This window comes from Acinetobacter piscicola (assembly GCF_002233755.1).
Classification (GTDB): domain Bacteria; phylum Pseudomonadota; class Gammaproteobacteria; order Pseudomonadales; family Moraxellaceae; genus Acinetobacter; species Acinetobacter piscicola.
This window is the reverse complement of record NZ_NIFO01000006.1, coordinates 57672-173014: the sequence shown is the minus strand read 5'-3', so window position 1 is coordinate 173014 and position 115343 is coordinate 57672. Positions and strand designations below refer to the sequence as shown.

Here is a 115343-nt window from a genome sequence, read left to right as displayed (position 1 = left end):
GAAAAATACTCTCTACGGAGAGTATTTTTACCACCACAACCCAATCAATACACTCACCACAATAAAACTAAAAACTGTACTGATCATTAATGGTGTTAATGCTTTCTCGTTTAAACCATAAATTTGCCCAAAGATACCAAATATAGACGGCATCGGTAATGCAGCAATTAAAGTTCCCGCATAAATCATTTTTTGATCTAAATCAGTTAAATAATTCAATCCAAAATACACCAATATCGGCATGCATATATTTTTAGAAAAGACTAAATACAATGTCTGCTTATTTACAGATTGAATTGTCAGTCCAACCATTCCACCACCAATAATAAACAGCGCCAATGGTGCGGCTGTTTGTCCCAACATTTCAAAGACCTGATCTAAGCTATGTGGAATCTGAACCTGAAAAATGGCACAGCTCATCCCGATCACAACCGATAAAAATAATGGATTTTTAAATAAGGTCAATAAAGTGCTTTTTAAGATTTCAGTGAAATTTGGCTGATTCTGCCGTCCTATTTCCGCTAAAACCAATACAGCAGGAACGAGAAAAACACTCTCAATAATCACCACCAAAGAAATATAGATCATTGCTTCATTGCCCATAAGCAAGGTCAATATTGCTGCACCCAACAAACCGGTATTCGACATGGATGCACCATGTGAAAAGATAGAAGCATGAGTAAAAGTGTTCGAAAATACTTTTACTCCAATGATAAAAGACAGTGTAAATAAAAGTGCTGTAACGCCTGCATAAACGAAAAAATATGAGGGATACCAAATTTCTTGTAAGTTTTTAGATGCGAGCGCATGTAATAGCAGTGCAGGCAAAGCAACCTTAATCACAAATGCACTGAGTGCAGTCATTTGTTCTTTGCTTAAGAGCTGAATACGAACTGAGAAAAAACCTAAAAATAACAGGAAAAATACAGGAAAAATTACCGAAAAAATCATCCAATTGCGCCCTTTCCTGAAGATGTAAAGAAAGATACACCCTAAAATATATCTTTCAAATACTTAAATGTTTTTAATAAATCATTATTGTTGAATAGCAAAATATTAAAACGCTGAAAATAAATCTTTAACACCATGTGGCTGACAACGCAAGTATTGTGGTGCTATTTGAACTTTTTCACCCAGTTTTGCAGCAGCATGCCACGGCCAACGTGGATCATAAAGTATTGCTCGAGCCAAACCAATTGCATCAGCTTCTTCATTTTGCAAAATCTGTTCGGCTTGTTCAGCCTCTGTAATCATACCTACTGTTATTACTGGAATATTCACTTGTTTTTTAATTACATTTGCAAATGGAACTTGGTAGTTTGCAGCAATTTTAATGTTTTGTTTTTCATGTAATCCGCCTGAAGATACATGAATATAGGCAACGCCAAGTTGCTCTAAAGCTTTAGATAATTCAACGCTCGATGCTATATCCCAAGCATTTTCTGCTTCCATCCAATCCGTTGCTGAAACACGAATCCCTACTGGAAAATCGTGTGGTACGACCTGTTGTATTGCTTGTACCACGTCTAAAGTAAAGCGAATACGATTTTCAAAACTGCCACCATACTCATCCTGACGGTGATTCGACAGTGGAGACATAAACTGATGTAGCAAATAACCATGCGCTGCATGCACTTCAATTAAAGAAAAACCCGCCTCTACAGCACGAACCGCTGCCGCAGCAAAGTCTTGCTGTATTTGCTTAATTTCAGCAATACTTAACGCATGCGGTAAAACATCAGCCTGATTAAATGCAATATGACTGGCTGAAACCGTTTGCCATCCATGTTCAAGCTCAGGTGCAATCTGACCTTTACCATGTTTAACCAACCACGGTTTTTCCGTAGATGCTTTGCGTCCTGCATGTGCAAGTTGTATTGCAAAAGGCATTGGAGAAATACTTTTCACTTTATGCAAAAGTGCTTTGATTTGATCACGTTGCGTATCATTCCAAAGCCCAAGATCAGCATAACTAATCCGACCATTGGCCTGTACGGCTGTTGCTTCCACAATACATAAACCTGCACCTGATAAAGCATAATTCGCCCACTGCTGTTCATGCCAGTAGGTAACTTCACCTTGATCTGTTGCAGAGTATTGGCACATTGGTGCAATGACGATTTTATTCACAAGGGAAAGTGAACCGAACTGAATTTGCTCAAATAACTTTGACTTTACCGACGATTGAACCGACATAGACATGAACACCTTCCCTCTAATGCTTAAATAGGATGATTTGATTAAAGATGATTTAATTCAAAGTGACGATTAAAATTGCTTGGTGACACTCAGTCCCGCACTCCAATTTAGACCATCTGCGGGTTCAAAGAAACGGCTATTTCCGTCATTTACAATCACTGAACCCACATAATTTTTATCAAATAAATTATCGATACGAGCAAAGCTACGGACTTTCCAGTCATTATTTTTCCAAATATAACCGACATTGGCACTGCTTAAGGTATAACTTGGTGCGGCATCGCTATTCAAATCATCGACATAGATTTTGCCCATATAACGAACATCGATACCTGCATTAAAGCCCGTTTCAGGCTGCCATCCTAAAGCAATATAAGCTTGATTTTTTGCAATTCCAGGAATGTAATTTCCACTTTTAATCACTTTCTGAGGGTCTGAATTAGCAATATCTGCGTCAAAAGTTGCATCTAAGAAACTATAACTGGCTTGCGCAGTTAAATCCTGCCATAGATTTTTATTCCAAGAAAGCTCCACACCCTGACGTAAAGTTTTATCTGCATTTTTAAAAGTAGCACGACCATCAACAGATCCCGCAGAAACAATGTCATCTCGTGTATTGCTTTGGAAAACAGCAGCTGTGAAATCACCTAAACGGTTCTGCGTTTTTAATCCTAACTCATAGTTATCACTGGTCGATGCTTTTAAAGCAAAGTTGATTCCAGCAGTGCCTTCCGCTGGATAGGCCATTTCTGTAAAAGTCGGTGTTTCAAAACCTTTGGCATAACTAATATAAGTACTTAGCTCAGGCGTGATTTCCCAAGTAAAAGCAGCAGATGGCAAAACTTTTTGATAATCGGTACTGCCACTATCATCACCCTTTGTACCTTTTATATAGTGGTCTTCAGATTGATAATGCACATTGCTATAACGCAGACCTGTATCCAATCGCACAGTCGGTAAAAATTGCCAAGAAGCTTGCAAATAAGGATCTAAATTCCATAAGGTATTATTTTCATCACGGCGTAACTCACCTTTAACGCCATAATTAGGTTTATTATTTTCTAAAATAAAGTTTTCATAACCCTGACGATTTTCATTCATCGCATCATAAGCCAAGCCAACACTCAAACGCGTATTGGGTAATAAGTCTTTACCCGTCCAACGTAGATCCGCACCATAATAATCACGTTCAAAATCAATCACGCCTCCCGCCTGACGTGGATTATTTTGCGTTGACATTGGAATAGACTGATATTGTGTGACTTCACGATGACCTAAATACATCATGCTATAAATTTCATTTTGATCGTTTAACGGTTTTGTCCAATTCCACCCAGTTTGTGTCTGATTGATATCTTTACGGACATTAAACTGCTTTAAAAATGGCACTTGTTGTTGAGGATCAGCTTTCCATTGGGCACGTGTCAAACCTTGCGGGTCATTGGCAGAAATATCAACATAATTCATTAACCAATTGATTTTAGAACCATCAGCTAAATTCCAAGTGAGTTTTGCATTACTTAAAACTTTTTGGGCATCGCTATGCTCACGATAGCCATCGGTATCAAAATACGATGAACTCACCACATAACTCGGTTCATTGACTTTGTCTGCACCACCTTGCAAAATAATATTTGCCCGATTTTTATGATGACTACCGCCTGAATAACCAAGTTCGATAGAATCACGACCTTGCCCTTCTTTGGTTGTGGTTAAAATCGTTCCACCAGAAGAGTTTCCATAAAGTGAGGAAAATGGCCCACCAAGCACTTCTATATGATCTAAACTGCTTAAATCAATATTAGAAGTCTGACCTTGCCCATCAGGCATGGTTGCAGGAATACCATCGACATATAAACGAATCCCACGCACCCCAAATGTTGAACGTGCGCCAAAACCACGCATAGACAGTTGTAAGTCTTGCGCATAATTTTCACGATTATTGAGTTGTAAACCAGGAATCCCTTTCAGCGTTTCTGTGAGATTGATCCCTATATTATTTTGATTTTGAGCTTGATCTATACGATACACTGACGCAGGTGTGTCAATAATATGAGTATCTGAGCGAGTCGCTTCAACCTTGATCGTTGGAAGCAGTTGAATAGGATTCTCAGATTCTGATTCAGCATATAAGTTTTGCGCAACGCATGCCGTTAAACAAAGTAGAGTCGTCCTAATTTTTAAATGAGTCACTCTTTGCATTTACGGCTTCCTTTGGAATATTTAGAAAAATAACGTCCCTCCTAAATGACCAAAGCAATATCGACTTAACTTGTCTATCAAGTTAAAAGATACGCTAAACTAAAGATCAAAGCATGAATCATTTAGTAGGGTAATATGAATTGTTTAGCTGAACATTATACCCTGCATCGCTTCTTTCAACTGTCTCAAATTTGTGCCATCAAATTAAGCTTTCTTTTGCATTAGTTCTTTAGAAATAACCACCTTTACCCACCACTGTGCTTTTTATCTTATTCAAAAGACACACAACTTCTGTTCTTAACCGAAATAACGAACCATCAACCTTCTCGGCTTTATACACCTCTCATTCTCCAATACAATAGCCTCCAATGTTTTGTATTCTGATAATGACATGCCTGAACTTCCAGAAGTTGAAACCACAAAAACCAGTTTATTCCCTTTACTGAATCAAAAAGTTATACACGTTCAAGTTCGAGAATCGCGCTTAAGATGGCCTATTCCTGAAGATATTCAAAATTTACAGGGACAAAAACTCTTAAAGCTTAGCCGTCGCTCAAAATATATTTTGGCTGAGTTTGAAACACATAGCATGTTGTGGCACCTTGGTATGTCTGGTAGTTTCAGAATTTGTGAGACTCAAGACGAATTGCGAAAACATGATCATTTGATTATTCAATTTGAAGATCAGCAATTGCGCTATCATGATCCACGTCGTTTTGGCTGTATCATTTGGCTCAATGAAGAAAGCCAAACCAAATTGATAGATACATTGGGCCCTGAACCTTTAAGCAACTCATTTAATAAAGAATATTTAACCAATAAATTAAAAAATAAAAATGTCGGCATAAAAGTTGCAATCATGGATAACCATATCGTGGTTGGTGTGGGCAATATTTACGCTACAGAAAGTTTATTTAATTTAGGGATTCATCCAGCGCAGCCTGCCTCAACTTTGTCCGCAGAGCAAATTGAAAAACTGGTTGTGGAAATTAAACGTATTTTAAAGCAAGCCATTGATTTAGGTGGCTCAACCTTAAAAGACTATAGCAATGCAATGGGTGAAAATGGTTATTTTCAACAAACCTTATTGGCCTATGGTCGTGCGGGTGAAATGTGCGTGAATTGCGAAACCACATTGGAAAACTTGAAATTAGGACAGCGTGCAAGTGTATTTTGCCCACAATGCCAACCTTTGAAAAAAGTGAACACCCCAAAAACTCAGCGAGGTAAATCTAAATGAAAACTGCAATTGTTCGTCATATTTTAGTCAAAGATAAAGATTTGGCAGAACAACTAAAAAAGAAAATTTTAGATGGCGCTGATTTTACAAAAATTGCGAAACAGTATTCCACATGCAATTCCGCCAAACGTGGTGGAGAACTCGGCGAAGTTAAAAAGGGGCAATTGGTACCTGTGATTGATAAACTGGTTTTTACTGCCGCAGAACGTGTACTTCATGGTCCAGTAAAAAGTCAGTTTGGTTTTCACTTACTTGAAATTAAGTTTCGTATGGATTTTTAAGCCAGCAAAGCAAATATTTATATGTTCAAATATGTTGAAGATACTGTTTATTTTAAGGTTGCTTTTCGGCTTTATAGTCTTCAACGTATTGAGAATACTGATCAAGATAAGATCTAAACATTTCTGCACGAGAGGTGAAATAAAACACCTCATTACCATTACGTACGATAACTTCTGGTGATTTTCCATTACAAAAACCGTTATCTGATTCAACTGCTGTTTTTAAACTGATAAAGTTTTTCTCTGCAAGTTGCGCATCTTCAAAAGCAAAAACCAATAAACTGAAATCAGGACGGATGTTATTTTTTTGACCCACTTTGACCTGACTCTCGGCCCGATATGAACGTATCCCATCTCCTTTGACTTGGATCACTTTATTATTGGTACAATCATTTTCAGACCAAGATGTTCCACTTTCTTTTTCAACAAATTCAAATTGATCTTTAAGCAACTGAGTTTGTAGCGCTACCAATAAAGCATCATTTTCATCAATCGACTTTGCTTCGATCACTTCAAAAACAGTCTTTTCATTGGGCATCTCATCAAAGCTTAAATTCTTGGTTTTATTTTGAATATCATCTGGATTCTTTTGTGGTTCGGAACAACCTATGAGTCCTATAAACATCATTGCAATGATTAAACTTTTTGTCATGATGATGTTCCTATGCTCTTTTAAGAATAATCATAAACGATTCATAAAAAAAACGGCACTTAAAAGTACCGTTTATTGATTAGGAATTACCAATCGTTAAGCTTTACGTTTCAATTCATCGCGAATTTCACGTAATAATTCAATATCTTCTGGCGTTGCTGCTGGTGCTTCTTCCGCAGGTTTACGGATTTTATTTAAGAATTTAACCAACAAGAATACAACCCACATTAAAATGAGGAAGTTCAATACGATCGTTATGAAATTACCATAGGTTAAAACGTTAACCCCTGCTTTTGTAAGTTCATCCAGTGAAGTTAGGTTATTTGGATTGTTCCCAAGCACAACAAACTTTTGAGTAAAATCTACACCACCACCAGTAATCACAGAGATTAACGGCATGATGATGTCTTTTACTAAAGAATCAATAATTTTATTAAAAGCCCCACCGATGATTACACCAATAGCCAAGTCCATCATATTGCCTTTGACAGCAAACTCTTTAAATTCTGAAATAATGCTCATTTGTATCTCCACGCTCTATTTTTGCGTAATTTTTATGTGACGAAGTATACATTAAAATTTAATATATATTTCCACCTAATTTACTCGGTTTTTGTAGATTTCTTATATTTCTTTACAATTTATATAAAAAAACCGCAATCTTGATCAAGATTGCGGTTTTTAACATACCTTGGTAATTTAAAAATTACTTACCACGGTTACGTTTACGTTCATTTTCAGTTAAGAATTTTTTACGAATACGAACTGATTTAGGTGTAACTTCAACCAATTCATCATCTTCAATAAATTCTAAAGCTTGTTCAAGTGTGAAACGAATAGCAGGAGTTAAGGTTAATGCTTCATCTGTACCCGATGCACGCATGTTCGTTAACTGTTTTGCTTTAGTCGGGTTAACCGTCATGTCGTCTGAACGTGAGTTCATACCAACAATCATACCTTCATACACTTCTAACTGTGGTTCAGCAAATAGACGACCACGATCTTGTAGAGTGAATAAAGCAAACGCTAAACATGTACCATTAACCATTGATACAAGTACACCGTTTTGACGCTTCGCAACAGTACCTGCTTTCGCAGTACCATAATGTGAGAAGCTTGAAGTCATAATACCAGTACCAGAAGTAATGGTTAAGAATTCAGAACGGAAGCCAATTAAGCCACGTGAAGGAACAGTTGCTTCAATACGGATACGGCCTTTGCCATCAAGCTCCATATTGGTCATTTCGCCTTTACGGAAGCCCATTTGCTCCATAATTGAACCTTGATGTTGTTCTTCAACGTCAAAAGTTACATTTTCAAACGGCTCTTGAATTTCACCATCTACTTCTTTCATGATCACTTCAGGACGAGATACACCCATCTCGAAACCTTCACGACGCATATTCTCAATAAGAACAGATAAATGAAGCTCACCACGGCCAGAAACTTTGAAACGATCTGGACTGTCAGTATCCTCAACACGTAAAGCAACGTTATGGATCAACTCACGATCTAAACGCTCACGAATGTTACGTGATGTTACAAATTTACCTTCACGACCAGCAAATGGAGAATTGTTTACTTGGAAAGTCATCGAAACTGTAGGTTCATCTACAGACAATGGCGGTAAAGCTTCAACATTTTTCGGATCACAAATCGTGTCAGAAATGTTAAGAGAATCCAAACCTGTGATACATACGATATCGCCAGCGCCTGCATTATCAACATCTACACGGTCAAGACCATGATAACCCATGATTTTTAAAATACGGCCATTACGTGTTTTGCCATCTTTATCAATCACAGTAACTTGTGTATTTGTTTTCACAGAACCACGTTGAATACGACCAATACCAATTACACCTACGAAACTATTATAGTCAAGAGATGAAATTTGCATTTGGAACGGACCATCAACATCAACTGCTGGTGGTTCAACGATGTCAACAATCGTTTCAAACAACGGTGTCATATCTGCTGCAAGATTATCAACTTCACGACCAGCAATACCGTTTAAGCCAGAAGCATAAACAACTGGGAAGTCTAACTGTTCATCAGAAGCGCCAAGATTATCAAATAAATCAAAAACTTGATCCATTACCCAATCAGGACGTGCACCTGGACGGTCAACTTTGTTTAATACAACGATTGGCTTCAAACCACGAGCAAATGCTTTCGATGTTACAAAGCGAGTTTGCGGCATTGGACCATCTTGTGAGTCTACAAGAAGAAGTACGCAGTCAACCATAGACATAACACGTTCAACTTCACCACCAAAGTCAGCATGTCCTGGGGTGTCAACAATGTTGATGCGGTATTCAGTGTCAGTACGTTTGTCTAACCATTTAATTGCAGTGTTTTTTGCAAGAATGGTAATACCACGTTCTGATTCTAACGCATTCGAATCCATGACACGCTCGACCTCACCCGCGCGATCGCCGAGAGCACCAGATTGTTGCAGAAGTTTGTCTACCAGAGTGGTTTTACCATGATCGACGTGCGCAATGATGGCAATGTTACGGAGAGTTTTAATATCAGACATGTAAATTCGATACGCTTTAAATTTGAGGGCAAATTATACAGAAAAATCTTAACTTTTAGTAGTGACAGTTTATTGACAGTTACAAGTTTTTTTCACAAGGGTCTGTTTTTTGTTTTGTAATGGCATGTAAACCGATTAGAATAGCGCCATCTTGCTGCTTCTCCCACTGTAGTCATGTCTGATTTTAATACACCTCCCAAACAAACTCAGGGTCAAATTGACCTTGTTTATGGTCTAAATGATCGTCCAAAACCACTTATCGCTTTTTTCGCAGCTTTACAACATTTGTTAGCGATTATTGTGCCAATTGTAACACCAGGTTTACTGATCTGTTTAGCTTTAGGCGTTTCTCCTCAAGACACCAACATGATTCTTTCCATGTCATTGGTAATTTCTGGCGTTGCAACTTATTTACAATGTAAAAAAATTGGGCCGTTTGGCGCTGGTTTACTGATTGTTCAAGGGACAAGTTTTAACTTTATTGGACCAATGATCGGTATCGGTTCAGCTATGGTTGCAGCAGGCACACCAGTTGAAGCTGTTATGGCTTCTATTTTTGGTGTGGTAATTGCTGGCTCATTTATTGAAATGGGTGTATCACGTATTTTACCTTGGGTTAAAAAGCTGATCACACCATTAGTTACAGGTATTGTTGTTCTGTTGATTGGTTTGACTTTAATTAAAGAAGGTCTCATCAGCATGGGCGGTGGTTATCAGGCCATGTCTGATAAAACCTTTGCTAGTGCAGACAATCTCATCATGTCATGCACTGTACTTGCCATTATTATTTTACTGAATCGTGTAAAAATTGTTTGGGTAAAAAGCTCAGCGATATTAATTGCCTTAGTCGTCGGTTATATTCTTGCAGGCTTTATGGGCTATTTAAACTTTTCAGGTTTAAAAGATGCACCATTCATTCAAATTCCTACACCGATGCATTTTGGAATTAGCTTCTCTTGGAGCTTATTTATCCCAATGGCATTTATTTACCTAGTAACCTCTTTAGAGGCGATTGGTGATGTAACTGCAACATCAAAGATTTCCAATCAACCTGTTGATGGTCCAGTTTGGATGGAACGTATCAAAGGTGGTGTTTTGGTCAACGGTGCTAATTCTTTCTTAGCAGGTATTTTTAATACTTTCCCTAGTTCAGTATTTGCACAAAATAATGGTGTTATTCAACTCACGGGTATTGCTAGCCGTTATGTGGGAATTTGGATTGCCGTATTATTGGTCATTCTCGGTTTATTCCCTGCTGTTGCAGGTGTCATTCAAGCTGTTCCTCAAGCCGTGCTTGGCGGCGCGGTGATGGTCATGTTTGGTGCTGTTGCTGCTTCGGGAATTAACATTTTATCGGGAATTCAGTTAGATCGCCGTGCCCTTTTGATTATTGCAATTTCTTTAGGTCTAGGTCTGGGTGTTGCACAAGTCCCTCAAATTTTGGAACATTTACCAGAATTAACACGTAATATTTTTAGCTCTGGTGTCGCAACAGGCGGTATTGCCGCTTTAATTTTAAATTTAGTTTTACCTGAAACTAAAAAATAGTAAATCTATTCTTTATAATGCCCAGCTTAGACTGGGCATTATTGTTCTAACTTTTTATGATGGATGGTGAATATGGAGCCAAGAAGTGAAGTTGTCATTCGACAGCATGACTATCTTTCTGGACGAGTTTTATTGGTCAATGCGCCAACGGATGATTTACTTTCAAATTTAGCTCATGACATCGAAGCAAGCGTTTGGACATGGAACTACAACGAATTACAGTATTTCCAAAATCTAAAAGCAGATGTACATTTTGGTACGGACCTTCCTGAATCTAGCTTTGATCAAGCGGTGATTTTTGTTCCAAAATCAAAAGAATTGCTCAACTATATTTTGCATAATTTGGTCAGTCGCTTGCCTGTTGGTGCTTCTATTTTCCTCGTTGGAGAAAAGAAAGGCGGTGTTGAGCGTGCTGCAAAACAGTTACAGCCTTATGGGCAAACCACGAAATTAGACAGCGCTCGTCATTGCCAAATGTGGCAACTCACGACCAATACCACGGTTGTAGCAAAACCATTAGCACAATGGGCTCAACATTATAATGTGACAACTCCTGCTGGTGAGCTCACGATTTGTTCTCTCCCAGGTGTGTTTAGCCAAAATCATTTGGATATAGGTACAGCTGTTTTATTGCCGTATTTAAAACAAGTAACTTCTGGAAAAATTGCAGATTTTGGTTGTGGTGCTGGTGTGATTAGTGCTTATTTATCAAAATTAAATCCTAAAAATCGTATTTTTGCGTTAGATGTCGATGCTTTTGCATTAGCGTCGACTCAAATGACTTTTGAAAAAAATAATTTACCATTAGAACAACTTGAAGTTAAAGCAGTTACAGGCATCGAAGATGCGCCTTTATTTTTACATGCGATTGTCAGCAATCCTCCATTTCACCAAGGCATTCAGACCGATTATAATGCCAGTGAAACTTTGTGTAAGACTGCACGACGCCATTTAAAATCTGGTGGTGAATTATGGATTGTGGCAAACCGCTTCCTCAATTATCCATTACTTATTGAACAAAGCTTTAGTCAGTGTACGACTAAGGCCGATCAACAAGGCTTTAAAGTGCTGTTCGCCAACACTCAAAAAAATCTTAAGGAAGAACGATGAGCGAAACAGGTCATCCAGAACTCAAGCGAAAACTTGGGGCTCGACATTTAAATATGATCGCCATCGGCGGTTCTATTGGTACAGGATTATTCCTTGCCTCAGGTCAAACTATTGCAACTGCTGGCCCAGGTGGTGCACTGCTTGCTTATGCATTGATTGGACTCATGATTTATTTCTTGATGACCAGTTTAGGTGAGTTAGCAACACACAATCCGACATCAGGTGCATTCTTCACATATGGTAATAAGTATGTTGAAGAAGGCTTTGGTTTCGCACTCGGTTGGAACTATTGGTATAACTGGGCAATTACAGTTGCATTTGAACTGGTTGCCGTCCAATTCATCATGAAATTTTGGTTTCCCGATATTCCAGGTTTTTGGTGGAGTGCTCTTTTTCTTGCCATTATTTTCTTTATCAATGCTTTAACAGTCAAAGGCTTTGGCGAAAGTGAGTTTTTATTCTCATTGGTCAAAGTTGTAGCAATCATCTTCTTTATTGTGATTGGTTTATTCATGATTGGAAAAATCATGCTTGATCCAACTCAATCTGTAACGACAAACTGGACGCTTGGTGAAGCACCTTTTGTGGGTGGTTTCCAAGCATTGGTTGGTGTAGCCATGATTGCAGGGTTCTCATTCCAAGGTACTGAAATGGTTGGGGTTGCTGCGGGCGAATCTAAAGATCCCAAAAAGACCATTCCAATTGCAATTAAACAAATCTTTTGGCGTATTCTTTTATTCTATATCTTGTGTATTTTCATCATTGGAACATTGATTGCTTATACAGATCCAAATCTTGCTTTAGCAGCTGAAGGTGATGGTAATATTACCCTTTCACCATTTACATTGTTGTATGAAAAAGCAGGTTTAGCATTCGCTGCGGGTTTGATGAATGCTGTGATTTTAACTGCAATTCTTTCAGCCGGTAACTCAGGCATGTACTCATCTACACGTATGCTATTTGGTATGGCGCGTGAAGGCCGTGCACCAAAATGCTTTGGTAAATTAGACCTACGTGGCGTTCCAATGAATGCTTTGTACGCAACCACTGCTGTTGCTGCGCTTTGCTTTTTAACCACATTTATTGGTGAGAACCAAGTCTTTACATGGTTACTCAACATGTCTGGTATGTGTGGCTTTATTGTTTGGCTAGGTATTGCGATTTCACATTACCGCTTCCGTAAAGGTTATTTAGCTCAAGGTTACAAGCTTGAAGATTTAGCTTACCGTGCCAAATTCTTCCCATTTGCACCTTGGTTTGCGTTTATCTTATGTACGATCGTTGTGCTTGGTCAAAATTATCAAGCCGTTCTCGATGGTAATTGGATGAGTGTCATCTCTACTTATATCAGTATTCCTTTATTCTTGGTCATTTGGTTAGGCTACAAATGGAAACATCGTAGCAAACTCATTTCGTATAAAGAAATGGATGTACAACCTTTTGATATTGATAAAGAATAACCCAAAAATTCAATCAAACAAGAGCAGCTTCCGAGCTGCTTTTTTATTGCATATAGATCTTTTAAAATTTAAGAATAAATAGCTTGGTTTTAAAATATTTTTTTAAATCAATTGACAAACTTATTTTTATTTATAGAATAGCCGCCATTGGTTCATTTCCAACCAAAAGATTTTCGTTAACTGTGGTTTAAACAAACCCCAAAATATAAGGAGTATGACATGCTGAAACAAGAGAGAAATTTTAAATAAGATTAAGCAGTCGTCTACTCACGGGCACTGAATTAATCCCAAGTGTCCGAATGTCAGTTTCAACCTAGCATTCGCTAGGTTTTTTATGGTCTAAAATTTGAATTTGGTATTCAAATGAAGTCCTTTTAAAACAATATCGGACAATAAAAATAATTTGCTTAGAGAAATAAAATGAGCATACAAATGATTTTAAACGCCAAAGCAGAATATGGCGTTCCAGTAAAAATTTACACCCAAGATGTGGATGAAGAAAGCTTAACTCAATTGCGTAAAATGGCACAATTGCAATTTATTCACTCGCATATTGCCGTCATGCCTGATGTACATTTGGGCAAAGGTGCAACTGTCGGTAGCGTCATTCCAACTAAAAACGCCATTATTCCTGCTGCTGTAGGAGTGGATATAGGCTGTGGAATGAATGCTTTACGACTGAGTTTAAAAGCGGGGCAATTACCTGATAATTTAAGCGCTTTACGTAATGCGATTGAAAGAAAAGTACCTGTTGGTTTTGAAATGCACAAACAAGTCAAAGCCAAAGCATCTACGCTTTCACCCTTAGATAAAAAGCTAAAATTAATTACAGATAAGCATCCCGCTTTAAAACGTATGCTTCGTAGCTTTGATTCAACATGGCAAAAGCAACTGGGTACATTAGGTGGTGGTAACCATTTTATCGAACTCTGTATCGATGAAAATGATGATATTTGGGTAATGTTACATTCTGGTAGTCGTGGTTTAGGTAATGTCATTGGTACATATTTTATAGAACGTGCTAAAAAAGAAGCACAGCATCGTTTTGGACATGTACCAGATAAAGACTTAAGTTATTTTGCTGAAGGCTCAACCAATTTCGATGATTATGTTGAAGCCGTAGAATGGGCACAAGAATATGCTTTTGAAAATAGACGTGAAATGATGCGTTTGATTTTAGAAGCAATTCGCCCTCTACTACCAAACTTTCAAATGACCAAAGAAGCAATCAATTGTCATCACAACTATGTACGAAAGGAGCTTCATTTTGGTGAAGAAGTTTTTGTAACACGTAAAGGTGCAATTCGTGCAGGTCTTGATGAATATGGCATTATCCCTGGCTCAATGGGTGCACAATCCTTTATCGTCAAAGGCAAAGGAAATCCTGAATCTTTTTGCTCATGTTCACATGGTGCAGGCAGAAAAATGAGTCGTACCAAAGCCAAGAACCTATTTAATCAACAAGACTTAATTGCACAAACTCAGGGTATTGAATGTCGTAAAGACAAAGGGGTTGTTGATGAAATACCGAGTGCGTATAAAGATATTCGTCAAGTTATGGCGAATCAAAGCGATCTGATTGAAGTCGTACATACCCTGAAACAAGTACTTTGTATCAAAGGTTAATTTTTAAGCTCTTTTCAAAGTCTTAAACGTATAACTTTGATAATATCCATTCAACACTACCTCAGTAAATTTCGATTTACTGAGGTAGTTCATCAAAATCAGCTATATCGAATAGGTGCTTGATAATCACCAATGATAATGACCTGCTGACAAATTCCCTCGGCGCGACGCTGTTGCTCAAAAATTGCTGCTGGCATTGCATCAAAACTATCAAAAAAACAAATTTCCTTTTCATCCATTGAATAGACCAATGAATGATTGCCAACCCCATCTAAAGTATCGTAATAAACAATTGCAAAATGTCCTTGTGATACTACTGCCTTTTGGATATCCTGATAAGCCAAGGCTTGATGTATTGGAATGTTTAAAGCCTTTGCTTCAGCATAACAACTGGTCTCTTTTTCATGGATATCTGGATCATCATCCGTATAAAACATGATATCAAAGCCCAACTTTTTTAATCCAAGTGCTAAACCTATGCTGAAAGTTCCATCCTCTTGATCATAGTTGCAAAGCTTAGTAAGCTGATCGATCTCAATATGGATTGAATAATGTTGTAACACGACCCACACTGCAAATATTCCACAGTTCGCTTCAAGATCAATCAGTTGTTTAGGAAGTTGCAAACTCATGAATTTTCAGACTAAAACTAAGTAAGAGAATCATCAATTATAATACCTTTAATTTGATATCGAAGTGATTCAAATCATTTTATCGATCTAATTACTGAATCTTTAATGTTACAGTCACTCTTCTATTTTTTGCTCGGCCATCTGCTGTACTATTATTTGCGATTGGTTTTACTGGTCCTAATCCTGTTGCAATCAATTGATTTGGGTTCACGTTATATTCATTGAGAATAAAATCTTTCACAATATTCGCACGAATTGTAGATACTTTATTATTTGCTGCTAAAGATCCTGAACTATCAGTATGACCATCAATTTGTAAAATAAAGTTTTTATTATTTTTCAGTAATTGAGAAGCGATTGATAACGTTGATTTATATTGTTCATCAATAACCGTAGATTTATTTTTAAAGTAAATTTCCAAACCTTTTTTTAAGTTCATTACCTCTTTTGGCTGTTCTATTTGAATCGAGTTTGTCTTTGGATTTGAATCAACATAGCTACAGGCAGTTAGGCCAATGAAAATCAAGCCTATCAATAGCCTATTCGCAATGATGATGATTAACTTCTTATTCATTAATTTTAATTCATTTAATATTTAGATATTTTAACCATTATAATTATTTTATAAAAAAAAGCGACTCTGACGAGTCGCTTTTTTATTCTCAATAAATTATTGAGTTACAGTACGGCTACCAGTGATCGTCGCGAATACACGACGGTTCATAGCACGACCTTCTTTAGTTTTGTTGTCAGCAATCGGTTGATCCCAAGCGAAACCTTGAGTAGACAAACGAGATGCATCAATGTTGTACTCGCTTACTAGCGCTGATTTAACAGAGTTAGCACGAGCTAAAGATAAACGTTCGTTTAACTTACGTGGACCAGTGTTATCTGTGTGACCTTCAATACGAGCAGTCGCATTCGGGAATTCAGATAATTTTTCAGCTACTTTCGCAACTTCTGGCTTGTATTGATCTTTGATGTTTGATTTGTTTGTATCAAAGAACACACGAAGTTCCATGTTCAAGTCTTCAGTCAACTGTTGTGGCTCAGGAGCTACTGGAACTGGAGCTGGAACAACTGGAGCAACTTCTACTACAGGAGCAGCAGGCTTCAAGTGACCACCTAGAACTACGTTAAGACCAGCAAGAGCCGTATAGTTCCAGAATTTTTCGTCGAAGTTATAAGTGCTACGAGCTTCTGTACGAAGAGATAAAGCATCGTTTAAGCGCCAGAAAGCACCAAAACCAGCATTACCTAAAGTACCTTCTTCATCGTTATGATAAGACATATCGTCTAATTCATATTTGTAATGACCAGCACCTAAAAGAACGTAAGGTTTGATTTTGCTGTCATAGTCTTTAGTGATCAAATCTGAAGTAACATAGAAGTTACCATTGATTTGTTTTTGTTTGTATTCAGAACCAGAAACACCTGTACCGTCCAAATCACCCTTAACTTGGTTATATTCAGCTTCGAAACCTAACCATGGAGTAAGTTCTACACCAACAGCAGCACCAACGAATAAATCGTTTTGTAGCTCAGGACCGTTAGTTAACTCGCCCTTGTCACCACCGTTATTGTGTTGAGAGTCTTGGAAAGTGTAACCAAGCATTAAAGGTGTAATAGTTACACCAGCATTAGCAGCAGCGAAAGGTGCAGCAACAAGCATTGCAAGTGCGATACGACTCAATTTCATGGATATCCTCCAGAGATAACAATTGTTGTTCAAGCTTAGCCTAAAATTTATTGGCTATCCTGAGATAGAATTTAATACCCCAGTATTATTTTTAAGCTACTCACGTTGAATCATACAAACACCTGATTATTTTTCCAAGTGCTTGATAACTTTAATCAAGTAAATTATTGACAAAATTACTTACAATTTCCGTTGTAATTCGGTAAATTTTTACTCAATTTTTCTTCATGAATCGCTTATCTTTTTGCTACTTTTATTTTAACAGCAAAAGAATACGATAGTAATAAATATTTTACTACAATTACCTTTGAATCAAATTTAAAAGAAAAAACATTATTTATCAAATAAAAACACACAACAACAGAAGATTTTATTATGTACTTTTATTGTAAAGACTGCGGTTTCACGCTGTTTGAACTTATTGTAACTATTTCAATAATCTCAATTTTAAGTCTAATTTGCATTCCCTACTATCACAATCTAATGCAAAAGCAAGAACTTAACTCAATTAAACCACTCACTCAACAATACTTATCATTTGCAAAAAGTCAAGCGTTGCTACTGCACACTCCTGTCGTAATCTGTTCATCGGAAAACTTAATCCAGTGCGAAAATAACCAATGGAATAAGGGCGTTGTTATCTTTACAGATAGAAATCGGAACAAAGTAGTCGATGCGGATGAGCATATACTCTTCAAAACTGAACATAATATTAAATATGGTCAGTTAACCTGGAAAGGTAGTTCGAGCAGTACCTATGTACTCACATTACAAGGAGATACGGGACTACCTAGAGGTGCACCTGGAAGTTTTTATTATTGTAGTACAGCTCAAATTAAAAATGATCTAAGGCTATATATCGGAAAAATGGGAAATATTCGACCTGATACAAACTATGTCTGCTAAAAGTATGAATGCTAAAAACTGGTCACTACAGTCTAGATATATTCAATATTGCTACTTTCTTCTGAATCAGTTTTTTATATACTGCTTAGGTTTTTGAAAAAATCATAGAATACTGATTGGAGAATAGAACAATGACTGACATCGTAATTGTGAATGGTGCGCGCACCGCAATGGGCGGATTTCAAGGAAGCCTTGCGGACGTTACAGCTCCTGATTTAGGTGCTGTGACGATTAAAGAAGCCATTGCTCGTGCTGGTTTACAGCCGAGTGATGTACAAGAAGTCATTATGGGCTGTGTACTTCCAGCAGGTTTAAAACAAGGTCCAGCTCGCCAAGCAATGCGTAAGGCAGGACTTCCAGATTCTACTGGTGCTGTGACCATCAATAAATTGTGTGGTTCTGGCATGAAAGCTGTTATGCAAGCTGCAGATGCAATCAAAGCAGGTTCTACGGAAGTCGTTGTTGCAGGTGGTATGGAATCGATGACCAATGCACCTTATTTACTGCCTAAAGCGCGTGGTGGTTATCGCATGGGTCATGGCGAAATCAAAGACCATATGTTCTTTGATGGTTTAGAAGATGCTGAAACTGGTCGTTTGATGGGTTCATTTGCTCAAGATATGGCAAATACTCGCGGTTATACGCGTGAACAAATGGATGATTTTGCAATTCGTTCACTACAACGTGCTCAAAAAGCTATTACTGAAGGTTATTTCGCAGACGAAATTACTCCAGTCACAGTATCTACACGTAAAGGCGATGTTGTTGTTGACAAAGATGAACAACCTTTCAATGCCAATATTGCAAAAATTCCAACTTTGCGTCCAGCTTTTGCTAAAGACGGTACGATTACTGCTGCAAATGCAAGTTCGATTTCAGATGGTGCATCAGCACTTGTTCTAACATCTGCTGATCATGCAGCTGCAAAAGGCTTAAACCCTCTTGCTAAAATCGTTGCTTATGCATCAAATTCACAGCACCCTTCTGAGTTTACCATTGCTCCTGTTGGCGCAATCCAAAAAGTTTTAAACAAAACTGGTTGGGATGCACAAGATGTAGACCTTTGGGAAATCAATGAAGCTTTTGCTATGGTGGCGATGTGCCCAATTGATGACTTCAAATTAGATGTAGAGAAAGTCAATATCAATGGTGGTGCATGCGCACTAGGCCATCCTGTTGGTTCAACGGGTTCACGTATCATTTTAACGTTGATACATGCCCTAAAACGTACTGGTGGTAAAAAAGGGATTGCAGCACTTTGTATCGGTGGTGGTGAAGCAACTGCAATCGCGATTGAAATTTTATAATCCTTTTTGAAATTACTTTTAGGAAAATAAAGTAATTTTCAAGTTCAAAATTTAATCCTCCATTCACTGGGGGATTTTTATTTTCGATTACAAAATATCCATCAACTTGAAGCAGCTAACTGCTAGATTATTCTCTTCAAAACAACAAAATGGATTTATAGCATGCATCTAAATCACTATTTAAATTTTCAGGGTGAAACTGAAGCGGCTTTTAATTTTTATCAGTCGGTGTTTGGTGGAGAATTTCTTATTTTCAAACGTTATTCAGAGCTTCCTGATGCTCAGGTTTCTGAAAAAGAAAAAGATTATATTCTTCATGTCTCTTTACCCATAAATGATTTTACAGTCTTAATGGGTTCAGATATTTCAGAACAATTTTGCGCTTCAAATAACACTCCTTTCAGTAAGGGAAACAACCATTATATTTCCATCAATTTAGATCCACATGAGGAAAATGAAGCTCGCCGCCTTTTCAATGCATTGTCCGTCAATGGTGAAATTGAAATGGCCCTGGACAATACCTTTTGGGGCGCTTTATATGGTGCTTTTACCGATCAGTTTGGTGTGAAATGGATGGTTAATTGCCAGTTATTGGCTGAGTAATTTCGTTTAATTATTTTCCCAAAATGCAATATAGCCTATTGATAGGTAATCATTTAGGTTATATTACATTGCATATTTCAACATAATTTATAACAAGATGATGACTGGCCTTACACATACTATTCTGATTATTCTCATCACGATTTTGACTTCTATTGCTGCTTGGCAGCATCGTAATATTATGAATCGTTTGATTTTTAATATTTCAGCCATTAAACATGGTCAATATGATCGATTCCTGACCCATGGTTTTATTCATAATGATGGTGTGCATTTGTTCTTTAATATGTTCACACTTTATTTCTTTGGGCGAAGTATTGAATGGTTCTTTCGTGATTACTTAAGTGGTATGGGCTTTGTACTATTTTATTGTAGTGCAATTATTGTGGCTGCTATTCCAAGTTACCTACACAATCGGAATTTAAATTCTTATCGTAGTTTAGGTGCATCAGGTGCAGTCAATGCTGTACTTTTTAGTGCTATTTTATTTGATCCATGGGGAATGATTTATATTTATTTTATCCCTGTTCCTGCCATTATTTTTGGAACAATTTATCTGTGTTATAGCATGTATGCGATTCGTTCGGGGCATTCTCCGTTGATTGATCACCGAGCTCATGTTGCAGGTGCCGTTTATGGTTTCTTATTTCCAATCCTGCTTGCACCATCACTCGGCGCAGCTTTCTTTTATAAGTTTATTGACACACCTTTCTTTTAAATATCGCTTTTGTATGATGTCTAAGTATTCAATATTTAGACATCAATATTCACACACCCTAAATTAACAATAATCATTTGGAATCAATATCAGTTTAAGAAATTAGTTTTTCATCTTTTTTAATACTTCCAATTGAAATTTAGCCCCTTCATTTCCATTTTCAATGGCTTTTTCTAACCATTTTTCTGCTTCAGCTTTATCTCTTTTAAAACCATAAGCACCAAAGCTTAAACGATTACCTAACATCGTTTGAGCTGAAGCATGATTCATATTTGCTGCTTTATATAGTAATTCTTTCGATTTTTCATTATTTTGAGGAACTCCTGAAAGTGACGGCGTTATATATAGCTCACTCAATTGGTAAATCGCTTCAACTTCACCTGTTCCCGCAGCTTTTTCTAACCACATCATTCCAACTTTAGGATTTTTCTCAGCCACACCTCTCAAACCCATTAATGTACGTAAAGCAAGTTCAGTTTGTGCTAATGCATCATTTTGATTTGCAAGAGATTCTAATTTTTCTAAGTCGACCTGACTATAATCTTCAAGTTTACTTCCATAACTACTAATCTGTTCTTCTTTTGGATTCTCGGTTGTTCCACATGAAGCAATACCACCTAAAGTGAGCAATACCCCAAGTAAAAATGCTTTATTCATAACGCTTCACTTAAATATTTATTAATATTGAATTTTCTAATTATAAATACAAAAAAGCTGGACCAAAGTCCAGCTTTTTATGCTTTAAAGAATTAAGCACCTGTTTGATAACGTGCCTGAGTAACACCAGTCGAAGCTTGATATGGATTTTTAAAATCGTTTAAACCCGCAGCCGCTTCAATAATATCTTTACCTTCTTTCACCACAAAAGTGTCAAAACCTGAACGTTTTAAATAATTTAAAACATCTTTAAAGATATCACCTGTCGCACGAAGTTCACCTTGATAACCCTGACGGCGTAACAATGCTGCAAATGAATAACCACGACCATCATTAAAGCCTGCAAACTCAATAAAGATTGCATCAAGTTGGTCAAGTGGAAATTGATTGACTTCAGGTGAAGCATCAACAGTGATATACAGTGCTTTTTTACCTGAAATATTGGCAATTTGATCTAATTGATCAACCAATAAAACCACATCACCTTGCGGCAAAACACCCTCTTCACTCATCATTTGGTAGGTATTATCTGCAATTTCGCCATCTTTAGAGAGGACTTGAAGTGCTGTATTAAGCATATGCACGCTCCTTAAATGGTTGAATACCCACACGGCGATAAGTTTCGATAAATTCTTCGCCTTCAGTACGTAAATCAAGGTAAGTATTTAAAATTTCATCAATCACATCAGGAACAACTTCTGCTGCAAATGAAGGCCCCAAGATGTCACCAATTGAAGCATCATGGTCTGCATTTCCACCTAAAGTAATTTGGTAGAATTCAGCGCCTTTTTTATCTACACCCAAAATACCGATATTACCAACATGGTGATGACCACAAGCATTCATACAACCTGAAATATTCAAATCGATATGACCTAGATTATAAACCGTGTCTAAATCATCAAAACGACGTGTGATCGCTTCTGAAATTGGAATTGATTTTGCATTTGCTAAAGAACAGAAATCACCGCCTGGGCAGCAAATAATATCGGTAATAAAACCAATATGTGCACGTGCCATGTTGTTATTTTCAAGCACTTGCCACAACGCAAATAAATCTTTTTGCGGAACATCAACTAATGAAATATTTTGTTCATGCGTGGTACGCAATTCACCAAATGTATATTGATCAGCAAGATCTGCAATCAAATTCATTTCTTCAACAGACATATCACCTGGTGCAATACCTGCACGTTTGAGTGAAATCGTCACAATACGATAGCCTTTCACTTTATGCGCATTGGTGTTGATGTTAAACCACTGTTTAAACTTTGGATGCGTTGCAAATAAAGCATCAAAGTTTTCATCTGGTAAATCTTGATAATCAAATGGTGTGAATTCTTCATCCAATTTTTTCAAAATTTCAGGCTGAATTTTTAAAGTCTGAATGGTATGTGCAAACTCAGCTTCAACTTTTTCAGCGAAAACCGCAGGGGTTAATGCTTTTACTAAAATTTTAATACGTGCTTTGTATTTATTATCACGGCGACCATGCAAGTTATATACACGAAGAACTGCTTCAAGATAAGCAATCAGATCTTCACGTGGTAAGAAATCACGAATGAAACTACCAATTACAGGTGTACGACCTAAACCGCCACCCACTTTAATTTTATAACCCATTTCACCCGCTTCATTTTTAACGATATAAACGCCAATATCGTGGAATGAAGTCGCAGCGCGATCCGTTTCTTCAAGTGCAGAAACTGCAATTTTGAATTTACGTGGTAAAAATGCAAATTCAGGATGGAAGGTTGACCATTGACGAATCAATTCACATGTAGGACGTGGGTCTGCTATCTCACCTGCAACAACACCTGCATATTGGTCAGTTGTGGTATTACGAATACAGTTACCTGACGTTTGAATGGCGTGCATTTGCACTGTCGCCAACTCGGCAAGCATCTCTGGTACATTTTCCAATGCTGGCCAGTTAAACTGAATATTTTGACGTGTTGATACATGTGCATAACCACGGTCAAATTCTTTTGCCAATTCTGCAATTTTGCGTAATTGGTTTGAATTCATTAAACCGTAAGGCACTGCAATACGTAACATCGGTGCATAACGTTGTACGTATAAACCGTTTTGTAGACGTAAAGGACGATACTCATCTTCGGTAAGTTTACCTGCTAAATAACGTTCCGTTTGATCACGGAATTGTGCAACACGTTCATTGATCAGTTGCTGATCGAAATCAGTATATAAATACATGGCGTACAGCTAGTAGTTTAATTATAACGATGCACAATATAACGAGATTTGATCTATCAACGAAATGCGTTTTTTACATATTTAATAGCGGTTTTATTGATAAGCGTCATATAACGATTGAATTTACAATACTTTGAGCAGAATTGCTGCTTTTATTCGTGTATTGATGTATTTATTCATTGCTTATATCTTTATGTGATAAGCATTTAATACCAATACCCCATGAAATCCAGCTTTCCATTTTCAATCCATGGTTTTGAGCCAACTTGCTTATACATCAAGCAATCATCAAAAAAACCTTCTTTCATGCCATAGTTAATATGTTCTTCTGTGACTAACCATCGTGCATGTTGCGCGGTTAATTCAAAACCAAATTTTCGATAAAAATCATGTTGATCAGCGACGAGGAATAGAAAATCGATATTTGTTTGAAATTTCTGTGCTAAATAATCAAGTTCATTGAATAACAGCCTTGCCATACCTTGTTTTTGATACTGTGGAAAGATTGCAAAATCGATAACGCCGAGTACATTGATCGGCTCATCATTTAAAGTCATCACACGATAATCCAAACCTAGCTGCCCAATCAGTTGGTTTTTATTTTTAAGTAATAATCGATAATGCGGCAATTGCTTAAAATAATGCCGATCATGAAAATCTTCTTCTGGAAAACACGCTTTCATTAAGTCTGCAATTTGTAATTTTGTTGCTGTATCTAATGCAATTTCATCAACAAACTCAACATTCATTCGTCATCGTCCATAATTTAGTTTTTTTTGATCTACTTTCAGCACATTGACGAACCAATGTGTTGTTATTGCTTTTTAAATTTGCAAATAGGTATTTTCCCAAATGCCTTCAGCAAAAGTTCCTTCAACCAATTGCACATAACGCCCATAAACATGGTCAATGGCAATACAGTCATCCACGTCTAAAACTTGATCGGTATGTTGTTTTTGCCAGTGTGCTGCAAAATACTGTTTACCCTTTTCCTTTGCAACAATTGAATTCTGTGCAACAACAAGAACATAACGATGTAATTCGCCAAATTCACGTGCATCATAACCGCCTAAATTGATTAGCCAAAGCTTTTGATCTGCTTGATTGGGTTGTGCATTTGTAAAATGAATTTGATAGTTTTTATTTTCAAAAGTTAAACCTTGCAACTTTGCCCATGCATCGATATGCAGACCTTTTTGCTCACCAAACCATGCACTTTTGAGTTGAGGAGAAATGTCTTCAAGCGAATCCCCTACCGCAAGGACAACATCGTGAACTTCAGTATTGGCACGTGCATGACGACCACCTAACATAACGATAAACAAACTAGACATTTTTAAGCTCAATAAATTGAATCTTGTTAATTAGAAATCTTTTTAAATAAAGATTTAGATGGAATAGATATCTTAGAAAAATCAAAAATGATCGAAAATTAATATTGAGCGTCCCTTCTCCCTCTAAACCCTAGGTCTCCTCCCTTTTTTAAAGGGAGGCTGGGAGGGATTTTTATTTAAGTGTATTGATATTCAAAAATATCAACCTAAAACCCCTCCAAAGAAAATTACATCTCAACCATTTCCACGCCATCAATACGAGCCACAGTCATTAAATCCTTATCACCACGACCTGAAACCGTCGCAATAATAATTTGATCCTTAGACATGGTTGGCGCAAGTTTAGTGACATAAGCCATCGCATGTGAACTTTCTAATGCAGGAATAATGCCTTCAATATGGGTTAAATCACGGAAACCTTGTAAAGCTTCATTGTCATTAATCGGCACATATTCAACACGATGCATATCTTTCAAGAAGCTATGTTCAGGGCCCACTCCTGGATAATCCAAACCTGCTGAAATTGAATGCGTTTCAATGATCTGACCTTGCTCATCAGACATCAAATAAGTACGGTTACCGTGTAAAACCCCAACATGACCTGCATTTAATGGAGCAGAATGTTTACCTGTTTCAATACCATAGCCTGCCGCTTCAACACCATACATTTTGACATCTTGGTCATTTAAGAATGGGTAGAACAAGCCCATTGCATTTGAACCACCGCCTACACATGCCACCAAAGCATCAGGTAAGCGACCCGCTTGCTCCTGAATTTGTTTACGTGCTTCACGACCAATAATCGATTGGAAATCACGAACCAATTGTGGATACGGATGTGGTCCTGCAACCGTACCAATCACATAATAGGTTGAATCCACATTGGTGACCCAGTCACGCATCGCTTCGTTCATGGCATCTTTCAATGTTTTAGAACCGCTTTCCACTGGAACAACGGTCGCACCCAATAAACGCATACGATACACGTTCATGGCTTGACGTTTCACATCTTCTGCGCCCATGAACACAACACATTCAAGACCTAAACGCGCTGCGATTGTTGCAGTCGCAACACCATGTTGCCCCGCACCTGTTTCAGCAATAATACGTTTTTTTCCAGAAAGCTTTGCAAGCAGTGCTTGACCAATAGTGTTATTCACTTTGTGCGAACCTGTATGATTCAAGTCCTCACGTTTTAAGTAAATTTGCGCACCACCCAACTCTCTTGACCATCGCTCAGCATAATATAAAGGACTCGGACGACCTACATAGTAGGCAAGATCACGGTCGAATTCTGCCAAAAACTGAGCATCATCTTTCATACGGAAATAGAGTTTCTCTAAATCTTCTAAAGCAGCCATCAGAGTTTCTGACACAAAACGTCCGCCATGGATACCGAAATGCCCGTTTTGATCTGGGTATTGGGTATAGTCAATCACTTGATCTTGTAAATTATCTTGTTGATTACTTTGCTGATCCACGTTGGACTCCTTGCATAAATTTTTCAATGAGTTGTTGGTCTTTAATACCTTTTGCGGATTCTACGCCTCCGCTGACATCAACCGCATACGCTTGAGTCGTTTGTATCGCTTCTTCAATATTTTCAGGTTTTAAACCACCTGCCAAAATCAAAGGAATATCCAGTTTGGGAAATTGTGACCAGTCAAAACTGTGTCCAGTTCCACCTTTGAGTTCAGGATGCCATGCGTCTAAGAGCATAGCACTTGCTCCTGCTTGTTGATATTGCCGAATTGTCTGAATGATTTCTAAATTGTCTAAATCGGGTTTGACTTGAATCGCTTTATACCAACGGCGTTTATTATATTGTGCAATCTGTTGGCACTGTTCGGCCGTTTCATCACCATGAAACTGAAGAATATCTAAAGGAACTTGCTCTAAAACCTGCGCGATCTCTTCACGACTAGCATTTACAAACAATCCGACAATATTGACATACGGTGGAATGTGTTGCGCCAATTGTTTTGCCAATTCAATCGATACATTGCGTGGACTTGGTTCATAAAATACTAGACCAATTGCATCTGCACCCGCTTCAACAGCGGCTTGAATATCTTGTGGACGAGTAATTCCACAGATTTTGGCACGAGTACGCATATTCATCACTCTAATTCAGTGTAATTCACGAATCTAAATCGGTTTGAGCGAATCATTGTAATGCAATTTTGCTCACTTGCGTTAAAGTTCAATAGGATTCTCTATTCAACATTGTTTAATTCCTAATCTGTCTTTATACTGCGCGCAAATGCAACGAGTCTAGCTTAGGCTTAGGGAAGTTGGTGCAAATCCAACACTGCCCCCGCAACGGTAAAATGAACAATTATTCTTTATAAATCTTAGGATTTACACCACTGCAACTTTTTGTGGGAAGGTGGAATAATTTGAATCGATATCGATTCTATATTTGAGTCCGGATACCTGCTTGTTGTGCCCTTTAACTCAATCATTCACGGGGAGTGAATGTATGGAGCATATCATGTCTGGTTTTTATAAACTTTCAGCTTTTAAGCCTACGACACTTGTAGGTGCTGTCGCTATTGCGATGGGGCTATCTTCTACTAGTTTTGCCGAAACTACATCTTCCAATTCAGAAGTAAGATCTCAACTTGACACAATCGTTGTCACAGCCACGCGTTCTGAAGAAAAAATTGAAAATGTTCCTGCACGTATTTCAATTATTGAACCACATATTTTAGAACAATCACCGATTGCTGAATTACCGCATTTACTCATGAGCGATGCTTCTATTGATATGATGCAATACGGCGGTTATGGGCAGGCTGCATCTATATTTACTCGTGGGACAAACTCAACGCATACTCTAGTATTACGTGATGGTGTTCGTTTGAATACGGGTTCTGCGGGTTCTGCATCACTTGCATTTATTGATACAACAGATATTAAACAAATTGAAGTACTAAAAGGCCCTGCTTCCGTCCTATACGGAACAGATGCAATTGGTGGCGTCGTTCAACTCATTTCAAAAACACCTGAAAAAACGGGTGCATTTGTTACTGGAGAGATAGGTGAACACAATACTTACAAATCTGTAGTCGGTGCTGATTTGGCTGAAAACGGTGTATATGCACAAGTTCGTGGCCAAAGACTCGAATCAGATGGTACACAAGTAACAGATTTTAAAGATGCCAATGTGAAAACAGGTTCATATGACCAAAAAGGCTTTAGTGCAAAACTCGGTGTTGAAAAAGAACAATATGCTGCATCTGTAGATTACTCACAGAACCAAGGCACTTCAACCTATGTCGATGGTGTCAATGATGCCAATTGGAACTTGATTGGTTTAAAAAATGTCTCTCAAGATTTTAAGAATGAGATCATTAATGTCAAAGGCCGTGTAAATGTAAACGATAGCCTTTCAATCAATGCGCGCTTGTCACAATTTAAAGATGACTTAGAGCAAAATGATTCACATGATGCAATCTATAACACCACCAAAGAAGCAGAGCTTTATAGCAAGTGGCAATTTACACCAACGCAAAATATTTTAGCGGGTGTAGCAACCAAGAATGTTAAATCTGATGTGCTTTCAGGCAGTGGTTTTTACGGCGTAGACTATAACAAAGATGTTGATAGCACAGGTTATTTTGTACAGCACCAATACCAATCTGACAAATTACATACGCAATTAGGCTTACGTGTAGAAGATCACGAGACTTTTGGTACACATACCGTAGGACAAGCTGCTGCACGTTACCAAATTCTACCGATGACTAGCATTTATACCAATATTGGTACAGCATTCCGTGCACCAACCAATAATGACCTCTATGCACTGAGCTGGGGTGGAAATCCTGACTTAAATCCAGAAGAAAGTGTTTCCTATGAAGTTGGTCTTGACCAAAAGATTACAGATACACTCAGCATGGGGCTTTCTGCATACCGCAATGAAGTAGATGATCTAATCACTTATGTGACTGATCCAATCACTTATGAAGGTCGTTTGTACAATGTGAAAAAAGCCACATTTACAGGCGGAGAGTTTAATCTTGATTGGGCTAGTGATGAGCTATTCACTAACCTTTCATATGCTTATGTACAACCTAAAGACAAAGAAACGGATAAAGACTTACCACGTCGTTCACGTCAAAGCTTAACCTTGACCACTGGTATCCAAAACGAAGTTTATGGCATCAGCACCTCACTTTCAGCTAAATCAAGACCGAAAAACAGTAAAGTTTCAGGTTATGCCACTGTCGATGTAAATGCTTTCTGGAATATCAATCCAAACGTAAAACTATTCACCAATATTCAAAATATTGGAGATGTTGAATATAAAACAACGTCATATAGCAATGGTTACTATTACATCAATGGCGGTCGTCTTGCTTCGGCTGGGGTAACGTTCCGTTACTAAAACAAAGGGGCTGTTGGCAGTCCCTTAACTCAAAAAAATTTTAAAACAGCGCAGTTTATGGATAATGTTTTGACCGGCATTATCCTTTTTTTCATTTTTCATACAAGGAAACAATTATGGGCCATCGTTTAAGTAAAATTTATACCCGTACAGGTGATTCGGGAACGACTGGACTTGGTGATGGTTCACGTGTCGCTAAAGATGACCTTCGTATTGCTGCATTGGGTGATGTCGATGAGTTGAATGCAATTATTGGTGTACTCCGAGCTCAAATTACAGCAAGTTCTATTGTAGAAAAAGCGGAATGGGATAAATCACTGAGCTTAATTCAACATTGGCTTTTCGATTTGGGTGGTGAGGTTTGTATTCCAAACTACAACTTATTACAGCCTGTCTGTGTCGAGTTTCTGGAAAAAGACATTGACCGTATGAATGAAGATTTGCCAATGCTTAAAGAATTTATTTTACCTTCAGGAACATTGGTTTGTAGCTATGCGCATCAAGCACGTGCTGTTTGTCGTCGTGCAGAACGCAGCCTAATGACGGTGAACACTCGAGATCAGAATATCCAAGCAACGGCTTTACAACTTCTTAATCGTTTATCCGACTGGTTCTTCGTTGCTTCACGTGCTTTACAACGTGCTGAAGGTGGCAATGAGGTTCTGTGGCAAAAAAACATCAACGAAACGATTTAAACGTGTTTTTATGAATGAATCTTGATCACAGTATGCTCATGATTTAAAAACAATCTGAATTTGATCATCTATAAAATAACGGCTTGATCAAGATAAAAAAGCGACTGCGCTACACTATTGCGGTAGAGGATAATAAGCCACCGTTGGTCTAGTTTTGTTCTGGCTTCAATACATTTCAATACAATGCTTTGAAGTGATTCAGGATATTCCAGCCAACTGTGGTTTTTTGCTTTTCTAAAACAATAAGTTTTTCAACACAATTTACAGCCAATTCTAAATATCTTAATTTTATAATTTATTTCTAAATTCATCACAACTCGTTTAAATTAGATGAATACGACCCAAAAAGCTGAGTGAAATATGAGAATCATTGGACATCGTGGCGCACGTGGCGAAGCACCTGAAAATACACTGCGTGGATTTCAATATATCCACGATTTAGGCATTCGTGCAGTTGAGTTTGATGTCCGACAGTTAAAAGATGATGAACTCATTATCATGCATGATGACAACTTCCTTAGAACCACAGCAATAGACCAAGCCTTATATGCTTTAAGCAGCACCGAACTTGAACCTTATAATCAAGCCAATATTTGGATGGATTGGGAAAAACAAATCACCCCGACCCTACGCCAAAGTTTGAAAATAATGCATGATTTTGAACATATTGAAGTCGAAGTTAAAGCAGTTGAAACAGCGCAATATGCTGAAAAACTGGTGATTGAATTACAAAAACAATTAACAGGTTTTGAAAATACAGCGATCATCACCAGTTTTGACTTGAAAATTCATCAAGCACTTCTTCAACACAACAGTCGTTTCAAACAAGGCTTATTGATTGAAAATGATATTGGAGAAAAAGCCATTGAACAGGCTTTAGCATTGAAATGCTGCCAAATCGGTTGGATGAATCAACTGGCAACAGATGAAATCATTCAAGCCACTCAAAAAGCCAATTTAAATGTCAGTGTGTGGACGGTTAATGCACTTGAACGCGCTCAACATTTACGTGATTTGGGTATCAATGGCTTGATTACAGATTTTCCTAAAATGATGCAATTGGGGCTCGCTCAAACTAAATAACAGAAGCTTCAATTATTCTTATTTTATTTTTATTAAAAATCAATAACTTGAAATCAATTAATATACCAAGTATGAGGCCTATGTTTTTTACACTTTTTTGACAATTAAATACGACTTTTGAACCATTCTTTTTTTCCGATCAAATCGATAAAATTCATGTTTTATTCTGTTACTGTTTTATACAATACAGATGTACACTAATACTAGTGAACATCTGTTCGCTCATGCTAATATCCACGACTGTATAGCCTAGAAAAATACTGAAGCTATGCTTTCGATTTTTACCTAATTAAGGTTCTTAGGAGTGCTGTTGGAGATGAATGCTCCCCTACCCAAAGCCCCAATAAATTGGATCGGTGTCTTTGCATTGGTGTTGCTACCAATTATTGCAGTGATTGCGATCCCTTTATATGCCTACCATCATGATTTTAGTATGGCGGCTTGGATTAGTTTATTCGTTTTACTTGGTTTAAGTAGCTTAGGTATTACTGCTGGCTATCATCGCTTATGGGCGCATCGTGCTTATGAAGCGACCTTACCACTCAAAATCATTTTGATGATTATGGGTACATTTGCTGTGCAAAATAGTATTTTGTTCTGGGCTTCAGGTCACCGTACTCATCACCGTCATGTTGATGATGTAGAACAAGATCCATACTCTATTAATAATGGTTTTTGGTTTGCACATATCGGTTGGATGTTACGTAACTACCCATCTTCTGAAAAAAACTATAAAAATGCACCCGATTTGTTGAATGATAAAGTCGTGATGTTTCAGGACAAATATTACATTCCACTGGTGATCGCAGTTCATGCAGCCATCTTAGTTCCACTTGGTTGGGCTGTTGGTGATATGTGGGGCGTTTTATTATTAGGTGGATTATTACGTTTGATTTTCAGCCACCACGTCACATTCTTCATTAACTCACTTTGTCATATGTGGGGCAAACGTCCTTATACTGACGAAAATACTGCACGTGATAACTTTGTCCTTGCTATTGCGACTTGGGGCGAGGGTTATCATAACTATCATCACATTTTCCAATACGACTATCGTAATGGCGTGAAATGGTGGCAGTATGATCCGACAAAATGGCTGATTTGGTCATGCTCTAAAGTCGGTTTAGCAAAAAACCTACGCCGTATTCCAAACTTCAATATTAAAAAAGCTGAATTGGCAATGAAGTTTAAATATGCACAACAAGATCTTGCGATTTACGGGCATGATGTAAATGCAGATATCATGGCAATGAAACAAAAAGTTGCTCAAGAATATGAAGCATTTACCCATACTTTAAACGATTGGGCTGCTTTAAAAGAGCAAGAACTTCAAGCCAAAAAAGCGGCTGTTGCTGAAAAAATTCACCAAATGGATGTGAAGTTAAAAGTTGATTTCCAATTGGTTGAACAAAAGCTAGCCTTCCATCGTGAACGTTTAGAAACATTAATGCGTGGTATTAAAAAGAACGTGGTTTCTTAATCAAATTCAAATGAATAGAAAAGCTCCTTAATGGGGCTTTTTTTGCACTTTTGATTCAAAATAATACGTAACTGATGTTACACAGCGATAGTCAAAAAGTTTTTTTCAATTTTATTCACAACTGTTAATTGAGACGCGGAAACGTCATTCGCTATTGTTCGAGACAGGACTGCATTTGAATCAGAATGTTTTTGCAATGAATCTGAAGAATTGACGGTATTGAACGAGTTCAGCGGATGACAATGGTTTTGCCTACTTTTCCCGAAAGAAAAGTAGGTCGAGCCGAAGGCCTAACCCTAAATATAAATTTTAAATTTAAGACTCTGCTGAGTATTTTTCATTTTAAATATGTAAGTCCTTGGTCTCAAATACGTAACATCAGTGAGTAAAATAAAATGCAAATTAATAACATTCCCTTCGGTATCACCAATTGGACAAACATTCCTACCACTCGCCATGAAGGTGAGCTAGGTTATATTCTTTGGTATACACAACAATTTGACAATATCCGAATTCGAATTATTGAATATTAAGCAGGTTATTTAGCCTTGCACTGCAAATAAAACAGTGCTTTATTTTTTGTTCATGGTGTTCTGAAGATCATATTCTATTTTGCTTAAAAGGTGAATTGCATACAGAGCTTGAGGATGGACGTACATTTACATTAAGTACAGGAATGAGTTACCAAGTTGCAGACCATACCGAAGTACATCGTTCATCAACTTCGATGAGGCAAAATTATTTATTGTTGACTGAAACAGTTGGAATTATCCATACCGATAAAACTTTGCTATATTGGTGAAGTCATGCCTAATCCACTGTGATCAATTGCTATGTATTTCAATTCACGTTACCCATCACTCAATCCAAAACTCTACCATGAGCAAATGCCAGTTCCGCTTAAAGGCGCCAAAGCTGGACATTTTAATGCTGCTTTAGCCGATGAGTTGCAATGGTCAAATGAGGATAAAACTCAATGGGTCGAAATCTGTAGCGGACAAAAAACCTTTCCCGAATTTCATCCATTGGCGATGGTCTATGCAGGACATCAGTTTGGACAGTGGGCTGGTCAGCTCGGTGATGGTCGAGGCTTACTGATTGCTCAGATTTTAAATCGACAGGGTCAAACCATTGACTTACATCTGAAAGGTGCAGGTTTAACGCCCTACTCTCGCATGGGAGATGGTCGTGCAGTATTACGTTCTGTAATTCGAGAATATCTCGCGGGTCATGCACTCAATGCGCTTGGCGTACCTTCTAGCAATTCAGTCGGTTTCACCTCCTCTACACAAGGCATACAGCGAGAAACGCTTGAATCAGGCGCTATGATGTTGCGTACATCTGACTGCCATATTCGTTTAGGACATTTTGAATGGATTAATCAATACCAACCTGATTTATTGGCAGAATTCACACAGAAATGTATCGAATGGCACTATCCAGAATGTTTAGAGGCTGAAAAGCCACTACTCGCTTTTGCAGCCAAAGTCATTCAAAACACAGCGATTATGATCGCCAAGTGGCAATTGGTCGGCTTTGCACATGGTGTGATGAATACAGATAATTTAAATATCACAGGCTCAACTTTGGATTTTGGTCCTTACGGATTTATGGAACGTTTCCGTCCGAATTGGATTAACAACCACAGTGATTACAATGGGCGTTATACCTATCAAAATCAACCCAGTATTGCGCATTGGAATCTTTGGAATTGGTTAAATAATTTAATTCCGTTAGCAAAGGCTGACGAAAAAGAACAATTTAAACAAGATTTAGTTGAATGTTTAGAACATTTTGAGCCGACATTTTTAGAACATTATACGCTAGGTCTGTGTCAAAAAATGGGGCTTCCAAGCTTCCATAAAGACAGTCTTGATTGCGGTATGGCCTTTTTAAAAGTACTGCAATCTGAGCAATTAGACTACACCGACAGCTTTATTCGTTTGCAGAATAAACAATATGAAGCAATTAAAGATGATTGTGTGGATCGTCATCAATTCGAAGTATTTTTAACGCAATATCAAAGTATTCGTGAAAACCAAGATATTGATGCGCTTGATGCTGAAATGGTGAAAGCCAATCCTGTTTATATCCTTCGTAATCACATGGCACAGAAAGCCATTGAACTGGCGGAGCGTGATGATTTCTCAGAAGTAGAGCGTTTATTTAAATTGCTGAGTCAACCTTTTACTAAACAAGTCAATTTAGAAAAAGCTGAGGATTTAGCACCACTGCCGAGTGATGTACCTGAAATATCTGTGAGTTGTTCTTCTTAGTAAATTGCGGGTAAATAACCTAATGCCAATCAGTTAAGTATTTTTAAATCCTCCCCAACCCTCCTTTTCCAAAGGAGGGATGAGCAGCGCAGCTGCGTAAGGGAATCTAAAATTATTTTAAATTCTCAATAGTTCCCCCCTCTTTTTTAAAGAGGGGTTAGGGGAGATTTTTAGATGAGTAAGTACTAAATTACTCTTAACTGATCAGCATTAGGGCGAAAAGCCCGCTTTTTTAATCGCTTATTCATTTTAAAATCAGTTTTTAAAAACGGTATTACCAGAAATATTGGGCATATAAATACGTACTAAAACGATGCGCATCATTGGTTGCTAAATCATCTGTCAAATATTTCAAACCGAAGTTTTTATGCTGTACAGATACACCTAAAGAATGTGTCTGTGGCTCTATATGTACGCCATATTTAAGTGGAACAGTCTGCCAAAAGCCATTCAATTGCGCCAAAGTTAAATACTGATTTGAAAAACTACTCAGACTGATACTCCAAGGATTTACATCGGATGTATAGGTAATTTCAGAACTGATTTTAAACGGCAATTTTTGTTTATATTGCTTGGTTTTACTCAACTGTCCAGACAAATCCATACGTGGGCGACTGTTCTGATCATAAGTAATACTATATTTTGTAAATGGAGCATTGTCCCAATACAAATAGCTAAAAATATCTTCAGCTTGAAAGTAAAGATCCCAATTTTTGCCTATTTTACCTTTTAAACCCAAATCCAAGGCATAACCATAACCTTTGTCTGTTTTGCCATTCCAACCCAGTTCATCTTCTTTTAATGCAGGTTGATCATAACTATAGTTCAAATGGCCATTCAACCAACTAACTCGATCCATCAGTTCAGTCATATTTGTGGTTTGACCACGTGCCTGAAATGTACCATCGACATAATGACGTCCGATTAATACGGTAGCTCCCGTCACAACTGTCCAATTGGGGTGGATATCCCAATCATAACCAAATCGTGTTCCAACCGTATCGATATGTTGTGCTTCTAATTCCAGTGCATAACTTGAATTCGCATCGATAAGCTGATCATTTTGAATTTGATAATATAATTTTGCCATATCTTCACTAAAACGTAATTGGTAGTCATAAGACCATACCCAACCCATCGTCCAGTGATCTTGTTGCGTTTCAAGTTTCATTTTGCCCGAAGCAAAGGCATTCTTACCCTTTTCCAAATGTGGGCTATCCCAATCATTCAAAAAGGCGTGGACTGAAACAGGATCGCTATACAATTCTGCATTCAATGAAAACTGTGCTGATTTTTCTGCAAAACATACGCTAGGAAGCAGCGTTAGAAATATAAGATTTTTATTCATTTAATATAAAAGAAGACAGCGCATGCTGTCCTCTTCTCACAAGTCTAAATTATGGAGTGATATAAACAACTGTATCGTCAATAAATTTCACAGCATATTGCTCTGAAGAATTTTTGGTAATTGTTCCATAACTTGTCGTTCCGACTTTTACATCAGCCGTACTAAACTTTTTAATATCCGCAATTTGAACAAATGCACCATTTTCATGCTTGATCACACTGCTCACTACAGGTTTTTCTTGAGTAATATCTTGTGAAGCAAACTCAATGTTCAATGCATTTTTATCAACCGCAACTGCAACATTTGCAGTACCTTTTAAATATTCAGCACGCTTGGCAGTCACATTGATACTAAATGGGGTTGGCGTTGCGTTAGCACCTTTTAATTTACCTGACAATTTAACGGCTAAATCTGCATTAATAAAATTAAGTGCAGTTTCATGACCCGCACTAATATCAATGACTTTTGATAAATCATTATTGAGTTTAATACTTGCATCAAGATCCAATACTTCTTGTAAATAAGAAACCTGACCTTTTAAAACCAACTCAGATGGTATTAATTGTTCAATCGTTGATTGACCATTAGAGAACTTAACCGTTTTTGCTGAAGATGAAACTTCACTCAATGTCGCTTTTACATCTGCACTTTCAAAAACTAAACCTTTTAATTGTAAAGATGCTTGATTCGGTAAAGTCTCTTGATTTTCCAAGGTATTCGCAACTGGGTACACCAACTTAGCCGTACTGTCTGCAGTGAAGCTAAATTTAGCCTTTTGCTGTGCTGCATTGATTACTTCAATCGCACCACCATTTGCAATTTTAAAATTATACGTACTTTGATTTGCGATAAAAGGAGCTTCAAACACCAGATTGGTCACGTTTACTTTAGCTTGGTTTGCATAAATAAAGTTTTCTTTATTGGTTAACCAATCTGGGTTATCCCAATCCCATGCATTTGGCTCTTTAAATTCGTCCCAGTACGCAACATCAGCAGAACCTGTTACTTTGATTGAACTACCTGTTACCTGAATTTGCAATGTATTATTTTTTAAGTCATATCCTAGAGGATATTGATTTTTAATCGCATCTTTATTTAATAATAGCTCTAATTCAGCCGCACTGTATTGCTTAGTTTTGCCTTGCGCATCTTCCATAGCAAGCTCTGCAAGCGTAGTCACTATGCCAGCGGCACGACCTAAATCAGAAGCAGTATTATTGATCACTTCGACTGGTGTTTTATAATTATCCGCAATATCTTGAAAACCATCATAATATGAAATAATCGCTTTAGTCGTTTCAATCAGTTGTTTTGCTTTGTCCAAATCAGAAACAGGTGTAGTTACACTACCTCCGCCTGTGCTACCTCCATTTGAACCACTGCCGTTTGATGAACTGTCACCGTTTGATGAGCCACCACCACCTCCGCAAGCAACCAAAGCAGAACTACACATAATCACAAGCAATGTTTTTTTAAATAACATGAGCTACCCTTTTGTTATAAATGAATAAAAAGTAATTTTTCGTAAATATAAAGCTTGCTAAAAATATCTCGTAATTCGCATATTTTCAATAAAAATATGCACAAATCTAAAAAATTATTTTAATAATAAATACTTACATAAACCAATCAATTGAAAAATTATAAAATTCATTCAATTTCTTCACAAAGTGAATGACATAAATAAATACTGAATTCATAAAATATTCATATATTATAATTTTAAATTTTATCAATACTATTCAAAGATCGATTAGACTTACCCACAAATTCTGTGGATAACCATGTGTTTATCCACAGGATAAATCCACAATCACAAATCAACTACAGCTTTTACCTTTAAAATGAATAAAATTCATACAATACATGTTTTTATATAATTATCAGTAACAATGAATAAGAAATATATCTTTTTCAGCATCATCATTCTTGCACTCATTCTTTCGAGTATATTGATCTATGAAAAATTTAATCACTTTATCCCGACAGCAGAAGCAAGCATTCAAGTACAGAATTTTACTGATCTGCAAATCAAAGATATCCGTCAAACCACACCAATTAGCGAAGTAAAAGTCTATAAAACGGAGCGACTGCTAAAACTGATGCATCGTGAGCAAACGATCCAAACTTATCCAATGCGTTTGGGTTTTAACCCCGTTGGGCATAAAGTTCAAGAAGGTGATGGAAAAACACCTGAAGGGCAATATATTTTAGATTGGCGAAATCCCAACAGTGCCTTTTATAAATCATTACATGTGTCCTATCCAAATGTGCAAGATCAGAAAAAAGCACAACAACTCGGCGTTCCTGCTGGAAGTGATATTATGATTCATGGGTCGGCAACGAATTCGCAAATAGAAAAATTACCCAGCTTAATGCGTTATTTACCACGCAATGATTGGACATGGGGCTGTATCGCTGTTAGAAATGTCGATATGGATGAAATATGGAACTTGGTCGATGATGGGACAATCATTACGATTTATCCATAATATACTGTTGATATAAATAGAATGAGAATGTCATGACTGGCGATGAAATAGAAAAATTAGCAATTACAATTGCGCTAAAAATGCCTAAAGCAGAACTAGATTATCCATTTGGTGAAGATATCAAAGTCATTAAAGTGATGGATAAAATGTTTATGCTCAGTTCATCACTACAAGGCAATAAAATCGTCAATTTAAAAGTTCAACCTGATGATGGTGAAATGTTACGAGATGCTTATCCATCTATTCGTGCTGGCTATCACATGAATAAAAGACATTGGATTACAGTTTATGCAGGAGAACTCATCACCCCTGAATTGATTGAAGATTTAGTGCAAAGCTCTTATGAATTGGTTGTTGATAAACTGACTAAAGCACAAAAACAGGTCTTAGAAATCCACCGTCAAATTAAATAAAGTGATTGAAAATAAAAACGGGCTTAAATAAAAAATGATTGTGAATAAAATGCGCTTAAATAGACTTCTTGCATAAGCCGAGTTGTGATGAACATTTATTATAATGAACGTTCCCTCTCCTTTTTAAAGGATGAGCGTTATTACGCGTAAGAGTGTGAGGATTCTCCCCCATTCTGAACAATATTACTCATCCCAGATAAGCGAAGGGACTCTCAATAATAATTTCGATTATTTTTGACTTTTATAAGATATCTAATAATGCAACGATTATATAAACGTTGTTAATCTAAAATCGCTTTTATGAGATAGACAATTAAGCGAAATGGATAGATGATCAAATCAAAGAATCCTGAAATAATCCAATCATCGAGCGGTAAAATATCCCAACCATCAGACCTTCGACTTTGTCGCCCTTGCGCATAAGGCGCAATAAAGTAAGTGAGGATAAAAAATACCACCATCAAAACCAACAAAATGTAATTCGTCATACCCGTGACAAAGAAACCAATCCCACAAGCAAAACCTGCAATAAAACATAAGATTGCTAAAAAGCGGCGGGTATAATAATAATCGGGAAGATTGGACATATTCGGTTCTATTGTTATTCTGTTCACTGCATTGTATAGCAAATTATTGTTATGGCTAAGCAAATTTTTCCAAGTTGGTACTTACTCAAAAATAAGTGTCGGTTATTTTTTCGATCTATTCATTTGAAAAAAATAGATCTACAGAAATGTATACATGCTGTTTTCAACAAACGGAAATTTATTAAAAATTAGAATATATAAATCAACTATTGTTTATATGTTCAGTTCTTCATCAATAAATTTGAGCGTTATACACTTTTACCCACAAAATCTGTGGATAAACCTGTGTTTATCCACAATCTCAAACAGATAATGTTGAAAAGTTAATCTTCTGGATATTCAAAACGATAACCTACGCCATATACCGCTTGTACCCATTCATGGCGATTTCCCGTTTCTGCTGCTTCAGAAATTTTACGGCGTAAGTTCTTGATATGACTATCAATAACACGGTCAGCAACATCAAAACTATCTGGGTTAATATGGTCTAAAAGTTGCGCACGAGAATAGACTTGCCCTAAATGTTCGAGGAAAAGCTCTAATAAGCGGAATTCAGTTGGCGTTAAATTCAACGACTTTTGTTGATACCAGATACGTTGTTGTGCTTTATCAATTCGAAACAGGTCGTTATTTTCAGGTTCAGCTTTACGCTCTAAACGACGCAATACCGCTTGCACACGAGCCACCAATTCTTTTGGACTAAATGGCTTACATACATAATCATCAGCCCCCATATTTAAACCAAGAACACGGTCAATCTCTTCCGTACGTGCTGTCACCATAATAATTGGCAAATCAGTTTGCTCACGCACTTTACGGCAAATGGTTAAACCATCCATGCGAGGCACCATCAAGTCTAAAACCATCAAACTTGGCTTACGTTGTAAAAAGCTATCATATGCTTCCTGACCATCATGGAACATACTGACTTCAAAACCTGCTGCCTCTAGATAATCTCGTACCAATTGCGCAAGTTCAACTTCATCTTCTACCAGCATGATATGTTTCATGTTGTGCTTTTCCTTTTAACTCTTTGTATGTTTTGAAAATGTCAGTTTGCAACGCAAACCACCTAAAGGTGAATGATCAAATGTGAGTTGCCCACCTAAAGCCTGTGCAATTTTACCTGATAATGCTAAACCTAAACCTGTGCCACCTGTGCTGCGGGTTCGTGAATCATCCACACGATAGAAGCGCTCACCTAAACGTGCAATTTGTTCATCAGTTAAGCCAAATGGGCTGTCATCGACGATGACACTCCATGACTGATCATCTTGTTCAGTATGTACTCGGACTTCACCACCCGCCTCTGTATAGCGAATACTATTACTCAACAAGTTGACCATAATTTGCTTAAAGCGATCTATATCTAATTGTAATTTTGCACCTTGACCTGTGGCTAAAATAGATAAATCTGCCTGTTCAAATTTAGGTTTAAAATTTTCAATTTCTTGTAAAACCACAGACCACGGATCTATTTCAGCAAAATAACATTTCAATTGCTGTGCTTCTGCTTGTGCTAAATCGGCAAGATCTTGCGTTAATTTTTTTAAACTGGTGACCTGTCTTAGCATCGCTTCAAAATGCTCAGGTGTTGGCTTACGAATCCCGTCTTGCATCGCTTCAATTTGAGCTTGTAATACTGCCAGAGGCGTTTTTAACTCATGTGAAGTATCGGCAACCCATTGACGGCGAGAGGTTTCATGTTGATCTAAGATCGTCGCAAGTTGATTAATTTCTGTCGACAAATCTCCTAATTCATCATTACGTTTAATCACGACTTGATGTTGAAAATTACCTTTGGTCAATTCACGGGTTGCATTAAGAAGTCGTTGAATCGGTTGTTTAAAATAGGTTGCCAATAACAATGCTGCAACCAAACTGCTCAACAAACTCAGAATATAAATTAGAACCAAATAACGCTTTTGATTACTAAAGAAATTGATACTCAGTGCATCATCCTGATCTAAAACAGGTTTTAGACCCAAATAACCCACGATTTTATCATTCACTGTAATTGGCCGATAAGACACTTGATCATCTGAAGGCTCACCCAGTACGAATTGATGTTTTACATCATACAAAGACAGACGTGAACTTAAACCCAAACGATCGGGCATTGAAATAAAACGTTTCTTTCCATCTTTTTGCTCGGCAGACACCATCGTTGAACTTTTATTCTTAGTATTTTTATCAGGTGGCCTAAACATACTCTGATTTGAACTTAATGGGAATTTTAATCCTTCGAATGGCTGATACGCTGAAGGAAGGTTTTCTTCTAAAATCTTCAATTCAGCTTGATCAATCTGCTTTTTAGCTGATGCTCCCATATCTTGCTCTACTGAATTGAGCATCGTATGTTCTTTAAAATAGCGTTGTTGTAACGCAATATCGTACTGACGACGTAGCCACCAGCGCGATAATTTATCATAATCGTCAGGTGCAGCTTGCCCTTCAATTTGAAGAATTTGAGCTTGAACAGCATTGCCCCAGTCGTGATAAACACCATAAACATCAGCCAAATTTTCAATCAAATGATCGAGCTTTTGCATTTCTACATCGGCAACATATTTGGCAAAGTTTTTCTGCATCGTCCAATGCAAAACACTCAAACTCACTGTGGTAATTAACAAAGTGGTTAATAACACAGTAAGAAAAAGACGCAGTGCGATGGGGACTCGGCGTATTTTCAAAACAGATCTCTCATTTTTCTTCTCATTTGATTATTGTACTCAACACTCAATCAAAATACTCTCCATTGTTTCTACATCATTATTATTTAATCTTTAACGTATCAACAGAACCTAAAAATGATTGGAGTAGTACAATGAAAGCCATGACAAAAATAGCATTGGTCACTGCAAGTCTTTTAAGCATGGGGGTATTAACTGCCTGCCAATCAACGCAAGGCCCGAAAGAAGAACATCAAGGACGTATGATGGGTGATCATCATGGTCATAATAAGATGTCACCTGAAGAACGTGAGCAAATGAAACTAATGCGTGCGCAACATAAAGAGATGCGTAAACAAATGCAAGAAGCTTGTAATGGCAAAACGATTGGACAATCTGTTCAAGTAAAAGCAGGTGACAAAACCGTAGATGGTACTTGTAATATCGTGTTCAAAGCTGACCGCAAAGCAATGAAAGAAATGAAGCAAAACTTTCGTCAGGAAGGTAAAGAAAATGGCCGTATGATGCGTCATGACGGCCCTCGTATGAATGATATGACTGAAGAGCAGCGTGCGCAAATTCAACAACAATTTGAACAAAAACGTGCTGAACGTAAAGCACGATGGGAAGCTGTACAAAAATCTTGCGTAGGTCACCCTGCGGGTCAAACCATTCAAGTGAAGTTGGGTGACAAACTTTTAGATGGTCAATGTGTAGTGAAATTCCAACCACAATTCAAAGCAGACGGCAAAATGCCACCTGTAGCACCTATGCCACCCAAAGCTTAATCTAATATTTTGTTAAAAAGGTGCTTTATAGCACCTTTTTTATTGGACATAACTTTTTACGATTTTGACTATCTGTGCACTTATTTTTTAGTGAAAAGTGTTTACACTCAAAGCACTTACACTGTTCAAGCTATTTTTCTTTGACTTTACAGTCACAGAGAATTAACCATCAAATACTTGTACCTAACTACAAGATGTTGCACGATGTAATACAACAAATCCGTGTCATCGAAGACACGCATCGTATTTATTAGGATTATAAATCTGGTCTAACCAGTATTGAGGAAACCGATATGCCACAATACAAAGCACCCTTACGTGATATGCAATTCGTTTTGCATGAATTATTAAATGCTGAAGAACATTACGCAAAACTCCCTGCATACAAAGATGTCGTAAGCCGTGAATTGGTCGATCAATACTTAGAAGCTGGTGCTGATTTCTGTGAAAACGAATTATCTCCACTGAACCAAGTGGGCGATCGTGAAGGCTGTACGTGGAATGACGGCGTTGTTACAACACCTACAGGCTTTAAAGCAGCCTATGACAAATATGTAGAATTAGGCTTCCCATCTTTATCTGTTCCTGAAGAACATGGTGGTCAAGGCTTACCTGGTTCATTGGGTACTGCTATTTCTGAAATGGTCGGTGCTGCGAACTGGGCTTGGGGTATGTACCCTGGTCTTTCTCATGGTGCAGTACGTACCATTGAGCATCACGGTTCTGCTGAACAAAAAGCGCTTTATTTACCTAAACTTGTTTCAGGTGAATGGACAGGTACGATGTGTTTGACAGAATCTCATGCAGGTTCTGACTTAGGTATTATCCGTACTAAAGCTGAACCAAATGCAGACGGTAGCTTTGCAATTTCTGGCGAGAAAATCTTTATCTCTGCTGGTGAACACGACATGGCAGATAACATCATCCATATCGTTCTTGCACGTTTACCGGGTGCTCCAAAAGGTACTAAAGGTATCTCTCTATTCATCGTGCCTAAATTCAACGTAAATGCTGACGGTTCTATTTCAGATCGTAACGGCGTACGTTGTGGTTCGATTGAACACAAAATGGGTATCCACGGTAACTCTACATGTGTAATCAACTTTGATCGTGCAAAAGGTTTCTTGATCGGACCTGAGAACAAAGGCTTAAACGCAATGTTCACGTTCATGAACACTGCACGTATTGGTACAGCGGTTCAAGGTTTGACTGCTTCTGAAGCATCTTTCCAAGGCGCGCTTGCATATGCGAAAGATCGTTTAGCAATGCGTTCACTTTCTGGCCCTAAAGCACCAGAAAAAGAAGCAGATCCAATTATTGTTCACCCTGCTGTTCGCAACATGCTCATGACTCAAAAAGCATTTGCTGAAGGCGGTCGTGCACTTGTTTACTTCTTGTCTCAATATGCAGACGTTGTTGAGCAAGGTGCAACTGAAGAAGAACGTAAATCAGCAGATAACATGCTGTCACTTCTTACACCAATCGCTAAAGCATTCTTAACTGAAACAGGTTCTGAATCTGCGAAACACGGTGTTCAAGTGTTTGGTGGTCATGGCTTTATTTCTGAGCACGGTATGGAGCAAATTGTACGTGATACACGTATCTCTTGCTTATACGAAGGTACAACTGAAATCCAAGCACTTGATTTGTTAGGTCGTAAAGTCCTTCAAACTCAAGGTGCAATGTTAAAAGACTTCACAAAAATCATTCATAAATTTGTAGAGTCAAACAAAGACAATGCTGAAATGAAAGCATTTGTTGAACCACTTGCTGCTCTAAACAAAGAGTGGGGTGATTTGACTATGCAGATTGGTATGAGAGCAATGCAAAACCCAGACGAAGTGGGCGCTGCAGCTGTAGATTACCTATACTTCTCTGGTTATGTAACACTTGCATACCTATGGGCTCGTATGGCACTTCTTGCACAGCAAAAACTAGCTGAAGGTAACAGTGAAACTGGTTTCTATAATGCGAAACTTAAAACTGCGAACTTCTACTTCAAGAAAATCTTACCACGCGTACGTTCACATGTAGATGTGATTGCTGGTGGTTTAGATCCATTGATGGCATTAGACGCTGAAGATTTTGCTTTCTAAGATTAGATTTTAGTTAGCAATCTTAAAAAACTGTACCCTTGAGTGCAGAAATAGAGAAAGGACAGTCATAGCTTTGGCTGTCCTTTTTCTTTATAAATAGAACATCCTTTGTCTTTGGTCATATAACAACTTTCACAATGGTTGCTTACACTGACCTCGTACTACAGATTCAAACAAATCAGGTGAACCAACATGCCAATTTATAATGCACCACTTGCAGATATGAAATTCATTCTTAATAATGTCTTTAATGCAGAGCAATTCTGGCAATCGAATGAAAACCTAGCGCACCTTGATGCTGCTACGGCTGAAGCGATTCTTGAAGAAATGGCTAAATTCTCTCAAAACGTTACCCTTCCATTAAACCGTAGTGGTGATGAAGAAGGTGCTCATTTTGAAAATGGTGCTGTGACTACACCTGCTGGTTTTAAAGAAGCATTTAAACAATATGCTGAAGGCGGTTGGATTGGTCTAGGTGCAGACGAAGAATGGGGCGGTCAAGGCATGCCTAAAATGCTGACTGTACTTGCAGATGAAATGTTATTTGCAACCAATCCATCATTTATGCTTTACCCGCTTCTTTCAGTTGGCGCAGGTATGGCATTAAACAGTTATGCATCACAAGAACAAAAAGAAACCTATTTACCAAAAATCTATTCAGGTGAATGGTCAGGGACAATGTGTCTAACTGAACCACATGCAGGTACAGATTTAGGCATTATCAAAACTAAAGCTGAACCGAATGCAGATGGTACTTATAATATTACAGGTACAAAAATCTTCATTACTGGTGGCGATCATGACCTTGCTGAAAACATCATTCACCTTGTTTTAGCAAAAACACCTGATGCACCTGCGGGTTCACGTGGTATCTCATTATTTATCGTACCTAAATTCATGGTCAATGCAGATGGTTCACTGGGTGAACGTAATACTGCGGGTCCTGGTTCGATTGAACATAAAATGGGGATCAAAGCATCTGCAACATGTGTCATGAACTTTGATGCTGCAAAAGGTTTCCTCGTTGGTAAAGAAAACGAAGGTTTAGCAGCAATGTTCGTCATGATGAACTATGAACGTTTATCTATGGGTATCCAAGGCTTAGGTGCTTCTGAATACGCTTACCAAAATGCTGCGCAATATGCGACTGACCGCTTACAAGGGCGTAGTGCTGCTGGTGTTCAATCGCCAAGCAAACCTGCAGATAGCATCTTAGTACATGGTGATGTACGTCGTATGTTACTCAATGCACGTGCAAACAATGAAGCATCTCGCGCATTTGCAGTTTATGTAGGTCAGCAATTAGACATTACTAAATTCTCAACTGATCCTGAAGCTGTTGCTAAAGCCAATAACCGTGTTGCATTACTTACACCGATCGCGAAAGCATATTTAACTGATACAGCATTTAATGCTGCAATTGATGCACAAATGGTGTTTGGTGGTCATGGTTATATCCGTGAGTGGGGCATGGAACAATGTGTACGTGATTTACGTATTGCACAGATCTATGAAGGTACTAACGGCGTTCAATCTCAAGATTTAATTGGTCGTAAAACCATTAAATGTAATGGTGAATTCATTGCTGAATATATTTCAGAAATCCGTGATTTTGCCAATGGTTTAGACACTGACCTTAACTTCATTAAAGATGCGACTTTAGACGTTGCAACTGAAGTAGACATGATCACTCAACATGTTTTAGAACGTGCAAAAGAAAATGTTGAATTCTCAAATGCTGCTGCTGTTGATTATTTACATGCTGTAGGCTTATTAAGCTTCGCTTATATGTTTGCACGTATTGCCAATGCTGCGAAGTCTAAAGAAGGTCAATTCTATCAAGACAAGTTAGCACTTACACATTACTTCATTCAACGTATCTTGCCTGATTTACATGCACGTGTTGCTAAAATCAAAGCAGGTTCAGAAGTGATCATGAATTTCAGCGAAGATTATTTTACAACTCAATCTTAATCGTTCGTCATTCTAAAAAACGCCTGATCATCAGGCGTTTTTTTATGGCTTAAGCAAATATTTTTGAATAGATTCAGCCATTTCAGGGTTTGTATTTTCTAAAGCTTTTGCAATATTTGTCGCATCGACCTGAGATTTATTTTGACTGACTTTAAATTTTCCAACCATCGATTCAATTTCAATTTCAATCGCAACAATTTGTTCTAACTGCGCTTCAATAAAATCTTTTGGTGCATCACCCATTTTCCATGGAATTTCTTGAGTTGCTCTTCATGCGTTCGAGTCAATCGCGCCAAAATACCTCGCAAATAACTTTCATCCTCAATTTTTCGAATAGTTCCTTTCACATGTACCACACGATAGTTCCACGTCGGTACAACACGATGATGCTCTAACTTCCCCTCATACCAATTCGGAGAAATATAAGCTTGATCTGCATGAAAAATAACATATGCAGACAGAGGCTGATTGATCATGTCTGTTAATGGATTGGATTTAGCAATATGCCCTTTCAATATACCCAACTCACCATGTAAATGATCTAATTCAAAAGGAATATGATTGGCTTCAATCACACCATCATGAATTATCATAAGACTTCCTAATGGATTCTTTAGAATTAAATCAAATAATTCAGAATGATTTTCTTGTTTAAAATGAGTCGGTAGATACATCGTTCTTCCTAAAAAATTCCATCAATCACTTTTAACATAGCATCAATAAAGATCAAAAACAGTTTTCACAATTCTTCATTTTTCAGTCATGTGCATGAAACTTGCTTAGTTTTTACTGACTTTAAAATGAGAGAAATGGAGGCTGTTATGCATAAAGACCCACGTATTGAAAAAATCGAAAACCTCCTCGACAAATTTGGCAATCTTGCCGTTGAAGCATTTCATTATATTGCGCTGTTTATCATCGGTTGTATGATTGCTTGGTCAGCAACGCATACCATTATTGAAATATTAACAGTAAAACAATATGCCAGCATTGATGATATTTTGTTACTTTTCATCTATTTAGAATTGGGTGCAATGGTTGGAATCTATTTTAAAACCAATCATATGCCCGTTCGTTTTCTGATTTATATTGCGATTACTGCACTTACACGATTATTGATTTCAGATATTCAACATGACCATAAAGCAGATATTGACCTCATCATTATCACGGGTTCAGTGTTGATCTTAGCGATTGCTATTTTAATTGTTCGTTACGCATCGTGGACATATCCATCGGTCATTCGAGATAAACATACTGAACAAACTCTGCCTCATGGTAAAACACCACGCCCTGAAGATGACGAGTTGGCTTAATACTCTTAATTCACATCCTTCTCTAACCAAGAGCAGGATGTGGATGAATGAACAAAACTCAAATTTAGAATAATTTTTGAATAAATATTGATATGAATAAATTACTTAGCGATCATTTGGGATTTGCAAATAGCGACCATTTTCATAAATCCAATGCATACCAACTTGTGGTGCAGGCAACCCATAACGACGCCAATCACTAATCAATGTATATTCTGAGCTGGAAATACTTCCGCCCTGCCCATTCACATAACCATAGCTGTCTGAATGATATTCCGTCTGTGTTGGAAACTGATGATTATAAATAATCGTCACACCATTCTGCGGTGGGTAAACAGGATAAGGACGGTTTGGATATTGCGGATAACCATGGTTTGGATATTGCGGATAACCTTGATTTGGATAGTTGGGATAATGAGGATACGGGCGATGATACTGTGGCGGACGAACTGGGATTTCCTGTGACATGGGACGACCATATTGATCTGTATATTTATACGTTGTCGTTGGATATTTTTTTTGTGGGCGCTCAACACTACGGTAATTACCCCAATCCTTGCCATCAGCATAGGTAGCGATCGAAAACCCTGAAAGTATCAATGCCAATGCACTTAAACTGAGTACTTGTTTCATTTCAACCTCCAAATTGATCGCTATGAATCATTTTAACGCCTAATTAAAGACAAATAATGGATAAATGATATGCAATTTTTAACCTGATACCTATGTTTATACAGCAAGCTGAGTCAATTCAGTGATCAATCTGATAAGATATAATTTTATTCTGATGGATGCTGTATTGTGGCTGAACTGAGTTTTGACCGTTTACATCAATTCTTTTGCAAAGTGCCAAGTGTGCAAGAAAGCTTTATTGATAGCTATGGCTCAGATGGCAAACAAGCATGGTGGTTTAAATTCCAAATTAATATCGAACACCCTTTAGCTTGGCAAACTGTACAAGAGCTTGGGCATGTTTTAAATTATATTTCTAAGAATGAACGCTTACCGACTCAGTTCCTTCCCGTTTCGCCACCACCCTACATGAATGGTGAAGCTAAACAATTCCTTGCATGGGTGATCCAATGTAATCATGCAGACTTTCCACCAGATGTCGTATGCGACTGGTTAGAAGCACGTTTACCTAAACCGGTTGAAGATGAAAGTCAGTGGAAAATTAAAACAGATTTGCATGAATTGGATAAAATTTCTGATAAAGATTTGGATCAGATGATTCCGCCCAATCCTGAACATTAAAACTTGAAAGATTAAATCAATAAAAACCCTTCTTTAAAAAAGAAGGGTTTTTTCTCAATTAAGCATAGTGAATTAGAGAGAAATTCGGTATTAGAATGTCGACAAACCACTCCACTCCATAAAACGATACAGCCCGTATTTCAACTTGGAATCATCTGCATATTTCGCATAATCCACACTCATTTGACGTCCATTCAAGTTTGACCAAGCCGAATTAAAATACTGCTCTGCATCCACAAAAACGTGTTGTTGTGAATTTCCAAGTACTCTTAAATCGGTTTCCAAATTATAATTTTTTAAATTTCTTGCTGTGAAATTTGCAGAACCTAAAATCATTTCCGCAGATTGTGCATTGCGTTTGATGATCATTTTACTATGACATTGTTCGCCTTGCGTATTACACCAACGAACATCTATCCCAGCATCATGTAATTCTGAAGCGACCTGACGATTGGGAATCCCATTCTTTTGACGACCAAAAGCATCTTTATTGGGGTCTAGCAAAATACGTAAGCTTGCACCTTGTTGTTTAGCGGCGATCAGCGCTTTAATAATTTTTCGTTCCGATAAATAAAACATCGCTAAATCGATATGATCATTGGCTTGCGCTGTTTCAAGCATTTTCAAAACCGCTTTATAGATTGCGGCTTCTGTTAATACTTGTACTTGAGGATCATTCGGATTTTCAGGTAATTTTCCAACGACCACAAAAGGTGTATCACCTTCCGACATCTGTGCAACAGGTTGTTCAGACTTTAAAATATCAACTGCTGTTGCACCTTCTACTTGCAATGCAATATTTGAATGGCGTGAACTACCATCATGTGGATTTGCAGAAGTGACAATCGCTTTCCAGCCTTCTGCTGTATCTACTACAATGGTTTTACGATGATTGGCTTTGAAATTAAATAAATTCAGATAACTTCGGATCGTGATTGGCTGATTTCCAAATGGATTTTTCAACCAAGCTTTTTCAGCATTGTTGCCAATATTCTGACAACACAGATACCAAAAACCAGACCATGTTGGATTTGATGCACGTAACGGCGTTAGATTGGTTTCAATCACATCAATACCGCCCTGCCTTAGCTCACGATATTGTTCAGGTGCGAGCCCACCATATACTGAGTTAATTGGATCGGTAATAAATTTGATCTCTAAATTAGGATTTACCACTTTTTGATTGATCAGCGCTTGTGTCAATTGTTCAGTGAGCGCCCGATGTTGGACTTTCGAGTTACCGACTTCACTGTTGAATAAAAACATATCAACCACGATGGTGGTTTTAGCTTCTTTTATCAGCTGTAAAATTTGATCAAAAATATGCTGATCGATTTGTTGTTTTCCTTGCGCATCAATATAAGTTTGATCCGCTATAAACTTCACATTGCCATGTCTAAGTTGACCTGTAAAATCCAACCCTTGCGGCATGGGTTTAAAAGTATGATATATCGCAGAAGACAAGTAGCCTAAAGCCAATATACCAACGATGATGCCGAAGTAACGTCGTCGTGACCAACTCAACTTACTATGAATTTTATTAAAGATACGCATAAGAAAAAACCTAATCCAATATATTCAGACTAGGTCTAATCTCTTTATTTTTCAATGATGGTTTGGTGAATAAAAGCAATTAATTAGAATTTATAATCTACACCAACAACAAAATTACGTCCCATCTGTGGAATATTGGATAAGAAAGAAGTGTGTTCATACGCCGTTTCATCCAATAAATTATTGGCATTAAAGAATACTTTAGCTTCTTGTTTATTTGCCAGCGGATATTTATACGCAACCCCTACATTCACCATATTGTAGCCTTGGGTTTCAGTTTCATAAGCTGCAAATTTATCTTGATCAAATACATGTGAATATTCAGCAGAACCTGACCAATGATCATCAAAATCGGCATTTACACGTGTACCTAAACGCCCTGCAGGGATGCGCGGTGCATTTTCATTGTCAATTTTGCCTCGTACATAATCACCAAATAAACTTGCTTTGTAGACATCATTGAATTGATAAGCCACTTCAGCCTCTGTACCGTAAATTTTGGCACTGTCTTGTGAATACTTGATTAAACGGAAGTTTTCATACTGATCCAAAGTTTTTGCATAAATATAATTGTCGAACCAATTATGATATAGATGCACGTGATAGCTCAGTTTATCTCCATCATAGTGCAAGCCCAACTCTACATTATTGGATTTTTCTTTGTCTAATTGGTCATTCCCCAATTCATAAGTATTGGTTGCATAATGCTTTCCATCTGCGTAGAGCTCTTGTGCCAAAGGCAAACGTTCCTGATGTGATCCAAGCAATGACAATTTATAGTTAGGTGCAAATTCCCAATTTATCGCACCTGAATAGGAAAATGCATGGCCATCAAAATCCTTCTGTGTAGAATCAACATCAATTTCCTGATGATCAAAACGGGTACCTAACTCAAAGTGGAAATCATTCCATTGGCGATGCTCTAAAGCAAATAGACTATATTTTTGAGTTTTATTCGGTGCAAGGACTGCTTCTTCGCCGGTAATATCAAGCTTTTGTTGGCTGGCTTGAACACCCAACACACCTTCCCATTGAGCAACAGGATTATGTACTAATTCCACACGACCTTCATAACCTTCACTTTTAAAAGTAGTCATTGCTTCACTACCTTCAATTTCATCGTGTTGATAATCGGTATAACTTGCTTGCGCACGTAATTTTTTAAATCCAACAAAAGGATCATTTAACTCAGAACGGAAATCATAACGTTCTGTTTTCATATCAATCCAAGGACCTGAAGCACCATGCTCATCTTCATCATAATCATGGTCATGTCCCGAATGATCATCGTGACTACCACAATGCAATGTTAAATCATGCAAATGGCAAGATTCATATTCATGACTATGTCCTGGTAAACCATACTGGTCTTGACGATGACTATAAGAAACCCCTGCAAAGCCACGTTCACCCATCCATGATAAACCTAGATTAATATTTTCCGATTCAGAAAAAGTATTCCCTACACGACGTTGTTTAGTGCTATGTGTATGATCATCATGATCTTCTGTCACCATATAGTTGGGTGTGATGTAATCATTTGCATCACGTTTTAAGCCCTCAACACGTAATGCAACATTTGAACCTAGCCCAATAGTCGCTCCTGCATGCGCCATTTTCTCATCATTACCCGTGTTATACCGTAGCCCAACATTTCCTTCATAACCACCTTTTGGCATTTTTGTCGGAATTTTTGTGTCAATCACATTGACCAGACCACCCACTGAACCCGCACCATAAAGTAATGTTGATGGCCCACGAATCACTTCAATTTTTTGCGCCAACTGAGGATCAACAGTCACAGCATGGTCTGGTGATAAACTAGAAACATCCATGGTTTCAGTCGCATTTTGCGTAACTTTTACTCGTGCACCTTCTTGACCACGAATCACAGGACGGCTTGAACCTGCACCGAAAGTATTTGAATATACACCTAATTCATTTTTTAGCACTTCACCTAGCGTTGTACCACCCTGCTGTAATTTTTCACGTGAAACAGTTTGGTCTGCCACACCGAAATCAGCACTCGAAGCAACCAGTGGATGCCCGACCACAGTAATGGTTTCTAATGTCTGCGTATAAGCTTCCGTTGCATCTGTTGTCGCAGTATCAGCCCAAGTTAAAGTTGAAAAAATTGTTGAAATAGAAAGTGTCAGGGCACTTTTTGCAAAAGTCATGGACTGGCTCTCAAAGCTCGGTATTTTGAATACTTGTTATATTATAACATTTCATTAAATTTGCAATAAAAAACATGTTCTCACGCCTTTTTAATTTAGAATCAAATTTAAATTATGTTTTAAATACCTATAATTCAAATGCCTTTTACGCTCTCCCATGCAGTACTTGCACCACCTATCGCTAAGCTCACTGGCAATCGCCTGCCTATAGCTGCATTGGCGATTGGCACAATGACACCTGACCTTTATCGCTTATTGGTCGAAACAGAAATTTATTTAAATCATCAATGGAAAGGCATCATTTATCCCGATCTGTTGGTTGGTTTATTGTTCTGCTTTTTTTGGTACGCACTTTACCGTCCAATGCTTTTTAAATTTTTAGGTGTTTCTAAGCCTTTAAATATTCACTCGTTTTCAACATTTTGTAAGTTTTTACTTTCAATGATGATTGCCATTATTGTCGGAACAGCAACACACATCATTTGGGATGGTCTAACCCATTTGGATTTTAGAACCTTTGCATTTCATGAGTTTTTGGCACAGCCTGTCTTGATTTTGAGTCATGAATATCCAATGCATAAGGTTTTACAAATCGGTTGCTCCGCTATTGCTTTGCCTTTTTTGATGTGGATGGCTATTCACTATTTTTTTAAATACCATGTCAAAGAAAGTTTAAATCATAAAGCACAACTATTTGGCTACCTTTTATTCATCTGCTCGTTTTTTAGTGGTTGTATTTATTATATTTATTTCGCTCAAAAAACGGGTTTCACCACTCAAAATATCGATTTATATCATTTGATTGGCTTTTTTATAAAAGCATTTACTCGAGGCGCAATTGTTTGTTTCTCAGTAGGATGCATGATCTTCTCCATTTTAAATTATCGAAAATACTTTGATTAATCGTGAAGTTGCCGATTTGATCACTCATTTTTGATTAAATTCAGCTTAAATTTATTTCAGAATATGCTGCTTTTGAACTCAAGTCCTTGTGACTCATCGCTCAAAGAGGCATAATCTCACATTACATTTTTAGGCGATGCGCTGTTTACGTATTCGCTTCCTTAACCCATATAGTTGGATTTTTAACGCTATGATGCGAACTCATTATTGCGGTTCTTTAACCGAAGCTCAAATTGACCAAACCGTAACCCTGTGTGGTTGGGTACACCGTCGTCGTGACCACGGTGGTGTGATTTTCCTTGATATGCGTGACCGTGATGGTCTCGTTCAAGTGGTCATCGATCCAGACACCCCAGAAGCATTTGCGACTGCCGATAAAGCACGTTCAGAATTTGTATTAAAAATCGTTGGTCGTGTACGTCGTCGCTATGAAGGTACTGAAAATGCCAATATGGTGAGCGGTCAAATCGAAGTTTTAGGTAAAGAAATTGAAGTTCTTGCTGCGTCTGAAACTCCTCCATTCCCATTGAATGATGAAAATTCGAATATCTCTGAAGAAATTCGTTTGAAATATCGCTTCCTTGATATTCGTCGTCCAGAAATGTTAGATCGTTTACGTTTCCGCTCTAAACTGACGAACTTGATCCGTAACTATTTTGAAGAAAATGGTTTCTTGGACGTTGAAACACCAATTTTGACACGTGCAACACCAGAAGGTGCACGTGACTATTTAGTTCCAAGCCGTGTTTCAAATGGTAGCTTCTATGCGCTTCCACAATCACCACAATTGTTCAAACAATTGTTAATGGTGGGTGGTATTGATCGTTATTACCAAATTGCTAAATGCTTCCGTGATGAAGATTTACGTGCGGATCGTCAACCTGAATTTACCCAAATCGACGTTGAAACATCGTTCATGAGTGACGATGACATTATGGACTTGATGGAAACTTTGACAGTTAAAATGTTCAAAGAACTTCTTAACGTAAACTTCGATAAATTCCCACGTATGACATATGCAGATGCAATGCGTGATTATGCATCGGATAAACCAGACTTACGTATTCCTTTGAAATTGGTTGACGTTGCAGACATGATGCAAGACGTTGAATTCAAAGTGTTCGCTGGTCCTGCAAAAGATCCTAAAGGTCGTATTGTTGCACTTCGTGTACCAGGCGCTGGTTCACTTCCACGTAGCCAAATTGACGAATATACAAAATTCGTGGGAATCTACGGTGCGAAAGGCTTGGCTTACATCAAAGTCAACGAACTTGAAAAAGGCATTGAAGGTCTTCAATCTCCAATCGTTAAATTCATCGAACCAATCGTACTTGATTTATTAAAACGTGTTGGCGCTGAAAATGGCGACATCGTATTCTTCGGTGCCGATAAAGCGAAAATTGTGAACGACGCAATGGGTGCCTTACGTATCAAAATCGGTCATGACATGAAAATGTCAACTTGTGAGTGGGCGCCGCTTTGGGTTGTTGACTTCCCAATGTTTGAAGAAACTGATGACGGTAAATGGACATCTGTTCACCACCCATTCACATTACCAAAATCAACTGTTGAAGAAGTGAAGAACAACCCTGGTGCTGCGCTTTCAGTTGCTTACGATATGGTATTGAACGGTACTGAAATTGGTGGCGGTTCTTTACGTATCTTTAACTTAGAAATGCAAAAAGCGATCTTTGAAGCGTTAGGCATTAACGAAGAAGAAGCAGAAGAAAAATTCAGCTTCTTGTTAAATGCTTTGAAATTCGGTGCACCTCCGCATGGTGGTTTAGCATTTGGTCTTGACCGTTTGGTGATGTTGATGACAGGTTCATCTTCTATTCGTGATGTGATTGCATTCCCGAAAACCAAAACTGCTGAATGCCCATTGACGCAAGCACCTGCACCAGTTGAACCAAATCAATTGCGTGATTTAGGCATTCGTCTACGTGAAAAAGCAAAAGCTGAAGAATCTAAATAATTCGTCATTATTTAGGTAAAAAACCCTGCTCCATGCAGGGTTTTTCTTTTTATATACATGCCATTCACGAATTGAGATAAGCTCTCATTAATGGCATAATATTCATGTTAACTTATGAGGTGAAAACCGATGGCTATGCGTCCTGCTGTTCTTCGTCATACAATTATTATCATTGTATTTTCAGTGGTTCAATGGGGATTTATGCGCTATATCTTAAGCAATCAACTCTTCAATTTAGACACTTATCAGCGTATTCTTTATTTCAGTATGAGTAGTTTTATTGCTGGTTTTTTTATCATTTCAGCACTGATTTATTTGGTTTTAAAAGGCAATGCTGATCGAGAGTAATTCTAAATAAAACTATGTACAGCTTACTTAAAAATTTTTCGCGCTTGCCTTTAAGGTTTATTCAATCCCTTGCAAGTGCTATCGGCACATTACTATTTATCACTAACTCCTCTGCAAAACAGACTACTGAACTGAACATAAAAGCAGTTTACCCAAAACTAGATAATCAACAACAACAGCGGTTGGTTAAGTCCAGTTTAAAAAGTCAAAGTATGACTTATGCAGAGTCGATCAAAATTTGGGGCTCATCACCTGAATTTGCATTAGCGCAAATCAAAGATGTACATCATGCGGAAATTTTCCTAGATGCATTAAAGAATCCGAACGGTACTTTAGCAGTAGTGCCACATTTTGGTACTTGGGAGCTGATAAATGCATGGCTTAATCAACATACTAGCCCTATCATTATGTATAAACCGAGTAAAAATAAAGATTTAGATCGCTTTATGTTGGAATCTCGACAACGATTAAATGCAACACTCGTACCTACAGATGATTCAGGTGTCCGAGCTGTGTTTAAGCATTTAAAACAAGGGGGGTTTTCTGCAATTCTGCCCGATCATATTCCTAAAGCACCTGGAGGAATTTATTCTCCTTTTTTTGGGCTGAATGTATTTTCATCTACACTGCTATCTAAACTTGCAGCCAAAACACAATGTTCTGTTGTTGGGCTCAGTTGTATTCGTCGCCAAGATTTATCAGGCTTTGATTTATATGTCACACAGCTATCTCCAGATATTAATTCCAAAAATTTACAACTTTCTGTCGATACTTTGAATAAAGAAATTGAGCGTATGATTGATGTCGCACCTGAACAATATTTATGGGCTTATAAACGCTTTCGCAAATTAGAAGGCGGCAAGAATTTGTATAAATGACACAACGGTATGTAAACTTAATTGCCTTCTCTTCACATTTATATACATTTCTATAATTTTTTTGATATTCACTAAATCAGTAGCCTTTGTAATACATTTTAAACTCATATTTTTATATAAATTCAGGAGTTCAAGTTTGGATAAAATCAAAATTGTGTTAGCTATGCCAAGCCATAGTAACTTCGCAGCCCCCATCCAACAGAATCTTAAACATCATAATTTCGATATTAAATTTATTGACAGTTCTCCTGAGCATTTAAAACGAATAAAGCTTCCCTTACTACATTCTATTTATCATTATTTCCGTCAATTTTTTTTATCCGACTCCACATATAAAGCTAAAATAAAAAAGAATTTAAAGCACCAAATTATAAGTCAAAAAATTCAAAGAGATATTCTTAACACTCAATCAGACTATACTGTAGTCATTCGCCCTGATTTATTTTCTTTAGAACATTTGAATACTCTGAAAATAAAAAGTAATCAAAACTTTATTGGTTATCAATGGAACGGATTAAGCCGTTTTCCTGATACTTTTTTATCCATCAATACATTTAATCGTTTTTTTATATTTGATAATATGGATTTATCTAATCCTGAATATAAAAAGTACAACCTTATAGGTACGACAAATTTTTATTTCGATATGTATCATCCTCAACCTGTCGCACATCAGGGAACTGTTGCCTACTTTGTAGGTTTACATTTTGATGAACGATCACAGTCCTTGGATTATTGTGCAAAAGTATTAAGCGAGCATGGAATCAAATTAGACTTCAACGTTCGAGCGCTTAAAGATGTTAAAAATGCATATGCACAATATAAAAATGCAGAGATTAAATTTATCAAAAAAAATATTGAGTTTGATGAAAATCTAGCTCGTATTAATCAAGCGGATATATTAGTCGACGTTGTTAATCCAGTACATCATGGCTTATCATTTCGTACCTTCGAAGCTTTATACTATGGAAAAAAACTAATTACGAACAACGCTGTAATCCAACATTATGACTTTTATCATCCAGATAATATTCTAATATGGGATGGTCAAGACCTTTCAAATATTACGAGCTTTTTAGCTCGTCCATATGTTCAGATAGATAAAAATATTGTAGAAAAATATAGTTTTGAGAATTGGATCAAAAATATATTGGATCTCCCCCCATACCAAAAGATTGAATTACCAAAGACTAATGTTTAATAGTCTTGACACTACAGCTATCAAATCATTGATGGAATAGAAATGTGCAGGGAAAATTCAATAAGAGCTCAAAAAGCAGTTCCATGACAATTTTTTTTAAAATGATTCTTATTGCGGATAAGAGTTGTTAAGATATAAATACTAAACATCGTTGGCAGTGCATCTATATGACAAATGATACCATTAAAATTTTTGTAGGTTGCGATCCAAACAACTGCGACCTTGAACAGATGATGGTTCTTGACTATAGCATCCGAAAAAACACTCAACATCCTGTAGAAATTACTTGGATGCAGTTAAGTCATGATCAAAATAGTCCTTGGTTCTCAGACCAAACTCAGCTTTCAGGGTGGCGCACCGAAAAATGGGCAACACCTTTTTCGGGTTTTCGTTGGGCTATTCCTGAATTATGCAACTTTCAAGGTCGTGCCATTTATATGGATGCTGATGTGATTGTTTTAACTGATATTGCGCAACTATGGAATACGCCTTTTAATCAAAATGCTATGGTCATCGCAAAAGGCGGGAAAAGCACCGCACGCTTATGTACTTGCGTATGGAATTGCGCTGTAGCTGAAAATTATTTGCCAAAACTACAACAACTAAAACAAGACCCTGATGGTCATAAAAAATTAATGAAACTGATTAAAGAGCAACCTAATTTAGTTCAAAATTATACAGATAGCTATAATTGTATTGATGGAGAAGAACTTCCTATTAATGATATTAAAATACTTCATTACTCAGACATGGGAACCCAATTTAGCCATAAATACTCTATTCCTAGACTCGAATCAGAAGGATTAAAGCACTGGTTTGATGGCGAAATCATGACACACCCTCGATCAGATTTAACTGAACTTTTTGACCAATATTATCAAGAAGCTATCACTGCTGGGTATAAGCTTGAAGACTATAGAATTTCTGCCTATGGCGATTTTTTAAAAGCAACACAAATTAATTATCATGGAAATAAAATCACTCGTCCAAATAATGATAATAATTGGTTTAACCGTACCTTGGGTAAAATCAAATCAAAATTTAAAAGTAACAAATTTACTCTAGATGATTAATGATTTTATTGAACATCATAAGTAATTAATTAAGCTTGAGTTGGTGAAATAAATCTGGTTAGTAAACCAACTCTGCTTAATAATAATCCTTGTTTAATTATAATGAGTTTGTTTCATGAGCAATTTCTTTACAGCTGTTTTTTTAAGAAACATATTCAAATATTTATACAAAATTTCCCATCCAAAATCATTTAACCACAATCGTAGATATTGGCCATATTTTAAAGTTATACGAAATAAAGAAGGTCTTTTAAACCAAGTATTTTATAAAAATAATTTGATTGCAGATAACACGATACACCCCGTCTCAAAAAATGATACTTGTATAATCATCGCAACTGGACCATCTATTAATACAACAGATCCAGCCTTATTTATGAAAGATGAATTTGACCATATTGGTATAAATGGAGCTATCAGTTTAAAAAACGCTCATTTTAAATATTATGTGATTATTGACCATAATTTTGCGAAAAATAAATCGGATCTTGTATCAAAGGTTTTGAATAATGCTGAATGTACACTTTTTACAACTGCACGTTGTTTGGAAGTTATTTTAAGAACCTACGATATTGATAAAGTTCAATGCACATTCAAGATTATAGAAATCATTACTGAAACTAAGATTGAACGTTTTATGGGGGCTAAAGCAACATTAGCCTCCCCTCTACCTGATGCTTATATGGAAAATAATATTGGTTTCTCAACAAACATTTTTGATGCTATATATGACTATTACACAGTTGCATATGTCGCCTTACAAATTGCTTATGCATTAAATTACAAAAACATTTTAATTGCAGGGCTTGATATGAGTAATTTCAATCAGCCGCGATTTTATGAATCAGATGACAATAAACAACCTACTCGGTTAGAACAAGATTTTACTGCAATTTCAAGTGCATTTGAAACTGCTGCCCATTTCTTAGAGAAACAGCAAGTTCAGGTTGTTAATCTTTCTACACAAAGTGCTATCCAAGCCTTCAAAAAATTGGATGCTCAGAATTTTGTTTAATATTTAATAGATCTGTTATTATAATCAAAAAAATTGATTTTAATATTTTTTCTAATGAAAAATTGTTAAAAAAATTTCGTAAAATCTCCCACATTACTCTTTAATATTTTCTTTTAACAAATTTATTTCTTTTACTTTTTTATTCATTATATTATTAATCTGGATTTTACTTATTTTTTTAATTATAGATACTAAAAACTTTAATGGAAATTTAGGATAAAAATAATAATTTAACCGTTCAATTTCTTGACTAATTATTTTTGATTCCGGACATAATGTTTTTTCCCAATGATCAAAAATTTCTTTATTACCATTTAAATAAAAGTCTATCTCAAGATGATTACATCGTTTAAATGCATTAGCGTTATCTTTTTTAAATGAATATGATTGAGACTGATACTCAGGATACATATATAGATATGTTGTCAGTAATCTTTCAAAAATAAAAGGATAGAAGCATGCTTCCGTACTATATTGTGTTTTTGAAAAATATTGTACCTTTTCATCGCTAGACATATTTTCAATACATTGATCTAAATGTTTAATGAAAGAGATAAATTGTCTATAAAAACTTTTTTTTGCAATCCAGTAATTACAATAACTTACTTTATGATGAGGGTTACGATGAAGGGAACTAGGAGTAAACGTATATTTTGCTTTAGCGAAGAGTTTATCAGCTAATACCATTAAACCTGAATGATTTACTTCACCTTGTAACCATACATTTAAAAATTTATACGGATAAAGTGGCCTAGGATTAAATATATAAACATCATGCTGGTAGTGGTCTTGAATAAGACAATTTTCTATATCTTGCCCCGTAAGACCTGTCTTATCAAAAAATTTAGGGGATAATAATGCGAAATAGTCAGTTTCTTTATATTCATTAGAGCAAATAACCTCATCATAAAATCGAACTAAATGAGCCATTTCTCTTTTTAAGAATTCAGGATTTTCTCTACAGTCAAAGTTTTTTGTCTTATTATTTGGATTTGCTGAAGTTTTATCATCATATTGAATTTGGTATATGTATATAGTCATAAAATAAAATGTTATAGCTAATTCTAGTGGATTAAAAATTTTCTCTCGCCATTCTTGTTCAAGAAAAAGAGTACGAAGATATTTTATTGATTTATTTTATACTAATCATTGAAACAAACAAGTTGTATTATAAAAATACTCTACAGGACCAAGGTAGCATCACCCATATAAAATCACTGTCCACCCCTGAAATCATCAGCATTCAAGTATATTTTGAGTGTTTTAATTTTACTGTAAAGTAACCAAATAAAGAGACTCTTGTTGTATATTAAGCATGGATAATCCTATAAAAATTTAAAATCACTACATTTCTTATATAAATCTAAATAAGAAATTCTAATCAATTTTTACAATCTACAAGCTGATTAAATATCTAACAAAGAGTTTGGGAAATACTTTGATTTTTCATAATACTTGTTTAAGATTTTCCTTTCTTTGCCAACCAATTTAATTAATTTCGGAGCTTCATCTGGTATAAAATTAATTGCCATATCGATAAGTACTTTCTCTTTCACCCATTGATGAGAGACTTGATAGAAAAATGCATTTTTATCACAATTGATTAAAACCATACTCACTGGATGTTCGCGCATGACTTTCTGACAAGCAACATATGCAACTAAATATTCTAAACGCCCAATTCTTTGAAAAATATCTAGACTATTCGCCTGTTTCTTAATTTCTTCGATATATTCTGCTGGTCCTTGTTCTATTGCTCTATATAGTTCATCAAACCAATACTGATAGAAATGGTTTTCAGCAACACTAGCAAGTAACCAATTTTCCAACACAGGATATTCAAGTAAAGTTGTATTTTTTGCACGGAAATATGAAAAACTTTGAGTTTTACTTTGTTGAACTAATGTATTGATCCAATCTAACTTCTCGTAGATGATAATACTCGCATCAAGCCAAATACCACCATATTGATATATTAAATTAAATCGAATTAGATCTGCCCGTTGCTGCGGTGTAGCCTTTTGGACAACAGGTTGTTGAAGATCAAATGAACAGTAGACCTGCACATTATCTACACCAAGAATATGGACTTGGTAATCTGGATGCATATTCTGAATACGCTCCATACAACGTTTTACCAGATTTGGCAAATTTCCTTCCCAATATAACCAAATAATTTTTGGGATAGTTTTAAGCTCAGAATCTTCTTTTACAGGATTCAAAACAACAAGGTTGGCAAAATTATCAATATTTTGATTTTTTTCTCGTTTTTCTTGCCAAAATTTAAAAGAAAAAAGGCATCGATAAAATACTTTTTTAAAGAACTTCATTCCACATTAAACCCTTTTCATATTATCAAAAATAATTCAATTAAATAAAATACTTATACCTTAATGCATACATCCGATCTCGCCACATACGCTTTTGTTTCTTAAAACCATAAGAGCCATCACGGTTTTCTTTCTCTTTACGAGATATTCCTTGTGTTGCAACTGTACCTAAAATATCACTGTCTAAGCCCGCTGGTTTAACAAAAGCTGGCCAAACGCCTAACCCTTTGCCATTTTTACTCAACCATGTTTGAAAGAAAATATCTACAGGCATACTCATGGTTTTACCTTGAGCAATAAATGCTTCTGCACCCTTTCTAGACCAGATCAAACCTAAACCACGGATGGGAAAATAATAAGCATGCCATAAAGTAGAATGATTGAATTTCACAATATCTTTTGCGAGTTTTTTCTTTTTTGCTGCTAAATTAATAAGATACCAATCTAAATCTTGGTGCGTATCTAAATACGCTAAAACCTCATCCACAGATTTTTTAAACTCATCTGTTATTTTCATGTCATCTTCTAATACAACAAGATAATCTGCATCACTTTGTAGAAACTTTTCTGCACAGCCATAATGGCTTAAATAGCATCCCAACTCAGAATTCAGTAAGCGTCGTCCCAAAGTTTGCTGTGTCAATTGATCATCATAATTTTCAAAAGATGAAAGTGCTTTACCACGACCATCATACGCAGCAAAACGCTCGAACGGCCAGTTTACCGCTTGTAATTGCGCAGTCGCTCTCGCAAGTCGTTCATCACTACCATCTAAATTAATAAGATAAGTTTCAACTTTCATGCGCTACTTCCAAATTACTTACTTTTCGAGAAATTACAGATTGAGGTAAATAACCTTGTAATTTTTCGATCATTGCATTTCGAACTTGTTCAGCATGATCAGAATCCAATTGATCCAGACTTTGAATACAACCATATTGAATATCATTCTGATTTAATGCTTGTACAAACGAGACTACACTTTCAGCATTTTTTAAATAAGCCAATGCTAAATCAGGCTTTAATACGGCTTCATTTTTCTGAATTTTTAAATGATTCATCAAAGAAATTGGATTCAGCTGCTCAACACTTCTGAATTTATATTCAATTTGCTTTTTCAACAAATCAGGATGATTCAAAAGATACTCAGCTAAAATTTTTCGATCTACACAATGTGGATAATGATGAATTTCAAAGAATTCTTTAAATCCTAGAATATCCGCTCCCAACATTTGCGCAATGACATGGCCAGGTTGAATCGGTTTATTAAAGTTTCGATTTAAAAACTGACGATATTTCAGTTTAGTTTTATAACTAAAACAACGCTTCCAATGTCCATAAGTCACGATTTTATTGGATTCTAAAAAATCTGTTATATTCGCTTCTGAATTAAAAAAGAAATCATCATTTAAATAGATGAAATAATCCGATAATCCTTTGATATTCCAAAGCATACTTTCAATTGATCGCGTATTAAAAGTCGGTAAATACTGCTCATAACCCGCAAAAATTTCTCGATGATCAACTACACGAATTTTGTCGGCATCGCATAAGCCTTGTTCGACAAATTCATCCAAAAATTCAGGCTTTTGATTATCTGCCACAATATAAATATGACGACAAAAAGGCACATATTTCAATATAGATGCAATGTTGTAATAAACTTCATCATTACTGGCAAAACGAGTATCACTCACAGCATCAGAAGCATCTTCACCTGTTAGATATTTATGACGTTTTCGTTTTAACTCAACATCATTGCCATCAACCCAAGCAATTACGATATCAAGATTCTGCATCTATATTGTTCTCAAACATGATCAAATAAAGTCAATGAATTATTGCCAAGCATCCTTAATCCAATCTGATGGCAAAACATAACGATACCACTTACCACCACCACCAGCCACCGCATCTGGCGGGTTAATTTCACCATGAAAAATAATGATTTTGGCATCTTGCGGTTTTACTGGTGGTTTGAAATATGCCAATGGTAATTTTTGTAAACAGTGATATTTATAGCTCTTACACCAGTCTTTTGGCCAATAGCTCAGTTTTTTCTGCTGATCGACATACCAAGACAAATATTCTTGTTCATTTCTAAATTTATGGCTAATTTCATCGAAATTTTCACGGAAGTACGGCAAAATCTCAGGGAATGTACCCAATTTAAATCGATAAACTGAACTGTTTCCTGTGACACGCCAAGGACGTTTCCAGTCATGAATAATTAAAAACTCACCTGGATAGGTAAAGAAATCATCAATATTATCGACAATAACGACATCAAGATCTAAAAATAATAAATTTCCTTTTAAACCATATAAATCAGGTTCAAAAGTAGACAGTTTATTCCAACCACGTTCAGGACTTCCTTCAGGCAACGCCAATGATGGAATTGGAAAACATTGAACAGCAGGATCAATACCTTCTGTACGATCAGTAAGACATACCATTTTAAAATCAATAGTCGTATGTCGTTTTACCATATTGTAAAGTCGATTGACGTAGTCAGCACCGTATTTGGTACCCCACTTCATACATAAAACAATATTCTGTTCTGATTCAGCTAAATTAGACTGTAAATTTGATTCATTGACCTGCATGCATCAATCTTCCACCTGAGCAATAGGCGTATCATACCATTACCGTCATCAAGTTACTGTATCCGATTGCATAAGCTGAACAATTTGTTTACTGAGAATATGTTATGATGGACTGAGTATCTAGACTGATTCTAATCATTTTATTTTCCAATATTTTGCTGAATCCGTTGTGATACTAAATACACTTTTGCAAGCACATTTTCTATACTAGGTTTTTATGAAAATAGCAGTCGCGGGAACAGGTTACGTTGGTTTATCCAATTCAATGATATTTGCACAACATCATGAAGTTGTTGCTGTTGATATCCTTCAAGATAAAGTGGATTTACTCAATAATAAGATATCACCAATTCAAGATGCAGATATTTCAGCTTTCTTAAAAGAAAAAACGTTGAATTTCAAAGCCACGACGAATCCAGTAGATGCATTTACAAATGCCGATTTTGTGATTATTGCAACACCAACAGATTATGATACGCGAACCAACTACTTCAATACGCAAAGTGTTGAAAGTGTTGTTCAAAAAGTTTTAGAAATTAATCCTACTGCGGTCATGGTCATCAAATCGACTGTTCCTGTCGGTTTTACTCAAAATTTAAAAGAAAAATTTAACACTGAAAATATTATCTTCTCACCTGAATTTTTAAGAGAAGGTAAAGCGTTGCATGATAATTTGTACCCTTCTCGCATTATTGTCGGTGAAAAATCAGAACGCGCACAGCTTTTTGCCGATTTACTGATTGAAGGTGCGATCAAAAAAGATAGCCCTGTTTTATTTACAGATTCAACTGAAGCTGAAGCAATTAAGCTGTTTGCCAATACTTATTTGGCAATGCGAGTTGCCTATTTCAATGAATTAGATACTTATGCGCAAATTTTTGGCTTAGACACTCAGCAAATTATTGAAGGTGTATGTTTAGATCAACGAATTGGCAATCATTATAACAATCCATCTTTTGGCTATGGCGGTTACTGCCTTCCTAAAGACACCAAACAACTTTTAGCCAATTACAACCAAGTTCCAAGTAATTTAATTCAGGCAATTGTTGAATCGAATAGTACACGTAAAGATTTTATTGCAGATTCAATTATTGCAAGAAATCCAAATACCGTCGGTATTTATCGTTTAGTGATGAAAAGTGGTTCAGACAACTTCAGAGCTTCTGCTATTCAAGGTGTCATGAAACGTATCAAAGCCAAAGGGATTGATGTGATTGTCTACGAACCTACTTTAGATGAAGAAGATTTCTTTAAATCTAAAGTTGTTAATGATTTAGAACAATTTAAACAACAAAGTGATGTGATCATTGCCAACCGTGTTTCCAATGATTTAAGTGATGTATTAGATAAAGTGTATACACGAGATATTTTCGGAGCAGATGAATGAAGGTTCTTGTCACAGGTGCAGCAGGTTTTATTGGATTTAACGTTGCAAAAAAGCTTTTAGAGCGTGGTGATGATGTTGTCGGTTTTGACAATGTCAATGATTACTATGATCCTGCTTTAAAAGAAGCTCGATTAAAAGTCCTCGCAGAAACGGCTGAACAAGTTCAACAGTCTTTTATTTTTATTAAAGCTAATCTTGCAGATAAAGCCATTGTTGATCAATGTTTCAAAGATCATCAATTTGACCGTGTTATTCACTTAGCTGCACAGGCAGGTGTACGTTACTCACTTGAAAACCCACTAAGCTATGTAGAAAGTAATCTGATTGGTTTTACCAATATTATTGAAGCATGCCGTTACTCGAAAACACCTCATCTAACCTATGCAAGTACCAGTAGTGTTTATGGTGCGAATACAACTATGCCTTTTAGTGAGCAGCACGGCGTAAACCACCCTGTTCAATTCTATGCTGCAACGAAACGTGCCAATGAATTAATGGCACATAGTTATAGTCATTTATTTCAACTACCTACAACTGGATTGCGTTTCTTTACGGTTTATGGCCCGTGGGGACGTCCAGACATGGCTTTATTCAAATTTACCAAGAACATTATTGAAGATAAACCAATTCCTGTTTTCAACCATGGCAATCATACCCGTGACTTCACCTTTATCTCAGATATTGTGGAAGGTGTGATCCGTTCAAGTGATCAAATTGCACAAGCAAATCCGAATTGGGATAGTAAAAATCCAGATCCATCGACCAGTAATGCACCATTCCGTATTTTTAATATTGGCAATAACAATCCTGTTAAATTAATTGAATATATTCATGCAATTGAAAAAGCATTGGGTAAAGAAGCTATTTTAGATTTATTACCTTTACAAGCAGGTGATGTTCCTGACACATTTGCTGATAGTACTGCTTTAGAACAAAGCGTAGGTTATAAACCATCAGTATCTGTAGAAGATGGCGTAAAACAATTTGTGGATTGGTACAGAGATTTTTATAAAGTCTAATTTTTTATAAAGTTGAATCAGACTCTACTGTTTAGCTAAGACTTTTAGTTAAGAATATTCAAAAGACTTATCTAAATTTAGAGATAAAAAAAGGATTCCAATTGGAATCCTTTTTAACATTCAGCCACTTATTTTATATAAGTCAACCAATGTGCATATTTAGGGTCTTTGCCCTGAACAGCATCAAAGAATGCTTTTTGAATTTTCTCAGTGATCGGTCCACGAGTACCTGTACCGATTTCACGGTCATCATATTCGCGGATTGGTGTCACTTCCGCAGCCGTACCCGTAAAGAATGCTTCATCTGCAATATAGAATTCATCGCGCGTAATGCGGCGTTCAATCACTTCATAACCGAAGTCTTTCGCAATCGTGATTACAGTTTGACGAGTAATCCCTTCTAATGCGCCACCCGCTAAATCAGGTGTATGCAATACGCCATCTTTGATCAAGAATACGTTCTCACCAGCGCCTTGACAGACGAAACCATGTGGGTCAAGCAACATCGCTTCATCATAACCTGACTGAACAACTTCCTGATGCGCCAAAATTGATACCGTATAGTTACCAGATGCTTTCGCTTTACACATTGTCACGTTTGGATGATGGTGTGTAAATGATGAAGTCTTCACACGAATACCACGTGCCATCGCTTCATCACCAAGGTAAGCACCCCAACTCCATGCAGCAACAGTCGCATGAATGGTATTACCCGTCGCAGCGATACCTAACTTTTCAGAACCAATAAAAATAATTGGACGTAAATAGCAAGATGTCAGTTTATTGTCACGTACCACATCAATTTGAGCTTGCTCAAGCGTTGCTTGATCAAATGGAACTTTCATTTGATAAATTTTTGCAGAGTTTAGCAACCGTTTTGTATGGTCTTGAAGGCGGAAAATCGCGGTACCATTAGGCGTTTCATAAGCACGGACACCTTCAAAAACCCCCATACTATAATGTAATGTATGAGTTAAGACGTGAATTTTAGCCTCACGCCAATCAACCATTTGTCCATCTTGCCAAATAAAACCATCACGATCAGCCAAGTTCATGGCGCACACTCCAAATTTTTATACAATTATTCACTTTCCACAACGAAAGTCGCTGTTGGATCAATTAATCTTTGCCACAACTTGCAAACGACCTCTCGGGTATCTTGCCAATCCTTAGCATTGACTTGCATATTATGGTTTGCAAGTGCTAAACGATGGCTTTCGGCACGTTCACTGAGATAAGCTTGAATCAAGGCTGATGCATCATCACTGGATAAGCGATTTGCTTTTGCAGCGTCTTCTAGGATTCGTACATTGTCGGAATAATGGGCGAGATCTTGATTCGTCCCACTCCAGGCTAACACCATATACTGTGCCATAAATTCAATGTCAACGATACCACCTGCATCTTGTTTTAAATGAAAAATACCATCTTTTTTCTGTTCTTTTGATGAACCCAGATGATCTTTCATTTTCTGACGCATGTTCAATACTTCTTGACGAACTGTTTCTTCTTCTCTCGGTAATGTGAGAATTCGACAACGTAATTCTTCAAACTTTACTCTTAAACTCTGCTCACCTGCAATTGAACGTGCACGAACAATCGCCTGATGTTCCCACAACCATGCGTTTTTAAGTTGGTATTGTTCAAAAGCTTTGAGACTTGTAACCAATAAACCTGCTTCACCAGAAGGACGTAGACGGGTATCAATTTCATAAACTCGTCCATCTAAGGTCTGTGTCGTCATTAGCGATAGAAATTTTTGTGCAACCCGTATCGCAAACTCAAAACCACTAATCACCTTATGACCATCTGTATCCGCTTGCTCATCCATATAGTGAATAAAAACAAGATCTAAATCAGAACCATAGCCCAGTTCTATACCACCAACTTTGCCATAGCCAATCACGGTATAAGCCATGTGATCCAATGAACAACGTTTGCCTTCAACATCAACGGGATAACCATGACGTTTCGCCACAGTTTGGTAAGCGAGATTTAAAGTCGCATTCACAGACACTTCTGCAATATCTGTTAATGCGTCAGATACTTTCATTAAAGGGCTTTCTGCAAGTACATCACTCGCAGCCACGGTCAGTACATTGGATTTTTTGAATAAACGTAAAACCCGCATTTGATCTTCAACTTGATCAATCTCGATGCGTAACAATTGCTGACGTAAGGAATCTTCCAAGTCTTTGCGTTTTGGTAATTCAAAGTCCATCGATAAAAATTCATCGAGCAACACTGGATAATGCGTCAGTTCTTCACAAATCCATGGACTCACTGTTGCCATTTTAACCAAACGTTGCAATGCACCTTTGCTTTCTATCAGCATGACCAAATACACGGTACGACGCATCACAGATTCAACCAATGGCATCAAGCGCATCAATGCAGTTTGAGGTTTATCCGATTGTAGAATAGCTTCAATCAGATGTGGCCAAAACTCTTTTAAACGTTGAACCGCTTTTGCAGGGAGTTTTTTGATTGCATGTCCAAACCAAAACTCATGGATCAAATTCTTGGCATTACCATCCAATACAGCTTCAAGCTGTTGTTCTAATTGACTAAAACTTTCTGTTGGCGATTCAAGCCCTTTTTCTTTAATGAGATGTTCAAACTGATAAATCACTTTATTGCGCTTTTGATTTAAAAACGCAGTAAAACTTTCCCAACTCTCAAAACCCAAAGTATCTGTAATGCGTTGGCGTAGCTCAGGTTCTGTCGGTAAAGACTGCGTCTGTTGATCATTTAAAGCTTGAATCGCGTGTTCAACACGACGTAAGAATAAATAGGCATCTTCAAGATCCAATACCGATTGATGATCCAATAAACCGACTTCACCTAAGTGCTGCAAACTGACCAAACACTGGCGGTCTTGTAGTTCTAATTTAGATCCACCATAAATCAGTTGGAAAACCTGCACAATAAATTCAACTTCACGAATCCCGCCTGCACCCAACTTTATATCATCTGCAATATTACGACGTGCCACTTCTCGTTCGATCATGGCTTTCATTTCACGCATTGCTTCAAAAGCGGTGTAATCCACGTATTTACGAAATACGAATGGGCGCGTCATATCTAAAAGTTCTGCACCATCTTTCCCACCAGAAACTACACGAGCTTTAATCCATGCATAACGTTCCCATTCACGTCCATGCTGACTTAAATATTTTTCTAAAGCAGCGTGACTAATCGCAAGTGCTGAACCATCACCCCAAGGACGTAAGCGCATATCGACCCGGAACACAAAACCATCTGCGGTAATATGCTCCAACAGATAAATAATTTTCTGTCCCCAATGAATACAAAATTGCTGAACATCAATACATTTACGTCCATTGGTTTCACCTTGTTCATCAAAGGCAAAGATTAAGTCAATATCACTGGATAAATTCAGCTCTTGTGCGCCTAATTTACCCATGGCAATGACAATCAAATCTTGAATATTGCCACCATAACCAACAGGGTCACCATGCTTGGCGACCAATGGAATACGTGCAAAATCTTTTGCAACATTGATACTCGCATCGGCAAAATCTGAAAGTTCACGTGTCAAAGTAACAACATCTGTAAGCTGATTAGCATCTTGCCAAATCCAACGAAACATTAACCGTGCACGTAAAATACGTAGGGTTTTCATCCAGACCCTTTCATCTTGAATATTAACTAATTCACTTTGAACCAACTGCTGTATTTGTTGTGTATTGAGTGATTGCTGAAATTGGTCTATTGCATAATCTTGTTCTAAAGTAACTTGATGTAAACCTAATACTTGTTCTGCATACTGACTTGCATGTAATGTTTTGTGCAATTGCTCAGCGTTCATTGGGGAAAGCTCGTACGTCTATTTTCTCAGTTTATTTATAGCAGTTTGGTTTAGATTTAGGGGAAGATTTTGTATTTTTATTAAAATATTAAGACCATAAAATAAGCGATTATTCTTTATTGCCAAAAAATTTAAATGAGTACTTTTAAATTCTTGTTCAAGTTTGCTCAGTTTCATTAGAAGCTAAGGTTAAATGTGGTTCTTTTGCGATAGGTAATAACACTTTAAATGTCGTACCTTGACCTTTGTTTGATGTTACCGAAATTTCACCATGATTCAGGTCAACAAAACGCTTACAGAGCACTAAACCCAAACCTGTACCCTTTTCTCCTGTTGTGCCCTTTAAACTTATTTTTATTTTCGGCTCAAAAACTTGATCAATTTGGGATTGAGTCATACCAAGCCCTGAATCTTTGATCATAATTTCAATATTTTGTCCCATACTTTTTGCTGTAACACTGACTTTTCCAGTTCCATCGGTATGAGTAAATTTCAAAGCATTGGACACTAAGTTTTGAATGATTGATGTCACCATATTCATATCGGCATAGACTGACAAATCAGGTGGAACATCTTCAATCAACTCTATATTTTTCTTCACTGCTAATGTATTTAATACGTCATAAACTATTCTAGAGGTTTGTTTCAATTTAAAATTAATCGGATGATATTCAAAACGCCCACCTTCCGACATCGCCCAATTGAGTAAATTTTCAAGCAAAGAATACGTTGATTGCAGTGTTTCATATAAATAATTGGCAATATTTTGAGCATTATCATCATCCAAAGTTTCTCGTTCATTGGCGAGGACATCTGAAAAACCAATCAATCCATGAAATGGTGCACGTAAATCATGCGCAATCACTTGAAAGAATTTTGTCTTGCTAAAATTTAATGCTCGTTCTTGTTCATACAATTCATAATAATCTTCAGATTCAAAATTTCTTTGTAATGTTGTAATCAGTCCTATGGTTAATTCTTTTAATAAATCTAACTGGTTATCTGTAAATTCTAGCTGTTGATGATCAAAGAAATAAACATGAGCAATCGACTCTTGCATTTCAAATCGTAGGTCATAACACAACAAACGACTATGTTCGATACCCAATTGGGATAAATGTGTTGAGAGTTTTTGATAGTGCGGGTGGTTTGGAGTAATAACAAAATCATTTTCAAAATAGGCAGCAAAGTTTTTTTTATTTTGTACTAAAAGCGCTTTAAAATTATTTTCTTCGGATGCAACCCATTTATAAGGTTCATTATGAAAGGTAAAAAGTGCATTTTCGACATTCAGAATTGCTCGAGCAATTCGCATATAACGTTCAATTTTATTATCAGACGTATAAACACCTAAAAGTAAAGACAACTTACAAGCACTGAGCTGGTCTGTTTGATGAGCTTCTAAAACGTCCAATCTCATATTCACCTCATCTTGCCTTTCAGTTAATGAAGCAGCTTATGTAAAACAACCTTAAGGTATAATGTCGTGTATTTAATCCTTCAAAAATTAAAGAAATTTAATCTATCTACAAAACATAATATTTACAAATATTCACATAAAATAATATAACAGTTATATTTTCAAATAAAACTAAATCTATTTAAATTTCGATAAAATTCATCCTTTTTTGTATCAATTTAAATTATTGTGTGATTGCTGATTGATTTATTCAGTAAAAACCCAAAGCTAACATCATTTTATTTTTATTGAATCTGTTCTAAAAATCTAAAATTTAAAATCTACCCCGATTAGATTAGGTAGAAATGACATCACACAAAATAACTAAACCAATAAACAACATAGCTGTAGTGGTATTTCATAGCGAAATGTCGTTATCACAGAACTCACGTTGACTGAGATGCAATGAAGGTCGATACTCTTAAGGTTTTAATTTAGCAAATCGGTTCACAGGATGAGCGATTCAAACCTCACTCCTCAAAACTCTATTCAATGTAAGGGGCTATATATGGCTGGTGGAAAGTCAACAATCATTTACACACTGACCGACGAGGCGCCATTGTTGGCGACTTATTCGCTGCTGCCGATCATTGAGACTTTTACTAAGCCGGCAGGCGTCGAGATCGTCAAAACTGACATCTCAGTGGCCGCACGTGTACTCTCAGAATTCACAGAATTTTTAACTGACGAGCAAAAAGTACCGAATAACCTAGCTGAACTCGGTCGTCTTACTCAAGATCCAGATACAAACATTATCAAACTGCCAAATATTAGTGCTTCAGTTGCGCAGTTAACAGCGTGTATCAAAGAGCTTCAATCAAACGGTTATGCTATTCCTGATTATCCGGAAAATCCAACGACTGATGAAGAGAAAGAACTCAAAGCACGTTATGGTAAATGCTTAGGCTCGGCAGTAAATCCTGTTTTGCGTGAAGGTAATTCTGACCGTCGTGCACCTGCTGCAGTAAAAAACTATGCGAAGAAACATCCGCATTCAATGAGTGAATGGAAACAGTGGTCACAAACTCACGTTTCGCACATGGAAGAAGGTGATTTCTATCACGGCGAAAAGTCCATGACACTTGATGGTGCACGCAATGTAAAAATGGAACTCATCACAAAACGTGGTGAGAGCATTGTATTAAAACCAAAAGTTGCATTGTTAGATGGCGAAGTCATCGATTCAATGTTCATGAGCAAAAAAGCACTTTGTGATTTCTATGAAAAAGAGCTTGATGATTGCCGTGATGCAGGAATCTTGTTCTCATTACACGTAAAAGCAACGATGATGAAGGTTTCACACCCAATCGTATTTGGTCACTGTGTTAAAATTTACTACAAAGATGCATTCGAGAAACACGGTAAGTTATTTGACGAATTAGGTATCAATGTCAATAACGGTATGGCTGGTTTATACGAGAAAATCGGAACACTACCTACATCATTACGTGAAGAGATCATCGAAGATCTTCATGCATGCCAAGAACACCGCCCTGCTCTCGCAATGGTAGATTCAGCGAAAGGCATCACCAACTTCCATTCACCTAACGACATTATTGTAGATGCCTCTATGCCTGCAATGATTCGTGGTGGTGGTAAAATGTGGGGTGCGGATGGTAAGCAGTACGATTGTAAAGCTGTAATGCCTGAATCAACTTTCGCACGTATTTACCAAGAAATGATCAATTTCTGTAAATGGAATGGTAACTTCGACCCACGTACAATGGGTACTGTGCCGAACGTTGGTTTGATGGCGCAGAAAGCTGAAGAATACGGTTCACACGACAAAACTTTCGAAATTACTGAAGCTGGTGTTGCCAATATCACTGATCTTGACACGGGCGAAGTGTTAATGTCACAAAATGTGGAAGAAGGCGATATCTGGCGTATGTGTCAGGTGAAAGATGCACCTATCCGTGACTGGGTAAAACTTGCAGTAACGCGCGCGCGCAACTCAGGTATGCCAGCAATCTTCTGGTTAGACCCATACCGTCCACATGAAAATGAATTGATCAAGAAAGTTGAAAAATACTTGAAAGAGCATGATACAACGGGTCTTGATATTCAAATCATGTCTCAAGTACGTGCAATGCGTTATACACTTGAACGTGTAGCGCGTGGTCTAGATACAATTTCAGTGACTGGTAATATCTTACGTGACTACTTGACCGACCTATTCCCTATTATGGAACTGGGTACTTCTGCAAAAATGTTATCTATCGTTCCGTTAATGGCGGGCGGTGGTATGTATGAAACAGGTGCAGGTGGTTCAGCACCGAAACACGTACAACAGCTTGTTGAAGAAAACCACTTGCGTTGGGATTCTCTAGGTGAATTCTTAGCATTGGCTGTTTCTTTAGAAGAGTTAGGTATTAAAGAAGACAATGTACGTGCTAAGTTATTGGCTACGACATTGGATCAAGCGACTGGTCAATTACTGGATAATGACAAATCACCATCACGTCGTACTGGTGAATTAGATAACCGTGGTAGCCATTTCTACCTTGCAAAATTCTGGGCTGAAGCACTTGCTGCTCAAAATGATGATGCTGAATTGAAAGCTAAGTTTGCACCTCTTGCAAAAGCATTGGCTGAAAATGAAGACAAAATCATTGCAGAACTTGCAGCTGCTCAAGGTAAGCCAGCGGATATTGGTGGTTACTACGCAGTTGATACAGCTAAAGTTGAAGCGGTAATGCGTCCAAGCGCAACATTAAATGCAACACTTGCAGCAGCTCAATAAGTTAAATACAACGCTGATTGAATCAGTGGTGTGTCTCGCTTTGAAATAGGTTGACAGTTTTAAGCAATGAATTGCTTCCTATTTCTAAAGTCGATTTATAGACGCCTGATGTACGACATCAGGCGTTTTATATTGTAAAGATAAATGTGGCCTCATAGTATTATACGCTTCAATTGACTCCACAATCATCAATCGGGCTTGTTCTAGATCACGTGGTTTTTTCAATAGAAATTCTTGTTTTAATATTCCTTTGAGCAAGTAATATTGGATGCTTTCTAAAACGATGATGGCTATTCGTTGTCTTATGATAAGGGCGTCTAGGTCTGATCAACATATTTGCACTACGTAATACATTGAACAAACTATTCCACCCTAACTTAATTTTTAAAGCTTGAAAGCGTGACTTAAGTAAAAAATATAATTTGCGAGTTCCTAATCGTGGTAAACATAATCTTTCATTCATCACAAGTTCCACTATACGCTTTTTGTTATTTTCTAAAAATTACTGAAAACCTTTACCTCATTCTCAGCTTGATCATAATTATTTTTGAAAAACACAGAAAAAATAACGTACCCTCACTACACTTACGCTATCCTTAAATACACTGTTAACCTATCTATGAAAAACTCACCCTTCTATTAAAAAGCCCTTCTATTAAAAAGCCCTTCTTCCATCATTTCAGGAAGAAGGAAAATATCAATCTTGTAAAATAAAATGAATTATTTAGACTTATAAGAGAGTTTCATACCTATGGCATAGCCTGTATTGTCTTGGAAATCTCCCACGATACGACCGCCTGATACTTCACCTTTAGCGTCACCAAACCACATATAGCGACCGCCCAAACTGAATGCGACATTTTTATTAATATTATACTTTGCCGCTAAACCCGCCCCCCAGTAGCCTTGAACAGGACCTAACGTTGATGCTGGCTCACCAGAGCCTGAATCCCACGAACCAGAGACTGAAATTGCAAGGTTTGGATTTAAACGCTTACCAACACCAATTTCGACAGCAGTTTGGTCGTCATGATAATCCACCAAAGGTAAGCCACGTCCAATAGCAGCCTGTGTTGCAGCTTTTAACACAGATGGATAGTAGGCGAAATCACTCCATGGCACCCAACGAACTTTTGCATACAATGAGGTCGTCTGATTTAAACCTGTTTGCATATTTAAGTTCACAGATTCAGGTGTCGTAATGTTACCTTTATTCTGATGTGAATAATTACCAGCGAATATGATATCTGCCAGAGGAACATCTTCATTTACTGTTGATTCATGTTCAACTTCAGAACGGTAAGTTAGTGAGGCTAAAATCCCCTTTTCTGGCTTGGCATAACTCATCCCTGCAACCCAACCTACTGCAAGATCTTCAAAAGTCATGTTATAACCACTATTTAAGCCATAAGTTTTACCACGTAAATGTGTTTCAGCCGAAATCTCTTGTAATGTAGGACCACCATAAATCATGAAGTTTTTATTGAGGTTATAGCTCAATAAAGTCGTAATGTTTTTCGATTTAACTTCAACACGCGTTGCAGCATCTGATGCAGATAAATTGGTTGCAACAAAATTATTCTCACCTTTAAATTTTACTTTTGCACCATAAGGCTCATCAAAGATTAACGCCAAACGTAGACTTGGACTCAAGTCAGTTTTTACTGCATAACCGACTGTTTGAAAATCTTCTGCCATATCTGAAACATGATTACCACTGATATCTTTACCAGAAACATCTGGTCCAAGATGAGTATAACTAATTTCAGCATAAGTGCCTGATTCAAATAAAGCATCAATTTGCTGTGAAGAACGCTCAAGGCCTGCGGCGTAAGTATCACCTGCAAATATCGATAACATAACAACCATGAGATGCTTTTGATTCAACTTCATGTCTAATCCTTTAGTTAAAATTTAAATCAGTAACTGCCTATCATTTCCTCTGACAAGCATTTACCTTCTTTAATTAAATAATTGTTTATTTAACCCTGATGAATGATCCTTAATTTTCATTAAGGCGTATTTAATCCAACCTCTTTAAAAAAGAAATTAGCTTTAAATATTTATTTAATACGTAAATAAATTGAATAATTTAGAATAGCAATATGGAAAATCTATACGAAACAACATTTTGTATTTATATAATTCACCACTAAAACTCCTTTTCAATTTCGAAAGCATTTCATTAAATTTATGCATAATTTAAAATTAATGATTACTTTAATTCCTACCTAGCACATCTCAATTTTATATCGATGTTTTTCGATAAAATAAATGTTGCTAAAATTTCATAACTATCCCTAATTATGAACACTTTAAACATATGACCTATATAGCTCACTCAATCATTGAGTAAACTTTTTATAAATATTATGTTCTGATGGTTTTCTTACTATTAAGCTGAACCAGCAATAAGGAATACTTTCCATTTATGCTTTAATGAATGGATCCATTTCCTTCAAATAGAAATTTATACATCCTCGATCATATTGGCTTGTATCAAACAGCTGTTTTGCATGATAAATTTCAAAAAATACAAAATTAGGAGTATAAACAAGTTGCCTCAGCTTCCTTTTCAAAATATAAATAATTGAATAATAATGTTTTTAAATATATTAAACCTTTTGCACAAGTGATTGCTTTAACGTCTTTTGACTTTATGAACTTATCAAAATCATAGCTTATAGTTGTTCAAATTTTCTCTTTTACAAGAAGTTTATTATCCAAAATATCCATTCTAGTCTTTTTAAATTTAGTATTATTCACTTACAAAAAATCTGCCCGTGAGTTAAACCAAGTATCAGCATTATTAAAGCATAAGCTTCCCTAATTAACCATTTTCATTCTTTACAAACCATAGATTTTAAATAATAATTTCATTATTAAGCCAAATTCAATGGCCTGTTTTAAGATCGACTTCTGATTTACCCATGATAGATTTGGAATATTTTGCTATTTCACCAAATTTAGAATACAACTAAAATTTTTCAAATTATATTAGCGACCAAAATTAAATAAAGTTATGATGAATAAGATAACCTTTATATTATTTATATAATATAGGTATCACTCTTCTCGAAACTCAAAATAATTTGCTTTTATAAATTTACGAATAGGAAAATCAACATAGATGTTTTGACTTGTCTTATTAACGTTAAGTCTAATTTCAATGTAGAAATATTCAACCTATTCTCTCCCAACATTGCAGGAAGCAAATATTGAACAGGGAAAATATGCAAAACTCAATTGAACGAACTCCTATACGCGCACATCTAAGTGAACATATGGTCATAATTAACGCTCAGGCTGTTGAAACAGGTCCGACGCGCAGACCTGCTACTGTTCTGATTTGGTCGACTACAGATGAAAAAATTGCATTTTCAGATTCACAAGGAAAACTGTTGTTTGAAGGAAAAGCAGCTTTAGTTGCACCAGAGGTTGTACGCCGTTTACGGACCACCAATAGTATGTTTTTTAGTCTAAATTTTGAACCAGGCAATCGTCATTTTCTGCCACTTTCGAGATTGGTTGCTCATCAAGATTTCATGCCACTCCAATTTGATCGATTCTCTGAGCTTTCAGATGAACTCCAATCTCGTTTTGAGCTAGCTGATTATAAAGGTATTGAAGAACTATCTGACGAATTGGCACTCACCCTTTTACCACGTACAAATGCCAAACACCTACGAGATGAACGAATTGATCTACTTTTACCTTTACTTGAAAGAAATCAACCTCCTGAACTGAATTCTCTTGCCAAAATGTTACATCTTTCAAAAGATCGATTGTCTCATTTATTCACTGATGACATTGGAATGCCTCTTAGATCGTATGTACTATGGCGACGTTATCGACGTGCACTTCTAGCACTTCAAAGTGGTGAAAAAATTGCGACCGTCGCACATCGTGTTGGATTTTATGATCATGCACAAATGAGTCGAACATTTTTGACATTGTTTGGTTATTCGCCATCAATTCTAAAATGCCCTAAATTCATTCGTATTTCAGGTATTCAGTCCATGCTAGACTAAATATCAGCTTTCTTTATTATTGCAATTAGGACATCTGTCTACAAAATTTTGTGACAACGCCTAGCACATAAAAATTAAAAATAAATGAGTTTCAAAACTGAATAAAAAAATCGTTAAATTAGCCCTATCGATTCTGTTTTGTAAGTTGAATATCACATTCATCCTGCAAAACAGCTGTTTAATACAAGCCAGCATTACCAAGAATGTATAAATTTCCATCACAATGAAATACAAAGGAAATGAGTGCTTATATGGATAATACTCCTCATTCTTGGCATGGTGGTCTAAATACACTTTCAGACATTGAACGCTTTGAAAGTGAAAAAATACTTGCTGAACGCATTCCAGAAACAGTTCATCAACTGTTCGTAAATGCTGCTCAACAATACGGTGAAAAAACTGCTCTAGCCATCGTCATGACTGGTGAAGAGAGCGAAAAACCTCGTACCTTATCCTATACTGAATTCTTAAGTCAGATAAATCGTACTGCAAACTTGTTTGCTGAACTTGCTGGAGCAGGGGCTGGTATCGCTTATATTTTACCAACATTAATTGAAGCACAGGTTGTATTGTGGGCCGCAGAAACTTCAGGTTATGCAGTCCCTCTGAACCCTCTTTTAAATGCAGATCATCTAGCTGATCTTTTCATTGCATCAAATGCACAAGTACTTGTAGTTCCAAGCTCTAGCCTTGCTCCACAAATATGGGAAAAAACCGAAACTATCCGTGCCCGATGTCCTAAGTTAACACTGATTGTCATCTCCTCTCCAGAAAGCCATACTGAGGAAAGCACCATTGATTTTCATAAGGCTATTGCACTTCAACCCGAAGATCATCTTAAATTTACTTTGGATGAACACTCAAATCGTGTAATTGCTTACTTCCATACAGGTGGTACAACCTCAGCACCAAAACTTGTTGCACATACCCATCTTAATCAACTCACCGCCGCACTAGGTTCAGCTGCATTATTAGACATCCGTACCAATGATATTGTGACGAATGGCATGCCAATGTTCCATGTCGGTGGAACTATTGTAAGTAGCTTGGCATTTTTTCTTTCTGGTGCAACAGTACTCATATTGTCACCAACAGGTTTTCGTAACCCACTCATGGTTCAACGCTTCTGGCGAATTATAGAAAATCATAACGTTACGGTACTTGGAGCTGTTCCAACTGCAATTTCGGCAATTCTAGAACACCCTATTAATGGCGATTTGTCTCAAGTCCGACTCGCAATTACAGGATCTGCCGCTACACCCAAAACTTTGGCAAAGAAATTTATGAGTGAAACAGGTCTTTCACTTCACGAAATCTTGGGTATGACCGAATCTGGTGGTGCAACTGCTATCGACCCCGCTGGTGTAGAGGCGACAATAGGAAGTGTTGGACTTCGTTTACCATATACCCAATTAACGATTCGTCAAAGACAGACTGATGGTCGTTTCGGTGATAAATGCCCTCCATGTGAATTAGGTTTACTTGTCGTTAGTGGCCCAACTGTTAGTCCTGGTTATCTCGACTCATCGCAAGGTGCAGAGAATTTTAATAATGGCTACTTAAATAGCGGAGATATGGGATATCTCGATGAAACAGGACGGCTCTTTTTGTCTGGTCGAGCAAAAGATTTAATTATTCGAGGCGGGCATAATATTGACCCTGTTCAAATTGAAGATGTACTTATAGCCCATCCAGCTGTTGCATCAGCTGCTGCAGTCGGTCAGCCCGATGCTTATGCAGGTGAGCGCCCAGTCTGTTACGTCACACTTAAACCGAATCAAACCGTAACTGCTGAAGAGTTATTGATTGTAGCCCAACGAGATATTCCAGAACGACCAGCATGGCCATCCGCAATTCATATTTTAGATGAACTACCTCTCACTGCTGTCGGCAAAGTTTATAAACCTGCTCTACGAGCCAATGCTGCACTGCGTGTCATTACACCACTGATTACACACGCCGCTGGAACATCATTACTCGATGTAAAATCCGTTGATGGTGGTGCAAAAGGTTTAATCATTGAGGTTCGACTGAGTGATGTTCAAGCTCTTCAATCCGTACAAGATATCCTTGGACAATTTACAGTTGCCAGTCATGTACGAATCGATGGAGCAACATCCTCGTCATTACCCCTCAATTAAACAGTTTAAGTATTAAAGCAGCAGGACAACATCCCTAAGCTGTCCTTGCTCTTTACTACTTTTTATAAATTTTTACTCTGAAATATCAATGTGCGTTGGATGAAATATGAAACTTTCAACGCTTAAGTATTGTTTTGCAGCATTGCATAGAAACTTGTTGCAACTCTCAAATTGAAAGTAAGAGCCAAAATTGTCTCTTCATTAATAAGTTCTAAAGGATTGGAACATGAATACTGAAAATAAAGAAGTAATCTTATTGATTTTAAAAACGTTAATACCGTCAGTGTATTTGTCTTGTTTGACAAATATTGCAGATAAACATACCCGATTTAAAATGCAAAGTCTAAATAGTATCTCGCTCAAACTTTGCAATAAATTCGATAATTCAATTATGGTCTATATTACAAAACATTGTTATGACTCCCCATCAATAAGCAATTTTTCTATAAGCCAAATGTCTAGATTAGTAAATTTTAAAACAAAAATTTGAAATATCTATTTTATTAAAAGGTAGTTCAGCAATAGTTCGCAAAACACCTTTCGCAAAGTGCTTTTATTACTTTAAGCCAATGTAATTTATAAATTAAAAATCATTAAACATATGTTTTTAATTTTTATATTACTCATTTTTTTATAGTTCATGGAATGAAACTCAATGAAAAACTCACGTACAACACTATCATCCGTTCTACTATTGTCAGCTTTATCTAGCTATACAAATGCACAGGACACTACAGCCAACCCTCGTCCAGAAATTACCAATAATGGTGAAGAGATCATCATTTACCCAGCGAAAAAAGTCATTACGATGGAATCCTCACAAAAAGAGGCTACCGCGGTTTCAGTCAGAGGTAAAAAAATTATTGGGGTGGGAACTGTTGCTCAACTTAAAAAACAGGCTGGCAAGTCATCAATTAAAATCAATGATCAATTTAAAGATAAAATCATTATGCCGGGGTTTATCGATCAACACTTACACCCTGTCCTTGGTGCGCTCACGCTTGCAACCGAAGTAATTGCCACTGAAGATTGGAATTTACCCGACCATACATTCAAAGCAGCTCACTCTTCCGAAGAATACCTTGCTAAACTTAAGCAAGCAGACGCCAATTTAAAAGATCCAAATGAACTATTGATCAGTTGGGGATATCATAAACTATGGCACGGACCGATTGACCGAGCGACATTGGATAAGATCAGCCCAACACGCCCGATTATAATTTGGCAGCGTTCTTGCCATGAAGTGTACTTGAACACAGCTGCACTCAAGTTAATGAATCTGAAGCAAGAAGACTTTGCAAATCTGGGGCCTGCCAGCAAGATGATGGACTATGCGGCTGGACATTTTTGGGAACAGGGTTTTATGGAAACCGCAGTCATGCCTAAGTTTTTAGGTTTAGTGGCTACACCTAAACGACTGACTTTCGGTTTAAAACAAATGATAGCCTATACCCATGCCAATGGTATTACTGCCTACAATGAGCCGGGGGCAATCGCTACACCTGAAATGTGGAAACTATATGAACAGATTTTAGGTGCTGATGACACCCCAATGTATTCCACTTTCTTGGCTGATGGCCGTGCCATCGTGAATAAAGTCGGCCTAGAGAATGCATTACCTGCGGTCGAAGCTGCCATTGCGAAAGCCCCTGAGACTTCAGGCAAAAAAATCATGTTCTTCCCAAAACAAATTAAACTTTTTGCAGATGGTGCGATTATCTCCCAATTTATGCAAATGAAAGAACCGTATACCGATGGTCATCATGGCGAATGGATGATTGAACCTGAAGACTTGGAGCGCCGTGCTAAATTATTCTGGGATGCTGGCTACCAATTACATATCCATGTGAATGGTGATCATGGTACTGATGTTGTACTTGCAACATTAAAGAAACGTATGCAAGAAAATCCGAAGATGGATCATCGTTTTGTCGTCGTACATTTTGCCAATTCAACAGAAGAACAAATTGTAGAGTTAGCTAAAAATGGGGCCATCTTTAGTGTAAACCCTTACTACCCTGTCGGTTTTGCAGATAAGTTTGTAGAGGGTTTAGGTCGTAAACGTGCAGATACAATGGTGCGTAGTGCCTCCATTTTAAAACAAACACCGCATCTTTCCTTCCATTCTGACTTACCAGTAGCACCTGCTGATCCTTTGTATTTAGCATGGACTGGTGTGAACCGTATAACGGTTAATGGCCGGGTTGCTGCGCCAGAACAGCGAATTAGTGTCGACGCTGCTTTACGTGCCATTACTATTGAAGCGGCTTATTCTTGGCGCAAAGAAGATTTACTCGGAAGCATTCAATCTGGGAAAATTGCCAACTTTACGATTCTTGAACAAGACCCGTATAAAGTTGACCCAATCAAACTTAAAGATGTTCCTGTTTGGGGTACGATATTTGAAGGAAGAGTCTTCCCGATTACCGTAAAAAATAAGCATACAGCCACACCAACAACACTTACATCGACGTATAAAGTTGCAAATTCAAACTATCATTCAGATGTATTCGCACATGCCCATCATGAAAGTGATAATTGCCAATTGGCATACATTTCACAGCAGATTGTTCTGGCGTATACAAACAATTTAAAAAAAATTAGTTAAAGATTAATAGGCTTTTAGTAATCGTCTCCAAATATGACTCAAAATAAATCATATTTGGAGATACCTAAGTGATATTTAGTTCAATCAATCTAATTTAATATTTCAACTGACTGCTGCAACCCCCTGCTGAATACCCTGTACAAAACCTTCCTCCTGATTGAATTTAGGCTTTGAGTTGTGGACTTGCCTCTAAGTGTGAGTTGTAGAGGTAGGCATGAAAGTAAGCCATTGGATGCTACATGGTAATAACTCAGTCGTGCGTCCAAAGTTCAAATGCTGTTACACCTGAGTACCCAAACAAAAATCAAATACTCATTCGGGTACTTATTTTACGAAGTAACCACCTGAAATGTGGTTAATGAAATCTCAATGATGCAAAGTAGAGGTTAGTCTAAATCATTAATTATAGGCAATAAAAAAGCCCTCAAGTCTAAATATGCTTGAGGGCTTTTCCAGATATCTGGTCCCGAGGGTCGGACTCGAACCGACACGTCATCGCTGACAGTGGATTTTGAGTCCACCGCGTCTACCAATTTCACCACCTCGGGAGAGGTTGTGTGCGTATAATAACGCGTTTAACTTTCTTGTCAACGACAAGTTATTATATTTGATTAATTTTAAATCATATCGCGTTTTTTTGGATTATAAAGCATCAATTTCAGCCATTAATTTGAAAAAAGACTATACTAGCCAAAGTTTTTAATTTTTAAATGCCAAATATTCTCTCCATGATGCAACTCTCTGATTTTAAATTTGATCTCCCTGACGAACTGATTGCTCGTTACCCGCTAGAAACGCGTAGTGCATCTCGCCTATTACATTTAAATGCTGATGGCTCTTACCAAGATCACCAGTTTACCGACATTCTCGACTTATTTAATGACGGTGACTTAATCATTTTAAATGATACCAAAGTCATGAAAGCTCGACTCAAAGGTAAACGTGCTTCAGGTGGTGCAATTGAAGTTTTAGTTGAACGTATTTTCGACCAGACGATTGCGCATTGTCATATTAAAGCCAGTAACTCTCCTAAAGCAGGTGCAGAGCTTTTTATTGGGCCTGATGAAGTTAAAGTGACCGTCACAGGTCGCCATGAAAATTTATATATTGTTGAATTTTCACAACCGATTTTAAAAGTTTTGGATTTGTACGGTCAGCTTCCTATTCCACCCTACTTTAATCGTGAAGCAGAAGATATTGATACTAAACGCTATCAAACGGTATTTAATGATCCAAATAAATTGGCGAGCGTTGCAGCGCCTACTGCCAGCTTACATTTCGATGAAGCTTTACTAGAAAAGCTAGAACAAAAGAATATTCAAAAAGCTTTTGTGACCTTACATGTCGGTGCAGGTACGTTTCTACCTGTACGCACAGACAATATTGAAAATCACATCATGCATAGTGAATGGTGTGACGTACCTGAAGAAACCGTCAAACTCATTCAAGAAACCAAAGCACGAGGCAATAAAGTCATCGCTGTTGGTACTACAGCAACACGTGCTTTAGAAAGTGCAGCACAAGCTTGTGGTGGTAAAATTGGGGCGTGGACTGGAGATACTCAAATCTTTATTTATCCAGGTTATCAATTTTGTGTTGTGGATCGTTTGATTACCAACTTCCATTTACCTGAATCAACATTGTTAATGTTAGTTTCGGCACTTTCCAAAAGTGACTATATTTTAAATGCCTATAAACATGCTGTAGACAGTCAATATCGCTTCTTCAGCTATGGTGACGCCATGTTGATTGAGAATGCCAACTAAATCCAGATTGGTATGAGATAAGGCGTTATATACATATTGCGCCTTATCTTAAAAGTTACAAAGCGATAACGCATCACAAAAGCGTCCCTTTCGACAATGCACAATTAGATTCTTTTCTGATTAAATTTATTGCATAATCATTTAACTAGAACATATTAAAATCATTTATTTTTAGTTATCTTGAATGTCCGAATCACACCTCAATGCTAATCTCCACGATTAAAATAAGCCCTTTTAGACTCTTATATGCCTATAGAAACTGTTGAACGACTGCTTCACATTCGAACTAAGAAAAATCAGCATGTGATGCGAAATATTGCTCGTCTTTGGGAAATTGGTCAAAAGGCTCAATCCGCTCAAGATATTTTGGATGGATTACATCCGTGGGGGGAAAATAAAGAATTGTATTTTCACAATCTCATTCCTCGATTTTTGTTTATTTGTGGTGTATTCACAGCCTTATTTGGGTTGCTGATCCATCAATACATTCCCTATCCACTGAGTTTATTGGCCGCTGTATTGTGTTGTTTTTTGGCTTATTTAATTTATGAAGAACGCGATCCAATTGATGATGTCATCTATTTTCTAGAACAACGTATCATGTTGCTACGTTACGACTTACATTACAACAAAGCACCTAAGCATATTCCAACAACAACCAATACCTTATTGATGATGAGTAAGCTTAAACAAAATTTTCCATTCTTCTCTCAAGGCAATCTGTCGAATGAAATAGAACAGTTTGCTTCGACGACATGGTTTGATGGCGAACAAGAGCATCATATTATGCTTTTTCATTATCACTATGTGGATGAGTATTCGCTTCCAAATCGTCAAGGTGAAAAACAAAAAATTAAGGAAATACATAAAAACCAATGGGGTGCTTTTGTATTTCAGATGCCTGCGCTCGGATTTGCTGCCAGCAATCAACATGATGAATTTATTGCACCTTATACTCAAGTTTGGAAAACCAGTGATATTTTAGTGAATCAAAAGTTACACATTTTTGGTTTAAATCAACATCAACTTGCACGAACAATCAGTCCAAGTATTACACTAAAATTAAGTGATTTTTTTCAACATTATTCAGGCGATATTGTTTATCATTTTGAGGAAAATATGTTGTGTTATATGGGAGATCAGAACCTCTTTAATATTTCACGTAAGAAACAAAATTTAAATGATATTTCGCTTTTGAGGGGACATTTAAGAACATTAACCATGCCTGAATATGAAAAATTCAAACGATGCATGTTAAACTTAATTTCATAATTTATAAGGAATAATCAAAATGGGGTTAATCATATTTATTGGGATTTTTATCATTCTCATGGTTTGGGGAGTTCTGATCCGAAATAATATCGTGCGTTATTTCAATGCGACTAAGCGTGCATGGGCAGAGGTTGCCAATTTTGAACGTCAAAAGGTAAAGACTTTAGAAAGCTTAGAACAAACCTTAGCGCAATATACTCAATTTGAAAAATCAACATTAGAAAAAGTAACAGAATTACGCCAACAGATTTTAAATTTAAACCTGAATAATACGGATGTTTCTCAACTTCAACACATTGAAAAATTAAACCAAGATTTGATGAAAAGTTTGAATGTTGTGGTTGAAAACTATCCTGAACTTAAAGCAGATACGTTGTATGCCAAAATGATGGATGATATTCAGGAACAAAACGAAAATGTGGGCGCAGCAATCACGATTTTTAACCGTAATGTTGAAGAGTTTAATAACACAATTGAAGTTTTTCCGAACAATATGATCAATACCATCACATTAGCAAAGAAATCAATTCGCCCTTTCTCTGATCATGTTGTTACACAAAATTTTGATTATAAACCAAATTTCTAAGCCTTCCTTGCCTTCAAAATCCATTCTAGAAATATCTGTTCTGTGCAAATATAAATGGCGGAACAGAATGTTTAACACGATTTATTCCATATAATTTTAAAGAAAAACTGAATAAATAGCCGATAATAGTGTTTTTTATTTAACAAATTTAATATAAAATGCATACCAAATCACAATTATTCACTTTAATTGTTTTGGCATTTGCCTGTTTTTAAATTTCGACCAAAACAATCTTAAAGCAATATGGCTTGTGATCTAAGCCCTTTGATTATAGCAATGACCTGAAATTTATATTGATTATAAGTGCAATGAATACAAATGAATGGATAGCGTAGCTATTTTCAAAAGAAGGATAAGCAAGACAAAAGTCATTTATTTACATACTTTTCCATTGCTTCTATTTCTTAAAAGCTGGTGCAACAGACTGAGGGTCAATAAAAAATTTGATCTTATTTTAGAAAAATGAAAATGTTTAAATCATGTAGAGATGGCAATGCCTAACCAAGTAGAAAAACAGCAAGTCCTGCTTAAAACATTGATTATTGATGCCTTTCAGCAATTCTATTATCGTTATAAAAAACATGCACTTTATGCTTTTGTCATCGAAGTGGATGAAAACTCGACTCTACAAAATTTTTTAGTCTCTACAGAAGCTTCCATTTTTAGTGATGTTGAAGATAAACATCAATATTTACTTGAACAAGACAAGTGGAATCTAAGCAAATGGAAGTATCGCAATAAAATAAGTGAAGAAAATAAACAGATTCTCAATAAAGATCGTCATTTTTCAGAACAGGATTCTGTTATCTCCCTTATATTTCAAGATATTTACCCACAACAAGATCACCAAGAAAAGCTCAATTTTTATTTAGACATATTTACCAAAGCCATTGGGTATGTGACTAAAATTTATAATCTAGATCGTTCTCAGATTATCTTCTTAATAAATGTAAAAAATCAACAAAATACAATTCTAGAAACTGCTCAAGAGCTGAATCCTCCATCATCATTATTATTTGAATTTATTGCAGATTTTAAAATTCAATCTAAAGCCAAAGATCAACGACCAATTAAACTCAATCAAGCAGATAAAGATCTACTCATCGATTTAGCGCAAATCGTAGAAATGGTTGAACCATTCGATTCATTATTTGTCGCGCATCAAGCCTATTTACTCACATTTGAACATGAATTTAATGAAGCAAATCTTCATATTCAAAATTTAGTTCGACATATTTCAACGATAGATAACCATGACTTTGCACTAAGTAAGGAAGACATCATTGAAAGAATTCATTATTTTTATAAAATATAAAAAATGACATCTCGATTTTTTCTGATATTTTTCCATTGACTAAAAAAACAACTGATTTCTTTACAACAAAACAATCTAAAGATTGGAGAATATTCGATGTTAAAAAAACTACTTATGATGTTATGCCTATGCTTCCTATGGCAAGCGCCAGCTCAAGCCAAAGGTTTACTGGTGTTTAATACTGGGGATGAGATGTTTAAAGTGGGGGCATTTCCACAACAAGTTTTAAGCCAATATGAAGAACTTAAAGACTTGAATGTTGGATATAAATGTAGCCACTTTGGTGTTTTATGGGCAGATGTCAAAACTTGGGATTGTACACTCGTCGGAATGACCGATGCAGAACCTGATACTTTTTACGAGTTGCCTTCAGATGTTGTGACCTCACTAAGTACAAATCCTGAATATCAAGAAAATAAAATGCAACGTAACTTTTGGAATCATTATGGAATTTTCATCATGATTTTATTGGTTGTTGGTTTTATTGTGATTGGACGCTTCTCTAAAAAATAGAATTAAATTCGGTAATATAAATACTTATTTAAAAATTAGATAACAAGTAAAGTGAGCAATGGCTTGCTTTATTTGTTTTAGAATATCGAAAAGTAAACAGGTTCATTCACAATATCTTTTAAAAATTAACAGACAATAACTTTGCTTTACGCCCATAAAAATTAAATCATACCGCCCAAGCCCAGTTTTAAAATTTAAACATAATCAAAAACAACATGACTGGTATTCGACCACAAAATCAGGGAAAATAGTCTCCTTTTGCTATTATCAATCAGCGGACTGTTTTTCCGCCAGATTTAGGTCATTTATGAAGTTTGAAAAATTAGGTCAGTCGGGGCGTGCCCGTCGTGGTCGTTTAACTTTAGAACATGGTGTGATTGAAACACCTGTTTTCATGCCTGTAGGTACTTACGGTACTGTTAAAGGTATGCTTCCTCGCGATATTGAAGATATCAAAGCACAAATTATTTTAGGTAATACCTTTCATCTTTATTTAAGACCCGGTTTAGATGTTATTCGTGAACATGGTGGCTTACATGAGTTTATGAAATGGGGCAAACCGATTTTAACCGATTCAGGTGGCTTCCAAGTCTTCAGTTTAGGCGCAATGCGTAAAATTAAAGAAGAAGGTGTAACCTTCCGCTCACCGATTGATGGCTCAAAAGTTTTCTTATCGCCTGAAATTTCAATGGATATTCAACATACATTGAACTCAGATATCGTGATGATTTTTGATGAATGTACGCCTTATCCTGCAACTCATGAAGAAGCTCAAAAATCATTGCAGCTTTCTTTGCGTTGGGCTAAGCGTTGTAAAACGCAACATCACGATGTACTGAAAAATAGAAATGCATTATTCGGAATCATTCAGGGTGGCATGTATGAAGACTTGCGTGAAGAGTCTTTAAATGGTCTAAAAGAAATTGATTTTGATGGTTTTGCGATTGGTGGTTTATCCGTCGGTGAACCTAAAGAAGAAATGATCAAAGTTTTAGATTATCTACCTGCGCAAATGCCTGAAGATAAACCGCGTTATTTGATGGGTGTCGGTAAACCAGAAGATATCGTTGAAGCGATTCGTCGCGGTGTCGATATGTTTGACTGCGTGATGCCAACTCGAAATGCACGAAATGGACATTATTTTGTGACTGACGGTTTAGTGCGTATTCGTAACAGTCAATATCGTCATGATCAACGTCCATTAGACCCGCATTGTGATTGTTATACCTGTACTAACTTTACCCGTGCTTATTTATTCCATTTAGAAAAATGTGGAGAAATGCTCGCGTCAATGCTAGGTACCATCCATAACTTGCGTTATTACCAACGTTTTACTCAAGATATTCGTGATGCATTAGACAATGGAACTTTTGACGAATACGTTGCAGATTTCTATCAACGTCGTGGTTTAGAAGTTCCGCCTTGCCCTGAGAACTAATGCCCCAATATAAATCTGCATTGAAGATTCATTCAACAGTATTTGCGCTGAACTCCAAGACAAGGTAAATTGCTGAACAAGTCAATTTAAAAGTCATGAAAATGACAAAATTTTTTAACTTTAGGAAACTGAAATGAGCTTATTTATTTCTTCTGCTCACGCTGCAGCAGCTCCCGCTCAAGGGCCAGGTATGATGGCAAACTTATTGATGATTGCTGTATTCGTTGCAATTTTCTATTTCCTCATTTGGCGCCCTCAAGCAAAACGTGCAAAAGAACACCGTACTTTAATCGAAAGTTTAGGTGTAGGCAGTGAAGTTGTATTTGCTGGCGGCTTAATGGGTCGCATCATGAAAATTGATGGTGACTTTGCAGTTGTTGAATTAAGCAAAGGAAATGAAGTAAAAGTACAACGTGCAAGTGTTATTTCAGTACTTCCTGAAGGCACATTAAATAACCTTTAATCATAAAACGGTCGTGCATGAGCACGACTTTTTCATTTTAAGAAGAAAACGAATGCGTTACCCTGCATGGAAATATATATTGATCCTAGTTGTACTTGTGATCAGTACATTATACGCACTGCCAAGTCTGTATCCTGATGAACCTGCTGTTCAAATTTCTGGCGCCAAGGCTGGTACCACAATTGATCAGACAGTGATACAAAAAGCAGAGCAAATTTTAAAAAGCGAAAATATTAACAGTCATGATAATACTTTCACCAATAACGCTGCTCTTCTACGCTTAAGTACATCTGAAGCACAGTTGAAAGCAAAAGATGCATTGAGCAAAGGCTTAGGTGAAAACTATACTGTTGCATTAAACCTTGCACCAACCACACCTGAGTGGTTGCAGAAAATTGGTGCTAAACCAATGAAGCTTGGTTTGGACTTGCGTGGTGGCGTTCATTTTCTACTTGAAGTAGATATGGATAAAGCCATTGCACAGCGTATGGAAACATCTGCATCTGATTTGCGTCGTGAATTCCGCGAAAATAAAGTCAAGTTCAACAGCTTAACTTTAAATAACAACACGATTACGATTCAGTTTGCTAATAATGATGACCGTGCTACTGTCATGGACTTTTTACGTCGTGAAGGTAATAAATATAACCAACAAGCTTTAGCAACAGACTCGGGTTCTACGCTAAAACTGACCTATAACGATACAACTAAGCAAGAAATCCAATCTTATGCATTGAACCAAAACTTAACGACTTTACGTAATCGTATTAACGAACTTGGTGTCGCTGAGGCATTGGTACAAAGCCAAGGTAGCAACCGTATTGTGGTTGAACTTCCAGGTGTGCAAGATACTGCTGAAGCGAAACGCGTCTTAGGTCGTACGGCGAACTTAGAATTCCGTTTGGTTTCTGATTTAAATGATCAATATATTGACCGCTTTACGGGTAAATATAATGGTCAACCATTACCACCAGGGACTGAAGTTTTTGCTTATGAGTCTTTGGACAGTGGTAAAGAGCTTTTATTGAATCGTAACCGCATCTTAACGGGTGAACGTGTTCAAAATGCATCAAGTGGTTTTAGCCAAGATACTGGTGGCTCTGAAGTAAACATTACTCTAGACACCGCGGGTGGTAAGTTATTATCTGACGCAACACGTAATGCTGTCGGTAAACGTATGGCAGTACTGTTTATTGAAAATAAACAGAAAATTACTTCTGTTGCAGATCCTGTAACAGGTACAATGACTGAAGTTCGTACCCCTTATACTGAATCTGTAGTGATCAACGCTGCGACTATTCAAGCTGTATTGGGTTCTTCATTCCGTATTACAGGCTTAGATTCGCCACAAGAATCAGCAGAACTTGCATTGATGCTACGTGCAGGTGCATTGGCTGCGCCGATGTACTTTGTAGAAGAACGTGTCGTTGGGCCTAGCTTAGGTCAAGAAAACATCGATAAAGGTGTGACCTCTACAGTTGTAGGTTTCCTCCTTGTCGCATTGTGGATGGTTATTTTCTTCCGCCTATTCGGTTTAATTGCAGATTTTGCACTCGTGGTAAACTTAGCAATGTTACTGACCATCATGTCGTGGATTGGCGCATCCCTCACCCTTCCAGGTATTGCAGGTATCGTTATTACCATTGGTATGGCTGTCGATGCCAACGTACTAATTTGTGAGCGAATACGAGAAGAAATGCGTTGGGGCGCTTCGCCTAAACAAGCCATTATTGCGGGTTATGATCGAGCATATAACACCATTCTCGACTCAAACTTAACCACTTTCTTGGTTGCGTTTATCTTGTTTGCTATTGGTACTGGCCCAATCAAAGGCTTTGCTGTCACATTGATGATTGGTATTGTTTGTTCGATGTTTACTTCAATTACAGTAACACGTGCAATTATCCAGTTAATCTATGGCAAAAAACGTAACTTGAATAAGTTGAGCATATAAGGAGATCTATGATGACTGATGTGACTCAACCGAAAAAGAAATACGGACGCCCAGATGATGAGCACGTAATTAACTTTATGAAGATTGCCAAACCAGCGGCAATCATCTCTATCATCCTAACGATTGCTAGCCTTTTCTTTATTGTCACCAAAGGACTAAACCTTGGTTTAGACTTTACTGGTGGTGTTTCTGCAGAATTGAACTATCAATCTGCGGCAAAACCTTCTGAAGTTATTGCAACTTTAGATAAAGCAGGCTTTAAAGATGCTGTGGTACAAACCTTGGGAAGTAACAAAGACCTCATCGTGCGTATGCCTCCACAAGACGTCAATGTTGAAGACTTAAGTAATTCGTTAACTAAAGCGGTTCAATTACCAAACAACCCTGCTGTCGTGCATAAAGTCGACTCGGTGGGTGGTCAAGTCGGTAATGAACTTTATTTACGTTCTGCGGGTGCTGTGGCACTGGCTATGCTACTGATGTTGATCTATGTCACCATCCGCTTTGAGTTTAAACTCGCAGTGGGTGCAGTACTTTCATTACTACATGACGTAATCGTGACCATTGGTATCTTTGCAATGATGCAATGGCCATTTGACTTAACCGTACTGGCAGCAGTCTTGGCATTAATCGGTTTCTCATTGAACGATAACATCGTTGTATCGGATCGTATTCGTGAGAACTTCCGTAAGATTCGCGGCGCTTCACCACTCGAAATCGTTAATATTGCTTTGACCGAAACCTTAAAACGTACCATTCATACTTCTATGACATTATTGCTGGTTGTACTTGCAATGATGTTCTTAGGTGGTGATGGTTTACATTGGTTCTCGGTTGCAATGTTTATTGGTGTATTTGTCGGTACTTATTCTTCGATTTATATCGGTACTGCGTTTGCACTATGGCGTGGTCTAAACCGTCAGGACTTTATTGTACAAGTTAAACCTGAGTTTGAAGATGAAGAGCATATTCCTCATTAATTCTCAGTTTTAGGCTAAAAATAGCTCATCTTCGGATGTAATACTGATCAGTTAAGAGTAATTGAGTAATTACTCATTTAAGAATCTCCCCTAACCCCTCTTTAAAAAGAGGGGAACTATCGAGAATCTAAAATAATTTTAGATTATTGATACTCCCTCCTTTTCCAAAGGAGGGTTGGGGAGGATTTAAAAATGCTTAACTGATCGGCATTACATCTTCAGATGGGCTTTTTTATGTTCAAATATTTTTAAATCTAGTGTTTTGAATTTACTTATAGACATCATCAATGCTGAATAATCTGTATATTTGGAAATGCAAAACCTTTACACGACAAAGCTGCGCGCCAAGACACAGTCAGCATCACATGACCTAAATTAAAGTTTTGATAAGCGAAGCTACCCAGTTGCGGATGTGTGCAAATTCCCCCATCATTTAGAGGATGAGCATGAGTATTTAACTCATTTAAACTCAAACGGATACCCAAACCAGAAGCCTTTAAAACCGCCTCTTTAGTCGTCCAAACTTTAAACCAAAACGCTGAATCAAAATCTAAATCCTGCCAAGTTTGAAATTCTTCTGGATGAAAAGCGTGTTTGGCTAAGGCTTCAAAACGCACGATCCGATCTAAATCTTCTACATCAATACCGACATCCTGCACTCGTAAACTATTGGCGAGTGCATAATGCTTTTGACTATGCGAATGATTAAAAGCAAGACGAGGATAATCTATTAAATACGGTTTGCCATATTCACTTTTGACAATCGATTGATCATTAATTTCGACTTGAAGCAAATCTGATAAAATTCGATTACGGTATTGATAAATTTGATTTTTCTTATATTGATTGTAGCTAGGAAAATCTTTGAATTGATCTCGACCTAAAATTAAAATTTGAGCCAATGGTATTAAATGTATTTGAATTTCATTCTTGCTCATTGGCTCAATTCAACCTAAACGCTATCGTTCTAGCTTAAAACTTTACAACATCGCCTTTCAAAGCAACGCCCGCAACAGCAGTTCCTTTTGCACAATCATACGTTGTCGTGCTGCGTGTTTCATTCGATTTGTAAAAGCTGACAACATTGGTCACAGCATTTGCACCACGCGCTTTCGCTGTATTTTGGAATTGAATAAGTGCTGAACGCAAAACACGATCACAAGAAGATTCAGCAGATTTAGCAAAACCATTGGTTTTTTTATTAGTCACTAAACCTTTTTCAATCACTTTACCGCCAGATTTGGTCCCAGCCAAATAAAACTTAACTGAGCCATCTAAAAAGCCATCGGCAACAGCACGGTTCACTGCTTCTTGAAAGTTAAATTGGTGAATCGTATCTGCTGCATGTACAGAAGCCATTCCACTTGTTGTTATAGCTAAAGCAATCACGATTTTTTTAATAGATTGAATCGTCATGTTATACCCTCTTTAGTGATCTAATTTTTTAAAAATAATCGAGGTATTAATTCCACCAAAAGCAAAATTATTACTCATCAAAATTTTGGCATTTATTTCTCGATTTTGTCCAATAATATAGTCTAAATTGCCACACAATGGATCAATATTTTCTAAATTTAATGTGGGAACAAATTGCTGCCGATGCATCATTTCAATACTTAGCCACGCTTCAATCGCACCACATGCACCTAAGGTATGACCAAAATAACTTTTAAGTGAGCTGATGGGTTTGTGGCCTAAAATTCGTGCGGTCGCTTGAGTTTCTGCAATATCACCTTGATCAGTCGATGTTCCATGCGCATTGACATAATCAATCTGCTCTGCTGATATCTGTGCATCTTTTAGCGCTAAAGCCATACAACGTCCCATCATTTCAGAATCTGGACGTGTTACGTGTTGACCGTCAGTATTACTACCATAACCAATGATTTCTGCATAAATCTTTGCACCACGGTTTTTGGCATGTTCATATTCTTCTAAAATTAAGCAACTTGCACCTTCACCAACAACAAGCCCATCACGATCACGATCAAAAGGACGAGGTGAACACTCGGGATGATCATTCATACCACTGGTTGCCAGTAAGACATCAAATACGGCTGCACTTGCGGCACTCAGCTCTTCTGCTCCGCCTGCAAACATGACGGTCTGCTTGCCATACTTAATCGCTTCATAAGCCTGACCAATTGCCATAGAACCCGAAGTACATGCACTCGATGTAGGCAATGTCAGTCCTTTTAAACCAAAATAAACCGTCATATTGACAGCACTGGTATGCGACATCATACGAATATAAGTCGTTGCATTGATTTTGCTCATGTTATTTTCCAATAACATTGAACCAAACTCAGCGACTGCGTTCACACTCCCTGCCGAGGAACCAAAGGCAACGCCTGTATCACCACTTTGTAAAATCGGGTCATTCAATAAACCAGCATCAATCAACGCTTTTTCAGCACTAATCACTGACATTAAGGCAACACGCCCCATACCTCGTGTAACTTTACGATTGAAATGTTTAGGCGTTTCAAAATGCTCAACTGGACCTGCTATTTTACAACGTAAGTCAGCAAAAACTTCCCAATCTGGCATATAACGAATGCCATTCTTCGCTGCTGCAATTTGCTCGAAAATAGAGTCAGCCGTATCACCTAATGAGGTGATACCAGCCATTCCAGTGATGACAACACGCTTCATATCAATCCTCCATTTACAGAAATCACTTGGCGGGTGATATAACTCGCATCATCACTACATAAGAATTTAACCACTTTTGCGACTTCATCCACTTGCCCCATACGTTGCATCGGGATCATTTTTAAAGCATGTTCCTGAACTTCATCACTGACCATTTCAGTTTCAATTAATCCAGGTGCAACACAGTTGACTGTAATTTTTCTTTTGGCTAATTCAAGTGCTAAGGCCTTAGTTGCACCAATCAATCCTGCCTTTGCTGCACTATAATTGACTTGCCCACGATTTCCCATCACACCAGATACCGAAGACATGGTGACAATACGTCCACCTTTTTTAAGACGAATCATTGGCATGACTAATGGCTTTAATACATTATAAAAACCATCCAAAGATGTAGAAATAACTTCATCCCAATCATTGTCAGTTAAAGCTGGAAATGCAGCATCATGCGTTAAGCCTGCATTTAATACCACAGCATAAAAAGCACCATGTTCTGCAATATCTTGTTCTAATAGCTGTCGTACTTGTTCTCGTTCTGTTACATCAAATAAAAGTGTATGACTCTTTCTTCCCAAAGTTTGGATATCAGCAACCACTTGTTCTGCTTCTACTTTTTTTGAGCGTGCATGAACAGTGACATCAAAACCTGCTTCCGCTAGCTGTAATGCAATTGCTTTCCCAATACCTCGGCTCGACCCTGTTACTAAAACTCTTCTTGCCACACTTTCATCCTAATTTAAAAAAACCTGTGGTTATTCTTCAGGTTCATACACACTCAGCATTGCCAAAATTGTATGGTTTTGATAATAAATTTCACAAGCAAATTGCCCCAACCCTTCATGTAAATACTGTTTTTCTGCTCGGATTGTGACTGTTTCACCTATTTCAAAAAATGGAACGGGTAAATGCAACTTACGTGTTCCTAAAAGAAACCCGATTTTTGGCTTTTGCCCTAACTTTCCACCGTGTGAACCCGCGTACAGACTGACCGTTTGCGCCATCAACTCAATACTCGACCATGTCGGTAAACCCTGTTCTTCACAAAACATCAACTCTGAGCGAATCAATAATTCAGCTATAGCAAAGTTATCGCCTATTTCTACAATACGATCAATAAAAACCATCGGTTTTTCATGCGGAATAAAATCAATCGCATTTAAATGTTTAGGCGAATTCATTTTAACTGCGTTCCAAAAATCAAACTGATATTACTACCACCAAAAGCAAATGAATTAGACATAACATATTGAATTGGCTCATCCAAATATGAATCGGTCACATAATTCTGCCCCACTAACTCATTGTCTAAAACTGCATATTGATGTAAGGGTAACCAACGCTGATCTTTTAAAATTTGGTTACAAATCATCGCTTCAATTGCACCCGCGGCACCTAAGCAATGCCCTGTTTTATGTTTAGTACTACTCAATGGCACAGCATAATTTTGAAAGACTGTGTGTACAGCTTTAATTTCCATCGCATCGTTCTGTGGGGTCGCCGTACCATGTAAATTCAAATAGCCAATCTCCAATGCACTCAAATTTGCCATATTCAAAGCCTCTTGCATCGCTCTCGCAGCACCATCCCCCTCAGGATGAGGTGCAGAAATATGCCATGCATCCATCGACTCACCTGCTGACATTAACATAACAGGTGCAACTTCTTTGGATAATAAGAATAAAGCTGCTGCTTCACCAATGTTAATCCCATCTCGATCTTGTCCACATGGCTGACAAATACCATTAGATAAGCTTTCTAAGCTATTAAAACCATTGAGCGTCAATTGACATAAGGTATCTACACCACCGACCAATACTGCATCTGCAAGCCCTGCATTAATCAAACGCTGTCCTGCTGCAAATGCTTTCGCACTGGATGAACAAGCTGTAGAAATCGTATATGCCAATCCCTCCCAGCCCAAATAAACTTGTAAGGCTTTGGCTAGACATCCCATTTCTTGTTTTTTTTGTTTGATTTGGATCGTGCTATCACCTTGAAAGTGGAGCTTTAATTCAGGTTCATTATCTGCAATACCAGATGTTGATGTTCCAATGACAATGGCAAGACGTTTATTTTCAAACTGAGCAACATAATGTTGAATATCAGTTTCAATTTGCTGTAATGCTGTCAAAGCAAAACGCAAATTGCGTGTTTCAAATATTTTTAACTTTGCGGAAACCTGTTGAATCAATTCAGCAGAATAAGCTCCGACCCAAACGTCTTTTTCGGCAATAAATGCGCTACTCAAACTTAAAGTATTTTCAATACTCGTCAAAGCTTGTTCTAATTGCGTTGTCGTTGAACCCAAAGCAGACAATCCAACACTATACTGAATGCCTACCGCTGGATATTTTTGATTGATGAATTCAGGCATTTTGACAGCTACTCATTATTTTCCAAAGTATTCGGTACTTCGCTAAACACCATTTGATACGGCACTTGTACATTATCCAATTCGATATGATCTTGCGTATGTCGAATTGTTAATACCTTATTTTGATGAATCAAAATATTCTGTATCCTAGTTGAATGATCTGGTTGTGTGTTCTCTACTTGAACATCTTTAGGCGGATAAGCAATAAAATTTGGATAAGTTGCAAACAAGATATCACGCACTAAAAAATCAAAAGGCAAAAGCTTCATTTGATCAATACGCTGTTCAACCTTAACTTTCGTCCCATCGAAACCTAACTTAAAAAGTTGCTGTCCTGTCAAACTCAATGCTAATAAATCTAAGTTTTTATCTTGCTGCTGTTGGTATAACAAAAAACTAAAACTGTGCGCTTTCCACTGTACTTCAACCAAATCTTGGCGCTGATAATGCTGTGCAATCCATTGTGAATTTGCTAAGCCCTGTGCTTTAGGAAGCATTTGCTGACATGCGGTTAAAGGCAAGATCAGCAATATAGCCAAAGCACAATGTTTCCATTTATTCAGCATTATTCAATTCCAATCGAAGCAATATGTGACTGCTCCTCACGACAATACTCAGCTAAAGTATTGAGACGTTGTCTCGGATTTTTATGAATTGGATTTGTATCATCCCAAGCATAGCCTGCCAATAATGATGCGATCATACGGCGAATTTTGTCGTTTTGATTTTTGGAGAATACAACATCTTGAAACTCGCCTTCATACCATGACTCAACATAGGCACGAAACACCTTAATTCCTTTTCTTAACGGTTTTTCATACTCTTGCATCCAGTCAACAGTTTCGCCCTTTAAGACACGTTCAAGCAAAGGAACAACCAAGCTTGATGATTTTAAAGCAATGGTCACACCTGAAGAAAAGACTGGGTCTAAGAACTCACCTGCATTGCCCAACAAAGCATAATTACGATCTGCCAAATGCTTCACATTGGCAGAATAGCCCACCAAGGTTCTGACTGCCGTATCAAACTTTTTATTGCGCAATACCTGAGACAAGGCTGGCTCATCAGCAAGAATACGTTCAAATGTCGCCTGCAAAGTTTCAGCACTGCTATCATCGAATTGGTATTTTTCAAAGAAATCTTGTTCAGCTACAATCCCAAATGAAGAGCGACCATCTGCAAACGGGATTAACCAATACCATGCACGTGGATCTTTTTCATGCACCGCAATTAAAATTTTCTCACGATCAAAGCTTGGATCATCTACAATTCCATCTTCAATATGCGTAAAAATAGCACGGCGTACTGGAAAATCTGATGGACTTTCTAAGTCTAAAAATTTCGGCAAAATTCGCCCAAAGCCACTGGCATCTAATAAAAATTTACCTTGAATTTGATAGGGTTCGCCTTGTTCATCTTTGACCGTTAAAATCGGATGTTGTGTTGCAACATCAACGGCAGTGACTTCATGCCCAAAACGAATTTCAGCACCATACTGTTCAGCTTGTTGTGCTAAAAGTTGATCAAAATTCGCTCTCCTCACTTGCCATGTCGTACCTGGGCCATCTGTAAATTTCTCAGTAAAGTCATAAAAGCTACGTTGTTGCCCTTTTAAAAAAGTTGCACCATTCTTAAATTGAAATGCATATTCATCAACATGGTTTTTAATCGTATCTAATAAGCCTGCTTCTTCTAAGAAAACCATCGACTGAGGTAGTAAAGATTCACCGATTGAAAAGCGAGGAAAGTATTGTTTTTCGATAATCGTGACTGTATAGCCTTTTTTACATAATAATGCGGCTGCTGAGCTACCCGATGGCCCTGCACCAATAATTAATACATCTGTTTGCTGAATTAAATTCATTATTCTCTCTTAGTGTTCAGCTATCTTGCTGATTTTGAAAAATAACACGGTGTTGGTCATCTGCTTTGGTAAAAATTGTGGCATACAAAAATGAAAAAATCACACCAAATAAAACGGTCAAACCAAAACAATGAATGGCGTAGGTATGACTAAACGACAGCAAACCAAAACCAAGTAAAGTCGACATCATACATAAAAATAATGCCATTCCAACCACTTGTGGATGGTCATGTCCATGTCGATAAAAAATCGCATAATCCACACCAATTCCAATAATTAAAAATGTTCCCATAATACTAAATAGGTTAATTTCTACGCCTAACCATGCCTGTACAGCAAAAGTACTCAGTAAAGCTAAACTTACAGGTAATATTAAGGCAATGATTGAGCCAATTCCATAAATAACACTCAAGCCAATCACTAAAGCAATCAATGCATAAAGGAGTAAATACTGCGCTTGTATACGATGCTGTTGAAATAATTGAGATAAGCTGCTTACAGGCTGCAATAGTTTAATTTGTGTTGTTTCAAGTTGCTGCATTTTTTTAGGATTGTGAATCCCTTGAACCAAAACCAAACGCTGATTTTGATTCGGTTGTAAAAAGGCTAAAGGATGATTTTGGAATGAACTGAGTTTCAACAAAGGCTGATTCACCAATTGTTTTTGCCATGCCATGACATCATCTACATTCAATTGCATTGCTACAGCATAAGCTTTTAGTTCTGTTGCTGGAATTTGTTGTAATAACTGGATATTTTCCTGCTGTGTTGCAATAGCAGGGACAGATTGCCCGATCGCTTGAAAACCCTGTAAATCCCCTTGTTGCTGTAATTGCTTTAACTTCAACAACAATGCCTGCTCTTGTTGTTCAAGCTGTGTCGTATTTTCTGCCCGAATGACAAAATAATCACTACTTTGTTGCTGACCAAAACGCTCACGAACATAGCGGTCTTCTTGTTTCAGCTTTTGATCCATACTCTGTAAATTACGAATATCATCATTGGCTTTTAAGAAATATAAACTGGTGGTCGATCCTAAAATAATCACAACAATCACGGCATAACGCAAAATATTATGCTGTAAAAAATAATGACGTGTCAGCCCAATGAAACGTAGCGTATGAATCGCAGGTTGTGCATTCAATGCTTTCAAGCGAGGTAACAACAAAATACTAGTAACCCATGCAGCACTGAGTCCAACGATTGAAAATACTGCAATTTGGCGAAAACCTGGAAATGGCGTAAAGGTCAAAAATACATAAGCCACCAAAGTCGTCATCAAACCCATAAATAGGCTGGGTAAAACAGGTTTTAGAATAGTAAAACCATCTGTCTTACGGTGCTGAGATTGTAACGCCATAAAATAAAAAGAAAAATCGACACATACACCGACCAAACTTGCACCAAACACCAAAGTCATGAGGTGAATTTCGCCAAAAATCCAATGTGTTACAGTAAATGCGACCAATATCCCGCTACTCACGGCTATAAACTCAGTGAGCATCGGACGTAATGATCTAAAACCAAACCAGACCAGTAGCAAAACCCCTAGACTTGAACCTAAGCCAATGGTTGAAATTTCTTTTTCAGCCGACTGCGTACCAAAACTTGAAAAGAGCAGCGTTCCAGTCCAATGAGTTTTGACGTTTAATTTGCCTAATTCAGTATCAACCTGTTGCATCCAAACTGCTGTACTTTCTTGATAATCAATATTATATGGGCTTTGAGTCAGCTCTAAGCTAAAAAAACGAGAGTTTCCATGCTCATCATGGATGGTGGCAAAACCCTGTTCCATATCAATCGTTTGATCTGTTTTCTGATTGGACAGGCCCATCGCAAAGCGAGGGAAAAGCAAGAGTGGATCTTTATTTAGTAGATCTGCTGTGACAGGCATACCCGGACTCATCACCTGTAATAATGCCTGCTCAGTCAAAGCAGCATAATCTTTTTGTTTTAACAGTTCAGTATCTTCCGAACTGAGTAAACCTGCATGATGTTGATATAAAGTTTGTGCAAATTTTTCAGTATCCAATTGTGGTTTTAACGGCTGCCACAACTGAGAATTCGTGACTTGTTGCTTTAGAATATCTGTAGCTTGATTGAGCACTTGATCACTCGGTGCATCAATCACTAAAAAGACTTTATTATTGAGTTGTTGATTCACATATTCTTGTGTTTTCTCTAATTGCACATCTTGATGTTCTTTCGGCAATAACGCAAAAATATTGGTTTGAATGTGAATCTCTTGCTTAAACCATGAATAGGCCAAACTTAAAGCGACACACAATAAAGTTGCGACCCAAAGTGCTGTAAATCTATTTGGCCAATTTGAAAAGTGCATCTTCTGAAGCCATAAGTTGAATAGGTTGTGGATTATGCTGACTAAATTGAATGACAGTCGAATTATTGGCCTTTTCCGTAATCACAATACGGTCTACATAACGCTGTCCTTGCGCTTCTACACGATCAAATAATTTTTTAAATAAACTGCTTTTGGGTGTCAAAGTCACATTCCATTGCGTAGGTGTGTAATTTGCAGACACAATATTGAAGTTTTTTGCTAAAGCGGTTTCATTGCCTGACATCAACTGTAAAAACATAGTTGCAACAGAACCATAAGGTGATTTATCAATTTCAATTTGACTATAAGTACGTTGAGTTTTTTGCACTAACTTTTGAGGTGTCACAATCAAACTGGCTTGCACAGGCTTTTGAATTTGCCACAAAACGCCATATTGTTTAGAAAATAATACCGTTCCACTTGAAACAAAGGTTTTATTTAAAGACGCTAATTTCTTCTGCTGTTGAAAATTGGCACGTACTGTTGGTGTTGTTGAGAGTTGCTTGAAAATCTGTCCCACTTGAGTATTTTGAGCCTGCGCAGCATTTGCATAAGTTACACAAAACAGCATGCTCAAAACAAGACTCATGAACATCCACAAAGACTTCATCGCTTTCGATAATACAAGCGACTTTAAACTCAATGTCAAATGAATAGACTGCGTTTGTTGAGACATTGAAGTTGTATTTTGCTTCATGATCATTTCCTATAAAGATTTAGACTAAGTCGCTGAAAACATAGACCATGCATTTAAACGATCCAACAATACTTGTGGCGACTGAAAGCACATTTCACGTGTTTCAATATTCACAGCAACTTGCGAGGTAAATCCTTTGGTTAAGCGCTTATCTGTATTGGCATCAAAAATTTGATACTCAATTTTCAAACGATTTTCCCATTCTTTTAAAATAGCACGTACACGAATTTTCTGTTGAAATTCGATGCCTTGAACATAACGTACATAGCTCTCAATCACTGGCCATGCATAACCAGAATCTTTCATTTGCACATAGTTATAATTAAATTCGTCCAATAATTTACAACGTGCGATTTCAAAGTATTTGATATAATGACCATGCCAAACAATATTCATGGTATCTACATCATGAAATGGAATTTCAATAATTACATCAGCATGCATAACTTAGCTCCATTACAGACTAGCTCCATTTCCAATTAGTACCATTTTAAGCTTTGATCTGTTGGATTCAGCAATTCAAACTGCTCAAAACGATCAACCAACCGTTGTAAATCATGTTGTAAAGCACGATCTTCTTCTACAAAAGTGAAGCTTTCAAGCACCCAGTGTTGGAACTGCGTTAATACGCCTCCCAATTGCTCACTCAATCCTCTCAGTTGAATAGCTTGCACTGCTGCACAGCTTAAAGCAGCCATGACTTGTTCTGTTAATAAAATCACTCGACTGGCATCACGTGCCGCAATCGTCCCCATACTCACTTTGTCTTGATTGTGACATTCTGTAGAACGAGAAAAGATTGAAGCAGCGATCGTCTGTTTTAACGCTTCTGCTGTCCATGCAGATACACCAATTTGAACCGCTTTAAAACCATGATTTAACGGTAAACGTTCAAGGCTCGAACCCGTCAGATTGCGTGGTAAACCATGATTCATTTTATGGTCTACCAGTTGTGCCAATTGACGATCCATTAGATCAGCAATATTAGCAATCATGATTTTTAAACTGTCCATGGCTTGGGCAATATGCCCACCATAGAAATGACCACCATGCAAAACTCTTAAATTCACAGGATCAATCAGTGGGTTGTCATTACTTGAGTTCAATTCATTTTCAATAAATTGACGTAACCACGTTTTCGAATCCTCAAAAACACCAATCACATGCGGTGCACAGCGTAATGAATAACGGTCTTGCAAACGTGGGCTTTGGTGCTCAGTTTGTACTTCACTATTCAACCAAGTACGCAATTGCGCGGCAATATTTTGCTGACCTAGATGTGGTTTTTGTGCAAATAGAACTTCATCAAAATGACTAGGATTACCCTCTAAAGCCAAAACATTCATTGCAGTAACTAAAGTACTTACAAGAGAAATTTGTTCAGCTTTTTTATAATTTAAACAAGCAATTGCTGTCATTACAGCCGTGCCGTTCATGAGTGCTAGCCCCTCTTTCGGACGGAGCACTAAAGCATCTAATTGGTATTCTGCATAGACTTGCGCAATCGGTACGATTTTATTTTGTTCTTTTTGATAAACATCACGCTCACCGACCAATGCGCCTGCAATATAAGACAATGGCGTTAAATCACCACTTGCTCCGACAGAACCTTCTGATGGAATCACAGGGATAATATTTTCATTGAGCATCCAAACTAGACGCTCTAGCAAAACCAAAGATACACCTGAATAACCACGTGCCAGTGAACACAAACGTGTCACTACCACAGCACGTGCGGTCATCAAATCAAGATTTTGTCCTAGTCCACAACCATGGAAGCGAGATAAATGTAACGGTAATTCATGTACTTGATGCGGTGGAATTTCGACTAAACATGAGTCACCATATCCAGTAGTCACACCATAAATGACACCTTCTTCTTCTAGCAATTGGTCTAGAAAATCAGCACCACGCTGAATCAAACTTTGCCATTGTTGCGATGTTGGCAAAGCCACTTGGCATTGATTCTGAGCCACTGCAACAACTTGTTCTATCGTTAAAGGTTGTTCACCAACAACTAAAACTTTCATATCTTTATTTTTCAACTACTTATTCCAAAAATTATAAAAATTAAACCATTGATAGGGTGCACGTATGCAATGCTGCTCTAGCACTTCCACATATTTTCGAGTGAAATTCTGCATGGCAATCAAGCGGTTAGCACGTGGTAATTCAACCTTTTCCGCAAGCAAATGAATATGCACATCAAACTGCTGATTTTGCCGATAGCAAAATACAGCCAATAACGGTACCTTCAACAAACTCGCTAAAATCCAAGCACCTTGAGGCCAATCGGCTTCTTCACCTAAAAAATTTACACGTTGTACACGTTGCGACTGCACAGGAACACGATCCGCAGCTAAAATGACCCATTCACCTTGTTCAAGTTTCTCTTGTAAAAGTACAGCGGTTTCAATACCCAGTTCATCTACAGAAATCAGATGTACATCTGCATTACTGTTAATTTTTTTCAAAAAATCATTAAACTTAGTTGCATGTTTTTGATAAACCAATACATTAATTTTTTGTGGATTTTCTGACTTAATCGCACGCAATAATTCAATATTTCCAAAGTGCGATACGAGAATAATTGCACCTTTTTGATAATGCGCTTGGAAATGTTCATGACCGTGCAAATTCAGTTTTTGTTCTGGAATATTGCCTAACCAGCCTTCAATTTTATCTAAAATACATTCGCCAAACTGCATGAAATGTGTATAGCTATTTGCAAGTGTAGGCGCTTGCGGAAAAGGTGATTGTTCACCTGCAAAACGATGCAATTGATTTAAATATTGTAATGAAGCTTGCTTAGCAATATTTGAAAATAACCAATACCACATAATTACAAAATACAAGACAATACGGCATAACACTCTGCCGCCTAAACGGTAAAACCACAACATCAGCATTAAGGGCAGCATTCCACCCTTTTCTTTTAAATGATTCCACTGTGGTGATTGCGATTCAGTCATCTACTGAACCTTTGTATTTATTTCTGAGTAAAGTCGGTAAACGTAACAACATTCCTGCAAAAAGTCGTGAATGTGCTTTGCTCATACCTAAATTGTCACGCCATGCATGAAAATGTGAAATACCTTGCTCGGGGTAAATGACTTTTGTAGGTACATTCACAAAGCAAACATTGTCCCATTTTAAGCGCACTAAGATTTCACTATCAAAACCCATACGCAATTGAAATTTAGCCGTTTGAATAACAGGCAGTGTTTCCGCCAATGGATAAACCCGGAAACCACACATACTGTCTTTAATATCAAAAGATAGACTGTTAATCCACACCCAAATATGCGTGGCATAACGTCCATACAAGCGACCTTTCGGAACTGTTTCATCAAAAACGGGTTGACCAATAATCATGGCATGTGGATATTGTTTTGAAATATCAATAAATTTTGCAATATCATTCCAATCATGCTGTCCATCTGAATCAATCTGTAAAGCATGGCTCAAGCCTAGTTCAACGGCTTTCTTCAATCCAGTAATCACTGCCTGACCTTTACCTTGGTTCTGCGCATGTTCAACGAGAATGATCTGTTTAAACTGACCTTCAATATCACGTAAAAGCTGTGTGCATTCTGCATCACTACCATCATTGACTAAAATAATCGGTAGTTCAAATTGCGTTAAATACTCAATTAAAGCCTGAATATAATGTGGATGATTATAAACGGGGACAATGAATCCATAATCAGACATGCATCACCCCAGTCACAACCTGATGATTTAAAGAATCCTGTTGATTTACTTCAAACAACAATCGTCCTGATGCGAGTTTGTGCTCACCTGAACACATTTCAAAGTAAATCTTATGCGACTTTCTCTGTAATGTTAGTTGCACTTCTGAATAAGGCTTAATTAAATCTTGAAATTTCAACTGTTCATAACCATTACACCAAGCTAAATCAGCCCAAACCTGTTTGGCAAATTGCTGAATAAATCCAATTTGCCCGACGCCTGGATAAATTGGAAAATTTGGAAAATGCCCTTTAAAACACTCCAATTCAGGAGGAAACTCCAACAGAAAAACCGTCTGATCTGCCATATTTTGCTGTTCTAAAACAATAGGTAAAAGCAAGGGCTTAAACAAATCTTGCATGGCTTGTTTATTCAATTTGGATTGGGTATTTCTAGGTAATTTCGACAAAAAGCGCCACTGCCTTGGAATGGCAATACTTTCCAATTTATCTTTTAATTGTTTTTTTAAATGCGTTACAAAACTTGCTTTATTACCTTGAACTAAGATCGATTGAGCATTTTCATTTAATACAGCAATGCAAGTTAAAATTTGTCGATGTTCATGCTCTATGAGTAATACATGACAATCTACAATTTCATTTAAACTTAAAATCTTATGTTCTATCGCATCTAAACTCAGACGCTTTTCTTCTAATTTTATAATCCTGTCTAAACGTCCTAAAAGTTTAAATGCACTTTTTGGATTTAAAGCTTCTACCAGTTCTACACGATCACCCGTAAAGATCCAATCTTCACTAAATGCATGATTCGTCTGAACACCTAGTTCTTCATTTTCAGTGACTTGAATATCAACATTAGCAAAGGGTAACCATAATGCATCATCTTGATTTCGATGAGCAATCCCACCTGTTTCAGAACTCCCCAAGACTTCTATAATCGGACGATTTAACCCTGCTCGTACACCCGCATCTAATTTCCCACCTGAAGAATAGATGCACTGGCAATTTTCCAAAATCACATCATTGGTCCAACGTTTCAATAAAGCTGGACTAGAAACCACATAATTAGCTTGTTGCAATCGTGCAAGCTTACGCTGCGCTTCTACAACATTTTCTGGAAAAGCCAACTGTGGATTGTAAAAACTACGTCCACTAGCAAGTGGTAACAGCAATTTAAATAACAAACCATAAATATGCTGATGACTCACTGTGGCAATCGCAATAATAGACTCGGCTAAATCAAAACTTTGATTTAAACCTTGTACTTCATTGAGTAATTGACGCAATGTACGTGGGATTTTTTTGGGTTGCCCTGTTGAACCTGAGGTATAAAAATAAACTTGCGCCTGTGTTAAAAAATTCTCATCTAAATTTAGAACTGAAAGTTCAAACATTTTTGGAATATTTTGAACAATGCTTGGTTGGCGCTCAAGAAAATAAATTCCTTGTTCTGCCAATTCAGATTCAAGATCTTTGACTCGATTCGGTGCAATCAACACCTGTTTTTCTGCTAATAATGCTGCAAAAAATAAAACTAAAAACTCATAACTGTCATTTTCCCAAAGTGCGTATTGCTCTGCATCTAATCTGTACATCAATGACGCTTGCTCACACACATCCTGCCAAAAATCGACAAAACGGATTTGGCTCAGATCGTCTTGAATACACAAAATATTTTGCGTAAAAATATGCATTTGAAAATGACACGCTATCATTTCTTTAAATCACTCTTTTTTAAATGAGTCTTACTTGAATCATTCGGACTTGGATCAATCTGATCTGACATGGTCACATGCTGGTTTATACGCTGTTGACGTTTACGTAAAATAAATTCGCCCAATAATAAAATTCCCATCAATACATAGGAAATAAAACCATTATAAATCACCCAAAACCGCATAGGTGCAAACAACACACTATACAGAGCAACCAAAGCATTCATCACAAAAAAAATGCACCAAACAATGGTGACTTTCCGTGTCCAAATTACACCTGATTCTGGTAAATCTGGCTCAGCAAGACGTGCAAAACGCTCAATCATCGAAGGTGGTTTAATCAAGGTTGATGCGAAAATAATACCCGCACCAACACTCATCAACACAGGATACATTTTTAGCCAAGCATGGTCTTTCAATAGCAAGCTTAAGCTTCCACAAAGTATTGCAAACCAAGTCAGTGGCATCATTAAATGATTGCCTTGACTAAATAAACGCACAATACCCAGTACAATCAGAATCACACTCACCCACAGAAAATGACCGTGTGATAAGCTCCATCCGACTAAAAAGGGATAGATAACCATGAGAATGATTATAATCCCTTTAAATACATGCTTCATCCAGCAAACATATTATGAATGACTGTCACAACATCCTGTACAGTGCGTACATTTTTAAAATCTTCAGGTTGTACTTGTTTGCCTGTTAATTCTTTAATTTTTACAACTAAATCAATTGCATCAATGCTATCTACATCAAGGTCAGAATAAAGATTTGAATCAAGCTGAATTTCGTCAGGTTCAATTTCAAATAACTCTTCCATCCATTCGCGTAATTTTACTAGAATTTGTTCTTGCGTTAACATCTTAACCTCTTATGCTTTTTGCTGTGCTTCTACCAAAGCAACTAAACTTTGAATCGATTTAAAATGCTGCTTAGTATCAGCAGACTCGGCATTCAAATGAATGTTGTAACGTTTTTTCAATGCCAAACCTAACTCTAATGCATCAATTGAATCCAAACCTAAGCCATCTCCAAATAGAGGTGCTTCAGTGTCGATATCATCTATGCTGATGTCCTCAAGGGCAAGTACATCTATGATCATTTGTTTTAATTCATCAGCAAGATTGCTCATTATTCGATAACTCTTGATTAAAAAATTGTTGAAGTTTTTGATTTAATTGACGAACGTGTTTCGGAGAAATCTGAACATCCTCTAATACATCATCAATATGAATCGCATCCAATACTTTAATTTGGATATGAAATGGTTTATTTGGAACGTGATACCACTTTTCATTCTTGGTTAATGTCGATGGGGTACATCGGATCAAAACAGGGCGAATCGGAACTTGAGCACGCAAGGCAATATTGGCTGCACCACGTTGAAACTCATTCAAAGACTTGTCTTTTTCAGTGCGCGTACCTTCCGGGAAAACCAATAAAGAGGCAGCTTGATCTTCTTGCAAACGCTCGACACAATCATAAATAAATTGTTCTGATCCGGCATTTAAAATATAACCCGCAGAGCGTACTGGACCTTTGGTAAATGGGTTTGACCACAATGCTTCTTTGACTACACAGTTGGCCTTTTCCATAAGTCCGATCAAGACGACTACATCAATCAAAGTAGGATGATTGGCAATGACCAACTCTTGACGACTTTGTTTTAATTTCTCTAAGCCTTCAATTTCATAAGTCATAATACCCAGTTTGACCATCATTTCAGTAAAACCTTTAAAGCTATACCGAATCACTTGTTGTGCTCTTTGCTGTCTACATTTTGGTTCTTGGCTCGATAGATTCACCAATGGTGCAATAATTCCACCAATCGCTATACCGCCTAGACCAAAACTTGCAAAACTAAAGCCTGTTGCACCAACACGCCACGCATAATTGACTTTATTGCGTAATCTTTTCATCATCAACATTTTGACCATGCACCATAACTTTGTTGCGAAGTTTGTATCCAAAATTCATTAAAATGCATCGCATCTAAATACTTAGGTTCTACTTGCTTTAATTCTTTTTCATCCAATTGTGCATTTGGTAACGTTAAACTAATCAAAGCTGCCATCGAAAAACCTTGAAAATCTTGATGTTCCTCATACACTTCAGGCAATGCTTCATCATAATAAACCACCAATGCCCGCCCTTGCGGATACATGGTTTTTAGATATGCATATGCCTCAAGTATTGCTTCAGACCAATCTGCACACAAACTGGTTGAGGGCGTTGCATCTTTACATAAGATTGAATATAAGCCCGCAACAGCATTATGGACAGAAGTTGAAAATTGCGTAGGCGATGGTGTCAAATCTTGTAATACATCTTCTAAAATTTTATAGGTTTTATGCTCATCACCATATTGTGATGCCCAAACAATATAATCGACTTTCTGCTGAGTTATGCATTCGATTGCGCTATTCAATGCCAATTTGGCAATGGTAGACAAGCGTCTTCGTTGCATCGCAGGAATATGCTCTAGCGCAGGATAAACATCTCCTGCACAACTGAATTTAAGTTGTGTAACATTCAATTGAATCATGCTAATTCATATACCTTGTACATCTATTATATTATATTTTTTTGCAACATTGAAATTGCCTGAAAATTATAACATCGACCATAAAAAGCGCATAGAAAATCATTGCGTTCAATCTTCAATCAAAAGCTTTATCACAACTAAAACAAAAAACCCAAAGATCACTTTGGGTTTCGATTGAACAGAAAATTAAACTTAACTTCTGTATTTTTTCTCAGCTTTTTTAAACTTCTGAACATAACGACGTTTACGTGCTGCAACACGCTCATCAACCATTGATTTACGTCCTTCAAATGGGTTTTCAGACGTTTTAAAGTCAACACGAACTGGCGTCCCTTCAAGATTATAAACTTTACGGAATACATTTTCCAAATAGCGACGATAATCAGCAGATGTTTTATCTACTTTATTACCGTGAATTATAATCGTTGGTGGGTTTTGTCCGCCCATATGTGCATAACGCATTTTAATACGCTTACCACCGATCATTGGCGGCTGATGTGCTTCAGTAGCATCATTTAAAATTTGCGTTAATTTTGCAGGTGAAACTTTTAAATGCGATGAGTCATAAGCACGATGAATACTTGGATAGAGTTCACCCACACCAGTACCGTGTAATGCCGAGATTAAATGCACTTTCGCCCAAGGAATAAAGTCAAAACGACGATCGACATCTAATTTACATTGCTTGCGATCATATTCGGTCATGTTATCCCATTTATTAATGGCGATTACCATGGCACGACCCGCTTCTAGTGCATAACCAATTAAATGCAAATCTTGTTCTACTACACCTTCACGGGCATCTAGAACAACCACAATCACATGGGCATCTTTAATGGCTTGTAAAGTCTTAACAATTGAGAATTTCTCAATCATTTCATCAACTTTACCTTTACGACGTACACCTGCAGTATCAATTAAGGTGTATTGACGACCATCACGCTCATAAGGAATATAAATTGAGTCACGTGTTGTTCCTGGTTGGTCAAATGCCACCACACGTTCTTCACCCAATAAACGGTTAACCAATGTAGATTTCCCCACATTTGGACGACCAATAATCGCTAAACGCAGGCCTGTTGCCTTGTCGTGATCTTCTGGATTTTCATCTTCAGGAATATCTGTTAAAACTTCCTCAAGCATTTGCTGTACGCCACGACCATGACTTGCAGCGACTTGTAATGGTTCACCCATACCAAGTTTGTAGAACTCAACCAAGGCAGCTTCTGCATGAACACCATCTACTTTGTTCGCAACAAGGTAAATTTTCTTACCTAAAGTACGTAGTTCACGTGCAATCTGTTCGTCAGAAGCCAATAAACCAGCACGAGCATCTACAACGAAAATAATAATGTCCGCTTCGTTAATCGCAGTTTTTGACTGTTCTGCCATATACGAGTCGATACCACCTTCATTTTCGCCGATACCCCCAGTATCAACAACAATGAAAGATTTATTTTCATAGACTGCATCACCGTATTTACGATCACGGGTCAAACCCGCAAAATCAGCAACAAGTGCATCACGACTCTTAGTAATCTGGTTAAATAACGTTGACTTACCAACGTTCGGACGCCCAATCAGCGCAATTACGGGTTTCATAAATTAACCTTAATTCAAGATCAGCCAGTTGGACTGGTCTGAACATCAGATAAATAGGAGGAAATAGGGTCAAAGCCCTTGTCTTTCGACAATTCAAATAAAAACACGGGGTATTGAATATTCAATCACCCCGAGTTTAAAAAAATAGATTAGGACTAGTTTAACACAAGACTCAATAAATTTGATGATCAGTCTATCGATTCTGCCAAATGCTTAAATCGCCTTTGCGTGTCGAAACATAAAGTTGATTATCATCGATAACTCTTAAAGTACGAACTTCGCCACTGGTTTTAGAACGTCCTAAAATTTTGCCTGTGTTTGGATCAATCAGGTGTAAGTAACCTTTCAAATCACCCACAACTAAATTTGAGCCTAACAATACAGCATTACTCAGGTTACGATTTAAAAGCTGTTCATTTTTCCAAATTTGTTGACCTGTAATCAAATCATACGCTATCAACTGACCA

At 37.2% G+C, this 115343-nt stretch carries 99 protein-coding genes, 1 tRNA gene, 4 pseudogenes and 1 riboswitch (1 of these 105 only partly in view); of the genes and pseudogenes, 45 read left to right on the top strand and 59 right to left on the bottom strand.

Going from position 1 to position 115343, the window contains the following annotated elements:
• Positions 1–27: 27 nt before the first annotated feature.
• The 3 genes from CDA10_RS11630 to CDA10_RS11620 all read right to left on the bottom strand — a co-directional run bounded on the left by CDA10_RS11630 (position 28) and on the right by CDA10_RS11620 (position 4401).
• Positions 28–951 (bottom strand): AEC family transporter, encoded by a 924-nt coding sequence (locus CDA10_RS11630; RefSeq protein WP_089605764.1) that lies wholly within the window; start codon positions 949–951, stop codon positions 28–30.
• 105 nt (positions 952–1056) lie between these two features.
• Positions 1057–2196, bottom strand: coding sequence for an NADH:flavin oxidoreductase/NADH oxidase (locus tag CDA10_RS11625; RefSeq protein ID WP_089605821.1), 1140 nt, complete (start codon positions 2194–2196; stop codon positions 1057–1059).
• Between the two features lie 72 nt (positions 2197–2268).
• Positions 2269–4401 carry a TonB-dependent receptor gene (locus CDA10_RS11620; RefSeq protein ID WP_089605763.1) on the bottom strand — a complete coding sequence of 711 codons (2133 nt, stop codon included), beginning with the start codon at positions 4399–4401 and terminating at the stop codon, positions 2269–2271.
• Positions 4402–4792: 391 nt separating this feature from the next.
• Here CDA10_RS11620 and mutM point away from each other — a divergent pair, with 391 nt between their 5' ends.
• Positions 4793–5641 (top strand): bifunctional DNA-formamidopyrimidine glycosylase/DNA-(apurinic or apyrimidinic site) lyase, encoded by an 849-nt coding sequence (mutM, locus tag CDA10_RS11615; protein ID WP_089605762.1) that lies wholly within the window; start codon positions 4793–4795, stop codon positions 5639–5641.
• Positions 5638–5922: a peptidylprolyl isomerase gene (locus CDA10_RS11610; RefSeq protein ID WP_089605761.1), complete on the top strand. Its 285-nt coding sequence runs from the start codon at positions 5638–5640 to the stop codon at positions 5920–5922. Before mutM ends, CDA10_RS11610 begins: the two co-directional genes overlap by 4 nt.
• A gap of 52 nt (positions 5923–5974) precedes the next feature.
• Here the strand turns inward: CDA10_RS11610 and CDA10_RS11605 are convergent, their stop codons facing one another.
• The 3 genes from CDA10_RS11605 to typA all read right to left on the bottom strand — a co-directional run bounded on the left by CDA10_RS11605 (position 5975) and on the right by typA (position 9116).
• A complete protein-coding gene (locus CDA10_RS11605; RefSeq protein WP_089605760.1) occupies positions 5975–6574 on the bottom strand; it encodes a hypothetical protein in 600 nt (199 codons plus the stop codon).
• A 96-nt stretch (positions 6575–6670) separates the two neighbouring features.
• Positions 6671–7096 carry a large conductance mechanosensitive channel protein MscL gene (mscL, locus tag CDA10_RS11600; RefSeq protein WP_089605759.1) on the bottom strand — a complete coding sequence of 142 codons (426 nt, stop codon included), beginning with the start codon at positions 7094–7096 and terminating at the stop codon, positions 6671–6673.
• A 184-nt stretch (positions 7097–7280) separates the two neighbouring features.
• The gene (typA, locus tag CDA10_RS11595; protein WP_089605758.1) at positions 7281–9116 is read right to left on the bottom strand and encodes a translational GTPase TypA; all 1836 of its coding nucleotides are present in this window, start codon (positions 9114–9116) and stop codon (positions 7281–7283) included.
• Positions 9117–9290: 174 nt separating this feature from the next.
• Between typA and CDA10_RS11590 the strand changes: the two genes are divergently transcribed.
• From CDA10_RS11590 to CDA10_RS11575, 4 genes are all read left to right on the top strand, one after another.
• Entirely contained in the window at positions 9291–10664 is a 1374-nt protein-coding gene (locus CDA10_RS11590; RefSeq protein ID WP_089605757.1) for a uracil-xanthine permease family protein, read from the top strand.
• A gap of 72 nt (positions 10665–10736) precedes the next feature.
• The gene (locus CDA10_RS11585; protein WP_089605756.1) at positions 10737–11774 is read left to right on the top strand and encodes a class I SAM-dependent methyltransferase; all 1038 of its coding nucleotides are present in this window, start codon (positions 10737–10739) and stop codon (positions 11772–11774) included.
• Positions 11771–13234: an amino acid permease gene (locus CDA10_RS11580; RefSeq protein WP_089605755.1), complete on the top strand. Its 1464-nt coding sequence runs from the start codon at positions 11771–11773 to the stop codon at positions 13232–13234. Before CDA10_RS11585 ends, CDA10_RS11580 begins: the two co-directional genes overlap by 4 nt.
• A gap of 420 nt (positions 13235–13654) precedes the next feature.
• Positions 13655–14860, top strand: coding sequence for an RtcB family protein (locus tag CDA10_RS11575; protein WP_089605754.1), 1206 nt, complete (start codon positions 13655–13657; stop codon positions 14858–14860).
• Between the two features lie 98 nt (positions 14861–14958).
• Here the strand turns inward: CDA10_RS11575 and CDA10_RS11570 are convergent, their stop codons facing one another.
• The 3 genes from CDA10_RS11570 to omp38 all read right to left on the bottom strand — a co-directional run bounded on the left by CDA10_RS11570 (position 14959) and on the right by omp38 (position 17191).
• A complete protein-coding gene (locus CDA10_RS11570; protein ID WP_089605753.1) occupies positions 14959–15492 on the bottom strand; it encodes a cysteine peptidase family C39 domain-containing protein in 534 nt (177 codons plus the stop codon).
• Positions 15493–15583: 91 nt separating this feature from the next.
• Positions 15584–16066, bottom strand: coding sequence for an OmpA family protein (locus CDA10_RS11565; protein WP_089605752.1), 483 nt, complete (start codon positions 16064–16066; stop codon positions 15584–15586).
• Between the two features lie 96 nt (positions 16067–16162).
• Entirely contained in the window at positions 16163–17191 is a 1029-nt protein-coding gene (omp38, locus tag CDA10_RS11560; RefSeq protein ID WP_089605751.1) for an outer membrane protein Omp38, read from the bottom strand.
• A gap of 375 nt (positions 17192–17566) precedes the next feature.
• On the opposite strand from omp38, the gene CDA10_RS11555 reads away from it, so the two are divergent.
• The 4 genes from CDA10_RS11555 to CDA10_RS11540 all read left to right on the top strand — a co-directional run bounded on the left by CDA10_RS11555 (position 17567) and on the right by CDA10_RS11540 (position 20725).
• Positions 17567–18097, top strand: coding sequence for a GspH/FimT family protein (locus CDA10_RS11555; RefSeq protein WP_089605750.1), 531 nt, complete (start codon positions 17567–17569; stop codon positions 18095–18097).
• 131 nt (positions 18098–18228) lie between these two features.
• The gene (locus CDA10_RS11550) at positions 18229–19404 is read left to right on the top strand and encodes a thiolase family protein (RefSeq protein ID WP_089605749.1); all 1176 of its coding nucleotides are present in this window, start codon (positions 18229–18231) and stop codon (positions 19402–19404) included.
• A 162-nt stretch (positions 19405–19566) separates the two neighbouring features.
• Positions 19567–20007: a VOC family protein gene (locus CDA10_RS11545; protein ID WP_089605748.1), complete on the top strand. Its 441-nt coding sequence runs from the start codon at positions 19567–19569 to the stop codon at positions 20005–20007.
• Between the two features lie 97 nt (positions 20008–20104).
• Positions 20105–20725 carry a rhomboid family intramembrane serine protease gene (locus CDA10_RS11540; RefSeq protein ID WP_089605747.1) on the top strand — a complete coding sequence of 207 codons (621 nt, stop codon included), beginning with the start codon at positions 20105–20107 and terminating at the stop codon, positions 20723–20725.
• Positions 20726–20827: 102 nt separating this feature from the next.
• Here the strand turns inward: CDA10_RS11540 and CDA10_RS11535 are convergent, their stop codons facing one another.
• The 7 genes from CDA10_RS11535 to CDA10_RS11505 form a co-directional block, all read right to left on the bottom strand.
• On the bottom strand, positions 20828–21382 hold the full coding sequence (locus CDA10_RS11535; protein ID WP_089605746.1) for a tetratricopeptide repeat protein: 555 nt from the start codon (positions 21380–21382) through the stop codon (positions 20828–20830).
• A gap of 92 nt (positions 21383–21474) precedes the next feature.
• Positions 21475–21960: a DUF934 domain-containing protein gene (locus tag CDA10_RS11530; protein WP_089605745.1), complete on the bottom strand. Its 486-nt coding sequence runs from the start codon at positions 21958–21960 to the stop codon at positions 21475–21477.
• Positions 21953–23596 carry a nitrite/sulfite reductase gene (locus CDA10_RS11525; protein WP_089605744.1) on the bottom strand — a complete coding sequence of 548 codons (1644 nt, stop codon included), beginning with the start codon at positions 23594–23596 and terminating at the stop codon, positions 21953–21955. Before CDA10_RS11525 ends, CDA10_RS11530 begins: the two co-directional genes overlap by 8 nt.
• A gap of 206 nt (positions 23597–23802) precedes the next feature.
• Positions 23803–24345 (bottom strand): GNAT family N-acetyltransferase, encoded by a 543-nt coding sequence (locus CDA10_RS11520; RefSeq protein WP_089605743.1) that lies wholly within the window; start codon positions 24343–24345, stop codon positions 23803–23805.
• Between the two features lie 75 nt (positions 24346–24420).
• Positions 24421–24930: a DUF1543 domain-containing protein gene (locus CDA10_RS11515; protein ID WP_089605742.1), complete on the bottom strand. Its 510-nt coding sequence runs from the start codon at positions 24928–24930 to the stop codon at positions 24421–24423.
• 227 nt (positions 24931–25157) lie between these two features.
• Positions 25158–26411, bottom strand: coding sequence for a tryptophan synthase subunit beta (trpB, locus tag CDA10_RS11510; RefSeq protein ID WP_089605741.1), 1254 nt, complete (start codon positions 26409–26411; stop codon positions 25158–25160).
• A complete protein-coding gene (locus CDA10_RS11505) occupies positions 26395–27045 on the bottom strand; it encodes a phosphoribosylanthranilate isomerase (RefSeq protein WP_089605740.1) in 651 nt (216 codons plus the stop codon). The genes trpB and CDA10_RS11505 overlap by 17 nt, the downstream gene beginning before the upstream one ends.
• Before the next feature lie 138 nt (positions 27046–27183).
• Positions 27184–27388, top strand: a riboswitch (cobalamin riboswitch).
• Positions 27389–27412: 24 nt separating this feature from the next.
• Here CDA10_RS11505 and CDA10_RS11500 point away from each other — a divergent pair.
• The 6 genes and pseudogenes from CDA10_RS11500 to CDA10_RS11470 all read left to right on the top strand — a co-directional run bounded on the left by CDA10_RS11500 (position 27413) and on the right by CDA10_RS11470 (position 34857).
• Complete coding sequence (locus tag CDA10_RS11500) at positions 27413–29323, top strand: TonB-dependent receptor plug domain-containing protein (RefSeq protein ID WP_089605739.1); 1911 nt, start codon at positions 27413–27415, stop codon at positions 29321–29323.
• Positions 29324–29439: 116 nt separating this feature from the next.
• Positions 29440–30018, top strand: coding sequence for a cob(I)yrinic acid a,c-diamide adenosyltransferase (locus CDA10_RS11495; protein WP_089605738.1), 579 nt, complete (start codon positions 29440–29442; stop codon positions 30016–30018).
• Between the two features lie 360 nt (positions 30019–30378).
• On the top strand, positions 30379–31101 hold the full coding sequence (locus CDA10_RS11490; RefSeq protein WP_089605737.1) for a glycerophosphodiester phosphodiesterase: 723 nt from the start codon (positions 30379–30381) through the stop codon (positions 31099–31101).
• 316 nt (positions 31102–31417) lie between these two features.
• On the top strand, positions 31418–32581 hold the full coding sequence (locus CDA10_RS11485; RefSeq protein WP_089605736.1) for an acyl-CoA desaturase: 1164 nt from the start codon (positions 31418–31420) through the stop codon (positions 32579–32581).
• 395 nt (positions 32582–32976) lie between these two features.
• Positions 32977–33337, top strand: a pseudogene (locus CDA10_RS11475) (DHCW motif cupin fold protein).
• A 77-nt stretch (positions 33338–33414) separates the two neighbouring features.
• Positions 33415–34857 (top strand): protein adenylyltransferase SelO, encoded by a 1443-nt coding sequence (locus tag CDA10_RS11470; protein ID WP_089605735.1) that lies wholly within the window; start codon positions 33415–33417, stop codon positions 34855–34857.
• Positions 34858–35131: 274 nt separating this feature from the next.
• On the opposite strand, the gene CDA10_RS17025 is transcribed toward CDA10_RS11470, so the two are convergent.
• Together CDA10_RS17025 and CDA10_RS11460 are read right to left on the bottom strand one after the other, a co-directional pair.
• Positions 35132–36205, bottom strand: coding sequence for a hypothetical protein (locus CDA10_RS17025; protein WP_228704625.1), 1074 nt, complete (start codon positions 36203–36205; stop codon positions 35132–35134).
• Between the two features lie 49 nt (positions 36206–36254).
• Entirely contained in the window at positions 36255–37688 is a 1434-nt protein-coding gene (locus CDA10_RS11460; RefSeq protein ID WP_089605734.1) for a hypothetical protein, read from the bottom strand.
• Between the two features lie 409 nt (positions 37689–38097).
• Here CDA10_RS11460 and CDA10_RS11455 point away from each other — a divergent pair, with 409 nt between their 5' ends.
• Together CDA10_RS11455 and CDA10_RS11450 are read left to right on the top strand one after the other, a co-directional pair.
• Entirely contained in the window at positions 38098–38697 is a 600-nt protein-coding gene (locus CDA10_RS11455) for a L,D-transpeptidase family protein (protein ID WP_089605733.1), read from the top strand.
• Positions 38698–38729: 32 nt separating this feature from the next.
• The gene (locus tag CDA10_RS11450) at positions 38730–39110 is read left to right on the top strand and encodes an MmcQ/YjbR family DNA-binding protein (protein WP_089605732.1); all 381 of its coding nucleotides are present in this window, start codon (positions 38730–38732) and stop codon (positions 39108–39110) included.
• 281 nt (positions 39111–39391) lie between these two features.
• Here the strand turns inward: CDA10_RS11450 and CDA10_RS11445 are convergent, their stop codons facing one another.
• From CDA10_RS11445 to baeS, 3 genes are all read right to left on the bottom strand, one after another.
• Positions 39392–39697, bottom strand: coding sequence for a hypothetical protein (locus tag CDA10_RS11445; protein ID WP_089605731.1), 306 nt, complete (start codon positions 39695–39697; stop codon positions 39392–39394).
• A 323-nt stretch (positions 39698–40020) separates the two neighbouring features.
• The gene (locus CDA10_RS11440; protein WP_089605730.1) at positions 40021–40707 is read right to left on the bottom strand and encodes a response regulator; all 687 of its coding nucleotides are present in this window, start codon (positions 40705–40707) and stop codon (positions 40021–40023) included.
• Between the two features lie 15 nt (positions 40708–40722).
• Entirely contained in the window at positions 40723–42390 is a 1668-nt protein-coding gene (gene baeS / locus CDA10_RS11435) for a sensor histidine kinase efflux regulator BaeS (RefSeq protein WP_089605729.1), read from the bottom strand.
• 134 nt (positions 42391–42524) lie between these two features.
• On the opposite strand from baeS, the gene CDA10_RS11430 reads away from it, so the two are divergent.
• The 3 genes from CDA10_RS11430 to CDA10_RS11420 all read left to right on the top strand — a co-directional run bounded on the left by CDA10_RS11430 (position 42525) and on the right by CDA10_RS11420 (position 47227).
• Complete coding sequence (locus CDA10_RS11430; protein WP_089605728.1) at positions 42525–43157, top strand: hypothetical protein; 633 nt, start codon at positions 42525–42527, stop codon at positions 43155–43157.
• A 293-nt stretch (positions 43158–43450) separates the two neighbouring features.
• Positions 43451–45253, top strand: a complete 1803-nt coding sequence (locus CDA10_RS11425) for an acyl-CoA dehydrogenase C-terminal domain-containing protein (protein WP_089605727.1) — start codon at positions 43451–43453, stop codon at positions 45251–45253.
• Between the two features lie 192 nt (positions 45254–45445).
• On the top strand, positions 45446–47227 hold the full coding sequence (locus CDA10_RS11420; protein WP_089605726.1) for an acyl-CoA dehydrogenase C-terminal domain-containing protein: 1782 nt from the start codon (positions 45446–45448) through the stop codon (positions 47225–47227).
• Positions 47228–47269: 42 nt separating this feature from the next.
• Here the strand turns inward: CDA10_RS11420 and CDA10_RS11415 are convergent.
• Positions 47270–47901, bottom strand: a pseudogene (locus CDA10_RS11415) (FMN-binding negative transcriptional regulator).
• 147 nt (positions 47902–48048) lie between these two features.
• On the opposite strand from CDA10_RS11415, the gene CDA10_RS11410 reads away from it, so the two are divergent.
• Positions 48049–48543, top strand: a complete 495-nt coding sequence (locus tag CDA10_RS11410; RefSeq protein ID WP_089605725.1) for a phosphate-starvation-inducible protein PsiE — start codon at positions 48049–48051, stop codon at positions 48541–48543.
• Between the two features lie 105 nt (positions 48544–48648).
• On the opposite strand, the gene CDA10_RS11405 is transcribed toward CDA10_RS11410, so the two are convergent.
• Positions 48649–49176: an RcnB family protein gene (locus CDA10_RS11405; RefSeq protein WP_089605724.1), complete on the bottom strand. Its 528-nt coding sequence runs from the start codon at positions 49174–49176 to the stop codon at positions 48649–48651.
• A gap of 168 nt (positions 49177–49344) precedes the next feature.
• Here CDA10_RS11405 and CDA10_RS11400 point away from each other — a divergent pair, with 168 nt between their 5' ends.
• Entirely contained in the window at positions 49345–49797 is a 453-nt protein-coding gene (locus CDA10_RS11400) for a hypothetical protein (protein WP_089605723.1), read from the top strand.
• Between the two features lie 90 nt (positions 49798–49887).
• Here CDA10_RS11400 and CDA10_RS11395 read toward each other — a convergent pair whose 3' ends face one another.
• Positions 49888–51351, bottom strand: coding sequence for a phospholipase D family protein (locus tag CDA10_RS11395; RefSeq protein WP_089605722.1), 1464 nt, complete (start codon positions 51349–51351; stop codon positions 49888–49890).
• Between the two features lie 83 nt (positions 51352–51434).
• Positions 51435–53528, bottom strand: coding sequence for a zinc piracy TonB-dependent receptor ZnuD (gene znuD / locus CDA10_RS11390; RefSeq protein ID WP_089605721.1), 2094 nt, complete (start codon positions 53526–53528; stop codon positions 51435–51437).
• A 138-nt stretch (positions 53529–53666) separates the two neighbouring features.
• On the opposite strand from znuD, the gene CDA10_RS11385 reads away from it, so the two are divergent.
• The 7 genes from CDA10_RS11385 (at position 53667) to CDA10_RS11355 (ending at position 60921) form a co-directional block, all read left to right on the top strand.
• On the top strand, positions 53667–54431 hold the full coding sequence (locus CDA10_RS11385) for a DUF4184 family protein (protein WP_089605720.1): 765 nt from the start codon (positions 53667–53669) through the stop codon (positions 54429–54431).
• Positions 54432–54621: 190 nt separating this feature from the next.
• The gene (gene aspS, locus CDA10_RS11380) at positions 54622–56406 is read left to right on the top strand and encodes an aspartate--tRNA ligase (protein WP_089605719.1); all 1785 of its coding nucleotides are present in this window, start codon (positions 54622–54624) and stop codon (positions 56404–56406) included.
• A 129-nt stretch (positions 56407–56535) separates the two neighbouring features.
• Positions 56536–56754 carry a hypothetical protein gene (locus CDA10_RS11375; RefSeq protein WP_089605718.1) on the top strand — a complete coding sequence of 73 codons (219 nt, stop codon included), beginning with the start codon at positions 56536–56538 and terminating at the stop codon, positions 56752–56754.
• 14 nt (positions 56755–56768) lie between these two features.
• A complete protein-coding gene (locus CDA10_RS11370; RefSeq protein ID WP_089605717.1) occupies positions 56769–57632 on the top strand; it encodes a lysophospholipid acyltransferase family protein in 864 nt (287 codons plus the stop codon).
• Between the two features lie 136 nt (positions 57633–57768).
• A complete protein-coding gene (locus CDA10_RS11365) occupies positions 57769–58833 on the top strand; it encodes a WaaS/CpsH family glycosyltransferase (RefSeq protein WP_089605716.1) in 1065 nt (354 codons plus the stop codon).
• A 167-nt stretch (positions 58834–59000) separates the two neighbouring features.
• Positions 59001–59906, top strand: coding sequence for a glycosyltransferase (locus tag CDA10_RS11360; protein WP_089605715.1), 906 nt, complete (start codon positions 59001–59003; stop codon positions 59904–59906).
• A gap of 115 nt (positions 59907–60021) precedes the next feature.
• Positions 60022–60921: a lipopolysaccharide biosynthesis protein gene (locus CDA10_RS11355; RefSeq protein WP_089605714.1), complete on the top strand. Its 900-nt coding sequence runs from the start codon at positions 60022–60024 to the stop codon at positions 60919–60921.
• A gap of 93 nt (positions 60922–61014) precedes the next feature.
• Here the strand turns inward: CDA10_RS11355 and CDA10_RS11350 are convergent, their stop codons facing one another.
• The 5 genes from CDA10_RS11350 to CDA10_RS11330 form a co-directional block, all read right to left on the bottom strand.
• Positions 61015–61962, bottom strand: a complete 948-nt coding sequence (locus CDA10_RS11350; RefSeq protein WP_089605713.1) for a hypothetical protein — start codon at positions 61960–61962, stop codon at positions 61015–61017.
• Positions 61963–62327: 365 nt separating this feature from the next.
• The gene (locus CDA10_RS11345) at positions 62328–63251 is read right to left on the bottom strand and encodes a glycosyltransferase family 32 protein (protein WP_089605712.1); all 924 of its coding nucleotides are present in this window, start codon (positions 63249–63251) and stop codon (positions 62328–62330) included.
• 40 nt (positions 63252–63291) lie between these two features.
• Positions 63292–64053, bottom strand: a complete 762-nt coding sequence (locus CDA10_RS11340) for a glycosyltransferase family 25 protein (RefSeq protein WP_089605711.1) — start codon at positions 64051–64053, stop codon at positions 63292–63294.
• Entirely contained in the window at positions 64043–65050 is a 1008-nt protein-coding gene (locus CDA10_RS11335) for a Stealth CR1 domain-containing protein (protein WP_089605710.1), read from the bottom strand. Before CDA10_RS11335 ends, CDA10_RS11340 begins: the two co-directional genes overlap by 11 nt.
• 39 nt (positions 65051–65089) lie before the next feature.
• On the bottom strand, positions 65090–65857 hold the full coding sequence (locus CDA10_RS11330; protein WP_089605709.1) for a glycosyltransferase: 768 nt from the start codon (positions 65855–65857) through the stop codon (positions 65090–65092).
• A gap of 217 nt (positions 65858–66074) precedes the next feature.
• Here CDA10_RS11330 and CDA10_RS11325 point away from each other — a divergent pair, with 217 nt between their 5' ends.
• Positions 66075–67244, top strand: coding sequence for a nucleotide sugar dehydrogenase (locus CDA10_RS11325; RefSeq protein WP_089605708.1), 1170 nt, complete (start codon positions 66075–66077; stop codon positions 67242–67244).
• Entirely contained in the window at positions 67241–68263 is a 1023-nt protein-coding gene (locus CDA10_RS11320) for an NAD-dependent epimerase (RefSeq protein ID WP_089605707.1), read from the top strand. Before CDA10_RS11325 ends, CDA10_RS11320 begins: the two co-directional genes overlap by 4 nt.
• Before the next feature lie 128 nt (positions 68264–68391).
• Here the strand turns inward: CDA10_RS11320 and CDA10_RS11315 are convergent, their stop codons facing one another.
• From CDA10_RS11315 to CDA10_RS11305, 3 genes are all read right to left on the bottom strand, one after another.
• Positions 68392–69318, bottom strand: a complete 927-nt coding sequence (locus CDA10_RS11315) for a branched-chain amino acid transaminase (RefSeq protein ID WP_089605706.1) — start codon at positions 69316–69318, stop codon at positions 68392–68394.
• Between the two features lie 26 nt (positions 69319–69344).
• The gene (gene glnE / locus CDA10_RS11310) at positions 69345–72095 is read right to left on the bottom strand and encodes a bifunctional [glutamate--ammonia ligase]-adenylyl-L-tyrosine phosphorylase/[glutamate--ammonia-ligase] adenylyltransferase (protein ID WP_089605705.1); all 2751 of its coding nucleotides are present in this window, start codon (positions 72093–72095) and stop codon (positions 69345–69347) included.
• 157 nt (positions 72096–72252) lie between these two features.
• Entirely contained in the window at positions 72253–73515 is a 1263-nt protein-coding gene (locus CDA10_RS11305) for a sensor histidine kinase (RefSeq protein WP_089605704.1), read from the bottom strand.
• 547 nt (positions 73516–74062) lie between these two features.
• Between CDA10_RS11305 and CDA10_RS11300 the strand changes: the two genes are divergently transcribed.
• Positions 74063–76297, top strand: coding sequence for an NADP-dependent isocitrate dehydrogenase (locus tag CDA10_RS11300; protein ID WP_089605703.1), 2235 nt, complete (start codon positions 74063–74065; stop codon positions 76295–76297).
• Between the two features lie 84 nt (positions 76298–76381).
• On the opposite strand, the gene CDA10_RS17195 is transcribed toward CDA10_RS11300, so the two are convergent.
• On the bottom strand, positions 76382–76555 hold the full coding sequence (locus CDA10_RS17195; protein ID WP_157909356.1) for an integrase core domain-containing protein: 174 nt from the start codon (positions 76553–76555) through the stop codon (positions 76382–76384).
• A gap of 462 nt (positions 76556–77017) precedes the next feature.
• Positions 77018–78190, bottom strand: a complete 1173-nt coding sequence (locus CDA10_RS11290) for an OmpP1/FadL family transporter (protein WP_089605701.1) — start codon at positions 78188–78190, stop codon at positions 77018–77020.
• 1391 nt (positions 78191–79581) lie between these two features.
• On the opposite strand from CDA10_RS11290, the gene CDA10_RS11285 reads away from it, so the two are divergent.
• From CDA10_RS11285 to CDA10_RS11275, 3 genes are all read left to right on the top strand, one after another.
• Positions 79582–80328, top strand: a complete 747-nt coding sequence (locus CDA10_RS11285; protein ID WP_157909355.1) for a helix-turn-helix transcriptional regulator — start codon at positions 79582–79584, stop codon at positions 80326–80328.
• Positions 80329–80579: 251 nt separating this feature from the next.
• Positions 80580–82469: an AMP-binding protein gene (locus tag CDA10_RS11280; protein WP_157909354.1), complete on the top strand. Its 1890-nt coding sequence runs from the start codon at positions 80580–80582 to the stop codon at positions 82467–82469.
• 655 nt (positions 82470–83124) lie between these two features.
• Complete coding sequence (locus CDA10_RS11275) at positions 83125–85077, top strand: amidohydrolase (RefSeq protein ID WP_089605698.1); 1953 nt, start codon at positions 83125–83127, stop codon at positions 85075–85077.
• 167 nt (positions 85078–85244) lie between these two features.
• Here CDA10_RS11275 and CDA10_RS17215 read toward each other — a convergent pair.
• Together CDA10_RS17215 and CDA10_RS11265 are read right to left on the bottom strand one after the other, a co-directional pair.
• Positions 85245–85346: pseudogene (locus CDA10_RS17215) on the bottom strand (hydrolase or metal-binding protein); the annotation flags it as partial.
• A gap of 192 nt (positions 85347–85538) precedes the next feature.
• Positions 85539–85625 (bottom strand) — tRNA-Leu (locus CDA10_RS11265).
• 183 nt (positions 85626–85808) lie between these two features.
• Between CDA10_RS11265 and queA the strand changes: the two genes are divergently transcribed.
• The 9 genes from queA (at position 85809) to secF (ending at position 95364) form a co-directional block, all read left to right on the top strand.
• Positions 85809–86843, top strand: a complete 1035-nt coding sequence (gene queA, locus CDA10_RS11260) for a tRNA preQ1(34) S-adenosylmethionine ribosyltransferase-isomerase QueA (protein WP_089605819.1) — start codon at positions 85809–85811, stop codon at positions 86841–86843.
• Between the two features lie 246 nt (positions 86844–87089).
• A complete protein-coding gene (locus CDA10_RS11255; RefSeq protein ID WP_089605697.1) occupies positions 87090–88115 on the top strand; it encodes a hypothetical protein in 1026 nt (341 codons plus the stop codon).
• A gap of 19 nt (positions 88116–88134) precedes the next feature.
• On the top strand, positions 88135–88701 hold the full coding sequence (locus CDA10_RS11250) for a LemA family protein (RefSeq protein ID WP_089605696.1): 567 nt from the start codon (positions 88135–88137) through the stop codon (positions 88699–88701).
• Between the two features lie 493 nt (positions 88702–89194).
• A complete protein-coding gene (locus CDA10_RS11245) occupies positions 89195–90016 on the top strand; it encodes a DUF4303 domain-containing protein (RefSeq protein ID WP_089605695.1) in 822 nt (273 codons plus the stop codon).
• A gap of 96 nt (positions 90017–90112) precedes the next feature.
• Complete coding sequence (locus CDA10_RS11240) at positions 90113–90529, top strand: hypothetical protein (protein ID WP_089605694.1); 417 nt, start codon at positions 90113–90115, stop codon at positions 90527–90529.
• Positions 90530–90836: 307 nt separating this feature from the next.
• Complete coding sequence (tgt, locus tag CDA10_RS11235; RefSeq protein ID WP_089605693.1) at positions 90837–91967, top strand: tRNA guanosine(34) transglycosylase Tgt; 1131 nt, start codon at positions 90837–90839, stop codon at positions 91965–91967.
• A gap of 133 nt (positions 91968–92100) precedes the next feature.
• Complete coding sequence (gene yajC / locus CDA10_RS11230; RefSeq protein WP_089605692.1) at positions 92101–92430, top strand: preprotein translocase subunit YajC; 330 nt, start codon at positions 92101–92103, stop codon at positions 92428–92430.
• Positions 92431–92482: 52 nt separating this feature from the next.
• Entirely contained in the window at positions 92483–94384 is a 1902-nt protein-coding gene (gene secD / locus CDA10_RS11225) for a protein translocase subunit SecD (protein WP_089605691.1), read from the top strand.
• Positions 94385–94392: 8 nt separating this feature from the next.
• Positions 94393–95364 (top strand): protein translocase subunit SecF, encoded by a 972-nt coding sequence (secF, locus tag CDA10_RS11220; RefSeq protein ID WP_089605690.1) that lies wholly within the window; start codon positions 94393–94395, stop codon positions 95362–95364.
• Positions 95365–95648: 284 nt separating this feature from the next.
• Here secF and CDA10_RS11215 read toward each other — a convergent pair whose 3' ends face one another.
• From CDA10_RS11215 to bamB, 22 genes and pseudogenes are all read right to left on the bottom strand, one after another.
• Positions 95649–96302 (bottom strand): 4'-phosphopantetheinyl transferase family protein, encoded by a 654-nt coding sequence (locus tag CDA10_RS11215; RefSeq protein ID WP_089605689.1) that lies wholly within the window; start codon positions 96300–96302, stop codon positions 95649–95651.
• 34 nt (positions 96303–96336) lie between these two features.
• Entirely contained in the window at positions 96337–96723 is a 387-nt protein-coding gene (locus tag CDA10_RS11210) for an excinuclease (RefSeq protein ID WP_407640375.1), read from the bottom strand.
• 69 nt (positions 96724–96792) lie between these two features.
• Positions 96793–98019 (bottom strand): beta-ketoacyl-ACP synthase, encoded by a 1227-nt coding sequence (locus CDA10_RS11205; RefSeq protein WP_089605687.1) that lies wholly within the window; start codon positions 98017–98019, stop codon positions 96793–96795.
• Entirely contained in the window at positions 98016–98741 is a 726-nt protein-coding gene (locus CDA10_RS11200; RefSeq protein WP_089605686.1) for a 3-ketoacyl-ACP reductase FabG2, read from the bottom strand. Before CDA10_RS11200 ends, CDA10_RS11205 begins: the two co-directional genes overlap by 4 nt.
• 30 nt (positions 98742–98771) lie before the next feature.
• Complete coding sequence (locus CDA10_RS11195; protein ID WP_089605685.1) at positions 98772–99197, bottom strand: hotdog family protein; 426 nt, start codon at positions 99195–99197, stop codon at positions 98772–98774.
• Positions 99194–100393, bottom strand: a complete 1200-nt coding sequence (locus CDA10_RS11190; protein ID WP_089605684.1) for a beta-ketoacyl-[acyl-carrier-protein] synthase family protein — start codon at positions 100391–100393, stop codon at positions 99194–99196. The genes CDA10_RS11195 and CDA10_RS11190 overlap by 4 nt, the downstream gene beginning before the upstream one ends.
• Positions 100394–100401: 8 nt before the next feature.
• On the bottom strand, positions 100402–100959 hold the full coding sequence (locus tag CDA10_RS11185) for a DUF3261 domain-containing protein (protein ID WP_089605683.1): 558 nt from the start codon (positions 100957–100959) through the stop codon (positions 100402–100404).
• Positions 100959–102257: an NAD(P)/FAD-dependent oxidoreductase gene (locus CDA10_RS11180; RefSeq protein ID WP_089605682.1), complete on the bottom strand. Its 1299-nt coding sequence runs from the start codon at positions 102255–102257 to the stop codon at positions 100959–100961. The genes CDA10_RS11185 and CDA10_RS11180 overlap by 1 nt, the downstream gene beginning before the upstream one ends.
• 16 nt (positions 102258–102273) lie before the next feature.
• Positions 102274–104598 (bottom strand): MMPL family transporter, encoded by a 2325-nt coding sequence (locus tag CDA10_RS11175; RefSeq protein ID WP_089605681.1) that lies wholly within the window; start codon positions 104596–104598, stop codon positions 102274–102276.
• Positions 104573–105193, bottom strand: a complete 621-nt coding sequence (locus tag CDA10_RS11170) for a LolA family protein (RefSeq protein ID WP_228704627.1) — start codon at positions 105191–105193, stop codon at positions 104573–104575. The genes CDA10_RS11175 and CDA10_RS11170 overlap by 26 nt, the downstream gene beginning before the upstream one ends.
• 126 nt (positions 105194–105319) lie before the next feature.
• Positions 105320–105739 carry an acyl-CoA thioesterase gene (locus CDA10_RS11165; RefSeq protein WP_089605680.1) on the bottom strand — a complete coding sequence of 140 codons (420 nt, stop codon included), beginning with the start codon at positions 105737–105739 and terminating at the stop codon, positions 105320–105322.
• A gap of 35 nt (positions 105740–105774) precedes the next feature.
• On the bottom strand, positions 105775–107325 hold the full coding sequence (locus CDA10_RS11160; protein ID WP_089605817.1) for an HAL/PAL/TAL family ammonia-lyase: 1551 nt from the start codon (positions 107323–107325) through the stop codon (positions 105775–105777).
• A 15-nt stretch (positions 107326–107340) separates the two neighbouring features.
• Entirely contained in the window at positions 107341–108267 is a 927-nt protein-coding gene (locus CDA10_RS11155; RefSeq protein WP_089605679.1) for an LpxL/LpxP family acyltransferase, read from the bottom strand.
• Positions 108260–109009, bottom strand: a complete 750-nt coding sequence (locus CDA10_RS11150; RefSeq protein WP_089605678.1) for a glycosyltransferase family 2 protein — start codon at positions 109007–109009, stop codon at positions 108260–108262. The genes CDA10_RS11155 and CDA10_RS11150 overlap by 8 nt, the downstream gene beginning before the upstream one ends.
• Positions 109002–110720: an ApeI family dehydratase gene (locus CDA10_RS11145; protein ID WP_089605816.1), complete on the bottom strand. Its 1719-nt coding sequence runs from the start codon at positions 110718–110720 to the stop codon at positions 109002–109004. Before CDA10_RS11145 ends, CDA10_RS11150 begins: the two co-directional genes overlap by 8 nt.
• Before the next feature lie 86 nt (positions 110721–110806).
• Positions 110807–111346, bottom strand: a pseudogene (locus tag CDA10_RS11140) (septation protein IspZ); the annotation flags it as partial.
• Positions 111343–111591 carry an acyl carrier protein gene (locus CDA10_RS11135; RefSeq protein ID WP_089605677.1) on the bottom strand — a complete coding sequence of 83 codons (249 nt, stop codon included), beginning with the start codon at positions 111589–111591 and terminating at the stop codon, positions 111343–111345. The gene CDA10_RS11135 and the pseudogene CDA10_RS11140, both read right to left, overlap by 4 nt.
• Before the next feature lie 9 nt (positions 111592–111600).
• Positions 111601–111861 carry a phosphopantetheine-binding protein gene (locus CDA10_RS11130; protein ID WP_010112696.1) on the bottom strand — a complete coding sequence of 87 codons (261 nt, stop codon included), beginning with the start codon at positions 111859–111861 and terminating at the stop codon, positions 111601–111603.
• Entirely contained in the window at positions 111845–112666 is an 822-nt protein-coding gene (locus CDA10_RS11125; protein WP_407640373.1) for a lysophospholipid acyltransferase family protein, read from the bottom strand. The genes CDA10_RS11130 and CDA10_RS11125 overlap by 17 nt, the downstream gene beginning before the upstream one ends.
• Positions 112651–113274, bottom strand: a complete 624-nt coding sequence (locus CDA10_RS11120) for a beta-ketoacyl synthase chain length factor (protein ID WP_089605676.1) — start codon at positions 113272–113274, stop codon at positions 112651–112653. Before CDA10_RS11120 ends, CDA10_RS11125 begins: the two co-directional genes overlap by 16 nt.
• A gap of 192 nt (positions 113275–113466) precedes the next feature.
• Entirely contained in the window at positions 113467–114876 is a 1410-nt protein-coding gene (der, locus tag CDA10_RS11115) for a ribosome biogenesis GTPase Der (RefSeq protein WP_089605675.1), read from the bottom strand.
• A gap of 193 nt (positions 114877–115069) precedes the next feature.
• Positions 115070–115343, bottom strand: partial view of an outer membrane protein assembly factor BamB gene (bamB, locus tag CDA10_RS11110; protein ID WP_089605674.1) — the final stretch only. 878 nt of this gene lie beyond the right edge of the window; 274 of the gene's 1152 nt are visible here — the last part of the coding sequence; its start codon lies beyond the right edge, outside the window; its stop codon occupies positions 115070–115072.

Excerpts from the sequence above, each read along its gene's own strand:
- glnE (WP_089605705.1), bottom strand. The coding sequence starts at position 72,095 with ATGAACGCTGAGCAATTGCACAAAACATTACATGCAAGTCAGTATGCA.
- CDA10_RS11175 (WP_089605681.1), bottom strand. The coding sequence starts at position 104,598 with ATGCACTTTTCAAATTGGCCAAATAGATTTACAGCACTTTGGGTCGCA.
- CDA10_RS11325 (WP_089605708.1), top strand. The coding sequence starts at position 66,075 with ATGAAAATAGCAGTCGCGGGAACAGGTTACGTTGGTTTATCCAATTCA.
- CDA10_RS11525 (WP_089605744.1), bottom strand. The coding sequence starts at position 23,596 with ATGTATTTATATACTGATTTCGATCAGCAACTGATCAATGAACGTGTT.
- CDA10_RS11250 (WP_089605696.1), top strand. The coding sequence starts at position 88,135 with ATGGGGTTAATCATATTTATTGGGATTTTTATCATTCTCATGGTTTGG.
- CDA10_RS11395 (WP_089605722.1), bottom strand. The coding sequence starts at position 51,351 with ATGCGTATCTTTAATAAAATTCATAGTAAGTTGAGTTGGTCACGACGA.
- CDA10_RS11180 (WP_089605682.1), bottom strand. The coding sequence starts at position 102,257 with ATGAATTTAATTCAGCAAACAGATGTATTAATTATTGGTGCAGGGCCA.
- CDA10_RS11280 (WP_157909354.1), top strand. The coding sequence starts at position 80,580 with ATGGATAATACTCCTCATTCTTGGCATGGTGGTCTAAATACACTTTCA.
- CDA10_RS11530 (WP_089605745.1), bottom strand. The coding sequence starts at position 21,960 with ATGCTTAATACAGCACTTCAAGTCCTCTCTAAAGATGGCGAAATTGCA.
- CDA10_RS11190 (WP_089605684.1), bottom strand. The coding sequence starts at position 100,393 with ATGCCTGAATTCATCAATCAAAAATATCCAGCGGTAGGCATTCAGTAT.
- CDA10_RS11540 (WP_089605747.1), top strand. The coding sequence starts at position 20,105 with ATGATGACTGGCCTTACACATACTATTCTGATTATTCTCATCACGATT.
- CDA10_RS11185 (WP_089605683.1), bottom strand. The coding sequence starts at position 100,959 with ATGCTGAATAAATGGAAACATTGTGCTTTGGCTATATTGCTGATCTTG.
- typA (WP_089605758.1), bottom strand. The coding sequence starts at position 9,116 with ATGTCTGATATTAAAACTCTCCGTAACATTGCCATCATTGCGCACGTC.
- CDA10_RS11320 (WP_089605707.1), top strand. The coding sequence starts at position 67,241 with ATGAAGGTTCTTGTCACAGGTGCAGCAGGTTTTATTGGATTTAACGTT.
- CDA10_RS11170 (WP_228704627.1), bottom strand. The coding sequence starts at position 105,193 with ATGTTCATGAGTCTTGTTTTGAGCATGCTGTTTTGTGTAACTTATGCA.
- CDA10_RS11315 (WP_089605706.1), bottom strand. The coding sequence starts at position 69,318 with ATGAACTTGGCTGATCGTGATGGTTTTATTTGGCAAGATGGACAAATG.
- CDA10_RS11420 (WP_089605726.1), top strand. The coding sequence starts at position 45,446 with ATGCCAATTTATAATGCACCACTTGCAGATATGAAATTCATTCTTAAT.
- mutM (WP_089605762.1), top strand. The coding sequence starts at position 4,793 with ATGCCTGAACTTCCAGAAGTTGAAACCACAAAAACCAGTTTATTCCCT.
- CDA10_RS11135 (WP_089605677.1), bottom strand. The coding sequence starts at position 111,591 with ATGTTAACGCAAGAACAAATTCTAGTAAAATTACGCGAATGGATGGAA.
- CDA10_RS11580 (WP_089605755.1), top strand. The coding sequence starts at position 11,771 with ATGAGCGAAACAGGTCATCCAGAACTCAAGCGAAAACTTGGGGCTCGA.
- CDA10_RS11455 (WP_089605733.1), top strand. The coding sequence starts at position 38,098 with ATGAATAAGAAATATATCTTTTTCAGCATCATCATTCTTGCACTCATT.
- CDA10_RS11550 (WP_089605749.1), top strand. The coding sequence starts at position 18,229 with ATGACTGACATCGTAATTGTGAATGGTGCGCGCACCGCAATGGGCGGA.
- secF (WP_089605690.1), top strand. The coding sequence starts at position 94,393 with ATGATGACTGATGTGACTCAACCGAAAAAGAAATACGGACGCCCAGAT.
- mscL (WP_089605759.1), bottom strand. The coding sequence starts at position 7,096 with ATGAGCATTATTTCAGAATTTAAAGAGTTTGCTGTCAAAGGCAATATG.
- CDA10_RS11585 (WP_089605756.1), top strand. The coding sequence starts at position 10,737 with ATGGAGCCAAGAAGTGAAGTTGTCATTCGACAGCATGACTATCTTTCT.
- CDA10_RS11430 (WP_089605728.1), top strand. The coding sequence starts at position 42,525 with ATGAAAGCCATGACAAAAATAGCATTGGTCACTGCAAGTCTTTTAAGC.
- CDA10_RS11630 (WP_089605764.1), bottom strand. The coding sequence starts at position 951 with ATGATTTTTTCGGTAATTTTTCCTGTATTTTTCCTGTTATTTTTAGGT.
- CDA10_RS11300 (WP_089605703.1), top strand. The coding sequence starts at position 74,063 with ATGGCTGGTGGAAAGTCAACAATCATTTACACACTGACCGACGAGGCG.
- CDA10_RS11590 (WP_089605757.1), top strand. The coding sequence starts at position 9,291 with ATGTCTGATTTTAATACACCTCCCAAACAAACTCAGGGTCAAATTGAC.
- CDA10_RS11470 (WP_089605735.1), top strand. The coding sequence starts at position 33,415 with ATGTATTTCAATTCACGTTACCCATCACTCAATCCAAAACTCTACCAT.
- CDA10_RS11610 (WP_089605761.1), top strand. The coding sequence starts at position 5,638 with ATGAAAACTGCAATTGTTCGTCATATTTTAGTCAAAGATAAAGATTTG.
- CDA10_RS11240 (WP_089605694.1), top strand. The coding sequence starts at position 90,113 with ATGTTAAAAAAACTACTTATGATGTTATGCCTATGCTTCCTATGGCAA.
- CDA10_RS11625 (WP_089605821.1), bottom strand. The coding sequence starts at position 2,196 with ATGTCGGTTCAATCGTCGGTAAAGTCAAAGTTATTTGAGCAAATTCAG.
- CDA10_RS11160 (WP_089605817.1), bottom strand. The coding sequence starts at position 107,325 with ATGAAAGTTTTAGTTGTTGGTGAACAACCTTTAACGATAGAACAAGTT.
- CDA10_RS11305 (WP_089605704.1), bottom strand. The coding sequence starts at position 73,515 with ATGAGATTGGACGTTTTAGAAGCTCATCAAACAGACCAGCTCAGTGCT.
- CDA10_RS11515 (WP_089605742.1), bottom strand. The coding sequence starts at position 24,930 with ATGTCTAGTTTGTTTATCGTTATGTTAGGTGGTCGTCATGCACGTGCC.
- CDA10_RS11335 (WP_089605710.1), bottom strand. The coding sequence starts at position 65,050 with ATGCAGAATCTTGATATCGTAATTGCTTGGGTTGATGGCAATGATGTT.
- CDA10_RS11210 (WP_407640375.1), bottom strand. The coding sequence starts at position 96,723 with ATGGCTTCTGTACATGCAGCAGATACGATTCACCAATTTAACTTTCAA.
- CDA10_RS11165 (WP_089605680.1), bottom strand. The coding sequence starts at position 105,739 with ATGCATGCTGATGTAATTATTGAAATTCCATTTCATGATGTAGATACC.
- CDA10_RS11360 (WP_089605715.1), top strand. The coding sequence starts at position 59,001 with ATGACAAATGATACCATTAAAATTTTTGTAGGTTGCGATCCAAACAAC.
- CDA10_RS11500 (WP_089605739.1), top strand. The coding sequence starts at position 27,413 with ATGGAGCATATCATGTCTGGTTTTTATAAACTTTCAGCTTTTAAGCCT.
- znuD (WP_089605721.1), bottom strand. The coding sequence starts at position 53,528 with ATGACTTTTGCAAAAAGTGCCCTGACACTTTCTATTTCAACAATTTTT.
- CDA10_RS11570 (WP_089605753.1), bottom strand. The coding sequence starts at position 15,492 with ATGAGTTTGCAACTTCCTAAACAACTGATTGATCTTGAAGCGAACTGT.
- CDA10_RS11125 (WP_407640373.1), bottom strand. The coding sequence starts at position 112,666 with ATGGTCAAAATGTTGATGATGAAAAGATTACGCAATAAAGTCAATTAT.
- CDA10_RS11410 (WP_089605725.1), top strand. The coding sequence starts at position 48,049 with ATGCATAAAGACCCACGTATTGAAAAAATCGAAAACCTCCTCGACAAA.
- CDA10_RS11205 (WP_089605687.1), bottom strand. The coding sequence starts at position 98,019 with ATGAAGCGTGTTGTCATCACTGGAATGGCTGGTATCACCTCATTAGGT.
- CDA10_RS11370 (WP_089605717.1), top strand. The coding sequence starts at position 56,769 with ATGTACAGCTTACTTAAAAATTTTTCGCGCTTGCCTTTAAGGTTTATT.
- CDA10_RS11350 (WP_089605713.1), bottom strand. The coding sequence starts at position 61,962 with ATGACTATATACATATACCAAATTCAATATGATGATAAAACTTCAGCA.
- CDA10_RS11605 (WP_089605760.1), bottom strand. The coding sequence starts at position 6,574 with ATGACAAAAAGTTTAATCATTGCAATGATGTTTATAGGACTCATAGGT.
- CDA10_RS11130 (WP_010112696.1), bottom strand. The coding sequence starts at position 111,861 with ATGAGCAATCTTGCTGATGAATTAAAACAAATGATCATAGATGTACTT.
- CDA10_RS11345 (WP_089605712.1), bottom strand. The coding sequence starts at position 63,251 with ATGAAGTTCTTTAAAAAAGTATTTTATCGATGCCTTTTTTCTTTTAAA.
- CDA10_RS11535 (WP_089605746.1), bottom strand. The coding sequence starts at position 21,382 with ATGAATAAAGCATTTTTACTTGGGGTATTGCTCACTTTAGGTGGTATT.
- CDA10_RS11275 (WP_089605698.1), top strand. The coding sequence starts at position 83,125 with ATGAAAAACTCACGTACAACACTATCATCCGTTCTACTATTGTCAGCT.
- tgt (WP_089605693.1), top strand. The coding sequence starts at position 90,837 with ATGAAGTTTGAAAAATTAGGTCAGTCGGGGCGTGCCCGTCGTGGTCGT.
- CDA10_RS11565 (WP_089605752.1), bottom strand. The coding sequence starts at position 16,066 with ATGAATAAGAAGTTAATCATCATCATTGCGAATAGGCTATTGATAGGC.
- CDA10_RS11155 (WP_089605679.1), bottom strand. The coding sequence starts at position 108,267 with ATGACTGAATCGCAATCACCACAGTGGAATCATTTAAAAGAAAAGGGT.
- CDA10_RS11620 (WP_089605763.1), bottom strand. The coding sequence starts at position 4,401 with ATGCAAAGAGTGACTCATTTAAAAATTAGGACGACTCTACTTTGTTTA.
- CDA10_RS11490 (WP_089605737.1), top strand. The coding sequence starts at position 30,379 with ATGAGAATCATTGGACATCGTGGCGCACGTGGCGAAGCACCTGAAAAT.
- CDA10_RS11340 (WP_089605711.1), bottom strand. The coding sequence starts at position 64,053 with ATGAAAGTTGAAACTTATCTTATTAATTTAGATGGTAGTGATGAACGA.
- CDA10_RS11245 (WP_089605695.1), top strand. The coding sequence starts at position 89,195 with ATGCCTAACCAAGTAGAAAAACAGCAAGTCCTGCTTAAAACATTGATT.
- CDA10_RS11290 (WP_089605701.1), bottom strand. The coding sequence starts at position 78,190 with ATGAAGTTGAATCAAAAGCATCTCATGGTTGTTATGTTATCGATATTT.
- CDA10_RS11505 (WP_089605740.1), bottom strand. The coding sequence starts at position 27,045 with ATGCGTACTCGTGCCAAAATCTGTGGAATTACTCGTCCACAAGATATT.
- CDA10_RS11385 (WP_089605720.1), top strand. The coding sequence starts at position 53,667 with ATGCCTTTTACGCTCTCCCATGCAGTACTTGCACCACCTATCGCTAAG.
- CDA10_RS11375 (WP_089605718.1), top strand. The coding sequence starts at position 56,536 with ATGGCTATGCGTCCTGCTGTTCTTCGTCATACAATTATTATCATTGTA.
- CDA10_RS11440 (WP_089605730.1), bottom strand. The coding sequence starts at position 40,707 with ATGAAACATATCATGCTGGTAGAAGATGAAGTTGAACTTGCGCAATTG.
- CDA10_RS11495 (WP_089605738.1), top strand. The coding sequence starts at position 29,440 with ATGGGCCATCGTTTAAGTAAAATTTATACCCGTACAGGTGATTCGGGA.
- CDA10_RS11485 (WP_089605736.1), top strand. The coding sequence starts at position 31,418 with ATGAATGCTCCCCTACCCAAAGCCCCAATAAATTGGATCGGTGTCTTT.
- CDA10_RS11575 (WP_089605754.1), top strand. The coding sequence starts at position 13,655 with ATGAGCATACAAATGATTTTAAACGCCAAAGCAGAATATGGCGTTCCA.
- CDA10_RS11425 (WP_089605727.1), top strand. The coding sequence starts at position 43,451 with ATGCCACAATACAAAGCACCCTTACGTGATATGCAATTCGTTTTGCAT.
- CDA10_RS11460 (WP_089605734.1), bottom strand. The coding sequence starts at position 37,688 with ATGTTATTTAAAAAAACATTGCTTGTGATTATGTGTAGTTCTGCTTTG.
- CDA10_RS17025 (WP_228704625.1), bottom strand. The coding sequence starts at position 36,205 with ATGAATAAAAATCTTATATTTCTAACGCTGCTTCCTAGCGTATGTTTT.
- CDA10_RS11545 (WP_089605748.1), top strand. The coding sequence starts at position 19,567 with ATGCATCTAAATCACTATTTAAATTTTCAGGGTGAAACTGAAGCGGCT.
- der (WP_089605675.1), bottom strand. The coding sequence starts at position 114,876 with ATGAAACCCGTAATTGCGCTGATTGGGCGTCCGAACGTTGGTAAGTCA.
- CDA10_RS11355 (WP_089605714.1), top strand. The coding sequence starts at position 60,022 with ATGAGCAATTTCTTTACAGCTGTTTTTTTAAGAAACATATTCAAATAT.
- CDA10_RS11405 (WP_089605724.1), bottom strand. The coding sequence starts at position 49,176 with ATGAAACAAGTACTCAGTTTAAGTGCATTGGCATTGATACTTTCAGGG.
- CDA10_RS11450 (WP_089605732.1), top strand. The coding sequence starts at position 38,730 with ATGACTGGCGATGAAATAGAAAAATTAGCAATTACAATTGCGCTAAAA.
- CDA10_RS11285 (WP_157909355.1), top strand. The coding sequence starts at position 79,582 with ATGGTCATAATTAACGCTCAGGCTGTTGAAACAGGTCCGACGCGCAGA.
- omp38 (WP_089605751.1), bottom strand. The coding sequence starts at position 17,191 with ATGAAATTGAGTCGTATCGCACTTGCAATGCTTGTTGCTGCACCTTTC.
- CDA10_RS11215 (WP_089605689.1), bottom strand. The coding sequence starts at position 96,302 with ATGAGCAAGAATGAAATTCAAATACATTTAATACCATTGGCTCAAATT.
- CDA10_RS11330 (WP_089605709.1), bottom strand. The coding sequence starts at position 65,857 with ATGCAGGTCAATGAATCAAATTTACAGTCTAATTTAGCTGAATCAGAA.
- queA (WP_089605819.1), top strand. The coding sequence starts at position 85,809 with ATGCAACTCTCTGATTTTAAATTTGATCTCCCTGACGAACTGATTGCT.
- yajC (WP_089605692.1), top strand. The coding sequence starts at position 92,101 with ATGAGCTTATTTATTTCTTCTGCTCACGCTGCAGCAGCTCCCGCTCAA.
- secD (WP_089605691.1), top strand. The coding sequence starts at position 92,483 with ATGCGTTACCCTGCATGGAAATATATATTGATCCTAGTTGTACTTGTG.
- aspS (WP_089605719.1), top strand. The coding sequence starts at position 54,622 with ATGATGCGAACTCATTATTGCGGTTCTTTAACCGAAGCTCAAATTGAC.
- CDA10_RS11555 (WP_089605750.1), top strand. The coding sequence starts at position 17,567 with ATGTACTTTTATTGTAAAGACTGCGGTTTCACGCTGTTTGAACTTATT.
- CDA10_RS11520 (WP_089605743.1), bottom strand. The coding sequence starts at position 24,345 with ATGAATGTTGAGTTTGTTGATGAAATTGCATTAGATACAGCAACAAAA.
- CDA10_RS11150 (WP_089605678.1), bottom strand. The coding sequence starts at position 109,009 with ATGTCTGATTATGGATTCATTGTCCCCGTTTATAATCATCCACATTAT.
- CDA10_RS11255 (WP_089605697.1), top strand. The coding sequence starts at position 87,090 with ATGCCTATAGAAACTGTTGAACGACTGCTTCACATTCGAACTAAGAAA.
- CDA10_RS11120 (WP_089605676.1), bottom strand. The coding sequence starts at position 113,274 with ATGATTCAATTGAATGTTACACAACTTAAATTCAGTTGTGCAGGAGAT.
- CDA10_RS11445 (WP_089605731.1), bottom strand. The coding sequence starts at position 39,697 with ATGTCCAATCTTCCCGATTATTATTATACCCGCCGCTTTTTAGCAATC.
- CDA10_RS11195 (WP_089605685.1), bottom strand. The coding sequence starts at position 99,197 with ATGAATTCGCCTAAACATTTAAATGCGATTGATTTTATTCCGCATGAA.